At 37.0% G+C, this 115343-nt stretch carries 99 protein-coding genes and 1 pseudogene (1 of these 100 cut by a window edge); 30 read left to right on the forward strand and 70 right to left on the reverse strand.

Features of this window, described 5'->3' with window-relative positions; translation table 11 throughout:
• The first annotated feature begins 54 nt into the window (after nucleotides 1-54).
• Nucleotides 55-258: a hypothetical protein gene (locus NST76_RS12340; RefSeq protein ID WP_342503708.1), complete on the forward strand. Its 204-nt coding sequence runs from the start codon at nucleotides 55-57 to the stop codon at nucleotides 256-258.
• Nucleotides 259-292: 34 nt separating this feature from the next.
• Here NST76_RS12340 and lepB read toward each other — a convergent pair whose 3' ends face one another.
• From lepB to NST76_RS12355, 3 genes are all read right to left on the reverse strand, one after another.
• Complete coding sequence (gene lepB, locus NST76_RS12345) at nucleotides 293-853, reverse strand: signal peptidase I (RefSeq protein ID WP_036129105.1); 561 nt, start codon at nucleotides 851-853, stop codon at nucleotides 293-295.
• Nucleotides 854-1086: 233 nt separating this feature from the next.
• The gene (locus NST76_RS12350) at nucleotides 1087-1197 is read right to left on the reverse strand and encodes a hypothetical protein (protein WP_036129103.1); all 111 of its coding nucleotides are present in this window, start codon (nucleotides 1195-1197) and stop codon (nucleotides 1087-1089) included.
• 323 nt (nucleotides 1198-1520) lie between these two features.
• Nucleotides 1521-2462: an LCP family protein gene (locus tag NST76_RS12355; protein ID WP_342543937.1), complete on the reverse strand. Its 942-nt coding sequence runs from the start codon at nucleotides 2460-2462 to the stop codon at nucleotides 1521-1523.
• A gap of 296 nt (nucleotides 2463-2758) precedes the next feature.
• On the opposite strand from NST76_RS12355, the gene NST76_RS12360 reads away from it, so the two are divergent.
• Nucleotides 2759-3847: an aminopeptidase P family protein gene (locus NST76_RS12360; RefSeq protein WP_089932629.1), complete on the forward strand. Its 1089-nt coding sequence runs from the start codon at nucleotides 2759-2761 to the stop codon at nucleotides 3845-3847.
• A gap of 14 nt (nucleotides 3848-3861) precedes the next feature.
• A complete protein-coding gene (locus NST76_RS12365) occupies nucleotides 3862-5064 on the forward strand; it encodes an aminotransferase class V-fold PLP-dependent enzyme (RefSeq protein WP_058844177.1) in 1203 nt (400 codons plus the stop codon).
• A gap of 23 nt (nucleotides 5065-5087) precedes the next feature.
• Here the strand turns inward: NST76_RS12365 and NST76_RS12370 are convergent, their stop codons facing one another.
• The 7 genes from NST76_RS12370 to NST76_RS12400 form a co-directional block, all read right to left on the reverse strand.
• Complete coding sequence (locus NST76_RS12370) at nucleotides 5088-5861, reverse strand: IclR family transcriptional regulator (RefSeq protein ID WP_058844176.1); 774 nt, start codon at nucleotides 5859-5861, stop codon at nucleotides 5088-5090.
• 627 nt (nucleotides 5862-6488) lie between these two features.
• Nucleotides 6489-6923, reverse strand: a complete 435-nt coding sequence (locus NST76_RS12375; protein WP_036120548.1) for a MarR family transcriptional regulator — start codon at nucleotides 6921-6923, stop codon at nucleotides 6489-6491.
• Between the two features lie 25 nt (nucleotides 6924-6948).
• A complete protein-coding gene (locus tag NST76_RS12380) occupies nucleotides 6949-7704 on the reverse strand; it encodes an SDR family oxidoreductase (RefSeq protein ID WP_036120550.1) in 756 nt (251 codons plus the stop codon).
• Between the two features lie 240 nt (nucleotides 7705-7944).
• Nucleotides 7945-8946, reverse strand: a complete 1002-nt coding sequence (locus NST76_RS12385; protein WP_340811369.1) for an anti sigma factor C-terminal domain-containing protein — start codon at nucleotides 8944-8946, stop codon at nucleotides 7945-7947.
• Nucleotides 8939-9442, reverse strand: a complete 504-nt coding sequence (locus tag NST76_RS12390) for an RNA polymerase sigma factor (protein WP_058844585.1) — start codon at nucleotides 9440-9442, stop codon at nucleotides 8939-8941. Before NST76_RS12390 ends, NST76_RS12385 begins: the two co-directional genes overlap by 8 nt.
• 506 nt (nucleotides 9443-9948) lie before the next feature.
• Nucleotides 9949-11682, reverse strand: coding sequence for an ABC transporter ATP-binding protein (locus NST76_RS12395; protein ID WP_036120553.1), 1734 nt, complete (start codon nucleotides 11680-11682; stop codon nucleotides 9949-9951).
• The gene (locus tag NST76_RS12400; RefSeq protein WP_036120555.1) at nucleotides 11679-13421 is read right to left on the reverse strand and encodes an ABC transporter ATP-binding protein; all 1743 of its coding nucleotides are present in this window, start codon (nucleotides 13419-13421) and stop codon (nucleotides 11679-11681) included. The genes NST76_RS12395 and NST76_RS12400 overlap by 4 nt, the downstream gene beginning before the upstream one ends.
• A 719-nt stretch (nucleotides 13422-14140) precedes the next feature.
• Between NST76_RS12400 and crcB (NST76_RS12405) the strand changes: the two genes are divergently transcribed.
• Genes crcB (NST76_RS12405) through NST76_RS12415 form a run of 3 tightly spaced genes read left to right on the forward strand, consistent with a single transcriptional unit; the run spans nucleotide 14141 to nucleotide 15191 of the window.
• Complete coding sequence (gene crcB, locus NST76_RS12405; RefSeq protein WP_342543938.1) at nucleotides 14141-14503, forward strand: fluoride efflux transporter CrcB; 363 nt, start codon at nucleotides 14141-14143, stop codon at nucleotides 14501-14503.
• Nucleotides 14500-14829: a fluoride efflux transporter CrcB gene (gene crcB, locus NST76_RS12410; protein WP_036120561.1), complete on the forward strand. Its 330-nt coding sequence runs from the start codon at nucleotides 14500-14502 to the stop codon at nucleotides 14827-14829. Before crcB (NST76_RS12405) ends, crcB (NST76_RS12410) begins: the two co-directional genes overlap by 4 nt.
• Before the next feature lie 14 nt (nucleotides 14830-14843).
• Nucleotides 14844-15191, forward strand: coding sequence for a hypothetical protein (locus NST76_RS12415; RefSeq protein WP_340809142.1), 348 nt, complete (start codon nucleotides 14844-14846; stop codon nucleotides 15189-15191).
• Between the two features lie 307 nt (nucleotides 15192-15498).
• Here the strand turns inward: NST76_RS12415 and NST76_RS12420 are convergent, their stop codons facing one another.
• The 12 genes from NST76_RS12420 to NST76_RS12475 all read right to left on the reverse strand — a co-directional run bounded on the left by NST76_RS12420 (nucleotide 15499) and on the right by NST76_RS12475 (nucleotide 43332).
• Entirely contained in the window at nucleotides 15499-16254 is a 756-nt protein-coding gene (locus NST76_RS12420; RefSeq protein ID WP_342543939.1) for a class I SAM-dependent methyltransferase, read from the reverse strand.
• 21 nt (nucleotides 16255-16275) lie between these two features.
• Entirely contained in the window at nucleotides 16276-17661 is a 1386-nt protein-coding gene (gene ablA / locus NST76_RS12425) for a lysine 2,3-aminomutase (protein WP_342543940.1), read from the reverse strand.
• A complete protein-coding gene (locus NST76_RS12430; protein WP_342545277.1) occupies nucleotides 17651-18439 on the reverse strand; it encodes an alpha/beta fold hydrolase in 789 nt (262 codons plus the stop codon). The genes ablA and NST76_RS12430 overlap by 11 nt, the downstream gene beginning before the upstream one ends.
• Nucleotides 18440-18441: 2 nt before the next feature.
• Complete coding sequence (locus tag NST76_RS12435) at nucleotides 18442-21639, reverse strand: AMP-binding protein (protein ID WP_249645918.1); 3198 nt, start codon at nucleotides 21637-21639, stop codon at nucleotides 18442-18444.
• A gap of 22 nt (nucleotides 21640-21661) precedes the next feature.
• Complete coding sequence (locus tag NST76_RS12440; RefSeq protein WP_342543941.1) at nucleotides 21662-26518, reverse strand: amino acid adenylation domain-containing protein; 4857 nt, start codon at nucleotides 26516-26518, stop codon at nucleotides 21662-21664.
• A 22-nt stretch (nucleotides 26519-26540) separates the two neighbouring features.
• The gene (fabD, locus tag NST76_RS12445) at nucleotides 26541-27794 is read right to left on the reverse strand and encodes an ACP S-malonyltransferase (RefSeq protein WP_342543942.1); all 1254 of its coding nucleotides are present in this window, start codon (nucleotides 27792-27794) and stop codon (nucleotides 26541-26543) included.
• Nucleotides 27795-27835: 41 nt separating this feature from the next.
• Nucleotides 27836-31684, reverse strand: a complete 3849-nt coding sequence (locus NST76_RS12450) for a beta-ketoacyl synthase N-terminal-like domain-containing protein (protein WP_342543943.1) — start codon at nucleotides 31682-31684, stop codon at nucleotides 27836-27838.
• On the reverse strand, nucleotides 31662-32975 hold the full coding sequence (locus NST76_RS12455) for an MFS transporter (protein ID WP_058844580.1): 1314 nt from the start codon (nucleotides 32973-32975) through the stop codon (nucleotides 31662-31664). The genes NST76_RS12450 and NST76_RS12455 overlap by 23 nt, the downstream gene beginning before the upstream one ends.
• Nucleotides 32972-40375, reverse strand: a complete 7404-nt coding sequence (locus tag NST76_RS12460) for a condensation domain-containing protein (protein ID WP_342543944.1) — start codon at nucleotides 40373-40375, stop codon at nucleotides 32972-32974. The genes NST76_RS12455 and NST76_RS12460 overlap by 4 nt, the downstream gene beginning before the upstream one ends.
• The gene (locus NST76_RS12465) at nucleotides 40368-41090 is read right to left on the reverse strand and encodes a 4'-phosphopantetheinyl transferase superfamily protein (protein WP_230593783.1); all 723 of its coding nucleotides are present in this window, start codon (nucleotides 41088-41090) and stop codon (nucleotides 40368-40370) included. Before NST76_RS12465 ends, NST76_RS12460 begins: the two co-directional genes overlap by 8 nt.
• Before the next feature lie 491 nt (nucleotides 41091-41581).
• A complete protein-coding gene (locus tag NST76_RS12470; protein ID WP_036120593.1) occupies nucleotides 41582-42160 on the reverse strand; it encodes a TRIC cation channel family protein in 579 nt (192 codons plus the stop codon).
• A gap of 251 nt (nucleotides 42161-42411) precedes the next feature.
• Nucleotides 42412-43332 carry a helix-turn-helix transcriptional regulator gene (locus tag NST76_RS12475; RefSeq protein ID WP_036120596.1) on the reverse strand — a complete coding sequence of 307 codons (921 nt, stop codon included), beginning with the start codon at nucleotides 43330-43332 and terminating at the stop codon, nucleotides 42412-42414.
• Nucleotides 43333-43494: 162 nt separating this feature from the next.
• Here NST76_RS12475 and modA point away from each other — a divergent pair, with 162 nt between their 5' ends.
• Nucleotides 43495-44280, forward strand: coding sequence for a molybdate ABC transporter substrate-binding protein (gene modA / locus NST76_RS12480; protein ID WP_036120599.1), 786 nt, complete (start codon nucleotides 43495-43497; stop codon nucleotides 44278-44280).
• Between the two features lie 3 nt (nucleotides 44281-44283).
• Entirely contained in the window at nucleotides 44284-44940 is a 657-nt protein-coding gene (gene modB / locus NST76_RS12485) for a molybdate ABC transporter permease subunit (RefSeq protein ID WP_036120602.1), read from the forward strand.
• A gap of 36 nt (nucleotides 44941-44976) precedes the next feature.
• Here the strand turns inward: modB and moaD are convergent, their stop codons facing one another.
• Genes moaD through NST76_RS12510 form a run of 5 tightly spaced genes read right to left on the reverse strand, consistent with a single transcriptional unit; the run spans nucleotide 44977 to nucleotide 48486 of the window.
• Nucleotides 44977-45210, reverse strand: coding sequence for a molybdopterin converting factor subunit 1 (moaD, locus tag NST76_RS12490; RefSeq protein ID WP_058844578.1), 234 nt, complete (start codon nucleotides 45208-45210; stop codon nucleotides 44977-44979).
• Nucleotides 45203-45682, reverse strand: coding sequence for a molybdenum cofactor biosynthesis protein MoaE (locus NST76_RS12495; protein WP_036120622.1), 480 nt, complete (start codon nucleotides 45680-45682; stop codon nucleotides 45203-45205). The genes moaD and NST76_RS12495 overlap by 8 nt, the downstream gene beginning before the upstream one ends.
• Nucleotides 45679-46203: a molybdopterin-guanine dinucleotide biosynthesis protein B gene (gene mobB / locus NST76_RS12500; protein WP_230593784.1), complete on the reverse strand. Its 525-nt coding sequence runs from the start codon at nucleotides 46201-46203 to the stop codon at nucleotides 45679-45681. The genes NST76_RS12495 and mobB overlap by 4 nt, the downstream gene beginning before the upstream one ends.
• Nucleotides 46167-47453, reverse strand: a complete 1287-nt coding sequence (gene glp / locus NST76_RS12505; RefSeq protein ID WP_271913585.1) for a gephyrin-like molybdotransferase Glp — start codon at nucleotides 47451-47453, stop codon at nucleotides 46167-46169. Before glp ends, mobB begins: the two co-directional genes overlap by 37 nt.
• Before the next feature lie 16 nt (nucleotides 47454-47469).
• The gene (locus tag NST76_RS12510; RefSeq protein WP_036120630.1) at nucleotides 47470-48486 is read right to left on the reverse strand and encodes a thiazole biosynthesis adenylyltransferase ThiF; all 1017 of its coding nucleotides are present in this window, start codon (nucleotides 48484-48486) and stop codon (nucleotides 47470-47472) included.
• Nucleotides 48487-48594: 108 nt separating this feature from the next.
• On the opposite strand from NST76_RS12510, the gene NST76_RS12515 reads away from it, so the two are divergent.
• Genes NST76_RS12515 through moaC form a run of 3 tightly spaced genes read left to right on the forward strand, consistent with a single transcriptional unit; the run spans nucleotide 48595 to nucleotide 50151 of the window.
• Nucleotides 48595-49089, forward strand: coding sequence for a MogA/MoaB family molybdenum cofactor biosynthesis protein (locus NST76_RS12515; protein WP_036120634.1), 495 nt, complete (start codon nucleotides 48595-48597; stop codon nucleotides 49087-49089).
• On the forward strand, nucleotides 49086-49676 hold the full coding sequence (locus NST76_RS12520; RefSeq protein WP_342543947.1) for a molybdenum cofactor guanylyltransferase: 591 nt from the start codon (nucleotides 49086-49088) through the stop codon (nucleotides 49674-49676). The genes NST76_RS12515 and NST76_RS12520 overlap by 4 nt, the downstream gene beginning before the upstream one ends.
• The gene (gene moaC, locus NST76_RS12525; protein ID WP_036120641.1) at nucleotides 49669-50151 is read left to right on the forward strand and encodes a cyclic pyranopterin monophosphate synthase MoaC; all 483 of its coding nucleotides are present in this window, start codon (nucleotides 49669-49671) and stop codon (nucleotides 50149-50151) included. Before NST76_RS12520 ends, moaC begins: the two co-directional genes overlap by 8 nt.
• Nucleotides 50152-50200: 49 nt before the next feature.
• Here the strand turns inward: moaC and moaA are convergent, their stop codons facing one another.
• The 3 genes from moaA to NST76_RS12540 are packed head-to-tail and all read right to left on the reverse strand — an operon-like array spanning nucleotide 50201 to nucleotide 52396.
• Nucleotides 50201-51217, reverse strand: coding sequence for a GTP 3',8-cyclase MoaA (moaA, locus tag NST76_RS12530; protein ID WP_036120644.1), 1017 nt, complete (start codon nucleotides 51215-51217; stop codon nucleotides 50201-50203).
• Nucleotides 51218-52036: a formate dehydrogenase accessory sulfurtransferase FdhD gene (fdhD, locus tag NST76_RS12535; RefSeq protein ID WP_141903727.1), complete on the reverse strand. Its 819-nt coding sequence runs from the start codon at nucleotides 52034-52036 to the stop codon at nucleotides 51218-51220.
• A gap of 12 nt (nucleotides 52037-52048) precedes the next feature.
• A complete protein-coding gene (locus NST76_RS12540; protein WP_036120650.1) occupies nucleotides 52049-52396 on the reverse strand; it encodes a DUF2294 domain-containing protein in 348 nt (115 codons plus the stop codon).
• 575 nt (nucleotides 52397-52971) lie between these two features.
• Here NST76_RS12540 and fdhF point away from each other — a divergent pair.
• From fdhF to NST76_RS12555, 3 genes are read left to right on the forward strand one after another with little or no spacing between them, the layout of a single operon-like run.
• Entirely contained in the window at nucleotides 52972-55908 is a 2937-nt protein-coding gene (gene fdhF / locus NST76_RS12545) for a formate dehydrogenase subunit alpha (RefSeq protein WP_342543948.1), read from the forward strand.
• A 4-nt stretch (nucleotides 55909-55912) separates the two neighbouring features.
• Nucleotides 55913-56392, forward strand: a complete 480-nt coding sequence (locus NST76_RS12550) for a DUF1641 domain-containing protein (RefSeq protein WP_058844573.1) — start codon at nucleotides 55913-55915, stop codon at nucleotides 56390-56392.
• Nucleotides 56393-56404: 12 nt separating this feature from the next.
• Complete coding sequence (locus NST76_RS12555) at nucleotides 56405-57451, forward strand: Mrp/NBP35 family ATP-binding protein (RefSeq protein ID WP_058844572.1); 1047 nt, start codon at nucleotides 56405-56407, stop codon at nucleotides 57449-57451.
• 48 nt (nucleotides 57452-57499) lie between these two features.
• Here NST76_RS12555 and NST76_RS12560 read toward each other — a convergent pair whose 3' ends face one another.
• The 4 genes from NST76_RS12560 to NST76_RS12575 all read right to left on the reverse strand — a co-directional run bounded on the left by NST76_RS12560 (nucleotide 57500) and on the right by NST76_RS12575 (nucleotide 60226).
• Nucleotides 57500-57790 carry a hypothetical protein gene (locus NST76_RS12560; RefSeq protein WP_036126901.1) on the reverse strand — a complete coding sequence of 97 codons (291 nt, stop codon included), beginning with the start codon at nucleotides 57788-57790 and terminating at the stop codon, nucleotides 57500-57502.
• 136 nt (nucleotides 57791-57926) lie between these two features.
• On the reverse strand, nucleotides 57927-59033 hold the full coding sequence (locus tag NST76_RS12565) for a PA2928 family protein (RefSeq protein ID WP_101966747.1): 1107 nt from the start codon (nucleotides 59031-59033) through the stop codon (nucleotides 57927-57929).
• 23 nt (nucleotides 59034-59056) lie between these two features.
• A complete protein-coding gene (locus NST76_RS12570; protein ID WP_089932615.1) occupies nucleotides 59057-59887 on the reverse strand; it encodes a CbrC family protein in 831 nt (276 codons plus the stop codon).
• 30 nt (nucleotides 59888-59917) lie between these two features.
• Complete coding sequence (locus tag NST76_RS12575) at nucleotides 59918-60226, reverse strand: antibiotic biosynthesis monooxygenase (protein WP_089932612.1); 309 nt, start codon at nucleotides 60224-60226, stop codon at nucleotides 59918-59920.
• An 87-nt stretch (nucleotides 60227-60313) separates the two neighbouring features.
• Between NST76_RS12575 and NST76_RS12580 the strand changes: the two genes are divergently transcribed.
• The gene (locus NST76_RS12580; RefSeq protein WP_089932610.1) at nucleotides 60314-61000 is read left to right on the forward strand and encodes a winged helix-turn-helix domain-containing protein; all 687 of its coding nucleotides are present in this window, start codon (nucleotides 60314-60316) and stop codon (nucleotides 60998-61000) included.
• A 28-nt stretch (nucleotides 61001-61028) separates the two neighbouring features.
• Here the strand turns inward: NST76_RS12580 and NST76_RS12585 are convergent, their stop codons facing one another.
• The 16 genes and pseudogenes from NST76_RS12585 to NST76_RS12660 all read right to left on the reverse strand — a co-directional run bounded on the left by NST76_RS12585 (nucleotide 61029) and on the right by NST76_RS12660 (nucleotide 79982).
• Complete coding sequence (locus NST76_RS12585; RefSeq protein WP_101966748.1) at nucleotides 61029-61895, reverse strand: DMT family transporter; 867 nt, start codon at nucleotides 61893-61895, stop codon at nucleotides 61029-61031.
• A 214-nt stretch (nucleotides 61896-62109) separates the two neighbouring features.
• The gene (locus NST76_RS12590; protein ID WP_058844568.1) at nucleotides 62110-63045 is read right to left on the reverse strand and encodes an alpha/beta hydrolase; all 936 of its coding nucleotides are present in this window, start codon (nucleotides 63043-63045) and stop codon (nucleotides 62110-62112) included.
• A gap of 166 nt (nucleotides 63046-63211) precedes the next feature.
• Nucleotides 63212-64573: a HAMP domain-containing sensor histidine kinase gene (locus NST76_RS12595; RefSeq protein ID WP_058844567.1), complete on the reverse strand. Its 1362-nt coding sequence runs from the start codon at nucleotides 64571-64573 to the stop codon at nucleotides 63212-63214.
• Nucleotides 64570-65244, reverse strand: a complete 675-nt coding sequence (locus NST76_RS12600) for a response regulator transcription factor (protein ID WP_058844595.1) — start codon at nucleotides 65242-65244, stop codon at nucleotides 64570-64572. Before NST76_RS12600 ends, NST76_RS12595 begins: the two co-directional genes overlap by 4 nt.
• Nucleotides 65245-65401: 157 nt before the next feature.
• Nucleotides 65402-66190, reverse strand: coding sequence for a lipid II flippase Amj family protein (locus NST76_RS12605; RefSeq protein WP_342545278.1), 789 nt, complete (start codon nucleotides 66188-66190; stop codon nucleotides 65402-65404).
• 619 nt (nucleotides 66191-66809) lie between these two features.
• Nucleotides 66810-67748, reverse strand: a pseudogene (locus NST76_RS12610) (phosphatidylinositol-specific phospholipase C domain-containing protein); the annotation flags it as partial.
• Nucleotides 67749-68098: 350 nt separating this feature from the next.
• The gene (locus NST76_RS12615) at nucleotides 68099-69223 is read right to left on the reverse strand and encodes an HBL/NHE enterotoxin family protein (protein WP_036126924.1); all 1125 of its coding nucleotides are present in this window, start codon (nucleotides 69221-69223) and stop codon (nucleotides 68099-68101) included.
• 39 nt (nucleotides 69224-69262) lie between these two features.
• A complete protein-coding gene (locus NST76_RS12620; protein WP_089932605.1) occupies nucleotides 69263-70492 on the reverse strand; it encodes an HBL/NHE enterotoxin family protein in 1230 nt (409 codons plus the stop codon).
• Between the two features lie 46 nt (nucleotides 70493-70538).
• Nucleotides 70539-71858 carry an HBL/NHE enterotoxin family protein gene (locus tag NST76_RS12625; RefSeq protein ID WP_089932603.1) on the reverse strand — a complete coding sequence of 440 codons (1320 nt, stop codon included), beginning with the start codon at nucleotides 71856-71858 and terminating at the stop codon, nucleotides 70539-70541.
• Between the two features lie 703 nt (nucleotides 71859-72561).
• Nucleotides 72562-73827: an MFS transporter gene (locus NST76_RS12630; protein ID WP_342543951.1), complete on the reverse strand. Its 1266-nt coding sequence runs from the start codon at nucleotides 73825-73827 to the stop codon at nucleotides 72562-72564.
• A gap of 214 nt (nucleotides 73828-74041) precedes the next feature.
• Nucleotides 74042-75229 carry an MFS transporter gene (locus tag NST76_RS12635; RefSeq protein WP_036126945.1) on the reverse strand — a complete coding sequence of 396 codons (1188 nt, stop codon included), beginning with the start codon at nucleotides 75227-75229 and terminating at the stop codon, nucleotides 74042-74044.
• 221 nt (nucleotides 75230-75450) lie between these two features.
• The gene (locus NST76_RS12640; protein WP_089932599.1) at nucleotides 75451-76320 is read right to left on the reverse strand and encodes a metal ABC transporter permease; all 870 of its coding nucleotides are present in this window, start codon (nucleotides 76318-76320) and stop codon (nucleotides 75451-75453) included.
• Nucleotides 76317-77189 carry a metal ABC transporter permease gene (locus tag NST76_RS12645; RefSeq protein WP_036126949.1) on the reverse strand — a complete coding sequence of 291 codons (873 nt, stop codon included), beginning with the start codon at nucleotides 77187-77189 and terminating at the stop codon, nucleotides 76317-76319. The genes NST76_RS12640 and NST76_RS12645 overlap by 4 nt, the downstream gene beginning before the upstream one ends.
• A gap of 11 nt (nucleotides 77190-77200) precedes the next feature.
• The gene (locus NST76_RS12650; RefSeq protein ID WP_036126951.1) at nucleotides 77201-77929 is read right to left on the reverse strand and encodes a metal ABC transporter ATP-binding protein; all 729 of its coding nucleotides are present in this window, start codon (nucleotides 77927-77929) and stop codon (nucleotides 77201-77203) included.
• 9 nt (nucleotides 77930-77938) lie between these two features.
• Nucleotides 77939-78853 carry a zinc ABC transporter substrate-binding protein gene (locus NST76_RS12655; RefSeq protein ID WP_036126954.1) on the reverse strand — a complete coding sequence of 305 codons (915 nt, stop codon included), beginning with the start codon at nucleotides 78851-78853 and terminating at the stop codon, nucleotides 77939-77941.
• A 520-nt stretch (nucleotides 78854-79373) separates the two neighbouring features.
• Nucleotides 79374-79982 (reverse strand): TetR/AcrR family transcriptional regulator, encoded by a 609-nt coding sequence (locus NST76_RS12660; protein ID WP_342543953.1) that lies wholly within the window; start codon nucleotides 79980-79982, stop codon nucleotides 79374-79376.
• A gap of 162 nt (nucleotides 79983-80144) precedes the next feature.
• Between NST76_RS12660 and NST76_RS12665 the strand changes: the two genes are divergently transcribed.
• Nucleotides 80145-80882: an SDR family NAD(P)-dependent oxidoreductase gene (locus NST76_RS12665; RefSeq protein ID WP_089932596.1), complete on the forward strand. Its 738-nt coding sequence runs from the start codon at nucleotides 80145-80147 to the stop codon at nucleotides 80880-80882.
• Between the two features lie 126 nt (nucleotides 80883-81008).
• A complete protein-coding gene (locus tag NST76_RS12670) occupies nucleotides 81009-82037 on the forward strand; it encodes an S-layer homology domain-containing protein (protein ID WP_036126958.1) in 1029 nt (342 codons plus the stop codon).
• A 22-nt stretch (nucleotides 82038-82059) separates the two neighbouring features.
• On the opposite strand, the gene NST76_RS12675 is transcribed toward NST76_RS12670, so the two are convergent.
• The 4 genes from NST76_RS12675 to NST76_RS12690 all read right to left on the reverse strand — a co-directional run bounded on the left by NST76_RS12675 (nucleotide 82060) and on the right by NST76_RS12690 (nucleotide 85303).
• On the reverse strand, nucleotides 82060-82959 hold the full coding sequence (locus NST76_RS12675; protein WP_036126960.1) for a LysR family transcriptional regulator: 900 nt from the start codon (nucleotides 82957-82959) through the stop codon (nucleotides 82060-82062).
• 483 nt (nucleotides 82960-83442) lie between these two features.
• Nucleotides 83443-83982 carry a flavodoxin family protein gene (locus NST76_RS12680; RefSeq protein ID WP_089932594.1) on the reverse strand — a complete coding sequence of 180 codons (540 nt, stop codon included), beginning with the start codon at nucleotides 83980-83982 and terminating at the stop codon, nucleotides 83443-83445.
• Nucleotides 83983-84245: 263 nt separating this feature from the next.
• Complete coding sequence (locus NST76_RS12685) at nucleotides 84246-84872, reverse strand: nitroreductase family protein (protein WP_036126964.1); 627 nt, start codon at nucleotides 84870-84872, stop codon at nucleotides 84246-84248.
• A 26-nt stretch (nucleotides 84873-84898) separates the two neighbouring features.
• Entirely contained in the window at nucleotides 84899-85303 is a 405-nt protein-coding gene (locus NST76_RS12690; RefSeq protein WP_036126965.1) for an Ohr family peroxiredoxin, read from the reverse strand.
• A 144-nt stretch (nucleotides 85304-85447) separates the two neighbouring features.
• On the opposite strand from NST76_RS12690, the gene NST76_RS12695 reads away from it, so the two are divergent.
• Together NST76_RS12695 and NST76_RS12700 are read left to right on the forward strand one after the other, a co-directional pair.
• Complete coding sequence (locus NST76_RS12695; protein WP_244504837.1) at nucleotides 85448-85891, forward strand: MarR family transcriptional regulator; 444 nt, start codon at nucleotides 85448-85450, stop codon at nucleotides 85889-85891.
• A gap of 570 nt (nucleotides 85892-86461) precedes the next feature.
• Nucleotides 86462-86905, forward strand: a complete 444-nt coding sequence (locus NST76_RS12700; RefSeq protein ID WP_340809158.1) for a hypothetical protein — start codon at nucleotides 86462-86464, stop codon at nucleotides 86903-86905.
• A gap of 164 nt (nucleotides 86906-87069) precedes the next feature.
• Here NST76_RS12700 and ade read toward each other — a convergent pair whose 3' ends face one another.
• Together ade and NST76_RS12710 are read right to left on the reverse strand one after the other, a co-directional pair.
• A complete protein-coding gene (gene ade / locus NST76_RS12705) occupies nucleotides 87070-88815 on the reverse strand; it encodes an adenine deaminase (protein ID WP_058844558.1) in 1746 nt (581 codons plus the stop codon).
• A 94-nt stretch (nucleotides 88816-88909) separates the two neighbouring features.
• The gene (locus NST76_RS12710; protein ID WP_101966783.1) at nucleotides 88910-89332 is read right to left on the reverse strand and encodes a pyridoxamine 5'-phosphate oxidase family protein; all 423 of its coding nucleotides are present in this window, start codon (nucleotides 89330-89332) and stop codon (nucleotides 88910-88912) included.
• Between the two features lie 165 nt (nucleotides 89333-89497).
• Here NST76_RS12710 and NST76_RS12715 point away from each other — a divergent pair, with 165 nt between their 5' ends.
• The 3 genes from NST76_RS12715 (at nucleotide 89498) to NST76_RS12725 (ending at nucleotide 91150) form a co-directional block, all read left to right on the forward strand.
• Nucleotides 89498-90124: a membrane protein gene (locus NST76_RS12715; protein WP_036123571.1), complete on the forward strand. Its 627-nt coding sequence runs from the start codon at nucleotides 89498-89500 to the stop codon at nucleotides 90122-90124.
• A 110-nt stretch (nucleotides 90125-90234) separates the two neighbouring features.
• Entirely contained in the window at nucleotides 90235-90558 is a 324-nt protein-coding gene (locus NST76_RS12720; protein WP_058844556.1) for a PadR family transcriptional regulator, read from the forward strand.
• Nucleotides 90545-91150, forward strand: a complete 606-nt coding sequence (locus tag NST76_RS12725; protein WP_271910150.1) for a DUF2812 domain-containing protein — start codon at nucleotides 90545-90547, stop codon at nucleotides 91148-91150. The genes NST76_RS12720 and NST76_RS12725 overlap by 14 nt, the downstream gene beginning before the upstream one ends.
• Nucleotides 91151-91198: 48 nt before the next feature.
• Here the strand turns inward: NST76_RS12725 and NST76_RS12730 are convergent, their stop codons facing one another.
• Both NST76_RS12730 and NST76_RS12735 read right to left on the reverse strand, forming a co-directional pair.
• Nucleotides 91199-91834, reverse strand: a complete 636-nt coding sequence (locus tag NST76_RS12730) for a 50S ribosomal protein L25/general stress protein Ctc (RefSeq protein ID WP_058844554.1) — start codon at nucleotides 91832-91834, stop codon at nucleotides 91199-91201.
• A gap of 147 nt (nucleotides 91835-91981) precedes the next feature.
• The gene (locus NST76_RS12735; protein ID WP_058844553.1) at nucleotides 91982-92686 is read right to left on the reverse strand and encodes a YjjG family noncanonical pyrimidine nucleotidase; all 705 of its coding nucleotides are present in this window, start codon (nucleotides 92684-92686) and stop codon (nucleotides 91982-91984) included.
• Nucleotides 92687-92962: 276 nt separating this feature from the next.
• On the opposite strand from NST76_RS12735, the gene yfkAB reads away from it, so the two are divergent.
• On the forward strand, nucleotides 92963-94075 hold the full coding sequence (yfkAB, locus tag NST76_RS12740; protein WP_036123554.1) for a radical SAM/CxCxxxxC motif protein YfkAB: 1113 nt from the start codon (nucleotides 92963-92965) through the stop codon (nucleotides 94073-94075).
• Nucleotides 94076-94511: 436 nt separating this feature from the next.
• Here yfkAB and NST76_RS12745 read toward each other — a convergent pair whose 3' ends face one another.
• Nucleotides 94512-95504 carry an LLM class flavin-dependent oxidoreductase gene (locus NST76_RS12745; protein ID WP_036123551.1) on the reverse strand — a complete coding sequence of 331 codons (993 nt, stop codon included), beginning with the start codon at nucleotides 95502-95504 and terminating at the stop codon, nucleotides 94512-94514.
• A 75-nt stretch (nucleotides 95505-95579) separates the two neighbouring features.
• Entirely contained in the window at nucleotides 95580-96005 is a 426-nt protein-coding gene (locus NST76_RS12750; RefSeq protein ID WP_036123548.1) for a hypothetical protein, read from the reverse strand.
• 215 nt (nucleotides 96006-96220) lie between these two features.
• On the opposite strand from NST76_RS12750, the gene NST76_RS12755 reads away from it, so the two are divergent.
• From NST76_RS12755 to NST76_RS12775, 5 genes are all read left to right on the forward strand, one after another.
• Entirely contained in the window at nucleotides 96221-96988 is a 768-nt protein-coding gene (locus NST76_RS12755) for a TSUP family transporter (protein WP_036123545.1), read from the forward strand.
• A 153-nt stretch (nucleotides 96989-97141) separates the two neighbouring features.
• Nucleotides 97142-97660: a sigma-70 family RNA polymerase sigma factor gene (locus tag NST76_RS12760; RefSeq protein ID WP_036123541.1), complete on the forward strand. Its 519-nt coding sequence runs from the start codon at nucleotides 97142-97144 to the stop codon at nucleotides 97658-97660.
• Complete coding sequence (locus tag NST76_RS12765) at nucleotides 97653-98543, forward strand: RsiV family protein (RefSeq protein WP_036123538.1); 891 nt, start codon at nucleotides 97653-97655, stop codon at nucleotides 98541-98543. Before NST76_RS12760 ends, NST76_RS12765 begins: the two co-directional genes overlap by 8 nt.
• A 148-nt stretch (nucleotides 98544-98691) precedes the next feature.
• On the forward strand, nucleotides 98692-99816 hold the full coding sequence (locus NST76_RS12770) for an endospore germination permease (RefSeq protein ID WP_036123536.1): 1125 nt from the start codon (nucleotides 98692-98694) through the stop codon (nucleotides 99814-99816).
• Nucleotides 99816-101282 (forward strand): spore germination protein, encoded by a 1467-nt coding sequence (locus NST76_RS12775; protein ID WP_036123533.1) that lies wholly within the window; start codon nucleotides 99816-99818, stop codon nucleotides 101280-101282. The genes NST76_RS12770 and NST76_RS12775 overlap by 1 nt, the downstream gene beginning before the upstream one ends.
• A gap of 55 nt (nucleotides 101283-101337) precedes the next feature.
• Here the strand turns inward: NST76_RS12775 and NST76_RS12780 are convergent, their stop codons facing one another.
• The 3 genes from NST76_RS12780 to NST76_RS12790 all read right to left on the reverse strand — a co-directional run bounded on the left by NST76_RS12780 (nucleotide 101338) and on the right by NST76_RS12790 (nucleotide 104103).
• Nucleotides 101338-101757 (reverse strand): SRPBCC domain-containing protein, encoded by a 420-nt coding sequence (locus NST76_RS12780; RefSeq protein WP_036123529.1) that lies wholly within the window; start codon nucleotides 101755-101757, stop codon nucleotides 101338-101340.
• Between the two features lie 239 nt (nucleotides 101758-101996).
• Complete coding sequence (locus NST76_RS12785) at nucleotides 101997-102221, reverse strand: PepSY domain-containing protein (protein WP_089932590.1); 225 nt, start codon at nucleotides 102219-102221, stop codon at nucleotides 101997-101999.
• Between the two features lie 121 nt (nucleotides 102222-102342).
• Complete coding sequence (locus NST76_RS12790) at nucleotides 102343-104103, reverse strand: ABC transporter ATP-binding protein (protein WP_058844551.1); 1761 nt, start codon at nucleotides 104101-104103, stop codon at nucleotides 102343-102345.
• 416 nt (nucleotides 104104-104519) lie between these two features.
• Here NST76_RS12790 and NST76_RS12795 point away from each other — a divergent pair, with 416 nt between their 5' ends.
• Together NST76_RS12795 and NST76_RS12800 are read left to right on the forward strand one after the other, a co-directional pair.
• The gene (locus NST76_RS12795) at nucleotides 104520-105281 is read left to right on the forward strand and encodes a TerC family protein (RefSeq protein ID WP_036123522.1); all 762 of its coding nucleotides are present in this window, start codon (nucleotides 104520-104522) and stop codon (nucleotides 105279-105281) included.
• A gap of 201 nt (nucleotides 105282-105482) precedes the next feature.
• A complete protein-coding gene (locus NST76_RS12800) occupies nucleotides 105483-105992 on the forward strand; it encodes a ferritin (protein ID WP_036123519.1) in 510 nt (169 codons plus the stop codon).
• A gap of 180 nt (nucleotides 105993-106172) precedes the next feature.
• On the opposite strand, the gene NST76_RS12805 is transcribed toward NST76_RS12800, so the two are convergent.
• From NST76_RS12805 to rbsK, 7 genes are all read right to left on the reverse strand, one after another.
• Nucleotides 106173-107354, reverse strand: a complete 1182-nt coding sequence (locus tag NST76_RS12805) for an iron-containing alcohol dehydrogenase (protein WP_036123516.1) — start codon at nucleotides 107352-107354, stop codon at nucleotides 106173-106175.
• Nucleotides 107355-107371: 17 nt separating this feature from the next.
• A complete protein-coding gene (locus NST76_RS12810; protein WP_036123578.1) occupies nucleotides 107372-108226 on the reverse strand; it encodes an N-acyl homoserine lactonase family protein in 855 nt (284 codons plus the stop codon).
• A gap of 12 nt (nucleotides 108227-108238) precedes the next feature.
• Entirely contained in the window at nucleotides 108239-109660 is a 1422-nt protein-coding gene (locus NST76_RS12815; RefSeq protein WP_342543957.1) for an aldehyde dehydrogenase family protein, read from the reverse strand.
• A gap of 94 nt (nucleotides 109661-109754) precedes the next feature.
• Complete coding sequence (locus NST76_RS12820) at nucleotides 109755-110762, reverse strand: LacI family DNA-binding transcriptional regulator (RefSeq protein ID WP_231745076.1); 1008 nt, start codon at nucleotides 110760-110762, stop codon at nucleotides 109755-109757.
• 71 nt (nucleotides 110763-110833) lie between these two features.
• Complete coding sequence (locus NST76_RS12825; RefSeq protein WP_036128319.1) at nucleotides 110834-112054, reverse strand: RNA-splicing ligase RtcB; 1221 nt, start codon at nucleotides 112052-112054, stop codon at nucleotides 110834-110836.
• Between the two features lie 490 nt (nucleotides 112055-112544).
• The gene (locus tag NST76_RS12830; RefSeq protein ID WP_271910163.1) at nucleotides 112545-114395 is read right to left on the reverse strand and encodes a dynamin family protein; all 1851 of its coding nucleotides are present in this window, start codon (nucleotides 114393-114395) and stop codon (nucleotides 112545-112547) included.
• A gap of 287 nt (nucleotides 114396-114682) precedes the next feature.
• Nucleotides 114683-115343, reverse strand: partial view of a ribokinase gene (gene rbsK, locus NST76_RS12835; RefSeq protein ID WP_342543960.1) — the 3' portion only. The gene runs 224 nt beyond the window's last position; only the last 661 of its 885 coding nucleotides appear in the window; its start codon lies off the right edge, out of view; its stop codon occupies nucleotides 114683-114685.

Below are 115343 nucleotides of genomic sequence, written 5' to 3' on the forward strand. Positions count from 1 at the left end.
GACGAATTTGACCATACATATTAACATACAATAACTATTTTAAGAGGTGATTGTTTGCGCATAGTAGGATTTGTTTGCTATTTTTTAATACTATTTTATGGCGTAGAATTAGTAGTAGAAGAGTTCACGATTGAAGAACCAGCAATCCATTCTCCAGCAAAAAGTAGGCTGTCGCCCATTAAAGAAACTGTTGAAAATTCAAGAATTTGTGTCTATTATCCCACGTATAAAAGCTGTACAGATTTACCCCAAAATTAAAAAGAGGCTACTCAAGGGAGTGACCTCTTTTTCATCATTTTGAACCAATATGAAAATGGCTAAATGGATATAGTATTAATTTTGATTCACCGTAAACTGCATCCTCGGAAATTAAACCATAATGGCGACTATCACTACTTTTTAGGCGATTGTCACCAAGCACAAAAAACATTCCCTTTGGCACTTCTTGTTCATTCACTAATTGTTCCAACGTAAAGTTTTCCGTAATGCGTAATTGATTAGGATCCTCTGTTTGGCGATTGACATAATCTTCTTTGTACGCTTTGCCATTGACATACAATACATCATCTTTCATTTCGACTTTATCTCCTGGAAGACCAATTACACGTTTAATATATAACTCATCCTCTACAGGTGATTGGAAAACAATTTGATCGAAACGTTCGATTTTACTTGTTTTACTTACAATAATAATATCCTTATCATGATACGTCGGATACATCGATGCTCCCTGCACTTTGATCGGCGCAAATAAAAATTGCTTACAGCCAAAAACGACAACTGCTGTAATGACAATAATTTTAATGTAGGATAGTATTTCTTTTTTAAAATTAGATGTTTTTTCCTCTTGCATGCTCATTCCCCGATACTGTTTTTTTATATAGTATAACATTTTCTCTATACTATTGACGAATGAATCACATAAATAGTTTCCAATTTATCGACTAAGCTTTCGTATAATTGCGTCCAGATTTTTTCATGCTGACGAGTAAAAATGAACCTGTGATACCTGCTGAAATAACATAAAAAATAGACAAGGCTACAAGGTAGCATTGTCTAAAAATGAACGTTTTAGTTGTTTGGTCATTATGAATGGTTAGATAGTGTAGTAGAGTGACGCTGCTCGTTTAATAAATCTGCTGCTAATACGATACCTACTGGTAATGCAAATGCTAATAAAATTGTGCCTATAATCATCACAATCACTCCTTTAACCATTTCTAATGTCAGTATACACTTAATTTTCTGATATCTCAAGAAATATTGAAAAATGATTGATGAAGCCATAAAAAAATCATTCAACTAGGCATGCGCCCTACCTGAATGATTTTTTATCTCTTACATAAACAATTTTAAACACAATACTTGTAGGCCTCTTATCGCTGATTGGACTGGATTTTTTCGCACTTTACGTTTAGGTACATAGCTTTGCATGCAATGATTCAGTGCTGTATACCTAAGCACCTGGGTCCTCCCATTCATTCATCTCCCTCCCTTCATGGCCCAAAGTTATAGCTAACTTACTTACTTTTTTGTAAATGATTTTTTAAATCCGTTTGTATTTCTTCAAGCTCTACCTCATTCGGAATGTAGTACCAAATATGGTTAATCCTTTGACCATCCCCCTCGTCAAATGACAACTGTTCAATATCTGCATCCATCTTTTTAAAAAGACCTTGCAGCTGAATAAGATCTTTGACAGAAAAGTTCATACGCACATTATCACCTAGAACATTCAGCATATCTGTTGCTTTTAATAACGTAGATGGTGTAGAAGCTTTTTTCATTACAGCTTCAATAATTTGGCGCTGACGAATTTGGCGACCAAAATCACCGCGCGGATCTTCGTAACGAATACGTGAAAAAATCAGTGCCTCATTACCGTCTAACGTAATTTCTCCCTCTGGGAAATGATATTCATCAAAAGTTAAATCCATATCATTATTGATGGTTACGCCCCCAAGCGTGTCAATAATTTGTAGAAAACCCTCCATATTAATAAACACATAATAATCAATAGGTATATTTAGAAAATTTTCCACTGTATCTACAGCCATCGGAACGCCACCAAAGGCATAGGCATGATTAATTTTATCAACGGTATCATGACCAATAATTTCTGTACGTGTATCACGGGGAATACTAAGCATTTTCATTGTCTGTTTTTCAGGATTCACAGTAATCACAATCATAGTATCGGAACGGCCGCTATCATCTTTTCGTTCATCGACCCCAAGCATGAGAACCGAGAATGGTTCTTTTTTGATCACTGTTTTTTCTTCGAGTTGTGCAGCATCCGTTGTTTGAATAAGTGGTGTATTTATTTTATTCATAGTTTTTTGGATGGTAAAGTAAGCAGCACCTATAAAAATTAAAAATATTGCTAGTAGGCTACCGACTATCCACAGCCATAATTTTTTCTTGCTCTTTTTCTCTTTTGAGCGTTTCATATTTTTTTCCATACATTAGTCCTTTCTTGCTTAACAATTTTGCCCCTCTTTTTGACGTATTAAGTTGGAAAAAAGTTTATCTAGTCTACTTATATGCATAATGGACGAAAAAAAGACGTACACTAGTATTTACTAAATTAACAGCATACTATTCCCTCATTTGTAAATTCCCTTCCTATTAGAGCCACCTATTAGGCTGACGTCCACTTTATTTATTGAAAATTCATTATTATTAATATATAATTTTAAGATACACTGTATCTATAATAGAAACAATTAATATAACTTATTTTAGGAGGAATGACCCTATGTTTCAAAATAGAAGAGAGAAACTAGTTTCCTATATGCAGCAACAGCAAATTGATGTGGCGATCCTTGTACCTGGGTCGAATATGTCTTATTTTACAGGTCTCCAGTTAAAGCAAAGTGAGCGCTTAACGTTAGTGGCTATCACGGCTAACGATCAATTATATTTTCTAGTACCACAAGTAGAACTAACAAAAGTTGATACGGAGTGTGCGAATGCTATCGTATCTTATTCAGATGAAGAGGGACCGACACAGGCCATCTGGCAATTAAAAAAAGAGCTGGGAGCGTCGCAAACACTTGGTGTGGAATTTGACACGATGCACGTAAAGGAACAAAAAGCAATCGAACACCTTACATATAACAATTTATGTGACATCGGTGAATCCATTCGTGAACTCCGTATGAAAAAAGAGCATCATGAAATAGCCTTGATGCGACAGGCTGTACAAATTGCAGAAGAAAGTCTTGAAGCAACATTGCCAACGATACGAGCTGGTGTTTCAGAAATGGAAGTCGCTGCACAATTAGAATATGAAATGAGACGACGTGGTTCAGAGGGAACACCTTTTGGAACCATTGTGGCATCAGGTTACCGAGGAGCGCTTCCCCACGGCAGAGCAAGCATGAAAAAAATAGAGACAGGCGAATTGATCGTCATAGACTTTGGGGCCATTTATAAGGGCTATGTGGCAGATATGACTAGAACGGTAGCTTTAGGGGAGATTTCTCCAACTTTAAAAACGATTTACAGCATTGTTAAACAAGCCAATGAAACGGCAATAGAAGCGATCAAACCAGGCATGACAGCACATGACATTGATGCTATAGCAAGAGGCATTATTCACGCCGCAGGCTATGGTGACAATTTCACACACCGACTTGGCCATGGTATTGGTTTAAGTGCACATGAGGAACCTTATATCATGCAGCATAATCAGCTAGTATTAAAACCTGGTATGGCATTTACAGTGGAGCCAGGTATCTACGTTCAGGATGTCGGCGGTGTTCGTATCGAGGATAATTTAATTGTTACAGAAAATGGTTATAAGAATTTAATGACCTATTCGAAAGAATTAATCATTTTATAAGGCTGGTGCGCACAATGTTAAATATGATGAAAATACAAAAAGATATGCCGCTACTAGAGCACTATATTTATTTAAACACGGCTGCTGCTTCTGCCATGCCCCAGCCAGTAGTGGATGTAATGACTAGCTATCTTCAAAAACAAGCGAGTATTGGTCCCTACTTACCCTCTTTTCGTCAAGAAATATATGCACAGGTAGAGCGTATACGAGAGAAAAGCGCATTATTTATCGGCGCCAAAAAAGAAGAAATTGCCTTTGTGCCAAACGGTTCAATGGCTATTAATTATATAGCAGGGGGCTTGCAATGGGAACAAGGTGATGAGGTCATTGTGCTCGATACAGAAATGTTAAGTAACTATGTGCCTTGGCTTGCCCTTCAGCAACAAGGTGTTCAGTTAAAAGTTTTGAAAACTAATGCGGAGTATCTAGTAGATTTACAAGAGCTGGAGCAACTCATCACGCCACACACAAGATTGATTGCCTTTGCCCATATGTCCAATGCTGCTGGTGCACTCCAGCCCGCCAAGGAAATTTGTCAGCTGGCACAGCAACACCATGTATTAACATTGATTAATGCCAATCAAACTGTTGGTTTAACACCGATACATGTTGCAGAGCTTGGCTGTGACTTTTTAGTTGCCTGTGGCCGAAAATGGTTGCGCGGCCCTGAGGGTTCAGGTATTTTATATGTGCGCCAAGCGCTTATCCCAGCACTCACACCTATTATGATTGGCTGGGGTAGTACCCAGTGGGATTATCAAAACGATGAGTATTCTTTTTTAGTAACAGCGAAACGTTTTGAGCCAGGCTGTCCAATCATCCCAAGTATTTTGGGATTGGGAGCAGCGATTGACTATGCCAACGCTATTGGTATTCACTCTATTTATGAAAGAGTACAACAATTAACGAACTATTTAGTGGAACAGCTCTCAACCATCCCAGGTATTGTGTTATATGGTCCGCAAAATAGTGCACATCGATTATCCATTACGCCGTTTAATATAGAAGGGATTTCTCCAGATGAGCTAACGAATGAATTAGCAGAACGTGGGGTCATTATTGAGGCTGGCACATTTATGGCCAATGCCATTATGGAACGTAATCAGATTAGTCAAATGGCTCGTTTTTCCCCACATTATTTTAATACGTTTGAAGAAATAGACACGGCTGTATCGTTCATGAAGGAAATCAGAGCAAAGGCCCAAGATAGATATTAACTATCTTGAGCCTTGTTTCAAGCTTATTCATGATACAGCTTAAAGCTATACTGATCGAAATAACGTTGAATATTCATCGCTCCATATTGAAGAACATTCACCATTTCAGGTAACTTTTCCTCTGTTGGTTTACGATAAATAGGTCCTGCAATCGTTAAAGAAGCAATTACTTCTTTTTTGCTGTTAAAAAGAGGTACACCAAGCCCAAAAACAGAATGAGCATATTCCCCCGTCGAGAAGCACCAGCCTTGTTGTTGAATTTTTTCTAAATCGGCTATCATTTCTGCGGGGTCAGTAATCGTTTCTGGGGTTAATCTTTTCATACCATGCTCCATAATCTCCTTCTTCCGATCCTCAGGTAGATAGGCCATGATGACTTTACAAGAAGCCCCAATATGTAGTGGTGTTCGTGTGCCCATTGACACCGAAAACTTAATTGTTTGAGAGCCTTCAGCTATTTCCACGGTGACGCCATCTTTGCCATCTAGCCAAGTTAGAAATACCGACTCTTTAATGGTTTCTGCAAGATTTTTCATAATTGGCAAAACAAAATCAGAAAGATTTAATTTATCTTTCACCATCTGACCATACTCTAAAAAACGAAGCCCTAATTCATATTTTTTTGTCTCAGGATTTTGAATCAGAAATCCATGACTCTCGAATGTAACTAAAATTCGATAAATAATAGAATGACTAATATTCATCTCCTTTGCTAATTCACGCACACCCCATGTAGGATTTTCTTTATTAAAATATTTTAAAACCTCTAATGAGTTATCTAATGTTTTTAATGTCATTTCACACCTCGATTGTCTCTATAATAGAACCGCATCTTGATTATAAAATGAAGCTGGACAATTTTCAATAAATTCAACTATTTTACAATTAGATTTTAAACAAAATATTGAGTTCGGGGGCCCTATCTGTTTAGAGTGATTCTATTCGAGCAAAAGGTGCGCTCTATCCACTAGTTTTCCCGTTTTATCCTTCACATATTGAGTTCTATCCTTCACTTTGAGTAATTCTATCCGTTCAAAGCCATTCTATCGAGCAAAAGGTGCGCTCTATCCACTAGTTTTCCCGTTTTATCCTTCACATATTGAGTTCTATCCTTCAGTTTGAGTATCCTATCCGTTCAAAGCCATTCTATCAGGCAAAAGGTGCGCTCTATCCACCAGTTTTCCTGTTCTATCCTTCACATATTGAATTCTATCCTTCAGTTTGAGTATTCTATCCGTTTAAAGCCATTCTATCGAGCAAAAGGTGCGCTCTATCCACTAGTTTTCCCGTTTTATCCTTCACTTTGAGTATTCTATCCGTTCAAAGCCATAGACTTCCACCACCTATGACATTAATATAAATATCCAGCAAAAAGAAAATCAACTCACCTCTATAAAATTTCTTAGAGGCGAGTTGATAATTAGCTAGTCATTTTTCTGTTGAATTCCCTGTACTAATTTCTCTTGAATCAGCAAATATTGGGCAATTTCCTTGTCATCTAATACTTCAAAAAGCTGTACAAAGACCTCTTTCCCGATGGATTGAGCCTTCGCCAAAGCTACTTTCCCCTCTTCCGTAATTTGCAAGCGAATGGTGCGGCGGTCAGATGGATCATAAAGTCTTTCCGCTAATCCAAGCTTAACCAATTTTTCTGCAATGCTTGTCATAGCACCTTTCGTATAGCCAATGGTTTCAGCTAATTCTGCTTGTTTTTGAGGGCCTTTAACATGTAGCTCGTTTAACACTAAAATCGGTGAAATTCCTAAAGGATATGGAAACGCTTTTGTAAAGCGTATAATATTGGCATTATTCACCTGTTCAATCATATGAATGAGTTTAAAAATATTTGTCTGTTTCAAAAAAATCCTCCTCGAACGCCCAGAACTAATGAAGCATTAGTGAACCTCCATCCACCATAATCGTTTGACCCGTGATGTATTGGGAATCGTCAGAAGCTAAGAAAACAGCTACTCGACCGATATCTTGCTCAATATCACCAAAACGACCAAGTGGAATTTTACTTCTAACCGCTTCATAATATTCTGGTTGTGCTTTTGCCCATGCCTGTACACCTGGTGAATCCGCAAGTGGACTAATGATATTGACATTGATACCAAAACGTCCCCATTCATTTGCGGCAACACGAGAAATACCGCGGATTGCTTCCTTAGCTGCGGCATAAGCTGCCTGTGTCTCATGGCCTTGAATACCTGCCCCAGATGCAAAGTTAATAATATTGCCCTTCGTTTCTTTTAAATGTGGGAGTGCTGCTTGCATTAAATAGAAGGTTGGATAAAAACCTGTCCCAAACGATAAATCAAGATCTGCCTGTGTTGTTTCTTCTATTGTAACTTGTTTCGCAGCATGAGCGTTATTAACTAGCACATCTAGTTTACCGTATTTTTCTACGACTGTATCAATAATTTTTGGTAATTGATCGCGTTCCATTAAATTCGCCTGCAAAAACATAGATTTTGGTGAGATTTCTTGCAATTCTTTTGCCATTACCTCACCCGCCTCTGCATTTAAATCAACAATTGTAACGACAGCCCCTTCCTTTGCCATTGCTTTTGCCATCCCACTACCGATACCGCCTGCTCCCCCAGTAATGATAACCACTTTGTCTTGTAGTTTACCCATCGCTAACACATCTCCTTTTCTTTCATTCCTAAATAGTTTAACATTAAACTATTTAATTTTAAACTAAATTGCTTTACCTTTATCCGTCACTACTATCACTTTATAATCATTCAACTAGCTATTATTTTTTGTTAAACGAATAAAAAGAAAAGCCTATTTTGGAGAAAGGTTAATCCAAAATAGGCTTTTCTAAAATTGATCTTTCCTGCAAGATAGTGCCGATTACTCTTTTCAAAACTTCTATTTCTGATTTGATATTACACCAAATATAGACCCTTTAATGTATGCTTGTCCTTGTAATGACTCTAATTGCTCTGGTGTGCCCGTAACTACTGCCCCTATCATTTTCACATCACTTTTATCAATGGTTCCTTTTTCCCCTATTAAAGCTTGATAAACCTGGTTTGTTTCCCATTCGAAGTTCTTGCTTTTACGAAGAAGCTCAATGTTTCGAATAAAGGTGTCAACCTCGTCACTTGAAGAACGTCGAGCTTTTGGTTTTGATTGCTCTGATTGAAACCCATAAATGTACGGATAATTGGCTGCAATCGTATTCTGTCCTTGCTTCAAAAAATTTATGGTATCCTCTGTAAAGGTATCCACCCACCACCAATCTACTTGTACATCAATAGGTAACTTGCTTTTAATCTCATCAAAACTATATGCATTGTCAAAAGAAATTGCTAGTTCTACTAAAGTATTTTTTTCCAATTGATTCAGTTGGCTGATACTATCTTGATAATTATCGTATGAAATCTTTGGATGATAAAAAAACATTTCTAGATCACCAGTGTAGTCATTAAACCGTTCGAATTGATTTGTTTCTGCTAGTGATTCTGAACTTTCTATTTGGATGGAGCTAGAGCCGTAACTTCGTGTAAGCGTTCCAAATAGATTATAATCACTTTCGATAGGCTTCCAAATATATGGTCTATGCTGATCTCCAAGTACCTTATATGTTGTTGTTTTTATTTTGCCTCCAAACAAATTATAGTCATATATCTGATTACTAATTTGAATATTTGGAGCACTTATTTCGTTAAATAAATGAATGTCATCCATTACTTTTTGAGCACTATTTAACGATAAATGCCTAAGACCATACCACAATACTATTAGAACAAGGGGTGTAACGATGAGTGTTATGCTAATAATTTTTATTGTGGACCAAAACTTCGCCTTTCTCATTATTTTTTTCGTCTGTTTCTCATCAAACAAAAAATCATTTTGTTCTTTATTCATAATATATATCCTCCTTAAATCGTTCAGTAAATTCTTCCCTAGCACGTCTGACATGCGTTTTTAGTGTGTTTTCATTTTTATTCATTAAGGTAGAAATTTCTTTGTATGACAATCCCAACTCATATTTCAGTATTAATAATTCCTGATGCAAGATGGATAGCGTTTCAAGTGTGTCTCGTATATCCTTTAATTTTTCCTTTTTTAGAACCTGAAAATCAGGAATATGAATCAATGAAGTCAACTGAACTTCATCAAATTCTGTTGTTGGATGACGCTTTTCTTTTCTTTTGAGATCATAAAACTGATTGGTTGCCACACGATATAGCCAACTCATTACTTTATCTGACTGAATCCCATTTCTATGTAATAAAAATTTATAACATGTATCTTGGACGATATCTTCTGCATCCTCATGGGCTAATCCACGTTTTCTCAAATAACGGTAGAGCAGAGATCCTACTTGCTGCAGAAACTCATTCATTGATTGATTTACCATGTCTACCTCCCTTCTGCCTATACAACGCAGAGCTCAATGAAAAGTTTACATATTAAAAAATTTCTACTAAATATTTCAGTTTACCGAAAAAATACAACAAAAAGGGAGCTGTGCATAATGGATGCTATACGGGGAGAGATTTCAGTAATATATTTATTGGTTTAGCTTTCGGCTTGTTTATGCACGATACCGTTCAGCTTCAATGGAAAACGACACGTATCGGTGTGGTAAGTTGGAAGACTACTAGATTTATTGGTTCAATTTATTCGACTAATAAAGATGCCGCGAAGACAAATCTCGCCAAAGCACAGTTCTGGTTTTGCAATGTTGGTTTACTATTGCTTTTTCTTGGCATGATAATGTACCCTACTGGTTATTTGAGCTTTTCATAGCAGGGGGTGGCGTTGCTGTAGTGCTGTCCGTTCTGTTGTTTTTTGTCAATATCTTTCCGTATGTAAGTTAAATAGGAAAGCCCCACTTTTATGAAGTGGGGCTTTCCGTAGATTTTATTGTAAGGAATTCGCTTGCATTTGATACATTTTGTTATAAATACCGCCAAGTGCTAGCAGTTCATCATGCGTGCCATTCTCTATAATTTGTCCTCGATCAAGTACAAGGATACGATCGGCATTTTTAATCGTAGACAGTCGATGGGCAATAATAAATGTTGTTCGTCCTTTTTTCAGGACATCCATTGCATGCTGAATAATTTCTTCCGTTTCCGTATCAATATTCGATGTCGCTTCATCTAAAATTAAAATCGCTGGATCAAAGGCAAGTGCCCGCGCAAACGAAATCAGCTGACGTTGCCCTGAAGATAACGTACTACCCTTCTCAATCACTGGCTCATCATAACCATTAGGTAAGTTCGATAAAACCCGTTCGCCTCCTACAGCATTTAAAGAAGCTTCTATTTTTTCGGATGATATATTAGGGTTGTTTAAGCCGACATTTGAAGCAATCGTACCTGTAAATAAGTAAGGATCCTGTAGCACTATTCCCATATGTTCACGCATCGTTTGACGAGGAACAGAGGTGATATCAATGCCATCAATGGTAATTTTGCCTTTTGATGGGTCATAGAAGCGGAATAACAAGTTCATAATGGAACTTTTTCCAGAGCCCGTATGACCAACTAAGGCAATCGTTTCACCTTGATGTGCCTCAAATGATAGGTTTTTCAGCACGTATTCATTGTCTTTATAAGCAAAGGAAACATCCTCGAAAACGACATTGCCTTTATATCGTTGGAGGCTTTTTTCAGAGACAGGCTCACCGTCTGTATCTAGCACCTCGAAAACACGTTTCCCAGCAATTAGAGAACGCTCAAGCTGAGAAAATTGGTTCACGATGTTCGTAATTGGATTAAATAGCTTTGTTAAATAATCGACAAACGCATACAAAGTACCCGCTGAAACCACTTGGGTTGCTGTAAATGATTGCGTACCAAAATAGAAAATAAAGACCGTAAACATAATTAGTCTTAACGTATTCACAAGGTTAAAGGATGTGGCTGAATCGAGCACTAATAGCTTACGTTCGTATGCATAATGCTCATTATTCATGTCATCAAATTCCTTCGTCATTTGCTGCTCACGACGGAATGCCTGAATAATGGTCATGCCTTGAATGGATTCATTAATCATGGCATTAATGTCAGCGATTTTTGTACGAATGACATCATTATACTTTGAGGCAAATTTTCGATACAAAATCATCCATACGTAAACAATAGGAATCATCGTTAAAGCTAGCATTGCCATTTTCCAGTTTAAAATAAAGAGTGCGATATATACACCAATGATGGAAATAAAGCTCGTAACAAAATTGGATAGCACCTGTACATATAAATTACGCACCGCTTCTGTATCATTTGTTACACGCGCAACAATTTTACCTGCTGGTAAATTATCGAAATACTGAATTGGTAAAGTTTGAATATGCTCAAAAACATCCTTACGTAATTTTTGAATGACGCGGTTTGCACCAATTTGTAAATAGATATACATAAAATAGCGTAATATAGCCGTTGCAATGGCTAACAGTAAATAAACGAGTAGTAGCCATGTAATCGGTTTGATTTCAATATGACCAATTGTCATGTAATTATCAATAATATGCTTGGCAATAAATGGCCCAACAAGCTCCGTAAATACGGCGATTGTAAGGAAGAATAAGCCTAGTAATATCGGCTTTTTAAAATGCATCGCATAGCGTGTTAAACGTTGACTCGTACTCATGAGGCACCCCCTTCTAGCTGCTGACGGTCAAATTGCTCTTTATACCATCCTTGTTGCGAAAGAAGTTCCTCATGTGTTCCCTGCTCTACGATTTGTCCATCATCCAACACGATGATAACATCCGCATGCTGAATACCAGATAGGCGATGCGTAGTAATAATCGTCGTTTTCCCATGACGTTCACGCTGAATATTTTCAATAATTCTTGCCTCTGTCTTGGCATCGACAGCCGAAAGCGAATCATCAAGCATTAAAATTTCAGGATCTTTAATCAGTGCACGAGCAATAGATACACGTTGTTTTTGACCGCCTGAAAGAGATACACCTTTTTCCCCAACAAGTGTTTCAAGGCCCATTGGTAAATTTTCTAAATCTTTTTCAAAATATGCGGCACGAATCGCCTGCTGTAATTCAGCTTGTGTCGCATCTTCTTTCCCAAATAATATATTTTCACGAATAGTACGTGAGAATAGCACATGATCTTGCGGCACATAGCCTATCCAATCAAGAATCTGCTCCTTGGTTTGAGAGGTGATGTCGATACCGTCAATGGAAAGCTGCCCCTGTCCGATTGGATACTCTCGCAATAATTGGCGAAGGAAGGTTGTTTTTCCCGCACCCGTCTTGCCGACAATGCCCAGCGTTTGACCTTTTTTCAGGGCAAGTGAAATTTGCTGTAAGTTTTTCACCTGACTCATTGGATATTGGAATGTTAAAGCATCAAAACCAATTGCATTAGGTGTCGCAATCATTTGTGGATTCGGAATATTTTGAACATCTGCATCATAGTTCAATGTTTCCTGCACACGATCCAGTGAGGCATTCCCTTGCTGCATAACATTGATGAGCTCTCCAATCGCAAAGATTGGCCAAACCGCTAATCCTAAATACACATTAAATGTGACCAGTTGCCCAACCGTCATTGCCTCTATCGCCACTAAATGAGCCCCGTAACCGAGTGCTACAACATAGCTAATACCTGTTCCGACTTTCGTAATCGGGCCGAATAATGCATTAATTTTAGCTGTATGAATATTTTTGGCATACACAATCTCACTCATATCCGCAAAATTAGCCTCATCCTTTTTTTCCTGCACATAGGCGCGCACCACTCGAACTCCTGCAACAGATTCCAGTACACTATCGTTCAGCTCACCAAAAGCGTCTTGAGCCTTCATATAGCGTTCATGAACAATTTTACCTAAATATTGTATGAGGATGGCCATAATAGGAACTGGTAACATCGCAAAAAATGTGAGCTTCCATGAAATCATATAGCCCATCGCAAAAATGATAAAGCCCATATAAATCGTTGAATCAATCAACGTCATAATGCCAAAACCAGCTGTCATGGATACGGCATTTAAGTCATTTGTTGCTCGTGCCATTAAATCCCCTGTACGGTTTTTCTCATAAAACGTTGGGGTCATGCGTAAAAAATGCTGCATTAAATTTCGACGTAATATTTTCTCAAGGTTTATAGCTCCTTCAAATAGTCGGAATTGCCACACAAAATTTAATAGATAGCCCCCAATAATAATCCCAATAAAAATGAATACATATTTTGTTAAAATAGCTGGTGTCATTTCTCCTGCAGTCAATAAATCGATAATGGAGCCTAATAAATATGGAGGAATGACCTCTAATCCACTGGCAATCATGAGTACCACAATGGCAACCGTATATTGCTTCCAGTATTTTTTAAAGAACCAGCCTAATTTACTTAACACATCAAACATACATTATAACCTTCTTTCTTCCATGCTGTTGTGGATGACTACCCACTTTCTAGAAATTCCTTTTTGAAAATCATTCGTTGTACTGTGTTTCTCATATACATACACTCCTTTTTAGTATTCACTACAACCTTTTTGGCATGAAAAAAGACACATACCCTAAAAAGAGCATGTGTCTCTTATAAAAGGCAGGATTGAACCCATACCTTTTTATGCAATCTTAAATAAGCGTTAGGCATGGACAATGTATGTAACTGTAATTGAATTTGATACTAATAAAATTAACATTGTCATGCCCTCCCTTGGTTTATTTGTTATAGTGTTCTTGAAGATTATCACACTATAGAAATATTTGTCAACTATCACCCTGTTATTTTTTTATCATTTTCAGGAAATAGTTAGTGCTTTAAAGCGTTGAATTATTGAAAAGAACCAAAAGGAAAGCATAGGCATAAGTGGTTGATTGACTTTAACATTACAGTAAATGTTAGGTCGCTTATATTGACCAAAAGGATGAAATGAACAAAAAGGGTAAAGAGAAAGAAAGTTCCTTCACAAGATTCAAGCACTCAAGGCTCGTTTCTTTTACAAAGCTATTGGTCATAACAAAATGATTATTACACGAAATCATTTTATAGGAAGGCTAACAGAAGAAATATTTCTAAAATTTTCATCTCATGATACACTTTCAATATAGTCATTTTTAGTAAGGGGTCTTTACGTTGAAGACATTTTTAGCAGTTAGCATCGGCGGATTTTTTGGCGCAATCAGTCGATATGGTCTTAATCTGATTTGGCCAAGCACAAACGGTTTCCCTTATACAACACTTTGTATAAATATAGTTGGATGCTTTTGCTTAGCATGGCTTTTCACCACTTTTATAAAACGCACACCGATTGTAGTAGGACTTGGGACTGGCTTTTGTGGTGCTTTTACTACTTTTTCGACATTTTCCTTAGAGACACTGCTCCTCCTTGAAAATAATGAGTGGCTACAGGCTGTACTTTATGTTGCCGTAAGTGTTTTAGGAGGACTAGCAGGTGCATGGCTGGGGATACGACTTGCAAGGGGGCGCATGGTATGATTTTAGTCGGGATTGGGGGAATTTTTGGCGCTTTGTCAAGATTCTATTTAGGAAAATTACTTGTACATCCATATCCATGGGCAACTTTTATTATTAATTGTACAGGCTCCTTTGCACTTGGTTTTTTATTCGCCCTGCATGTCGGTGACTGGTTGTGGCAATTGATAGGCATAGGCTTTTTAGGAGCCTACACGACATTCTCTACGTTTGGGTTTGAAACACTACAGCTTATAGAGCAACAAAAATGGAGACAAGCCATTAGCTATATTGCCAGTACCTTGCTAGTTGGAATTCTATTTGCTGCTATCGGTTATCTTGTTGTGTAAAGAGGTGATATGTATTGACACAACCATCAAATGAGCAACTCCAAGAACTTGAAGCTGAAATAGAACAAATACTCTATTCACTTATTGAGCTAGAATTAGAAGAAAATTATGCCGCAATGAATACACAATTTGCCTATTTACTAGCAAAGATTCAGGCAGCACAGCTAATTGATTACAAGCTGGATGTCCTCGTAGAACCTCAAGCTTATACAACGGAAACTTGTATTCTGCTACAAAGCTTAATTGAGGCCAAGACGAGGACAAATAAAAGGCATAGATTATTAACACACCGTATGATTTTAAAAATATGGTTACGTAAAAATCAACGATTCATGAGGGAATTTTTACCTCAAATGTTTTAGGCGCCTCTTTTAAATGTATACGTTCTTTTCCAAATAAAGTTGTCTGTTGTAAAATATCTAAATTAATATAGACGTTTTTCCTTCTATCATCATGGGCAGTTTTGGTTGACGGGATATACCTCAAGGCTCGCCCCACCGCATGCTGTTGCCCTTAACCTACTGAAAATAGGAAGTACCCTACTACTTTCAGCAGAAAAGGAAAAAGTTCGATTTGGAAAACGAATCGTTCTCCAATCGAACTTTTAAGGGCTTTAAGAACAACCTCTTTTTATGTTGAGGTTCTATAATTTAAAGTCGTTATTAACTGTTATTTTTTTATAGCTTCATACGTAAATACCTCTGAACCATTTGTTGGATATTTATTATACTCATAATCCGCAGAAATCGTAACATCTTTAAATCCAATATCTTGTAAAATTGCTCGAAACTCTTCTACTCCATACCACTTTAATGGGAAAACTTCTAACTCAGTGTCAATTAGTTTCGTATTTTGCCATTTCTGATATTTATTGTGAGTAATAGTAAATTGATTAATGTAGTCCACATCTACCAATACTTCTTCCAACGTTATAGAGTCACCGTCTTGATTCTTTAATATTCTAGTTGAAACATAACCCTTCTCAAACGACTCAGGAAGAAAAGTATCTACTATTAAACGGCCTCCATCCTCTAGGTGATCATAAAAACACTTTAAGGCTTTTAAAGAATCTTCTCTTTGATGCAATAATAGGAATGAGCCAGTCGGAATAATAATCGCCTCATATTTTTGTTCCAAAGAAAAATTGCACATATTTAATGAATATAGATTTGGTGAAAGCTCTCTTTCTGCACAATTTTTTTTGCATAATTGTAACATGTCATCAGAAAGGTCGAAACCTTCAATATTTAGCCCTTTATGCAATAAAGGTATTAAGATACGCCCATTACCAACAGCAGGCTCTAATATCTTTCCCTTAACGCCTTCTAACCTTTCTGAATAATACTCTACATCGCCAAATGTTTTACCAATATATTTATCTATATCATATAATTCTGTAGATAAACTACCATAAAAACTTACCATCTCTAGTCTCCTATCTAGCATTTATTTATTTATTTTCTGTGCTTGTACTATTTTCTTTTGTTTTAAAAGATCTCTATTTTCTCTTTTATCCTTTAATGTCTCCGCCCCCTCTTCTTTATATCTTTCTCTTAATTTATATCGCGGAAGATTTGCAGGTACTAAGCTTTTCGAAGGTTCAGCCTCTAAAAGCTTTGAAACGCCTGTTGATTCGTATGATTTTAAATCATACACTTCAGAGAAGTAACTATCGGCTGTATCTGATTCATAGTGCTTTATCTCTGGATAAGAAGAAATAACCCCTTCATAATTTCTTAAAACGACTTTCTCAGGACTGTGAGAAATTATATAATTTGGCTGTAAAGCTATCTTCCCACCTCCGTTTGGTGCGTCTACTACGAATGTTGGTACAGCATAACCAGAAGTATGTCCTCTTAAAGATTCAATTATTTCCAATCCTTTAGAAATAGGCGCTCTAAAATGGCTAATCCCTTCAGACAGATCACACTGATAAATATAGTATGGTCTAACCCGGATTTTAACTAAATCATGTACTAATTTTTTCATTATTGGCACGCTATCATTTATGCCTGTCAGAATAACAGATTGATTCCCAACTGGAACCCCCGCATTGACCAATTTCTCACAGGCTTCTTTCGCTTCATCGGTTAATTCTATCGATGTATTGAAGTGTGTATTTAGCCATACAGGATGATATTTCTTTAAAATCGTACACAAATCATCCGTTATTCTTTGAGGAAATACTACTGGTGCTCTAGTACCAATTCGAATGATTTCAACATGCGGTATGTCTCTTAAACTGCTTAAAATATATTCGAGAATTTTGTCATTAATTAATAAGGCATCTCCGCCCGATAATAAAACATCTCTGACTTCTTTATTATTCCTAATATAATCAATAGCTCTATCAAGCTGCTTTTTAGGTACTGCCATCCCCACCTGTCCAGAAAACCTTCTTCTTGTACAATATCTACAATACATGGAGCATTGATTGGTTACCAAGAACAATACTCTATCAGGATACCTATGAGTTATACCTGGTACAGGAGAATCTTCATCTTCATCCAACGGATCTTCTAGATCATAGTGACTCTTCATAATTTCAGCAGATAATGGAACAGATTGCATGCGTATTGGACATCGTACATCATCTGGATTCATTAAAGATGCATAATAAGGAGTTATATTCAAAGGTATTGTTTGTAGAGAAATTTTCACTCCTTCTTCTTCTTCAGCAGTTAAGTTGACAACTTTCTTTAAATCATCTAACGTTTTAATAGTGTTCGTTAATTGCCAATGCCAGTCATCCCATTGCTCTTGGGTAATATCTTTCCAAAGTTCAATTTCCCTATAATGTCTTCTTTCACCTGGTTTAAGTTTAGTCTGCATGAATCACCTCTCCTTTGATGTTGGTATAAATAGTCATGAGTTCCTTTGTCAATTCTTTCGCAGGCTCCTCATTCTCACTTAAGTAAAAATGACCACCATTAAAATACTTACACTTATAGTCATTGATCGTCATTTTCTCCCATAGCTTCACTTCCTCATCAGGAACTGCTGAATCTTGTGCACCTAGCCAAAGTTCCATTGGATAGTTGATAAATGCTTTGTCATCGAATTTAAATGTATCAAGTAAATGAAAATCTCTGCCTGTAACATCAACGATTGAATTGAACAGCTTCGAGTCAGACTCAAGCTCATTTGGCACTCCACCTAGCCTTCTAATATCTGCTATGACACTTTCCCTCGTTCGCCTCGTAAACGGAGCTTCAGGATGCGTCGCATTATTAGATACAGTTATAGGGGACCTAGCAGCTGAAATGATTAATTTTTGAATATATTGACTTTTATCATCCAGTAAACTTGATAAAGCATAGACAAATAGTCCACCTAAACTATGACCAAATAAAACGGCTGGGCGATCAATATAATGAAATACTGTTTTAAAAAGATATTCTTTTGCCTCACAAAATGTTGATAGAAACGGTAAATCATTAGTCATTCCTCTACCAGGTAATTCGAACAAACATACTTCTATATCTTCAGATAAATCTCTCACTAAAGGAACCATCGAAAGTGCCGAACCTCCAGCATGATGAAAACATAGCAATTTTAATTTTGCATGTGGATTTGGGTTATATACTAGATATCCTTTTTCTTGTTTCATCTTCACAATCTATGACCACCTATTATTTTCATAGCTTCCTCCACTGAAAGCTCGCCTTGTTTCACTTTTTCAAGTACTTCAATTTTGCTGTAAGATGGAACAGTACTTTCTTGGATAGGCACAGCTTCTTTTCTAGCCGTAATTTCTTCTACAAACCGATTAATCGTTGGATATCTGAAAAGATCACCAACTACAAACTCATACGAAGGCAACACTTTTCTAAGTAAGTTATATAATTTCAGTACAATTAAAGAATGGCCACCTTGATCGAATAGGCTACGATTCAACTGTACCTTTTTTCCTAAAACTACTTCCCATGTCTCTCTTACAATATCAACCATATCTCCTGACATTGAGATAGTCGATGTATCGGTTAACTGATTAAGTAATTCTTCAGCTTGTTTCCTTAGCAAAACTCTATCAATCTTGCCATTCGTATTGCGGGGTAGCCTTTCTAAAGGAACAATAATATTCGGAATAGCGAAATCCGGAAGTATCTTAGAGATACTACTATTAATGGTCTCAATACTTTGGTCTGTTCCACTTATAAAGGCAATTAAAGTATTTTCACCGTTATTACTTGGAAGACAGATAACAAAACATTCCATACCTGGTTGAAGGGATAATAACGCGTTCTCTACTTCTCCTAATTCTAATCGATAGCCTCGAATTTTTACTTGCTGATCACTGCGCCCATAAAATTCAATCACTCCATTAGCGTTCAACCTAACTAAATCACCAGTCCGGAAGTAGTTAACATCATTCAGAGTATAACTATTTGAGGTAACTAAACCCTCCTCGGTTACATAGCCTTTTGTTACTTGTTTCCCTCCAATGTGTAGTTCACCTATCATGCCAGGGGCTACCGAATTACCTGATTTATCAACAATTCTCACCATTGTTCCTGGTAATGGTTTACCTATTGGACAAAGTCCGGATTTAGAACTGTCATGATTGTTATTACACGTATAAACTAGAGACTCAATTGTACATTCACTTAGACCATAACCATTGTAAAAATTGACGCCGTCCCAAAGCATGTCACATATTTCATTCTTTTCTTCAAGTCTGAACGTATCAGCACCTACCACTATCGTTTTTAAATCTTTTAAGATAATATTTACCTCATTTAAATAGTGAATAAATTCCCTTACTAAAACAGGTGTTGACTCCAAAAACGAAATTTTATATTTAGCTGCCATTTCTGCTAAATATGCCATATCAATTCTTTTATCTTCCTCGCAAACGAACAAGCAGCCATTCGTTGACCATGCCTTCAGCAAATCACCTAAAAAAACATCGGATGTCCAACTCCCTAGTTGAAGAACATGTTGTTCACTAGAAAGGTCATAAAATTGTTTCCAGCTTTGGATTAGTTGTGACAACCCTTCTGTTTTTAATGAAACGATTTTAGGTTCCCCTGTACTACCAGAAGTAGAAATATAATATGCCACATCTTCCGATTTAAATCTGTAAGCCTCGCTTATCATTTCTTTTTCATCCATACTACGTTCAATAATGGTTGGAATGTTATCTAGGAATAATGATGTTTTTGGCTGCAATATGTCTAATGTACGTTTAGTTCTTGCTTCAGGTATACTCGTATCAATAGCACACCATGCCGCACCTATTGTCCAAGCAGCAAAAATACCGATTGCTGTTTCAATACTTTTCTTTCCTACCAGTGCAACTGTATCCCCGCTCTGTACTCCTTCTTCGAGCAGTTGATTTGCCACAATATTGCTATATCTTTTCACATCACGATAACTTAAATTTCTTTGACCATCTGAAATGGCTAAGGAATCATCCCTATGGTCTCCTAAAATGGATTGAATTGAAAAATTTTCAGACGTAGTAGAAAATTCTGTCGTCAAAACATTTTTTAAATATAGCTCTTCGCCTTGTGTTAAGTTAATATTTTGGACCAACATATTATTATAGTTATCTATATTTTCAAATATATACTCAAGTGAATCTAGAAGTCTTAGAAGCTCCGTTTTCTCATAACGTTGTTGATCCCAACCTAATCGTAAGCATATGGAGTCTTGCGTAATATCAAATGTTACCGATAATGGATCAGAGCTTGTTCCATATTGGTGAACCAAATCACCATTCTTTTTATTATTTAAAGTTCCCTTGAAATTTTGGAAAATAACAGAGGTTTTAAAGATTTCTGTATCTCCAGACACCCCACCAAACTGTAATAATTTAGAATACGGAACTCCGCTGTTTTCAGAAACATCTTGCAGATGATCCATTGTCTGTAGACATACTTCTTTTAATGTTAGTTCATCTTCTATATCTATTTTGACGGGTAATGTGTTTATAAGCATTCCATTCATATCACTCGACTCTATTAATTGATATGGTCTTAATGCAAAAGTCGATCCTACGTATAGCTTATTCGTATGTTGATATCGATTGATTAACACGCCCCATATTGTTAAAGCAATACTTGAAGTTGTAACTCTATTCTTTATGCTATAGGCATGAAGATTTTCTGCCGCTCTCTTGCTTAACTCTTTATCGATATACATGAATAATGGCTTTTGAGTAATATGTTGTGACTTTTCTATAGCTAATGTTTCAGCTTCAGCTAAATCACTTAATACATTTCCCCAATATTTTTCCAGTCCTTTTTGATACATTGGATCACTAATATAATGTAAATAAGGTTCTATATCTGGACGAATGGCTAATGAAGTGACATCCTTATTTAACAGCTTAAAGAAATCTTCAAGTGTTTGAGCAATTGACCAACCATCCATAATGATATGATGATGCACCCATACTAATAAGTTTTTAGATGGTTTCCAATTTTGAATAAGATAAAATTGTTGCGTCTTATTCAGCATCGTTTGCTGTAGCCTACCAATCTCACTTTTAAACCAATTCTCTATATTCATAAATTCATCTTGAATCCTTAAATAATTAACCTCGACTACATTGATGTCTTCTACATTGTTTTGAATAATTTGGATTGGTTCTATCTCTTGCTGCCACTCAAATTTTGTTCTTAATGCTGGGTTGGCTTTGGCAGTATTTAACCAAGCATCTTGAATCTCTTCGAATGTAAATGAATTAGGAATTTCATAAGATAAAATTTGCCAATATGCATCTGATGTTGGGTCCTTTAACGTTTCCATTAACATAACTAGCTGCAATGGTGTTAACGCGAGTTTCTTATCATTTTGTAGCATTCTATACTAACCTCCTTCCATATTATTTAAGTATGAGAGACATTTCTGATACCGTCGGGTGCTTCAAAAAGTCTTTCGGAGTAATGTCAATACCATTGGTACGCAATTTAGATACTATTTGAAGAGATTTAATGGAATCTCCACCGATTTCAAAAAAGTTATCATCAATACCTATTTCATTAACCTTTAGTACTTCAGCCCATATTTCTACAATTGATTTTTCCAGTTCAGTTGTTGGCTCCCTGAAATTATTTTGAGCACCATCGGAAAGGTATTGTGAAGCTTCTAAGCTAAGTAGTTTTCTGTCTCTTTTTCCGCTAGATGTTAATGGTAATCTATCTAACTCAACGAACATTGATGGGATATACGTTGCCGGTAAATCTTTAGAGACAGCTTTTTTCAAGTCATTTCTACTTAGACTATCTTTTAAATTTAAAGTGTAGAAGCAAACTAAACATGGTTTGTTATTTTGATCATTCCCTAATACTACCGCTGCATCATTAACTTGTGGTTGCTGTATTACACATGCTTCAATTTCTTCTATCTCAATCCTTACACCGTTTACCTTAACTTGTGAATCCTTTCTTCCTAGAAAATCTAAACTGCCATTCGCTGAAATTTTTACCAAATCACCAGATTTGTAAAAGGTTTTACCATTTCGCTCTACAAAAGCTTTGCTCGTTTCTATTTCATCCTTGAAATAACCTTTTGCTAAAGAAGGCCCTCCAATCATTAATTCACCTGGAAAACCTTTTGGAACTGGTAGCCCAGCTTCATCGACAACTTCTATTTCTACATAAGGTAATGGAAAACCAATATTATAGTGATCTTTTGTTACCTGTTGAACAGTAACTTCAATCCCTGCCTCAGTTGGACCATATAAATTGAATGCTTCGACTTGTGGTAACAACTCATTTATTTTTTTAGCTAATGGAGCTGGCAGAGCTTCCCCACTTAAATGAAGATATTTTAATGGTAAATTGTAATCTTTTTGAGAGTCCATTTCATTGAGCATTAATTGCAACACAGAAGGGACAAAATGACACAAGTCAATTGACTTATCACTAATAAAATTCAATAAACCTAAAGGATCCCGATGCAAGTCTTTAGGAGCAACAACTAACTTAGCACCTGTACAAAGGGTATAAAATATTTCCCAAACAGATACATCAAATGTATATGGCGTTTTAAACAATGTTTTATTACCAGGTTTAATCTTATTTTGGTTTTTTTGCCATTCAATGCGTAAAGAAGCCCCTAAATGTGGACATACTACACCTTTCGGCTCACCCGTCGATCCAGAAGTAAACATAAGATATGCTGGATCATGGACAGAGACACTCCTCATTGCTTTTACATTATTTTTAAAGCTATTTTTTTCTAAAGTATTTACAATTTCCCATTCTCCATAGGGTATTTCATCTATTGTATTTACCATTAAAACTTTTGGATTTAATCTCGCTAATAATTTCTGTGTTCTTGCTATAGGATGCTCCGTATCTAAAGGAACGTATACTGCGCCTGCCTTCAGAACACCTAGTATTACCGCGATGACATCAATTCCCCTGTCCATATAAATAGGCACATAATCGCCTTTTGCAATACCCATTGATAGCAGTAATGAAGCATATTTTTCTGCTTCTTCATTGAGTTGTTCATATGTTAAAGCTCTATCCAGCTCTTGAATGGCAATATAATCCTTATATTTTCTCGCTGCCTCTTCAAATTGACAGTGTAGTGGCTTAGCCTTTTGTATTAGTCCTCCATTATCGTTAGCGGATATAATGGAACCTTTTGTAAATGCAGAACTCCACAAATTATCTGGTTCATTAATTAATGAAGCAAGTAATCTAAAATAATTCTTCACCAACAATTGAATCTCTACTTCTGTGAAATGAGCAAATGAATATTCTATATGTCCTTTTACTTCTCCGTTCTCCACATTGAAGAAACAACTTAAAGGAAATCTTGATCCACCAGTATCTTGCTCGATAAAACTTGTGTTGATATTCTTTAAATCCATTTCAAGATTCACTTTAAGACTGAATGTATTATTTACTACATCAAAATACTCTCTTTTATCAATGTTAGCCGCAATATCAACAATAGAGAAATCTCCATGAGCAATATTTTCATGTACAGTGTTACTGATTTCATGCAGAAGCTCTTTAAAGGAGGCATTTTTATTTAATGAAAGCGTTAAAGGAACTAAATTAACAAACATGCCAACATCATTTAAATTTTCATTTGTCCTACCATGATAAGGAACTCCTATCGTTATTGTGTCCTGCATACAATATTTTGCTAAATTTAGTGCCCAAGCAGTTAGTAATATTGTAAACTGACTCAATTTCATCTCCTGCGAAAATTGATCAATTTTTTTACCTAGCTCTCTAGTGCTTTCAATCTCAAAAATCTTTCCAATTCTTATATATTCTTCGGATTTCTCTCGAATAGGCAGTTGAGCGAGTTTAAATGTCTTAGATTGCTCAACCCAAAAATCCTTTAAATTTTGATCCTTTGATTTATTAACCAATTTATTTATATTATTATATAAATTTTCAGAACTACTTGATTTGATGTCATCTCTAGTAATTTCCTCATTATAAACTTTAGCTATATTTTGAAGTATATTTTTTAAAGATAAGCCATCACATACAATATGATGAGAGACAAGTACAAAAACGGCTCCAGCATTCTCTGTATGAATGACTGCCCCTCTAAACAATACATCGCTCTCTAACTGGAAAGGTTGATTATAAATTGTCTTTGCAAGTGAGCGTGCCTCCTCCATATTTTTCACCTGTAAGATTTGAATGTGATAATCCACGTGCTCTGCTATATCATCTATATTTCTAATTTTTTGTTCAATTCCATAGGAGGCATTTTCTCTAAAATTCACAAAAAAGGCAGCATTTTTCTTAATGTTTTGCACAAAGGCACTATAAAACTTACGTTCATCGAAAAGTCCGTTAATATGAAAAGTAGCACCTACATTATAAAACGGATTTCCTTCATTTGTTTTCCATAAATACCAAAGCCCTTTCTGCATACTCGTTGCAGGGAACCACTCGTTTTTATTATATATAGTAGGTTCATTGTTTGTTGATAGGGCTGGTAAAGTAGAAAGAATATCCAATAAATTACATGGTTTTCTCTGTTGCTGTACTTGCCATGGTAAACAATCAACATGAAACGCTTTTGACACTTTCACAGCAATTTCTGCCGCATCTAAGGAATTTCCTCCAACTTCAAACAAATCTGTTTGTGATGAGCATTTTAAGTCTAAGGTAGAAGAAAAAATATCAATAATCTTCTGCAAAGACTCACTTATATTCGTTGAGGATTCACTTAATTGTTTTCTGTTGAAATAGTCAATATGCTGTTTGTTCAACAATTCTCGATCTATTTTCCCGTTTCTAGTCAACGGTAAATGTTTATGAAAAATAAGTTGAACTGGTATCATATTGTTAGGCAGCTTGTCTTTTAAATAGCTAAATAATTCAAGTTCTGAAATAGAGGATTCCTCTTCTAATACAATGGATGCTGTCAATAGCGTATTTGAAGCTATATGTATTGGTAATGCTATAGCTTGACTTACTCTATTATGTTTTTGAAGAGTACTCTCTATATCCCCTAATTCAATTCTCACTCCATTAATGCTTAATTGGAAATCTTCCCTACCATGGAAATGGAACTTCCCTTGAAGATCTCTGCTGACGACATCCCCAGTGTTGTAGGCTCTTACATTTTCACCGTCAATGTCTAACTGTTTAAATTTTTCATTTGTCTCATGCGGCAAATTAATATATTCTCTTGCTAATCCCTCACCAGATATCCATAATGTTCCTTTTCTATCAACTTCATGAATGATTTGTAAATTTCGATCTAAAATAAAACACTTTACATAAGGTAAAGCAGAGCCTATATGAGGTAGCTTTTTCGCCTTACCATCCGCTCTCTCCACAATTCCAGAAGTACTTACAACAGTCCCTTCACTTGGTCCATAATTGTTTACTACATGAAAAGGTAAATCTTTTGAAGGGTACTTTGTTAGTTTATCTCCCCCTACCAAAAGATATTTTAAAGCTACATGACTATGATCCCAGTCGAGTTCCATTAGTCGCTCTGCAATTGGCGTAGATACAAATGAATGCGTTACTTGATGCTTTATCCAAGTATTTTTTAATAGCTCTGGGTTCAGTCTTTCATCTTTTGTCGTCATATAAATAGATGCTCTTGAAGCTATTGCCCCCCAAATCTCCCATATGGAAGCGTCGAATCCAGGTGAAGAGGTTAAAGATACTATTGAATCTTTTGTCACATCAAACGTTTTTGTATGCCAATCGATTAATCGATTTAAAGATTGCCACTCAACGACTACACCCTTCGGTTTGCCTGTAGTACCTGATGTAAAGATAATATAAGCAGCTGATTTTACAGAAAAATGAATATTTATGTTAATTTCCTTATGATCCAAGTTAAAATGTTGAAGAGCATCATCAAGCTTAAAAGTGATCTGATCTTGAAAAGCATTTGCCTTATAAATATCCTGATGCGTAATTATTATGCTAGGTTTGATATCGTCAATGATGTTGTCGATTCTGTCCTTTGGTGTCTCTGGATCGATACAAACAATAACTCCACCAGCAATAAATGTGGATAAATGTGCAACAAGAAGAGCTGGTGACCTTCTAAGAACAATCAAAACATTTTGTTCAGCACCCGGTTTAATCCCCTTCTCTTGCATTGCGGTTGCTAATTTAAACGCTTTATTAGCCAGTTGTTTTAAACTGTATTTATTTTGATTGAACCATAAGCTTTGTTCGTCATAGTAATTGATTTCTTCACTAAAAAAACTTTCATAGAAATTTGACATTCTATTACCCCAATCTAACAAATTATTTAGAAGCATTAATTTTTAGATATTTAGAATATAAATTTGGATTTGCGATTGATAATTTTAGAAATTCCAGTGTTTCATTTTTATGAAACCCTTTATGCATTAAAATGGAAAAAAATTGTTGAGATAAACTTGCAACTCTGTGAGATTCCACTGTCATTTGTTTGCTCTCTTTCATCTCTTTTAATTCCTGTTTAATGATCTGATAGGGAGAATGGATTTCTTTCTCAAAGTCCTGCTTATCGATTTTCTCTTTAAAAGGAGTCCCAATAATAACTCTTAAACACGCTTGTAAAAAGTGGATAGTTTCTTCTATTTTGAATGTATTTTCATTAAGATTATTTAAAATAGAATGGATGCCATTTTTCTCGTTAACCGGTATCGCCCGATAGTCAGGATATTCCATCTTCATAATATCCGTTAGAATCGTTTTAGGACCCATCTCAATAAATGTGCCAACGTCTTTATTAATGAGCACGTCCATAACTTTTGGCCATCTCACACTTTCTGTAAGCTGTCTACTTAATTGATCTGCTATTTCGTCAGCCCTACTATATAGTTGACCTGAAGCACAGGAAAATATAGGATATCGACAATCATTCATCTGTGTTTGTTGCAGAGCTGCTTGAAATCTTTTTTCTGCTGGCTTCATGAGTCTACTATGAGCAGGAACACTAACAGGTAATATCTTTGTAACCGCTCCCTTTTTCTGTAACTCAATGGAGGCCTGCTCCAATGCATTTTTATGACCACTTAGTACGATTTGATTTGTCGAATTAAAGTTGGCAACAGTTACATGATTATTGTCAGTATCTATTCTTTGACATACTGCCTCTACTTCTTCTCCAATAAGTCCAAAACAAACAACCATACCACCATCTTGAGTACATTCACTCATAGCAGTTGCACGAAGCTTTACTAATTCAACTGCCTTGGCAAAAGGGATTCCGTCGGCAGCAACTACTGCCGACAGTTCACCTAGACTATGTCCAGTTAAATAGAGTTGTTTTACATCATTATTTTTTTTAAATATCTCCCAGCAGGCAATGCTATAAACTAGAATTGCAGGCTGAACTATTACCGTATTACGAAGTTCTCCATTGTTATTTTCACATGCTTTCAATAAATCATAGCCTAATATATCGCTAGCCTCATTATACAGATCACGAGCTATTTGATAATTTTTGTATAATTCTTGTCCCATAGAATCGTATTGTGAACCTTGACCCGGAAATACAATTGCAGTGTTCAAACGATATCCCTCCCAATGTTAATAGTCATTTTCCTTTCAACTCAATGCTTATTCAATAGTAGAGATAGTGCCTCTTCTGATGAAATGTCATCACTTTCAAATGCCTCAAGAATATCGCTTAATTCATCTTTGGCATTATAAAAATGATCGCAGTATACAATTTGGTCTTGGAATGTAGGATTACTATATAAATCAGAGATTTCAAATTTTAAATCAATGAATTTATTTTTAAATAAATGAACAAATCTTAAAGCACTTAAAGAACTTCCTCCTAAACTAAAGAAATTATCAATTTCTTTAATCGTTGAAATACCTAAAACTGTTTTCCAAATTTCACGTATACTCGCTTCAATCTCAGATAGTGTAAACTCACTTTTCACTACTACTTCTTCCGTTGAAATACTTTCGTTTTGATTGTTTTTTGACTGATTAAAGCGCTCTACTTCGTTCCAAAAACGCTCGCCAAATGGAATTTTAATAACTGGTTTAAGATAATGGACTTGCTCTAAATCAAAACGTGAAATCAGACTCCATTCATAGCCTTTAGTGAAAAATAAGTTCAATGAATTTTGGAAATCTACAAAATCAATTGGAGGTATGGCCGTATCACTCCCAAAATCTTTTTTATCGTCTAGTATTAACGTAAAGTTCATCGTTTTGCCGTTGATTCCTTTTTGATTCAAATACCCAGCCATTGAGTCTAAATATTGATTCACAGCGCAGCATTCACTTGCAGATTTTGTACCCATTAAAGAAGAGATTGAAGAAAATAGGATAAAGAAATCTAATGGCTCTGGATTTAATTCCTTTTCCACTAAATAAGTGCCGATTACTCGGTTATGAATACCTTTTTTGAATTGACTAAGCGTTAATTCTTTTATCCATAGATGGTAAAGTTGTTTGACTAACATGAACGCTCCATTGATTTCACCAAAATCTTGTCTAATTTTCGCAAATGTTTCTTTAACAGCGTGTTCATCTGTCACATCACACTGCAAGATTGTAACTGTAGAACCTCGACTTTCAATCTCCATAATTGACGTCAGTTTATAAATCAACATTTCATCTTCTGGTTGATTATTCTCAATAATCTTTGCCCATTCCATTCGGTCTGGTAATAAATTTCTAGCTAATAAAATTATATTGACATTTTGCTTTTCACTTAAAAACTTCCCTAATTGAACACCTAAATATCCTGTACCACCTGCAATAACATAGTTTCCATTCTCTCTTACTATAATTTCATTGCCATTAAAATCATCGCTTTGTCTTTCAATAACTTTTGTATATCTTTTTGATTTTCTAAATGCCACTAATTCTGGGCGATGCTCTTTATCTTGTTGTAACTCTTTTAATAATTGTGTAGCAATGTCTTGAGAACTTCCGTCTAAATCATGATCGATCGAATAGGATGAAATAGTCGGCTGTTCCTGTGAGATAACTTTCGCTAAGCCAAAAGTTGTTACCCTAGCAGGAATTATTTTTTCATTGTCCTGAACTTGCTCTGTTAATGACGACATGACATTTAATTGAATTGGATGTGTAACTTCAAACTCTAATAACATCTTTGTTATATTGAATAGTGAGAAAATACCTTCTTCTTGGGATTTCTCCATATTTTCTTTTGTTTCCATTGTTTCATCTAAGTGCTTGAATGTGTAAGAATGGATAATCCCTTTTAAATTCCTTAATTCATCCACACCTATATTTTCAAACAGCTTATACATATCTTTTTCGGAATTTATGTCAATACCATATTGTTCCGTTGTATATTTTACAAATTTGTCTGATTCAAGTACTTCAATTATTTTTATACCTAAAGCAGCCATTCTGTTTTTTAGCTCAACTATATTTTCATCATCTTTATTCACAAAGAAAAGCCAAGTTGATCCTGCTTTTAATGCTACATCAGTAGTCGTATTATCATAAGGATAATATAACCATTTCTTTTCGAAAAATAGCTCTTTCGTCTGATTTTGGAATGCCTCTTTACTAGATGGCCATATTCTTCTTGTATTAAAAATACTGACTGGCAACGGAAGTAATTGCCCATCTTTAAATAATTCACGACATTCCTCTGTAACATTGTTACCTTCTAAGTATCGCTGCATTAGCGCTTTATCTGCTGATGATGAAGCGGTAAATTCATCTAGATTTTTAATACTATCAACTTGTGTTTCATGTTCATCAGCTAAAAATATGCCTTGTGTATAAAAATTCTTCGGGACCTTTTCGAATGTTCTTACATTTAATAATCTTTCGACTTTTCGAAGTAGTTCATGACAATCGCTTGCAAAAATACATACTCTAGACTGTTCATGGCTTCTTCTATTATTTAATGTATAGGCTAAATCTTGAATACTGTAATTTTCATTATTTTTAAGATGACTAGCTAAGGTTTTTATTTGATCCCAAAGCGCTCTACGAGTTTTACTTGAAATAAACAACGGTGTCAGTTTTTCAGTTACTTGCTCCTGTTTATGATGTCGATACTCCTCTAGTACCACATGAACATTCGTGCCACTTATGCCTATTGAATTAACACCTGCTCTTAAAATTTTATGCTCATCAAACGTTTTATTTTCTGAGCTGACTTTGAACGGTGTTTCTTTGAAGCTTATTTTAGGATTTTCTGCTACAAAATGATTAAGACCTGGAACTGTTCTTTTTTCGATGGATAGTACAGCTTTTATTAATCCTGCAATACCTGCAGCATCACCCATATGGCCAAAATTCGACTTAATTGAACCTAATTGACATTCAACAGTCTTATTTGATTTTTGTAGATATGCCTTTTTAAGTCCCTCTACTTCGAGTAAATCACCTACTTGAGTACCTGCGCCATGCGCCTCAACAAAATCAATATCATTAAATGATAACTTTGCATCGTCCAGAGCATCCATGATTGCTTTAGATTGAGCGTCAGGATTCGGAACTTGCATCCCATTTGATGCACCATCGCTACTTATACTTGAACCCTTTAGAACAGCATGAATGTGATTATTGTCGTTTATGGCATCAGATAATCTCTTTAGAACAATAGCAGCAACCCCTTCACCTCCGATAATTCCATCTGCACTTTCATCAAATGGTGAACATCTATATTTTGTGCTTCTTACAACATAATCAGGCGCTTCCTCTTCCCAATAAGGGAATAAATTCAAATTCACTCCAGCGACTACCGCTAAGTTACAATCCCCCTGCTTAAGCGCATTTTTAGCAACATGAACAGCGGCTAAAGAAGAGGAACAACTCGTATTAATTGTCATAACTGGACCTTTAAGATCGAATGCATATGATAAATGGTAGCCCAGATTAGCAGGTATATTTGAAATAAAAGCCCGCTCATCTTTTTCTTCAAATAAATTTAAATAATCAAATGCAGGATGAGGAGTATGCGCTATAAATACGCCAGTATTTGAATCCTTTAGATGATTTTCCTTGTATCCTGCCATGTACAAGGACTCTAATGCAACCTGTAAAAACAAACGCTCCGCTGGCCCCATAAATTGAGCTTCATGTTCATTCAATCCGAATTGTTCAGGGTCAAACTGTTCAATGTTCGTTAGCCATGAGCCATACGATCTTGGATCATTCGTTAAATTATTTTTCAAATGGTTATACATGTCATGCAATTTAGGGTTAGAATTAACAATTAAATCAAAACGCTCTTTTGAAAATTCAGTCACAAAATCCTTTTTATTTATGAGACCTGTCCATAGATCATCCAGGTTTGAGACATTAGGAAATCTTAAAGACATACCAACAATTGCGAGTGGTTCACTTGTTTCTTTTTCCATTTCATCTAGTAAATTTAATGCTAAATTTGTATCCAACTTATTTTCTTCTACTAAACTTAATATTTTTTTAGACATTGTGCTGTACATCATTTTCTTCTCTCCTATCAAAGTCTTTAATGTATTTTAGTTGAGCGAAAATTGCCACAGTTAATATAATTAAGCCTCCAGCTAGTAAGAGTAGTGTCCCATACACTCCTCGTTCTCCACTACCTAAATAAGGGATAATATTTACGTTTGAGGCAACTAATTTATCAGCAAGTATTCCTCCTAAAATGTAAGCGACGGGTAATGAAATCCAAGCGAATGTTCTAGCAATTGAAAAAACTCTTCCTAATAAATTGGGCTCCGTATGGAGTTGAATTAAAGTTAGTGTACCTGTATTAACCACTGGCAGTAATAACCCTAAACCACCCCAAAAAACGGCAATTAATAGCATATTATTGAATAACCCTGTTAACGTTATAAAAACACCAATACCAAAATTCGAAATTAGTACTAACCATATGATGTGTTTCTTCAATTTGATGAATGACATTAGTATTCCGCCTAATACCATCCCTCCTCCATATATAGAGCTTAGTAAACCAAATTGTTCAACAGTTCCAAAGCTCAATATATACGGCTGTCCAACTACTTGATTGAACCCTAGTGCAAAATTTAAAACCGTAAATAGTAACACTAACGTAAGAAGTGATTTATGCTTGATTAAATAATTGAAACCATCTTTTAGATCACCTAAAATGGAGTTATTCTCATTGCTATCTTCATTGTCACTGTTCTCTTTCACGCTTAATTTTGTCCAAAGTATTAAGAGAATAGGAATGGCAATACAATAAGTAACTAGCTCTGCCCCAATGATATAGATAATACTTCCAAATCCCATTATTACACCACCAATAACAGGACCCAGAACATCACTAGTCGATGATGCCATGGAAAATACACCATTAGCTCTAGATAACTTTTCCTTTGGCACTAGGTTAGGTGCTAATGTTTGTAATGCTGGTGTTTGCATAGAGCTAACTATAGAAAGAGATATAGCACCAGCAATTACATGAACCATACTTATATTCCCTAGTAAAAGGGAGGAGAAAATTATTGAAGAAATAATTAGTCCAATAATATCTCCTAGTAATATTAATAATCGTGGACCTTTCCTATCTATCCAAATTCCTATAAAAGGCGATAACACAATTGCTGGTAGAAATCCCGCAACTAAAACGACCGCAAAACTAGATACTTGACCTGTACTTTGGTAAGCCCAGACACCAAGCCCAAACCTTGCAACAGAAGAACCTAATAAAGATATAAAATGAGTAGCTACAACCATTAAAAAGATTGTAAATCCTCTGTTTGTTGGTTTGCTAAAATAAGTTATCATGTACTTTGGGGCTCCTTTGCATTTCCACTACATTCAACCAAAGCTTCTTCAAACTTAGATAAGAGATGTTGAGCTTTTTCATTACTAATCACTTGTGTATCTACCTCTAAGCTTAGATTAAGTTTTCCATCCAAAATAAAGATGTTTATTTCCAAAATATTAGAAAGTTCATTATCAGGATGAATAGCAGGGGCCTGAGGAAGATTTGAGGAGTACTGTAGCACTCCGTTCCCTCCATTTTTACTATTTGTGGAAGTACTAATATCGTTATCAAAATCCCCTAAATAATTGACCAATATTGATGGTTGAATATGCGTAATGTTGTTATTTTCTTTGATCCACCTTGCTATCATAAAGTCCAGTCCACTGCCAATTTCGCTCAATGCTTGTCCAACTGTGTAAAGCATTTCTTCGACAGTATTTATTGTCACCTGTAGCGGATACATCGTAGTAAACCAACCTATTGTTCTACTAAGATCTAATGCTGATTGGCGACTATCTCGTCCATGCCCTTCAAAGTTAAATAACACATCTTTTTGACCGAATAGTTGACTAAACGCTTGAGCAAATGTTACGGCAATAAGAACATCAGGTTTATAAATTTCTGAATGTTTTCTAGCATTTAAAAATTGCTTTGTACTTTCTTCACTTAGCGTTTTCGTTACATGATATCGATCCTTAAATAAATAATCTTTTCTGACAGGCTGAATGCATAATGGATGTACATTTTCCACATCTATATTTTCCCAATAAGAATAATTCGTGTGTAATTCTTTTTTATACAATTCTCCTATCCAATCCGAAAATTGCGTCATAGGGAAGCTGATCTTATCTTCACCATTTACAATAGCTACATAATTATTTTCTAATTCCTCTAATAGAACCCTCCATGAAACTCCGTCAACGACTAGATGGTGAATAAAGAATGTTAAAATAGGCTTCTTAGATGTTAGGAACACTACTGCTCCTATTGGTAATACCTTTCCAAAATTAAAGTTATTTTGTAATTGGAATTGAATCTTTTCAATTTCTTCTTTTAACATACTTGGAGGTGTTAATTTTAGATCTTTCACAATTAGCTTAAATGTGTTGACTAAGCTTGGTTCAACAAAAGCCTTTGGTTTGCTCTCGTTCACATCAAACCATGTCAGCAAGCTCTCATTAACCGAAATAATTGATTGGAAAGACTTTTCTAAAGCAGCCACATCCACTTTCTCAGGCAATTCTACTGACATTAATAAGTTCCAATAGTGGGCATGTTTAAATGTTTGTTGGAAGAACCATCTTTGCATTGGAGCAAGTGGAATCTCCTTAGAACTTAATTCCTGCCATTCTTTTTGAATGTCCATTTCTTTAGTAGTGTTCATAGCGATTTTTCGAATACTTCTACAATTAAAGATATGGTCAATTTTCAAATTAATATTTTTTTCCTTTGCCTTTGAGATAAACTTTAATGCCTTGATGGAGTCTCCTCCAATTTTAAAGAAATCAGAATCAATGTTAAATTGACGGTCACTTAAAATCCCTTTTAGTATAGACAGCAACTCTCTTTCAACCTCTGTCAAACTACTAATATCATCTGTCTGAACTATTCTGTCGTCGTATAATTCAGGGCTTGGCAGTGAAAGTCTATCTACTTTTCCACTATTAGCCATTGGAATTTGTTCTATTTTTTGATAATACGTAGGAATTAAAGATTCTGGTAAATATCGTAAAAGGTACTTTTCAATATCTCTTTGATTAATCTCTTGTTGACTGACTAAGTAAGCACACAGCTGTTCACCAGATTCATTTTTATATAATTTAACCACAGCATCTTTAATACTTGGGATTTCTCGCAAATATCTTTCGATTTCTTCTAGCTCCACTCTATGGCCACGAATTTTAACCATATTATCTTTACGTCCATAACAAACGATTTTTCCGTTAGGCAATACTTGCCCCAAATCACCTGTCTTATATAAATAGCCTGAGTGTAAATGTTTAATATGATTAGCTATAAACTTAGTTCTAGTTAAATTAGGCTCTCCCAAATAGCCTAGGGCAACACTCTCACCACTTAATACGATTTCACCAACACCATATGAAGGGACTAGCTGATTCTGATTGTTCAAAATGTAAACAGAAGTGTTATGAATCGGTAATCCGATTGGCGCATGGATATAATCTGAATGTAAATCTTCTTCTGTTACTTCATGATAAATCGTTCCAACAGTAGCTTCAGTTGGCCCATATTCATTAATGATACGAGCATAAGGGAATTGATCTCTCAACGTTTTACATAATGATATATCTAAAGCTTCTCCCCCTAGGATGAAGCACTCTACATTTGGTGCAAATCTCTCATCCTCAATTAAATACTGGATCTGTTTAGGTGTGCCTTTTATCGTTATTGTTTCTTTTATTTTGGCTACACTTTCAAAAGCCTGATCGATTTCTCCTTCACAGCATATTATTTTTCCACCCGTTATTAACGGAATAAACATGGAAGTAATCGTTAAATCGACAGATATTGAAGTGAAAAATGGCATATTTAACGATCTTCCAGTAGATGAATAGTATGCAGTAGCCCAGTTCAAATAATTATTAAGGTTTTTACCTGAAACAACTACACCTTTTGGTTTTCCAGTACTACCGGATGTAAAGAGAATATATGCAGGAGAAGTTTTAGCAAAAGAATTTAACTCAATCTCTACATGCTCGTCTAGATGAATTGCTTCACTTAGCATATTTTTAGAGCTGCTTTGTTTATATTTTTCGCTCTTCTCTTTAACAATGATGACAGCATCAAATCTATATTGATTTAGCTCATTGCTTACAGTGTATGTCTTCTCAGAACATTCAATTTGTATATCAGCACCGATATCACTGAGAAGCTCTTTTAAAATTTCTTCATTAATAAATAAATCTGTATCCCAATCTAATTTAGTATTCTTATCCATATTTTCTTCTTTAAATGCTTGTAAAGAAGAGACAAATTCATCTTTTTTATCGATATTTAATAAATCTCCCAAGAAGATGATTCCGCCCTCTTTTAAAGAGTCAATAGCTTTTTGAAGTACCACCTTTAAATAGCCATAGCTCGGGAAACAATGAATAACACTATTAATGACAACCGCATCTAATGCTGTTTCAAACTTCTTAAAGGCATGAGCCTTGGAAATGTCAAATTGAATATTGTTAAAGTTAGATTTTTGGGCAATCTGTTTATTCCTCTCGATAATGGAGGAAGATAAATCCATAGCTGTATATGTTTTCGTATATGGAGCAAGAGCAAAAGTTGTCAAACCTGAGCCACATCCAAGCTCTAATACATTTGAATCTTGAGGTAAATACTTTCTTATTTTGTTTACTGCATTTTCCGCATACTCTTGCATTTCTAAGGAACTGAAAGCTTCACCTGTATAACTACTATTCCAACCACTAGCCTCTATTTCTGTTTTCTGCCCTTCTGCAAAATAGTTCCACAAAGATTCGTTCATTAATTCACTTGAATCAACAACAGCACACTGATCTAAATCTGTTTCTCCTAACACCATAACCGTTTGAATATTGTCATTTTCAAATAACAGCCTATTACACAATGAATAGAATTTCTTTTCTGAAATAATAACGTTAGCTTGACTTTGTTTGATAATAGATTCAATTCTTGCTTTTGGATTTTTAGGTGATACAGGTATAAATGTGACATTACTCATTAAACAAGATAAAATACCTAAAATGGCTGTTCTATTATTGTCAGAAATAATGACAATATTTTTGATTTCACTGTTGCTGTTCAATAATTTTCTTGCTATTGATTTACTTCTATCTACCAACTCTTGATATGTTAATGAACCTTCGTTATCTTCTAATGCTGTTTTTTGTGGGTTCTTTTCTGCCATCATTAAAATGGTATTTAAAAAGTTTCTGCCATCTTCGACAAATTGACCATTTATAACACTTTTACTATTTTCTACATCGGTGTTATTTAATTCATGCTCATGTAAAACCATTTCTAGTATTTGTAAATACGTTTCAATTAATGAATCAATAAATTTAGATGAATATACACCGTCATAATACTCAAGGTTGCAGAATAACTCTCCACTTGGTAATTCAACGAATTCGAATTCAAGATCCCATTTACTAGTTTTGTGTTCAGAAACAATAGGTGTTAATTCTGCATCGTCAAAAGCTGATGTCGTATTTTTAAATTTAAAATTTTGAAGTGCCACGTTTATATTAAATAAAGGTGAACGACTAGTATCTCGAGGTAAATCTAATTTCTCCACTAATAAATCGAAAGGATATTCTTGATGCTTAAAGCTATCCAATAACATGGTCTTGACATTTCTTAATAATGTAAGGAAATCATCCTGTTCTTCATAATTAATCCTTAATGGGATAGTATTTGTGAATAAACCAATAATTTTCTCTAATTCTTCATTCAATCTTCCAGATACTGGTGTCCCGATCACCATATCCGTATCTCCAGTCATCTGATTAATAAGTTTAAATACACTTGAAACTAAAACCATGTATAATGTACTTTCATTTGTATTAGCAAAAGTTCTTAATTGATCTGCTAATGTAGCACTAATATCAAACCTTTTTAGCTTTCCTGTATAGCGGAAAGTACTTGGTCTTAATTTATCGCCTGTGATTTCGGTAATCGGAAGACTTCCGCTTAATGTATGAAGCCAGTAATCTTCATGTTGTTTAAATCTACCACTTTCTATATTTTCACGTTGCCATGCAGCAAAATCTACATACGTATTTTCTATTTGTGGCAATGTTTCATGTATATTATTACTACTATTGTACAAAGTGAAAAGTTCATCCGATAATAGCGATAATGACCAGCCATCTACTATAATATGGTGCATCATTAAAGCAAACAGACTTTTATCTTTTCCTGTTTTATACACAAATACTCTTAAAAGGGGTCCCGTTTCCAAATCATACGGAGTTTCTTTCCAACGATTTATTTGATCCATAGCTTTTGCTTCAGCATTATCTTCTAAATGAAAATCTTTGTATTCAAATAAATAGTTTGGTTTTTGCAGTATTTTCTGTTTATTTCCATTCTCATGCTTTACAAAAACTGTTCTTAACGATTCATGTCTCTGTGAAAGTAAATCGAATGTTTGGCATAATCTCTCAATGTCAACTAACCCGTTAACTTTAAAAATAAACGGAGTATTGTAAACCATTTTTTGATCTGTTAATTGTTCTATAATGCTTAATCTGTTTTGACCGTATGATAATGGATATTCATGATTTTCAACACTAATTTGAGGTATTTCCTCTGTTGATTTTGAATGATCATTGTTTAATTGTTTACTTAGTTGTTCAAATGTAAGGAATACATCATCTAATACAAAGTCTCTCTTAAATTGTTTTTTCAAACGAGTAATAAATTGTAGCCCTGAAAGAGAATTTCCACCTACTGATATAAAACTATCCGTCTGCTTAATATTCTCTGTTTCTAGGATTATTTCTGCTAAACGAATGATTTCTTCAAGATTTGTTTTTCCTTTTACCTCTATAGCCTTTACGCCAGCCTCACTCTGTAACCAATAAGATTTCTCATCAAAGTAGTATGTAGGTAAAGAAATTTTATAATTCTTCTCATCCTGGAATTGTTTATGCCAACTACATTTTTCACCTGTAATAAAATCTTCTGCCAATTTTTTGATATTGTGATCGTCATGGGTTGTCATATCAATAATTTTTTCCCAATTAGCCATATCAAGATTGATTAAATTTTTACATGCGGCTATTAGATCGTCTATTGTCTCAGCAATAATGGCTACTCTTATTTCATGATGCTCCCTACCTGTACACATCGTATATGCTAAATCACTTATATTAATCATATCCCCAGTTAAATTGGAGAAATGTTCAATAGTGCCTCGCAAAGATAATTCAGATTTAGCAGAAAAAGGAATAACATATGCTCTTTTATTATGATCTTTCTTATGGATTTCAGCCTTCGTTGGAGCTTCCTCTAATAGTAAATGTACATTTGTACCATTAAAGCCAAAACAACTTACACCAGCTACAATAGGTTCATTTTCTTTTTTATTACTTTTAATGTTAAATGGTAATGTCGGAATAAAAACTGGAGAATTGACAAAATCAATATGTGTATTTGGTTCAACTAAATTTATTGTAGGTGGAACTATTCCTTTTTTTATTACATGTAGCGCTTTGATTACACCTGATAAACCTGCAGCTCCATCAAGTAAGTGGCCAATATTTCCCTTCACAGAACCAATTGGCAAAAATTGTTTATCTTTATTACTTCGTTCAACTGCTTCTTGAAGGCCTCGTATTTCAATAGGGTCACCTAAATGAGTACCTGTCCCATGCGCTTCAATATAGTCAATTTGCTCAGGCTTAATGCCAGCTAAATCCCAAGTTTCGGCTAATAAATCTGCATGTGCTTTAGGATTTGGTGCAGTAATACCTGCTGAAGTACCATCATTATTTACTTTAGAGGCAATTATAACAGCGTGGATATTATCATTATCTTCTATTGCTTGATCTAAAGGTTTTAATAACAGCGCTACTGCCCCTTCTCCTCTTCCTATCCCACTTGCTGAGTCGTCAAATGGCTTACACTTTTGTTGCTCAGACATAATACCCGCAGCATTCATAAAAAGTTTTTCACTATTTATTGGATAAGGAAAAATATTAACACCACCGACTAATGCCGTTTCACAATCATTATTCATTAAACCCACACAGGCTTCGTGAATTGCCAACATTGAAGAGGCACAGGTAGCATTCACAACATAAGACGGTCCTTTTAAATTAAAAATATAAGAAATTCTTGAGGCCGTAAAAGCAGGAATATTACCTGGAACACTTAATGGTGTGAATTCAGCCAATCCTTCAGAGTAATTGGTCATAGCTGCTGAAATGTAAACACCTGTATTTGAATTTTTTATACGACTCCCTGCATAACCAGCATCTTCAAAACATTGGTATGCAATTTGAAGGAATCTACGCTGTTGTGGATCCATCACTTTTGCTTCAGCAGCTGAAATATTAAAAAATCCAGCATCAAATTTATCAATTTCATCTAGCCATGCTGCATCCCAAAACGGCTTCTCCTTTGAAATTTTAAGTTTTTCCATATTATTAACAAGGAATCCCTCACACAACGCTTTCCTACTATCACTTAATTCTGTTATTTTGTCCTGTTCATTGCTTAAAACATTCCAAAATTCATCAAAATTTTTAGCACCAGGTAATTCCGCAGAAATTCCGATAATTGCGATCTTTTTATCTACTTTCGGTTTAGACTCACTTTTAATTTCATTCACCGATTCAATGATTTGTTTCGCTGCATTTTTTGTTAGTTCTTTATTTTTAAGAAGATTTAAAACTTGAGGTATTAATTTACTCATAATATTTATCCTCCTCTAATATCAGATTATTCAAAAAATATTTTTCTAAGGCCGAAAACTCTTTTATCTTTAGTTGTTGCTCTGATGGAAATTCATTCATTTTACTGCATACGGAAATTTTATAACCATTAATCAAGTTATATTGCTTGAAATAATAAGGATAAGGACTAATATTTTGTTCAATTGAAATTTCATTATTACTAGTCTCTATGGAGAAAGAATCTAAAGGAATGCTTAAACCTAATCCAATATTTTTCACAAAAGCTTCCTTCAAAGTCCATAAATCATAAAAATGTTCTTTTTTCCTTTCAGTTGGCGTTTGTTTGTACGAAGCGTATTCTATACGTGAAAAATAATTTTTAATTATTTCATCATCGTAATTAGCTTTCATCTCTTCAATATCAATTCCTACATCACAATTGCCAATGACACATATGACCCATTCACCTGAATGAGAAATGTTAAATTCATAATCTCCATTGATACAGTATGGCTTCCCATATGTATTCGTTTGGATATTTATTTCAGAAGGATGACATTTTAAATGCTTCATCAATAAATATTTCATCAACAATTCAGCTATTAAGGATCTATATGCATCTATTTTATTTAAGTAAGCTTCTATTCTTCTTGCTTTTTTTGTACATACAAAATTCATTAGTTCAGAATAATTCGAAATATGTACAGGTACTTTAATTAAACAAATTTCTATCACATATCACGCCCCCAAAATGTTCTCCACAACCCCAGAGTAAAAATTCCTTAAAATTACATTAAAGGATATTTACTTATAAAAATAAATCTATTTTCCAATTACAATATTAAACACCCTGGAATAAATAGTCAATAAATAACCTGCCTTATTTTATAAAAAATACCAATTATGTTATATTTACCATTCGTTGTTCTTAGTCTATGAGTATTTACATAGAGTCTTGTTAGAACTACTAAAAATCATAAAAAAAAAAAGGATTCTTCCCTATAGAAGTCCTTTTAAAACAAAATTATACTATGTTGATATGTATGTTTATTAGGAAGTTTTCTATACCCAACACATTCAATCACTCAGATTAATTTCCAATACAAATCAGCAGAAGAATATTCTTCATAAAGAAACACAACATACTAAATTGAACAGCTTAAAACATTCCTTCAATCACCTACTTTCAGTGTCCTGCTAAAAAACTTGGACAAGTCCAACAATTTTTAAGGAAGCTTCAATTTATTATTCACAGATAACATACGGATGATCACAATCAAAATAACAATGACTGACAATTGAAGTGGGCTGCTCCACCCTGCCCAGATGCAAAGCCCACACAAAAATGTTAAGACAGCATGGATTTCTTCTCTTAGTGCGAGCGGCGTTCTCCCCGCTAACAAATCTCGGATCATGCCACCGCCAACACCAGTAAACATAGAAGCTAGAATAATAATACCTAGATCATGATGGAGGCTTTGCGCTAACAATCCTCCTTGTATTGCAAAGGAAGCAAGGCCAATCGAATCAAAGAAATAGCCCCAGCGGTTCCAGTGATGAATCCAATTCCTTTTGACAAATAAAATAGTCGTCAGCGTGACTAAAACAACTAATAAGGATTGCCGCTCCCATATATCTGATACTGGTATATCCAGTACGACGTTGCGAATAATGGAACCTCCATAAGATGTAGTAAGTCCAAGCACAAATATACCAATAAAAGAATATTTGGCCTGTAACGCAACAAATGCGCCACTTATCGCATAAGCAATAATACCAATGACATGTAATACTGACCAGGTCACATGATTCAACTCCTCTTTTTTATACCTATATACATAAAAAAGCCCATCATAAAATAGTTGCGTGGTTACTACGCAAGCTATTTTATGATGGGCTAATATTCTAGCAGTTTTACCTACTAATTTATCCATCTCACCATATATACGTTCAAAATTCCATAGAAGCTATGCAATATTACTATGACATAACGACCATAAAATTTCCCAGTAAAATTATAATCGATTTCGTTGTTAAACTCAATATAAAATTTTGATTACAGTGTTTCATACATAATTTGGCCCATTTGGGAAATGTCATAATCACCTAATGCAGCCACCTCAGCTTGGAAATCTGGTGCGTTTAAAATTTCCTTCACCGCCTCAATTAGTTGTTGATTTTCAGGCGTTTTTAATAACACAATGTCGTAACGCTCTCTGACAGCGGGTATAAAATCGACAGGGATGAGCTTGGCGATTTTTTCAATCCCAATTCCAACGTCTGCATATCCATTTGCTACAGCAGAGGCAACGTCGAGGTGGCTCATTTCTTCATGGGTATACCCTTTAATCATGGATGGTGCGATTTCATGAATACGCAATTGCTCGTCTAGTAAAGTGCGAGCACCTGAGCCTTTCTCACGATTAATAAATGTAAATGACTTTGTTTTAAAATCTTCAAATGTGTGGATTTGCAATGGATTCCCTTTTTGAACATAAAAACCTGCTCTACGTGATACAACATTGATGAGGACAAAGGCATGACTCACAAAGATTTTTTTTACATAAGGCGTATTATAATCTCCTGTATCTCCATCAAACATATGTAAACTCGCAATATTACAGTCGCCATGATACATCGCCATGACACCATTAAAACTACCTTCATGTGAACGTAATACTTTCATTGTTTGTCTTTTCTCAAGATATTTTGCTACTATATCCAACACTAAATCTTGCCCACTAATAATAATTTTCGACTGATTTTTAGGTGAAGTAGCTACAGGGGACATAGCTGGAGTGGTACCTGTTTTACGTTTTTGTATATAGGCTTGCAAGTCCGCACGATCTACTCGCATTTGCCGCCCCACACGGAAAACTGGCAAATCTCCCTTTTTCACCAAATCATAAATGGTTAATTTCGAAACCTTTAATAATTGTGCAACTTCTTCAATCGTATAGGATTGATCTTGTGACATATAAACATTCTCCTCCTATAAACCTCTCTTTACATGGTAACGCATTTATAGCTTGATGAACATCTTGAAATTTTCTTCCAACACTATCTTTCTTTTTTACTTATAACTGATTATAATTAGCTATGTCTTGTTATAACGAGTTATAAAAGGAGTACAATCATAGTGAAAAAATTTTATAGTTTATTTGCGACACTATTATTACTAGTTGGTCTATTAGTAGGCTGTGGTAACCAAGAAAAAGAGGTGGCAGCAAACAAACCCGTTGAATTAACAATTTCTGCAGCAGCAAGTTTACAGGATGCCTTAGAAGAGCTTAAAACAACTTATGAAGAAGAGCATGATACGATTAAAATCCTCTATAACTTTGGTGGTTCAGGTGCATTGCAACAGCAAATTTTACAGGGTGCTCCTGCAGATCTTTTCTTTTCTGCAGCGGAAGATAAATTCGATGCACTTGTAGAGAAAGAAATGATTGATCAAAAGCAAGGAACGGATCTTTTAGCGAATGAATTAGTCTTAATCGTTCCAAAAGACAATGAAAAACAAATCCAATCCTTCGAAGATTTACAACAAGCAGAGAAAATCGCGCTCGGTACACCTGAAACGGTTCCTGCTGGACAGTATGGTGTGGACACATTAAAGCATATGCAACTTTGGGATTCACTTGAATCTAAAGTGGTGTATACAAAAGACGTTCGTCAAGTACTTACGTACACAGAAACAGAAAATGTGGATGCAGGAATCGTCTATAAAACGGATGCCCTAGTATCTGATAAAGTCGATGTCATTGCAACTGCAGATGATGCTACACACGCACCAATTATTTATCCTGTAGGTGTGCTAAAAGCGAGTAAGCATGCGCAAGAAGCAGAAGATTTTTATCACTTTTTACAAAGTGATGAGGCTATGAATGTCTTTAAAAAGTATGGGTTTAAAGGAGCTCAATAAAAAATGAGTACCGATTTCTGGTCTCCACTTAGACTTTCCATTGAGATTGCCTTCGTCGCAGGCATTATCGCGATCATAGCAGGTATTTTCATGGGCAAATGGATGGCAACCCACCATTTTAAAGGCAAGCTAGTACTAGAAACCGTATTATTGTTACCCTTAGTATTACCTCCTACTGTAGTAGGCTTCCTGCTCATCGTCATTTTCGGGAAAAATAGTCTATTAGGAAATTTTATTATTTGGCTATTCGATCAGCCCGTCATGTTCACATGGTGGGCGGCGGTTATCGCTTCTACCATTGTTGCCTTTCCATTAATGTATCAATCGGCTAAAACAGGCTTTGCCTCTGTTGATCGCGATATTGAACATGCGGCACGTGTGGATGGGGCTAATGAACGGCAGGTCTTTCTTTTTGTATCAATTCCTCTTGCATTAAAGGCACTCGTGTCTGGCGGGATTTTAAGCTTCACTCGAGCTTTAGGTGAATTTGGGGCTACCTTAATGTTTGCGGGGAATATTCCAGGGAAAACACAAACAACACCGCTCGCTATTTATATGGCGATTGATGCGGGTAACATGACCCTTGCCTGGACATGGGTTTTGTGCATGATGGCTATTTCCTTCCTTTTGCTACTTAGCATTCATCTTCTAAAAGTATAAAAGAGGTAGTTGGTTCAATCCAACTACCTCTTTTTCTCATCCCCCACTGATAGGTGGAATAAAAGCGATTGTGTCACCAGACTTAATGATCGTTGTATCCGTTGCAAATTCCTCATTAATCGCTGTCATCATTTGCTGTAATGATAGCTGTGGATAGTGCTGTTCCATCCACTCTTTCAATTCAGCCACTGTCACATCTGACAGCTCTACAGTTAGCTTAGGCGTACCAACTGCTTCCTGCAAGTGAGCAAATAATAAGATATTAATCACGATTTTCCTCCTTCTGAATGCCTGGTTCCCCTTGCGGATAGGGGACATTTTCTAATTGATCGCCAATCCATTCCGTACCGTCCTCCCAATGCTCTTTTTTCCATATTGGCACAATTTGCTTAATACGGTCAATCGCATACTCATTCGCCATGTAAGCGACTTTACGATGTGGTGATGATACGGCAATGACTACAGCAATATCAGCAATATCTAAATGACCTACACGATGGGTAATGGCTACTTTCGCTTCTGGCCACTGCTCTTGTATTTCCTGCGCAATTTGTTCAAACATTTTAATGGCCATCGCAGGATAAGCTTGATATTCCAAGTGCAATGTTTTTTTACCATTTGTGATTTCACGCACGGTGCCAATGAACAGTGTAATGGCTCCAGCATTTCGACTCAGAACCTTTTGTCTAACTTCCTCTACATCAATGGGTTTATTGATAACTTCAAATAACGCTGTCGTCATGATTCTCTCCTCATTTCCTTCCATAAAAACTCCATATATTGCGCTTCTTCATGTATCGAAAAGGCTGGGACAGTGGGTGAGGAATCCAGTGGATAACTTGGCCAATAGAGCACACAAATGATCTGAGATACTTGCTGTAATAAAGCTTGATCCTGTGCAGTTCGTACAAGCACAACCTTCGGATAATGTTCATTTTTATACCCTTCAACCAGAATGATATCCATTGGAAGGGACGCATAAAGCGCAAGTATTTGAGACAGTTGCCAGCTATTTTGCTGAATACTCATACGTAAAGTACCCTCCCCCTCCACTGCTGTGACACTCGCACCTGCCAGCTCATGTCGACTACTATCCTTCGAAGCTTCTATCATCGGCACACCACCGTGACCATGATGTTTGATGGTTCCTACTCTTAACCCTTCCGTTGTCGCTCTCTTAATCAATTGCTCCATCAATGTCGTCTTACCACTATTTTGATAGCCAACTATCTGTAAGATTTTTCGATGTTGTCCCAAGGCCACTCACTTCCTTGCAAATCTTCTAACAATAAGACCGTTACTGACATGCCTTTTTCATAGCCACGCGAGCCACCTGGTAAAACGATGAACGCATTAGCTGATGCTAAAGAGGAAACTGCACTCGACTTATCAAAACCAGATGGCACAGCCACTAACTGACCTTTTTCATAATAAGCATGTGCTCTTACAAAGCGTGTAAATGGATTAGCCTTTGTGAAATCCTTACCTAAAATAGCTTGCTCTCTACGTAAATGGGGCTGTGAATTACTGTAGGCAGTGCGAATAATCGGACGTACAAACAGCTCAAAGCCAACATAGCAAGCTGAAGGATTTCCAGAAAGTCCAAATAATAATTGTCCCTCTCGAGCAGCTACTGTAGTCACACTACCTGGGCGCATTGCCACTTTGTTAAACAATACCTTTGCATTTATCGCTTCGTAAATGGCTGGTAAGTAATCGTAATCCCCTACGGAAACGCCACCCGTTGTAATTAACATATCAACTTCCTGTAAAGCTTTTTCAACATTCTCAATACATAATTCAAGATCATCGCTAAACTTGCCAAAATATTTAACTTCTGCTCCAGCGCGCTCAATTTGAGCCATCATCATATACGCATTACTATTGCGAATTTTGCCTGGCTGTAAAGGTTCACCGGGATCTAGTAATTCGCTACCAGTGGCCATCACACCAATGACTGTTTTACGAAAAACAGGTACTTGTTCATAACCAAAAGTAGCGAGTAAGGCCATCACCCCTGGATTAATATATTGACCTTTTTCAATGAGAACAGCGCCTTGCTGCACATCTTCCCCTTTATACGAAATATTGGTCCCCGCTTCAAAATTCCGTTTAATCGACATACACATTTGTTGATTTTCTTCGAAAGTATGGGTTAATTCTAGCATGACTACTGCATCACACCCTTGTGGGATTGGCGCACCTGTCATAATGCGGACAGCTTGTCTATGACCAACTACTTCGTCATAGACATAGCCTGCGCCAATTTCCCCCACAACCTGAAAGCGGACTGGATGTTCTGAGGAGGCTTCTTTACTATCAATGGAGCGAATAGCGTAACCATCATAAGGAGAACGATCAAATGCGGGCACATCATGATCAGCTCGAACAGCTTCTGCTATAAAACGTCCATGGGCCTGTGTTAATGGTACAAGCTCTTTTTTTGCTGGGAAGGCATAGTCCATTACACGATGAACCGCTTCTGCCACAGGGATTGGTTGTCTTTTTTCTATCATTTGGCACACTCCTTTATCCTAATAAACGATAATAAATGCTTTTCGCTTTTTCTATATTTTGTATACCATGTATCACTACGCGCCCATCCTGGAAAATCACAATTCGGTAATCATCAGCTTGACAGGAAAGCAAATAAGGATTTACCTGAATTTCACCATAGGGACGAAGCTGATTTGCCAACTGCTCGAACGAATAGTGAATTGGCTTCGGAGGGCGTATTTGTACTGCGTCTCGTCCACAAAGTATCTGTAATTTAGTTTGATTTTCATAGGATAAATAAGGGTATGTTGGTTGATTGCCACAAGATGGACAATCAGCTTGCCGTATTTTTTCCACATTGATTTCATAGTGTTGATTTTGCCAAACATCAAACGTTAAATAGCTTTTTCGCAAGGCTTTCTCATCACCAACGAGCAATTTTAAAACCTCTGCCACTTGATAAGCTGCAACGATTTGAACTGTTGGGCTAATAATACCTACCGTATCACAAGTCATTCCTGTATGTGGCATGACATGTAACAAGCAATGCAAACATGGTGTTTTGCCTGGTACAATCGTATAGGTCGCACCATAACTACCAACGCAAGAACCATATACCCAGGGAATACGAGACTTTTGTGCAAGGTCATTCATGAGAAAACGGACATCAAAATTATCGGTTGCATCGACCATCACATCGACATCTTCTAATAATGGCAGCAAGGACTCTGTACAAGCGTCCATAATAGCAGTATTGATTTCTATCTCTGAGTTGATGCTGTGAAGTCTTGTTTTAGCTGCGATGACTTTTGGCATTTTTTCTTGTGCATCTAGCTCTGTATATAATTGCTGTCTTTGTAAATTACTCCACTCTACGTAATCACGATCAATGAGGGTCAGCTTGCCAATACCAGCGCGCACAAGTGCTTCTGCGCTAGCACTCCCTAATGCACCTACACCAATGATTAGGACGTGTTTTTGTTGAATGGACTGCTGCCCTGTTTGTCCGATGGGATGAAATAATTGTTGTCTAGAATATCTATTTTGCATAAGTATGAGGCCTTTCTTTCTTTGAATTTTCGTTTGACCTTTTCATTTATAGCATTATAATAAAAGCAATGTTTTTCAGCAAAATACGTTTGAAGGAGGTCTTTTACTGTGCATCCCACACATCAACAGCAACTAATCCAAGTAGCTGTTTTAACGGTCAGTGATACACGCACTAAAGCAGATGATCATGCTGGTCAGCGCATTCAATCCTTACTTCAAGAAGCTACATTTGAAGTAGTCGACTACCAGCTAACAAAGGATGAACCACTGGATATTGCCAATCATATCAAGAAATGGTGCAGTGATCACACAATCAATACCATTATCGTCACGGGTGGAACAGGATTTACACCAAGAGACCAAACCTACGACACCATTCTGCCTCTTTTTGAAAAAGAAATGATGGGGTTTGGTGAATTATTTCGAACTCTCAGCTATGAAGAAATTGGCCCAAAAGCAATGTTTAGTCGAGCCACTGCTGGAAGCCGTCAGCAAACCGCTATTTATGTTTTACCAGGTTCTACAAATGCGGTGACATTGGCTATGATGAAGCTCATTCTTCCTACTGTCCAACATTTTGTCGGTGAGTTGAATCGCCTATGAAAATTGCTGGAGTTGTATTAGCTGGTGGTCAATCCTCTCGCTATGGTCAGCCTAAAATGTTTGAGCTGTTTGCTGGGCAGCCTTTATATAAACATAGTCTCACAGCCTTGCAAAAAAATCGGCTAGATCCTATCATTATTGCTACGAACACGCACTTACAACAGCAATTTGGGCAGGAAAACGTCCAATGGATCATCGAAAAGCAGCCACATCAAGGCCCACTTTTTGCTTTGCATTCTATCATGACAGCCTACCCTGATGTGGAATGGTTTTTTGTCGTAGCGAGCGATATGCCTTATATGAATGCCAATTTTATCAAAAAAATGGTAGGGCTGATTGATGACGCCTATGATGCTATTGTTCCTACGCAAGCTCTACGGGATCAACCATTGGCGGCATTATATCGACGTACAGCTTTACCAAGGGCAAAGCAATTAACGGAACAAAACAAGCGAAGTATGAAAGTGCTGTTAGAGCAAATTCGTGTTTGCTACGTTCCTTTTGATGACAATAGCCCAACATTTGTCAATATCAACGCACAACAAGATTGGTCACAAACGACTAAAAAGGAGTTTAACGATGAATAATTTTACACATTGGAACGAAGAAGGTCGTCCTAAAATGGTCGATATATCTGCAAAAGAAATCACGACACGTACAGCTATTGCTCGCAGTACGATTATTTTATCGGATGCAGTCTATGAAGCCATCCAACAAGGTGGCATTAAAAAAGGTGATCCGACGCAAGTTGCTCAAATTGCAGGGATTATGGGTGCTAAAAAAACGGCCGATATCATTCCTATGTGCCACCCTATCATGCTACAGGGCACAGATTTCCAGTTTGACTATGAAAAGGCGGAGAATGGCTATGAGCTCCATATTCAAGCCACTGTCAAATGTAGTGGGAAAACTGGTGTTGAAATGGAAGCCCTTACTGCTGTGTCGATTGCTGCCTTAACTTTTTATGATATGTGCAAAGCCGTTGATAAAACAATGGTCATTAAAGAAACCTATCTTGTTGAAAAAACAGGTGGAAAAAGTGGCACCTTTGTGCATAAATAAACAGAAAAATTCGGCATCGTTTTGCCGATTTTTTCTGTTTTTTTACACACTACCCCCCAATGTGAGACATTTCAATTTTTGAATTTTTCCTTTTTGCCATTGTTTGTTCATTGCGTTCATCTGAATAACGATCATTTCTTGTTTCCCAAACGTTCGTAATACATTTGATGATGGCTGCATCATCTTGCCCTGATCGTAACAGCTCTCTTAAATCAGTGCCTTCAGTTGCAAATAAACAAGTGTATAATGATCCTTCTGCTGAGAGACGAGCACGGGAGCAATTGGAGCAGAAAGAATCTGTCACAGACGAAATCACACCAACCTCACCTTGTGCATCTTGATATTGAAAGCGCGTTGCCACTTCCCCCCTGTAATTTGGAGCCACTGGCTGTAATGGAGAAAACTGATGGATATGCTCAATGATGTCTTTTTTGGACACCACATCATCTAAACGCCAACCGTTCGAATTCCCTACATCCATATATTCAATAAAGCGTAAAATATGCTGTTTTTCTTTAAAAAATTGAGCCATTGTAACAATGTCTTGGTCATTCTTGCCTTTTTGAACAACCATATTAATTTTTACTTGTAAACCCGCTTCTGCTGCCTTTTCAATTCCCTCTAACACCGGCAATACCTTGCCCCGATGACCATTCATCTCGAAAAAACGTTCTTCATCAAGTGAATCTAGACTAACTGAGACTCGAGATAAGCCTGCTTGTGCCAATGGCTGTGCATATTTTTTTAATAAAGAGCCATTGGTTGTTAAAGCAATATCTTCTACACCCTCTATATGGTGAATACGGGCAATTAATTCGGGCAAATCACGACGTAGCAATGGCTCACCGCCCGTAATTCGCACCTTTTTCACGCCTAATGAAACAAAGATTTTTACTAATCGTTCTATCTCATCAAAATTTAATATTTTATCAGACGGTAAAAATGCATAATCTGGACCAAATACCTCAGCTGGCATACAATAGCGGCAACGAAAATTACAGCGATCTGTTACGGATATTCTTAAATCTCTTAACGGTCTGTGTAATTGGTCTTGTAGATTCGTCATTTAATCTCCTTCTTTCAGTGCATTCTGAGCTGGTAATAGGATGCGGTGTGGATGTGTATAAATATTCAATGAATGCTGTCGGATAAAGCCTACCGTCGTAATGCCAAGCTGCTCAGCCAATTGCAAGGCTAATTCAGTTGGAGCTGATTTAGACAGCACAATGGCACAGCCTATTTTGGAGACTTTGAGTAAAATCTCCGACGATATTCGTCCGCTAAAAACAATTATTTTATCTTGCATACGGATGTTGTTGCGTAAGCAATAGCCGTAAATTTTATCTAAAGCATTATGGCGTCCAATATCCATACGACTTAACACAATGCCATTGACATCACATAGCGCGGCATTATGCACACCACCCGTTTTCTTAAAAATGTCGGCACCATCCTGCATCGCATGCATTAAACGGAAGCAATCCTCAGTCGACATTTGCACCTGAACGTCTTCCATTTTTTTTGCTGCTAATGCATCATTCGTAAAAACAAATCCTTGTCGACTCATCCCACAGCAAGAGGTAATATAGCGTTTGTTTTGCGTCTGCTGATAATAAGGATTGACATGCTTTGTTTTAATATGCACAAAGCCTTCTTTTTCTTGGTGCCAAATTTCCTCAATATCCTCAAAGCTACGAATCACTCGTTCAGAAGCTAAATAGCCGATGACCATATCTTCTACATACTCTGGTGTACATACCATCGTGACAAATTCTTGCTGATTAATTTTTACGGTCACCGCGTATTCTGAGACGATTAAATCATCCATTTCTTTCACTTGCTGTCCTTCAACTCGCACAATTTTCCTTGTTATTGCTCGCTCCATAAGGCATCCCCTTTATTCACTGATATTCTTTTCAAAAACAAAGACGGAAATCGCAAAATCCTCTTCAATTTTAATATCTGAAAATAGGTGGAGTAGTTTGCTGCCCATCAATTCTTCCATACCCTCTGGTGGTGATTGCGTATATAAATCCTGAATCATACTCGTCCTTGCAGCATGCACCATTTTTAACCCTTCTGGTGTACTGGCAATAAATTTTTCTGTCGGTGTGATATTACCGTATAAAGTAGATACAGCCATATTCTCGACAAAAACGGTATGAATACGTTCAGGTCCTTTACCAAATACTTCCTTGCGTAACTTTCGAATCATGTCATTAAATTCGTGTATTTTTTTAGACATAGCAACGATTCTCCCATCGTAATTAAACTTTTTTAGGTAAATGGTTATGAGGGTCACCCTTACAGTTTGTTAATGATATAGCAACTTTTAAAAAAATAAAAGAGAAAATACTTTTTGATAATAATTCTCATTTAATAAATTTTATGATAAATATTGTTCATTTTGAAGGAAAGAGCTATAATATTCATATCACAAATGGAATTGATTTATTTTGATCCCTATGTCACGATGTTGCATAGTGTTTTTAATATTTAAATTCTATTGTTATTAAAAAATAAAAGTAGATTGAGTTTTTAGCAAGGCCTGCTAAGAATTTTATCCACCATGAATCATTAGCATGTCTTGGACATGTTATTTCATGGTGGATTTTTTATTTTTTTAAAAACCGAGACATGGATAACTTGTTATGATCTAGCAATTTGCCTATTTTGAGGTAGCTTCAAGAACAATTGGGAATTACAATGATAACAAGACAATCTTTTCAAAAATAACCAACTCGATTTGTTATTCCCTTTTTGTCTTAAGCTGCAACATGTTGTCCGATTAGTCTCAAAGTGCAAAAGGAGGAAGTTATCTTGACTCAAATTAATATTAATGGCGTATCGTATGATGTAAAAGAAGGAGCTACAATCCTTGATACCATTAATCAGCATGACATTCCGCATCCACAGATCTGTCATGTGCCTGCTGTTGATCCAATCGAAACATGTGATACATGTATCGTGGAGGTGAACGGTCAATTAGTTCGTTCCTGCTCCACAAAGGCAGTAGACGGCATGAATGTTTTATTAACTTCTGACAAAGCAAAAGCAGCACAAACAGAAGCGATGGATCGTCTACTCGAAAATCATTTACTGTACTGTACAGTTTGTGATAATAACAATGGAAATTGTGCATTACACAACACGGCTGAAATGATGGAAATTGAGCATCAAAAATATCCTTACCAACCGAAAGTGGAACCTCATGAAGTGGACATGTCACACCCGTTTTATCGATATGACCCTAACCAATGTATCGCTTGTGGTCAATGTGTAGAGGTTTGTCAAAATTTACAGGTGAATGAAACATTATCCCTCGATTGGGAAGCCGAAAGACCACGCGTCATATGGGATACTGGCGTTGCAATTAATGATTCTTCCTGTGTAAGTTGCGGTCAATGTGTAACCGTTTGTCCATGTAATGCCTTAATGGAAAGATCCATGCTTGGAGAGGCTGGATTTATGACTGGTCTGAAACAGGATATGTTAGATCCGATGATCAGTTTAATTAAGGAAGTTGAACCGGGCTATAGCGGTATTTTTGCCGTTTCTGAAGTGGAAGCAGCTATGCGTAGTAAACGTACTCGAAAAACAAAAACAGTATGTACTTTCTGTGGTGTAGGTTGTTCATTCGAAGTTTGGACAAAAGACCGTAAAATTTTAAAAGTACAACCTTCCGAAGGTCCCGTTAACGCAATTTCTACTTGTGTCAAAGGGAAATTTGGTTGGGACTTCGTTAATTCTGAGGAACGAATTACTAAACCTCTTATTCGTAAAAATAATGAATTTGTTGAATCATCATGGGATGAGGCACTCGATTTAATTGCCACAAAGCTTGGTGGTATTCAGCAGCAATTTGGTCCTGGTTCTGTCGGCTTTATCTCATCTTCTAAAATTACAAATGAAGAGAATTACTTAATTCAAAAAATGGCACGTCAGTTATTTGGAACAAATGATGTCGATAATTGTTCCCGTTATTGTCAATCCCCTGCTACTGATGGTTTATTACGTACAGTAGGTTTAGGTGGTGACGCGGGTACGATCAAAGATATTGCCAAGGCTGGTCTTGTCATCATTGTTGGGGCTAACCCAGCTGAAGGACACCCTGTTTTAGCAACACGTGTGAAACGTGCACATAAATTACATGGTCAGAAATTAATTGTTGCGGATATTCGTAAACATGAAATGGCTGAGCGTTCTGACATCTTTATGCGTCCGAAGCAAGGTACTGACCAAGTTTGGTTAATGGCCGTTACCAAATATATCATTGACCAAGGTTGGCACGATGAAGCCTTTATTCAAGAAAACGTCCTTCATTATGATGATTTTAAACAAGTACTTGAAACATATACACTTGATTATGCGCAAGAAATGACGGGTATTAGTAAAGAAACATTGATCGAAGTGGCTGAAATGATTCGTGATGCAGATGGTACATGTGTGCTTTGGGGCATGGGTGTAACACAAAATACTGGTGGCTCTTATACATCCGCAGCGATTTCAAATTTACTTTTAGCAACTGGGAACTATCGTCGTCCAGGTGCGGGTGCCTACCCTCTTCGTGGTCATAACAATGTGCAAGGTGCCTGTGATATGGGTACACTACCAACTCTCTTGCCAGGTTATCAAAAGGTAACAGATGAGGCAGCGCGTGCAAAATTCGAAAAAGCTTACGGTGTCCCAATTCAGTCGCAACCAGGTCGAACTAATATGCAAATGTTAGATGCGATTATGGAAGGTAAAATGAAAGCCATGTATTTAGTGGGCGAAGATATGGCGCTTGTTGATTGTAATGCCAACCATGTAGATGAGGTGCTTTCACAACTAGACTTTTTTGTTGTCCAAGATTGTTTCCTATCACGTACAGCACAATATGCAGATGTGATTTTACCTGCTGCGCCTTCCCTTGAAAAAGAAGGTACATTCACGAATACAGAACGTCGTGTTCAACGCCTCTATCAAGTATTACCAACACTTGGTGAATCGAAAGCAGATTGGGAAATCTTGCAAGCGGTTGCTCGTCGTTTAGGAGCAGATTGGCATTATGATCATCCAAGTGACATCTTTGATGAAATGGCTAGCCTGTCCCCCCTCTTCTCACAAGCCAACTATGATGTCTTAGAAGGCTGGGGTAGCTTCTGCTGGGGTAGCCATGATGGTAAAGATACACCTTTACTATATGAAGATGGTTTCAATTTCCCTGATAAAAAAGCTCGTTTTGCTTTAAATGATTGGGTGCAACCTGTGGAATATGAGGCACAGTACGATTGTCTTATTAATAATGGTCGTATGCTTGAACACTTCCATGAGGGAAATCTAACAAATAAATCGAAAGGTATTCAATCGAAAGTACCTGATATTTTCGTTGAAGTATCACCGGAACTGGCGAAGGAACGAGGTATTGCAGATGGAGCCTTACTTCGTTTAGTATCTCCTTATGGTGCATTAAAGCTAAATGCTCTTGTCACAGATCGCGTGCAAGGAAACGAATTATTTTTACCGATGAACTCCGTTAATAAAGATTCAGCTATCAACTTCTTAACGGGCCCTGCAGCAGATGTGAATACATCAACACCAGCTTATAAACAAACAAAAGTACGAGTTGAAGTGCTAAAAGCAAAAGGAAAATCACCACTTCCTCGTACGAACCCACGCTATAAAAAGCGTCATCCTCAAAATGGTGTTGAGGTTCATCGGAAATGGAATCGTCCTGGCTACGTTCACTTAACAACTATTAACGAAAGAGAGTGAGAGCATGGCTGTACCTATTACAAGCATTAAAAAACAACAATTGACGGAAGAACAACTAAAGGAACAAAAATTAGACAATCTAAAAGAACTGCTTTCTGATAATGAAGAAGCCGTTAATCAAGTGTTTAGTATTATGGCTGAATTGAATGATATAGGTGCACTAGAAGCAGCAATGAAGCTACTAGAAGCGAAAGAGGATGTAGCCCATATTGCACTTGGACAATTAACTCGTAAGCCTGTAACCAATATTATTAATAATTTAATGGGCGTTGCAGGAGCATTGACGGAGCTCAATCCAGAAACAACGACTAAGCTAATTGACGGCTTAAATTCAGGTGTAGATGAAGCGAGCAAAGCACTTGAATCCAATGAAAAAGTAAGTGCCTTTAAGCTTATGAAAATGTTAAATGATCCAGATGTCAATCGTGCGCTCAATTTTGGAGTCCATTTCTTAAAGGGACTTGGCAAAGGCTTAAAAGAATAAGGTGGTTCCGACATGTTAGTAAAAGAAGATGTTATCAACGCATTACAACAAGTAGAAGATCCAGAGCTTCATCAGAGTATCGTCAAATTGAATATGGTGCGTAATATTCAAATAAACGGCACCCATCTATCGCTGGATATTATTTTAACCATTCCAGGTTGTCCTTTAAAAGCGAAGATCCAGCATGATGTGGAAAAAGCATTACAAGCGATTGGTGCCTCCAGTGTTGCCATTACCTTTGGGGCTATGACAGATCAGGAACGTCGCACATTAACTGCGTCTCTACAAGCGAAAAATGTGACAGAGCAAGGAATGCCGAATATGCTACTGCTTAATTCTGGTGTGCAATTCATTGCCATCACAAGTGGTAAGGGCGGTGTTGGGAAATCGACTGTGACCATTAATTTAGCAGTCGCCCTTGCCCGTCTCGGCAAACGGGTAGGAATACTTGATGCGGATATCTATGGCTTTAGTATTCCTGCTATGATGAATATTGACCAAAAACCTACTATGCTTGACCAAACAGCTATTCCAGTAGAAAGTCATGGGGTTAAATTAATGTCGATGGGCTTTTTTACCAATGACAACCAGCCTGTTATGTGGCGTGGCCCCATGCTCAACAAATGGATTCGCAATTTCCTTGTCAACACATTATGGGGAGACTTGGACTATCTTCTGATAGATTTACCACCAGGGACAGGCGATGTGGCCATTGATATGGCAGCCATGATTCCTCAGGCACAGGAAATCATTGTAACAACACCACATCTTGCTGCTTCTCACGTCGCATCCCGTGCAGGCTTGATGGCTCAACATACGAAACATACTATTCTTGGTGTTGTTGAAAACATGGCTTATTTTGAAGGAGCAGATGGTCAAAAAAACTATCTGTTTGGACAAGGTGGAGCCGATCAGTTAGCAGATTTACTGCAAACACAAGTAATCGCCCATGTTCCTTTTGCTCAACCTGAAGAAAATACAGGCTCATCAGTATATGAGGAAGAAACGATTATCGGTGAGATATTTACTAACCTAGCAGAAGATTTGCTTTACCAATAAAACAAAAATCCCTTGATTTGCTTTTACACAAATCAAGGGATTTTTCTGTCACAAATAGCCTGCCTTTTTTAACACTTGCATGAAATAAAAACGGTACGTATTTTGAACAAAGGTATCTAAAGGTAGTCCAACATTGACCTGATATTTCGTAAAAATAAAATAAAACCGTTTATCCCATTTTAAATGCAGGAGCTCCCCTGCCTCTTCACCATATTTCATAGTAAATTCCTCAATCAAAGGCTCAATCATCTCATAACAATAGTCTTTTAAATGGGCGAGTGCTTCAATATCTTTATCCCTTTGAAAGCGTATAATCCAATCCACTAATTGCTCATTCATGTTTGTACGTCATCCTTTTACATAGAGTTTCTTCCTATTAAATTATACTCCTTTTTTACAGAATCGAAAAATGAACAGTTTTTTCAAATAGATGGTTTTAACTTGTTGTCAAAAGGATAAACATTGGCATTCGCCACTAATCAATAGGTCGATTCCACCGCAGATGATATTGAACATTCCTATTTTTCGTTTCTTTATCCAATACTAATAATCTGTCACCTGCTTGAATAACATAGGTCTCCTCTAATGTACGTATACCAGGTTGTTGTTGGTCAGGATTGATAACACCTATATTTTCTTCCCACAATACTTGATGATTATTCATATCATAAAACAAAACCATATGGTCAGCACTTTCCCGCTGTGTTTGACGATAAGACACGAGAGCTGTTTTTTTTGCGATATCCACATCAATCACTTTAGGTTCTAAATTTTGGTAGGCTTGAATGGCAGGCTCTGTTAGAACAGCCTGACTAAAATCTTGAATTACCTGATAGTCCTCTACAGACTGTGGGTGTGTGGCAAAATATCCAGGCAACCCTGTCTCAATGAAGAAACGAGCTGTTAGGAAATCTTGAGCTTTTGGGTTCTCACTTAAAGTTTCACCATCAAAGTGATAGAATTTGCCATCGACACCCTCCAAATATAAATTATTTTGTAAAATAACCATCTGATGTGCACCATTACTTAATTTATCTATTAATGGCTGATATTGCTGACGAAATTCTTGCTCAGAAAGTATTTCCTTTCCTGTTGCTATATCTAACAGTGACAATTGACCAAACTCATCATCACGATGATGAACAAGAAGACCACCCATAAAATTCCCAATCAATGTATCTTTATGGGAAGCTGATTTTGTCCATTGCTTTTCACCTGTCTCTAAATTCACAGCCACAATGAGATAATGAGCAATCAAATGCGTAATGCCGTTCGATGTTCCATTATTTTCAGAGCCTTGCACCATTTGGACAGCAATGTGTTGTGAATCATCTGTATAAATGGGCGAATCAGATTTTATAGGAAAGCTTCTCCCCGCTAAGCCAAAAACAATCATGACTAGATTGCTAACCACTATAAATACAACTAGTAAAATGCTAGAAATAACAAGGCTTTTACGTTTAATGACGATAAACAATAACAGTAAAAATCCTAATCCTAACACGATACATAAAAAAATATCATGCATCAGCCAGCCATTCAAACGCCATGAATACGTATATCGTTGAAGAAATTGTTCCACCTCTCTACCTCCTCTAACAGCGATTAACTAAAATCTGAATAGAGCACATAACGGTCACATTCCAAGCACTGAAATAAATAGCCTTGATGATGACCATTGTTCATTAACGATGCTGAAAGTTCATCTTTCGGAAAGCCTGTATAATTATCAAATTGATCCTCGATACCTAGCTCCACTATATCACTCCAGCCAACATAGCCGATAAACGCACAATAGTCCGAACAATGAGCTACCCAATTATTGCCCTGCCAGCTTACGTAGCCGGGCGTTCGATAGAGAATTTCTTGTACAAAGGCAGGGTTAGTAACCTGTTCATCATCCATTAAATCTTGCTGGAAAGAGCCATCATATTTTTGGGCAGCCTCTCCACTGTGGATGCAAGAAGGACAAAGATAATCTACATCCTCAATAGCGTAAATACCTCCTGTGTAATAGACATCCACTTGCTGTTGACAGCAGTCACAGACAACGATTTCACCTGTTTCAAAAATTTTCGCCTCTAGCGGTTTAGGAACATATTTAAAGGTTGGAATGATTGTTTGAGTTGGCTGTTGGTCCCTTATTTTTCGTGGTAGCAGAGGATTCACCAAATTTGGTTGATTTATGTAGGTTTGCAGAACACCATATTTTTTTCGATCTTTTTTATCAGCTTTATTCATAATGGTCGTAAAAAGCCGATAAGCCTCTAGGTACATCCTAAGCAAGCAATAGACTTCTACTAGTAGCCTTAACGTTTCTTCCGTTTGCTGCTCCTGCTTTAATCGCTCTTTGAAAACATGCATCTGATTAATCGTTATCGGATCTGAAGGATGAAATTTTTGTCTTAGCTCATGCCATTCCTCAGCAATTGTCATAAAAAATAGACCTCCTTCTCACTCGTCATTTTATTTCACAAAAGAGTAATCTTTTATCATTTGGCAAATTTCCACCTTATAGTTCGCGTACCATTTATCTTGTCCCAATTGCTGTGCGGTTAAATGTTTGGCATTATCTTTCCATGCTTGAATAGCCTCTAGCGATTCCCAATAGGACACCGTAATGCCTTTTCCTTCCTCGTTCCTGACACTTTCAACACGCAGAAAACCAGGCTGTTGCTGTGCTAGGGCATCGATGAGGTCAGCCATTTTGCCATAGCCCTCCCCATCCTGTTTAGTTCTTTGAGATGTAAAAATCACTGCATAATAGGTTTCCATTTATTTCTCCTCCTCTATTACTTTTATTGTAAACGATAATGAAATTAACTAAAATCAAAATATAGAAAACTGAAAGGATTGTGACATATGGGAATTAATCCAAACATGGCGGAGGTAGCGGCACTTCTTGGCGAAAGGTCAAGAGCAACCATTCTTGCTAGCATGATGGACGGGCGTTTTCATACAGCTAGTGAACTGGCGTATATGGCTGCCATTAAACCACAAACTGCTAGCTTTCATCTTGCTAAATTAGTAGAAGGAAAGCTGATTAAAGTTGAAAAACAAGGGCGGCACCGTTATTTTCAATTAGCTGGTGAGGACATTGCTCAATTTCTTGAGTCTTTTCTCGTCATCTCACCGCCACCTGAAGTACGTTCTTTAAAACAATCTAGCCAAATGAAATTATTGCAGGATGCTAGAACTTGCTATGACCATCTAGCTGGTAAATTAGGTGTCCAATTAACAGAGTCAATGGTGGATGCAGGCTATCTAAAATTAGAGGACAAACAATTTATCCTGACAGATGAAGGCACTTTATTTTTTACTACATTCGGGATGGATCTAGCTGCTTTAAAAAGAAAACGACGCTCCTTTTCACCTGCTTGTTTAGATTGGAGTGAACGACGTTACCATTTAGCAGGTGCACTAGGCAATGGTCTATTAAACCAATTATTAAACCTCGGCTGGCTTACACGTGTACCATCTATTCGCGCCATTAAAGTGACTGAGAAAGGTAAAAGAGGTTTTAAAGAGGTATTTCATTTAGACAGCTAGAAGAATAGAGGGCTTTTGGATTGCCCCACTAGCCCTTTATTCTACTAAAAGTACGATTTACTAAATAAATCCCACTAATGATAAATAACCCACCAACCACTAACGATTCATGTAACGTTTCGTCTAATACTACCCATCCTGTTAGCACCCCAAAAAAAGGTGCTAAAAATAAATAGGCACTTGTTTTTCCTGGATCACTATTTTGAAGAAGATAGTACCAGCCTGCAAATTGAATGATGGAAGAAAAAATACTAAGCCATAACAAAATCAATAATGACTGTGGATTGACAATAAAGTATGGTTGCTCTAACACGACACTTCCTAGCAAAAGGAGTAAGCCCCCAAACAGCATTTGATAGGCTGATAAAACCCATGTATCAAAGAACATTCCCCATGTTTTCACTAAAAGTGTTGCAATCGCCCAAAATACAGCGGATAAAAGTCCAAATAGAAGACCTATTTTCAATTCAACTTGTGCCCCCATTGTAATGATCACTCCGATTAAGCCAAGCACAACCCCGATCCACTGATAGAAACGATAGCGTACTTTGGTAAAAATGGTGGCAAATATGACAACGAGTAAAGGGTTTGTAAATGTTAAAATAGATGATTCACTTGCTGTAATGGTGCGTAGACTTAAAAAAATACACCCCATTACACCAGCCGTTTGAAATGCTCCGATGATGCATAGCTTGAGCCATTCTCTCTTTGAGGTCGGATGAGGTCTTTTGAAAATCATGACAACAATGACCATTAGAATCCCTGCCAGCATAAATCGAAGGGCAGCCAATAATAATGGTGATGAATACGGTAATCCTAATTTTACGATAGCAAACGATGAACCCATTAAAAAGGTTGTTACTACTAGTAAAGCAATAAATTGATAGTTTTTCATACAAGATACTCCTAACCTGTTTCATTAATCACTACTATCTGATTATAAACAGGAAGCTATTCAACGCTTATCGAAGTATGGATTACATCCATGTAAAAGAATGGGACAATTAGATTGCTACTTAAAGCGACTTCATTGGGGGAGGTATTTTATTTTCATGAATTTCAATAAAAAATCTTACCTCTAACAACAAAGAGGTAAGATGCTATAACTATCAGTTATCCATAAATTCTTTTAGGTTTTCAACAATTTCTTGTGATCTTGTATGGTGTAAGTAATGGTCACCGTCCAATGTGATTACTTTTCCATGAACTGAATTTTTGACTTGCTCTTCATGCAATGGTATCCAATTTTTTTCAATGCCTTCACTTTTCGCCTGAACAAATAACAAAAGAGGTAAATCTTTAGGGAAAGTTACGTTTTTGGCTGCTGTAAAATTCATTTCTATATTTGTTAATTCATTGGAAGTGCTCGTATTATAAAAGTTTTTGTTTGTAATCATCCGTATTTGTTCTTTTGTGTCATCATCATACGATAGGCCAGCATATGGATCATCTGAAAATTTTATAAGAACTCTAGCGATCCCGGTTTTTTTGAGAAGTTGTAACGACTTAATTGGGAATTTCGTATCCATACCGTCTTGAGTAGGCACACTGCTATCAATCCCGACAAATGCAGTCACCTCATTCGGATATTGATTGACATAATCGAGTCCATAAATACCTGCTATAGAGTGTCCCATGAGCATATAGCGGTCAATTTTCAACGCCTGTAAAGCTTCATGAATCTCACTCACTATGTTGTCGGTGCTTCGTTCTTTATCGGTATCATCACTTAAACCATAGCCAAAAGGCTCTATTGAAACGACTCTGTAATGAGGAGTCAGTTCTTCGATAAGTGGCTTAAAATCAAGTGTTGGTGCTGCTGTTCCGAAGCCTGGTAGTAGGACGATTGTTTCTGCCCCCTTCCCTTGGATGGTAACATTCATTTTTCCCTCATTCACAGTAATGAGCTGACCATAGTGTTCTATTTTCCCTTGCTCTATTTTGTTGCAAATAATGTTTACAATAAACACAATAGCAAGTAGCAGCACTATCGTTAAACCGATAACAGCTATTGTTTTAAGTAAGATTCGAAAAAATTTTTTCATTTTTATGCACGAGGTTCATCTTTGCTCGTGCTTTCCTCCCTTACAACCGTTATTCCAGCTAGCTTACTTAGCTGTTATTGATCAGTGTAAAGGACGAAGATGTCTACTATATGACGGTAATATGAACGCAATATGAACAACAAAAAAATTTCGCTATCTCACGCATTTATTGTGTGATAAGAGGTAATTGGATAATAATGGTCGTTCCTTGTCCAAGCTTACTCTCTACTTGAATGTCTCCTTGATGCAATGATACGATTTGCTTAACGATTGCGAGACCCATTCCACTCCCATCATATTTACGACTATGTGAACGATCCGCCTTAAAAAACCGCTCAAAAATACGCTTCTGATCCTCTAAAGAAATCCCAATGCCCGAATCACTTACTCGTACTATCACATGATGAGCGTCCTGCTTCATACTGACCTCAATCATACTACCTTCATTGGAAAATTTAATACTATTAGTAAGAAGATTGGTCCATACCTGATTTAATTGGTCATAATCAGCCATTATATGAACAGCCTGTAAATGAAGATTAAACTGGATGTTGCGAGCAGACCATTGCGGCTGAATGGCAATAATTACTCGCCTAATTTGCTCATCCAGACTAAACGTCGCACATTGCATTTGCTGTGTCTTCGACTCGAGCAAACTTAGCTTTAACAGGCTATCACTCATCTTAGACATTCGCTTTGCTTCCGACATGATAATATCAAGATAGCGACTTTTCTCCTCGTCTGTAATATCTACTTGCTTCAATGCTGCTGCATAGCCTGATATGGAAGTAAGTGGTGACTGAACCTCGTGTGAGACGTTCGATACAAACTCTCTCCGCATTTGCTCCAATTGCTGTAACCCCTCCGCCATGTCCTCAAAACTTTTGGCCAAGGTACCTAGCTCCCCTGATTGTTTAATATTTAACTCGACATTGAAATCTCCACCTGCAATATGCTTTGTTGCTGTTGTCAATTTTTTTATTGGCTTGACGAGAAACCTAGCAGCCACTATAAACACGACACTGCCAATAACAAGAGCATAAGTAGCAAAATTCAATATCAATTTTATAGCAAAGGAAGTAGAAGGGAGGGAGATGGGTTCGATAAACATCGCCTTAGTCCCCATTGCAGTTTGTAGTGGCATTCCTACAAAAATAGACGAAACACCACCCGGATTAACTTGAATGACTTCCCCATCCAGTACACTTTGAACTTGTGTCATTGTTACATTGGCCAGTGGAACACCCTTTTGCTCTCCGTAGGATTTGAACTGCCCCTTTTCTTCATAAATGCGGATATAGTAGGATTCAAGCTGATGCATTTCACGAATAAATTGTTCTGCTTCATTAAATGGCAATGTCTCAAATATATGGACAATGTCCTGACCAAAATTCACTAGGGGGATTTGTAAGTTTTCATTCAATTTATCTTCAAATACCCATGTTGCCATAAAAAAGGATATAGTTGTGCCACCAATTACGGCAACTAGAAATGTTAAAACGACACGCGTATATAATGATTGAATCATTCGTTAACCTCAAGTCGGTAGCCAAGACCTCGTACTGTCTCAATCTGAAATTCAGTTGTTGCAGTGAAGCGCTCGCGCAGACGCTTAATATGTACATCGATCGTTCGATTATCGCCAGCATAATCCATTCCCCAAATTTGATCGATCAGCTGCTCTCGTGTGTAGACCTGCCCAGGTGTTTCCGCAAGCTTATATAATAATTCAAACTCCTTTAGCGGCAGCGAAATAGACTCTGTTCCATTTTTAATTTTATAGGTCTGACGATCCAGCATGATTTGACCAAGTTGAATGATCTGTGAGTAGCCAATCCTGTAGCGCTTTAGAAGAGCCCTTACTCGTACCGTCAACTCTAGTGGGTCAAAAGGCTTTGTCAAATAATCATCTGTTCCGAGCTCAAAGCCCTTCACTTTTTCCCATGTTTCCCCCCTTGCTGTTAGCATCAGTAAGGGAAGCTCAGCATTTACTTTGCGCAGCTCCTTACATAATGTCCAGCCATCCATCGTCGGCATCATAATATCCAGCACAACAAGATCGACAGGCATTGAGTGATAGATGGCTAGAGCTTCTTTGCCATCCTCGGCCTCCACTGTTGTGAACCCGTCTTTGCGCAGAAAAAGGCAAACAAGTTCACGAATATTCGCATCATCATCCGCAACAAGTATAGTCGGCATACGTTCGTTCCCCTTTTCCAATGTATTATTCACATACATTATACTATATATCTGCTTCACTTCCCTTTTACCACACACTGTTATCAATAGCTGACGTCCCAAAAATAAAAAACCCCCTTCCTCTATACGAAAAAACGATAAAGGAAGAGGATTCTATTCAAGCAATCAGCTGTGCAAACCACGCTACATAATGGGCGCCAGGAATCAATAATAGCTGTGCCACAATCGTTCCTAAAAATCTAGAGAACATCATCATAACGGAAGCTTTTTTTAATTCAAGATAACTTCCTCTCTTATTGATAACATCATCGGCCAGTATGGATATTTTAGGATCAATAAATAGAATCAAAAGTATCGTCGCTATGCCATTGATTAATCCAGATGCCATAACCGCAGTAGTCTTTAGTTCTGGTACTAACAAAGTGGCATACAAAGCAGATAAAACGCCAATGGTATAAATCGCTGTTATGACAATATTGATAACAAATAATTTCATTGGTATATCCCGTAAGCTAATACCTTTTAAATAAGTAAAATGAGGTTTATCAATGTGCTTCATACCTCGTCTTACATATTCAAACGTAAAGCCCTTTTTCAATAAAGCGGGGATTGAGCCTCTTTCCTCTGCCAAATGGACGATAGCCCTTGAAAAAATAGCTATGAAGGTTGGGATTAGTAAGATCCCTAGTAATGTTCCAAGTGATGCCGCTCCAATAATCAGTCGAAATTGGTTTTCTACATGTATCAAAGCCTGATCGGCTGGTGCTGTATCAACAAGACTTCCTGTAAATGGTTGCTGCATCATATTCGCCAGCCTCGACACCATAACCATCACATTAAAAAGAGATAAAGCCGATGCTAGTAATTTAACACGTGCCCCTGATAAACGTACAGCATAAGCAAGTGTCTCAATAGCATGAATGATTAAAATGAATAAAGCAATCATGATTAATTTATCTGTGATTAACTCCACTTCTATACCTACTCTTCGCTTTCCTACAATTTAACATTGTGACGCTTCTCCCGCAAAATAGTTCCGATTGAAAAGATCTTACCCTAAAAAGATATGGGTAAGATCTAAAAAGCGCTTCTATACAATTGTACTACGCTGCACTTCTAAACCAAATCACAGCTGGAACATTTATCTTTGTTCAAAGATGACGCCACTTAATTTTCTAGGTGGAGAAATCACCTTATAAGGGATAATGAACTTGTCCTTTTTGTCATGCACAGCGTGACATCAACGCTAGTAAGAGTGGCAGGTCTAAGATTATACGCTTATAAATACTGTTCGTATGATAATCTTAACGAATTAGTTTCCACGTATAGGCTGACATTTTGTCATTGAAGTTATAAGACATTAAATTGAATAATTGTGCTGAACCAGTTGTGTTTGCTATCGTTACACTATTCCCTGTAAAATTACTATGCTCATAGATAGTTATTTCTGTATAAGGTTTTAATAAAATGGATGACACTTGATCATTCCATTGAGAATGTGGAAGATAAGTCAAATCTATTCCCTCTCCATCTATATGCTCAAATAAGTGTGGCTCATCAGTTGGTAGATTGCGAAAATTAGAACGTATTATCTCTTCATGTAATTTCGGATTCCATCTATCACCTATATAGTCCATAATGATCCATCCAGCTTTTGTTTCAAGATTCTTTAGATGCTCTAATCTCACTTTAGCCGCAGTAATGCTATTCAAGTAGGAAGCATAGTAATACGGACTACTCCAAGCCGTACCACCAGAAGACAAACTCGTGAAATTGATATGAATGTGATTTGGGTTATCTTTATTTAATGCTGTCTCTTTTAGCATACTATCAATTGCTGCTTTCTTTTCCTCATAGTTCACATTATATTTATCTTGTACCGTTATTTTCACATTACCATTTGTCATAGAAGTAAATGTTGCGTTATCTTTCCACGCAAAATTTTTATATCCACCAGTCATCGTACTACCAGAATATCTTCTTAAGAGTACGATTTTTCCACGAGAATCCCCTAAAGTTATATTCCCTTCTGTCTTCAAGAAAATAGAATCTCCAAAATACTTATTTTCAAAGGTTCTAGCAAATGACTCTTTTGCTCCTGGCATGGATTCATACTCTTCTTTTAGAGACATTATAATGGTTTCACTTGGATGACTTTTTAAAAATTCTTTGGCTTCATTAATAAATTGCTGGAGTGTTACATAAAGATAAACAGGTCCATGATGTAGAACAATTGTATTATCATCCGTTACACGTCCTCTGATGTCAAAAAATCTGACACCTTGATCCATTTGAGAGCGAAAGTCATTTTCTTGCGTTTTTGCCCATACGGATTTTATAGGATCCTCCAGTTTGAATGTACCACTATCATGGGTTCCTGGAATAGAAATTTCTGCTAATGCACGAGAGTTAGGTATTTCTCTCATCCACTCTGATAAATTTAGATTATTTTGTTCGGAAGCTGCCAGAGAAGTTAAGTGGACACCACCTAAAGAAAAAAGCATTGTAAAGAAAAAACATATACTTGCGATTATTTTCTTACTTTTTAATATCACCATAAATACTATCTCCTTCTCTTTCACTCACTAAAAACTACCATTTATCCAATTTTAGTTGAGGTGAGTATGTCAGATCTAACAAAAGCATTCTATTATACTCCAATATCCAATGTTTTTTGAAAATGGATAGACAAGCTATAAAGAGTAGCTTCAAAAAACGTTTTTCCCAATCTACTTCTTTTAAAATACAAGTCTTATTAGATGAAATTAACAGGTGCATTGCATCGTTTTTTTTATCATAAAAAACGATGCAATAGAAATTCATACCAATTATCAATAGCAAAAAGTAAAGTAATCTACTTTGAAGATTCTAGATTTAATTCTTTTATTCCCTCTTTTAATGTGACTGCATCTATTTTTAATGTTTTCCAGCTGTCTTTAGCTGCATTCAAGTTAGGAAGTAAAAATTTAAATTTATTTTGTTCGGCCTTATCAGCTGCATTCTCAATATGTCTGAGTACTCCTGTATATTGAGAATCTAAGTCATTCCATTGTGCAGACATAAAAGTAAGAGCATTAATCGCATCATCAAGTGCATTATACATCTCACTAATACTATTATGCGCAACTCCAACTACACGATTTAATGTTAATTTATAATCAACTGTCTGTTGTAATTGTTTTAATAACGGTTCTAATTGACTTAAATTCTCTTTTGCAATCCCCAACATAATACCGCCAGCAATTAGTGTAGGAATAGTAGGCACCGCTATTGTTATTATTCCATCAGATTCTAATTTTTTATAATAGTTTACTGATTCTAAAACTTCATTTAAACGTTTTTGATCATCCTCAACTGCTGCCCCTTGGTTTTTTAAAATTGACTGTAAGAGTTCTTTGTTACTTCCAAATGCTCTGACATCTTTTCCAATATTGTCTCTTAATTCCGTTAACGCTTCTATTAATTGTTGTGCACATTTTTGATTTTCTTGAATTTCTTCTCGTAAATCTGTAATTCCTTCTATTAATGTTTCTCCATCATTTGCATTTATTGCATATACAATGACGTCATAATAATTTTCAAATTTGGTATCGTATTCGATAATCCCCGTCAATGTATCAATCAGCTGTTTTTTTACTTTCGTATCCCATGTAAGGGCGTGTGCTCTTGCATCCTTTTGGTCTTGTACAATTTTACCCGGTAAATCCTCGTATCCATTAATATTTATTCCTTCAAAGTTCACATCTGGATTTTTGATCAACATATACGAATAAGCATTCATAGATTTTGCAAAAAGCCCAGCCTTTTGCAAGGTTTCTCTCATTTTGGCTTCATTTGCTGAAAGAGACGTATCATCATAGTTCGTTTGCTCCATTTTGCTTGTAGTTGCATAAGCGGTTACTGGTGATACTATAGAAGTGGATGTCAGGGTTAAAGCGGCTGATACAGCAAGTAGATTGTAAAGAAACTTATTATTCATTTTATATTCCTCCCTATATACTTTTTAAGTTTTTGTGCATTAGTCTTGTGTGAAAGCAATGTCTTTTGCAATAAATTCCGCATCTTTATGAATATCATTCCAACTTTGTTTAGCTGCTTTTAAATCATCAGGTATTAAAGAGAGCTTATGATCTTGCATTTGATCGATATTATCATATAAGTCTTTATAATTTGCCCCCATTGTATTCCATTGCTTTTGGATGTTTGTTAGAGACATGATTGCTTGATCCACTGTTTGATACAAATATGTCAACGTGTCTTTTGTGTTATTAAGTGCAATAACGGCTTGGTTAGCAAGATCAGCTTTCGTGCTTAATTCCCCTATTTTATGGGAAATTTCGTTATAGGCATTCATATGATTAGATGCCATAATACCGGATGCTGTCCCTAAACCAATACCAGCTGCACCGAGTGCTGTAAGGCCACCAACAACAACCGGCGTTGCTGTTCCACCAGTCACAACAATTACTACCCCTCCTGCAATCGTCCCAATAACTAAAATAGCTGCTCCCAATCCTCCTCCAATTGACCATGCTAAAACATTGTTAAAATGGTCTTTCTGAGTGGAAGATAGCTGCTGAATTTCAGCATGAAGTTGTGGAATCAATGCTTCTTTTCCAGCTAATATGGCTGTTAATCCACCCTTCCCATCTGGACCACCGACATTATTTTTAAAATCAATTGAATTTGTATAGAGTTTCGTTTTGAAATTTTCTAATATGTTAATTACTTCTGTCACTTCTTTTGAATTTGTATGAATTGAACTGATTAGATCACCAATGCCTTCTTTTAGCCCCTCCCTATCTTTTTTTTGGACAATGTCTATTAATGTGTCGTAATAATTATTAAATTGTTCATCGTAATTCACGATATTACGTGCTGTCTTTTGAATTTTTGGCTTCGCTGTATCTAACCAATAATTTGCATTGATTCGAGACAGATCCTGATTAAGGTGAATATTTTTGATTAATTCTCCCCCTTCTGACCCTAGATCAATATTGGAGAGATTTACATTCGGTTGCTTAATCATTGTTTTTGCGTACAAATCCATTACAAGAATATGAGATCCCGTTCCCGCTAACGCCTTCTTCAGTCCCTCAGGTCCTAATTCATAATTATCCTGTTTTTGAACGACCTCTTTTTGAGCGCTCCATTCTTGTGCAAACGCATGAATAGATGTACTATTATTAGCAGTTAAAAGCGTTGTCAATGCAGCCAAGGTTAACACCTTATACGAAAATTTCTTCATATTTTTTCCTCCCTACTTTTCGATAGGTTTTTACAAATTCTAAGCATCAAAATTTATTAACCTGTTCCTCAAATTGATTGATTATATTTTTTAATCTTCTTAATGTATCTTGTTGAGACAGTTGATTCGCCGCATCAGCATCAGTTGATAATTTTGTTATATTATTTTTTATTAGGTTCAAATCTGCTTTATAGCGTTTCAATAGGTCAATTTCTACATCTACTTGACTAGCAAATGTATGCAAATCATGCTGCATAAGAAGAAGCATGGATTGTTGTAAATCTGCTATTGTTAGTTTCTTTGTTAAATCATATAGTTTTTGATTTTGGATCTCTAAATCATCTAAATATGCTCTTTGTTCAGCCATTAGTTTGTTAACTTCAGCGAAGGTATTATATGTTTTTTTGATTTTTTCTGGGTCAATTGTTTTCATAAGGTCATACTCTTTTGATTTTGTAGCAGCGGCTGCAGCAATTTCAGCTTGTTTATCTTTCTCAATTTTTTCACGAGCCTCTTTTTTAGCTGTTTCAATCTCTAGAATAGATTTCCCCTGTTCTTTTGCTTCTTGCTCTGCTTTTTTCTCTGCTTCTAGAATAGCGTGGTTAATTTCCTTTCCTTTGTTATAGGCTGCCACCGCTATTTGAGCTGCTGGTTCAATGATATCTTTTGAAAGACTATAAATCTCTTGGAAAATATTGAGTCCCTGTTCATTTAAAGCTCCTGGTATCAATGCGATTTGCTGTAAATCATTGTGAATTGATTTTTTTGTATTTAGTAATTCAGCCTTTAGCTTGTCTATTTTCCCTGTTCCCTCTGCGCTTAGTACCTCCTGCGCTTTTATCACATCAGTATCGAGATTTTTTAGTTTTTTATCAAGCTGTAATTTAAGATCTGTTAGCTCATTCATTTGATATTGAACACTTTCTTCGTTTGTCAGAACCATTTCTTGAAGAACTTCCAATCTATCCAAAAAGCCTTCCTTATTTTCCTTAGTGTCTACAAATTCTTTTAATGTAGGATAATAGGCCTGAAATTTTGTTACAAAGCCTTTACTTTTTGAATTGAGTAAAATTAACTTTGGATAAAGTTCCACTGCCCACTCTTTCATATCTTGTTTTATTAGAAATTGCTCTGTATTTAAAGCTGGTACTTCCTCTAACTGTACATTAGGGTTCATCAAAGCTTTGTCTATATACATTTGAATCAATTTTGATTGTGCACCTAATTTTCTTAATGATGAGGACAGAGCCACGTTCTCTTCTTGCATTTCTACTTGCACTATAGGCGTTGCAAAAGAATGGATAGGACTCACTCCAGTAGCAACAATCGATGTTATTATCAACCCTGTAATTATTTTCTTTTTCATTGTTTGTACCTCCCTACATAGATTGCCACAATATTTTTATTACAATTTGTTCTACATTTGTACACCTCTAATCTACTATTGATATTAGGAAAGTTCTTAATAAGAATAGACATCCCTAATAACATAAATTTTAGGGAAAGACACATATTTTGGCAAAAAACAACATAATTAGGCTATTTAATGATGAAAATAGATTTTTATGTCGTTTATTTTTTTGAAAAACCACTAAAACAAACTAAATAAGTCTATATTTGTTACATTTTTCTAATAATGAGTGGATTTAGGGATCAATATTGACATATTTTTTACTAAAAAACTATATTTTGTATGAATAGATAAACTTAGAAATTCTAATTTTCCCGCTTATTTTATAGAGTTCACGCTATTCACATTTCAACTTCTTCCATTTTCACACTGGATAAAAACTTTTGTCCCCATAGAAAAACACCTTCACGTTGATTTGATAAGTTTATCAACGAAAGGTGTTTTTATTTGTCTTGTTAGATTTTTACTTTGAAAAATGAGAGGTACAGCTTTCGTCTGCTTTTTCACCATTAGCAGCCATTTTTTCTTATTAAAATACTATTTATCGAGAAAGAAAATAACTATAGGAAAAGGTTCACTTTTCTTTGAAGCAACTCTTTAAACTTTGAAACTATCCCCAAACAAGATTGTTTCGTAACCAATGTAGTATATACTATGCTCAAGCTCTTTTAGACCAAATCACTACGGGAATGAGCAGTAAAGACAATAGCTCTCCTGCTAAGGACAATGCCGCATAACTAGCATTCGCTACGACCATTCCTGATAGAGCACCACCAGATGCCCCCGCTAGTGCAACTAAAACATCCATTTTCCCTTGTGTTTTTGCACGTGTAGACGGCTCGGTCGCATCAACAATTTGTGCGGTACCACTAATTAAACCGAAGTTCCAGCCTAACCCCAGTAAAGAAAGTGCTACTATTAATAAAACCATCGAATCGCTTGGAGCGAATGCCGCTAATAAACCCGCTAGTAGCAAGGTAACACCGGCGGCGATACTCATGGCTGTTCGTCCAACTTTATCAACAAGAATACCTGTTACAAGCGATGGCAGATACATAGCCCCTACATGAAATCCAATAACAATGCCTACTTCCGATATTCCATGTCCATGATGTTTCATATGTACTGGTGTCATCGTCATGATTGCGACCATGACAATCTGTGTCAGAACCATCACCGTTGCCCCTACTGCTAGCCCTCTTTTATTGCCAGCTGTATGCAAGGATGGTGCTTTATTATCTTTGTTCATTTTTTGCTGATGTGCCTCAATGGCCTTAGCTATTTCTAAAGGATCAGGACGCAACATAATAAATAACACAAGCCCTGCGACAATAAAGGCAACCGCAGATAATAGAAAAGGACCTGCAAGAGCTGGAACACCAATGGATAGCGCCACTCTCCCCATCATTTCTACTAAATTCGGACCTAAAACAGCACCGAACGTTGTCATCAGCATAGTCGTACTAATCGCCGTGGCACGTTGTTTATCATTGGCTAAATCCGTCCCAGCATAGCGAGCCTGTAAATTCGCCGCAGTGCCAGCACCATAGATTAATAGAGAAGCGAACAAAACGATCACACTATTCATTATAGCGGCCAAAACGACACCTACGGCCCCTATTCCACCGACTATAAAACCTGTTGCTAAGCCTGTGCGACGACCATATCGCTGCGACAGTTTCCCTACAATGAAAGCTGCTCCTGCAGAGCCTAACGTAAATAATGCAGACGGTACACCTGCATAAGCATCTGTTCCTAGCATTTGTTGGGCTAACAGAGCACCTACTGTAATACCTGCTGCAAGCCCAGCCCCACCAAAAATTTGAGATAGACTGACAACGACCAACACACGCCTATATAAGTTTTTTAGTTTCTCTGGGGACGCTATATAGGATTCTATTGAACCTTGATCTTTTACAACCATTTTTCAACCTTCCTTCTCTAAATATAATGTATTATCTATGTAAATATCCCTTTTAAAGTGCCATCATCTTCAAGGTATTCTATGCATACCAATCAAGATTAATTGAATCTATAAAATAAAGAAGGAACCGTCCTCATTTCATAGACAGTTCCTTTCATCTGCCACCACCCTTATATCGCTATAGGTATTGGTGTAGAGCATGGGTTACATTGAATTAATACGCATGCATAACCACTTTCTTCTTTTTAGAATAGAGTAAGAAAGTAGTTGTTAAACCTAAGCTAATAATCCCGAAAATAAGCCCCATGCCACTTAAACCGATTAAATCTAGCATCATCCCTGTAGATAAGAGCACGACTTGGAAGACGACCGAATCAATCATATTACGGAATGAGAAAAAACGTCCGTGGAACTGTTTCGGTACTTGTTTCTGGAAAATAACCATCGTTGTCGGAAAAAAACAGCCGACTGAAAAGCCAAAGACCCCAAATGCCACTAAAGCAAAAAAAGGAATTTCCGCCAGTAATAATAATAGCTCCATTGAGCCGATAATAAAGGCTAATGAAAAGAGCAGTGTGCCCATGTGTACACGTTCAGCAATTATTTTTAAGCCTGCAGCACCTAGCATAAAGCCAATGCCTTCGACTGTATATAACAATCCTGAGATGGTTGTTGATTGATGGATTTCAGAAATTTTCATAATGACTAAATTGAAAGAGCCTAAAAATAATGTGGGAATTAACATTAAGACGAGTGTCATCAGGACGACCGGATGCTCCTTCACCATAGGCCATACTTCTTTAAAGTTTCCTTTATCTTTGTGTGTCAGTGTTGCATTTGTCGTTTCATCTAATTGCAGTAAGCTTGTAATAACAAACATGATCACATAGACAATAAATGAAATAATATATAGCCATTTTAAGTCAAAGAAGCTTAACATAAACCCTGCTGCGGCTGTGCCAACAATTCTTGAAATGGTTCTGGCATTCATTTGCCAAGCATTAAGCGTAATTAAATCTTGTTCCTTCGCAATCATTGGAATAATCGATTGCAAGGCAGGCATATAAAATGCGGCTGCTATTTGCAACGTAATTAAAAAAAGAATCATCCAAATAACCGAATTGGTATAAAGTGCGATAAACATAAATAAAACACTAATGATTCGTCCGATACTTGCCATTTGGACAACCGTTTTTTTCTTCGATTGGTCAATGATGCGTCCTGCCATTGGACCGACGACCAAGCCTGCTAAAATACCACAGGAAATAATTAATGATTTGTGAAAGTCTGAAGGTACTACCTCTTGCATAAAGGCTAGATTTCCAATAATGCCTGCCCATAGGCCAAGTCCGACGACAAATTCACCTAATAAAATAATCCATACGTTTCGATTTCTCCACATGCTGTTCTCCTTGTTGTTTCTTCAATAAAATTTATCGTAACAAACTATTAAATATTCGTACATAAAAATATAGAAAAATTTGTTAGAATCTAAGCCTTCTCTTTCTAGCATTTCTTAATGAGTATACTATTTTTCCTAACTGAAATACTCATCCAAAAGTTTGAACTTCCATCTATAAAGAAAAAACACCGTTTGATGAGCGCATCAAACGGTGTTTTTCGTTAAGACATTTCTAGCTTATGGACAAGTGCTTTTTTTCTACGTTCGATTATTTTTTGGCTGATGAACGTCACAATAAATATTAACCCTACCGTTGTCGCCATCATACCAGCTATAGAAGTATCCCAAAACTTCGCTAAATAATAGCCGATAACAGAAGCAGCAGCACCAAAGAGCATACTATAGACAAACATTTGCTTAATCGTCTTACTAATTAAATAGGAAGTGGCGGCTGGTCCAATCAACATGGCCACTACTAAAATGGCCCCTACACTATCAAATGCCGCAACAGTTGTGAACGAAATGGATGTCATAAAGCCATAATGAAGAAATACAACAGGAATCCCAATAGTAGCCGCATACACAGGATCAAAAGTGGCAAGCTTCATTTCTTTAAAGAATAATAGCAAGAAGGCAATATTAATTACTAGGACGAGTAACAACATCCACACGGCCTTAGGCATCGCTAGCCCAAGCAGTGTCCATTTATCCCAAGGTACAAAAGCAATTTCCCCCATTAGAACATGTTCAACGTCTAAATGGACATTGCCGGCATATAAGGTGATCAGAAGGACACCTGCCGCAAACAAGGAGGTAAAGACCACCCCTATTGCGGCATCTTCTTGAATGCCAGAAGAATGCAATAATTGCACAAGGTAGGCTGTTAAAATTCCTGCAAACGCAGCGCCTACAAGCATCCAAAAGCCATTTAATGTCTGGGTAACAAGATAGGCCATCACAATACCAAAGAGCACCGTATGACTGATGGCATCTGCGATCATGGACATTCTACGCAAGATGAGGAAGACACCTGCAATCCCACATGTCACACCAACTAATAATCCTGTGAATACAACCCAAAATTCGATCATCCTACATCACCCTGCTTTCGAAATTGCATTTTTCTACGATATTTACTAATTTGACCTGCAGGACTAATAAAATACGATATAAAGAATATTCCTGCTGCTACTAAGACGATAATCGGACCAGTCGATAACCCTGTTCGAATCGCACTAATAAAAGTTCCTGTTATGCCAGCAATTCCGCCAATCGCGGCACTCAAAATAAGCATCGTGCTTAATTTTTGTGTCCATAGCTTGGCACTTGCAGCAGGAATAATTAATAAAGCAGACATTAATATGACGCCGACAGCTTGTATACCTGTGACAATTGTCATCACAATTAAAACTGTTAAGGTTGCCTTTAAAGCCTCAATCGGTAAGCCAATCCCTTTTGCATATACAGGATCAAAGATGAGTAGCTTCCATTCCTTATAGAGTAAGAGGCTAACCATTATAATAATGGTTGCACTAATAAACAGCCACATTAAATCCGCTTTGGTCATCGTCGCTGCCTTGCCAAAAATAAAATTATTCAGACCGCTTTGATTACCAAGTGGACTACGGTTGACAACTGTTAAAAATACTACACCAACACCAAAAAATACAGTGAGGACTAAACCAATGGCAGCGTCAGCCTTCATTTTTGAAAACGATACAATCCATTGTATACAATACACAGATAATGCAGATGTGATGCCCGCTCCTAGCATTAAAACCGGCAATTCCTTTTGACCTGTTAGCAGGAATGCGAGCGCAATACCTGGTAATGCTGCATGTGCCGCAGCGTCACCAACTAAGCTTTGTTTTTGCAAGAAGGAGAAGGTGCCTGTTATACCAGCTGCAATGCCCAATAGCATTGTTCCACTAAGTACCCACAATAAATTACCACTTAACATTGTGTCCCTCCTTACGCATGCTGCATCATGAATAGTTTACCACCATACGTTTTTTGTAATTGTTCTGGTGTAAAAACATCTTCTGTTGCACCTGATGCTAAAATCGTTTTGTTTAATAGAATCGTATAATCAAAGTATTCTTTGACGGTTTGAAGATCATGATGGACGACAAAAATACTTTTTCCCTGTGCCTTTAAATCTTTTAAAATATCAATAATGGTTTTTTCAGTCGCAGCATCTACACCTGCAAATGGTTCATCTAAAAAATAAATATCTGCATTTTGAGCAAGTGCTCTAGCTAGGAATACACGCTGCTGCTGACCTCCTGACAATTGTCCGATGGAGCGCTCTGCAAAGTCCAGCATCCCAACGCTTGCTAACGCTTGTCGCGCAACAATTTTATCTTGCTTGGATGGTCTTTTAAATAAACCCGTATGGCCATAACGTCCCATGAGCACTACATCCAGCGCATTTGTAGGAAAATCCCAATCCACAGCATTACGCTGAGGGACATAGCCAACAACTAAACTTTTCGGCTCAAACACCTTCCCTAAAATTTCAACCTTTCCTACTTTATTAGGAAGTTGATTTAAAATGGCCTTTAAAAAGGTTGATTTCCCTGCACCATTCGGACCAATAATGGCCGCTAGATGACCTTTAGGTACCGTCACACAGGCATTCTCTAATACTGTTTTTTTATCATATGCTACTGATAGATTTTCTACTGTTAATGCATCCATACCATTCACCTACTTTAATGCATCGACGATTGTGTCGATGTTATGTTGATACATACCAATATATGTACCTTCCGTTGTTCCTTCAGCACCCATGGCATCTGAGAATAATTCCCCACCGATGACAATGTCGTGACCTTTTTCTTTAGCCCCTTCAATAACAGCCTTCATCGCTTTATCGGATACACTCGATTCTATAAAGAGAGCTTTAATCTTATTTTCTACTAAAAAATCAACCATTTCCTGAACATCCTTAACACCATACTCTGAATCTGTACTAAGCCCTTGTAAACCACGTACTTCAAACCCTTGGCTTCTACCAAAATAATTGAACGCATCATGAGCAGTTACTAAGATTCGTTGCTGTTGTGGTATTTCGTTCACACGGTTTTGAGCATAGCTTTGTAAATCATCCAGCTTCTTTAGATAAGATGCTTCATTCGTTTGAAAATCATCTTTAAATTCAGGGTATTCTTCCTGAAGTTGTGTACTGATTGCTTTGACAACGCCTTTCCATAGCTCAATATCAAACCATATATGCGGATCATGTAGCATCGAATCATCGTCACTTGCAAGGAGCTGCTTTTCATCTAATGTCTCGCCCACTGCTAAAACCGTTTTGTCCTTCGCCATTTGTTCAAAAATATCGAGCATTTGGCCTTCTAAATGTAAGCCATTGTAAAAAATGACTTCTGCTTTATCCAATTTCGATAAATCACTTTGTGTCGCCTTGTATAAATGGGGATCTACCCCTGGGCCCATCAATGCTGATACTTGTAAATGATCGCCACTAATTTCTTTGATTGCATCGGCTATTTGTCCAGTTGTTGCGACAACAATGCCTTCTTTCTTTCCCTCTGTTTCAGTTGAACAACCGAATAATAGAAGGGAGAGTGATAGTACCATTACACCTAACCATTGTTTCATTTTTTTACCTCATCTTTCTCTTTTTTAGTGATTGCTTGAAAAATAGCTAATATGTACGAAGTAGTGAGTTAGCGGACAAGCCATACCTTTCCTGTCATGCCCGCCTTTTAGCAACTGCTGTCGTTCACATCACCGATTTTTCTCATACAATCGCTTAATTTATATTCATTTTCCTAATAAGCTGGCGCCAGCTCATCCAGAAAAGTATTAACACTATGCCTGCCCCTACAGAATCTGTGAGTTTCCATAGTATTGCCAGAAGGATTAAAATGACCATTGGAAAAATTGTCAGTTTGATATCACCTAAATCTTTCATACACGCACTCTTCTTTCTCTGTAGATATTTTGTTTCCCTTAGGAAAAATATATGCTTAAAACAAAAATAATTCAACCTTTTTATGAAAATTTCTTTTGAAAAAATTTTTTCATTAAGAAAATATAATTTCGCCCAAACAAAAAAATCTCTAATTATTTCATTAGAGATTTTTTATAAAAATGCAAAATATATTATACAAACCTTTCACTCTTCTTTTTCCAGTGGCTTCCATATAAATTCAAATGCATAAATATGAGTTTTAGTTAGTTCGATAATATCCTTAATTAAAGCGTCTTCCGATTTTTCATAACCACTTGCAATCCATTGCATCATCAATCCATAAAAACCGTATGAAGTATAATGCTTGAACATGTCCATATTGACTGGCTGCTGATTGATCGTTTCAAATTTAAATTGCTCTTGATATATTTTTGTAATGGTTAGGGGCATACGTGTATGCAATCCAGGAATTGTATCTTCAACATTCAGCAGCTCGAAAAATAGTCGATGCTTGTAAATATAATGAATAATATTAAAGGACGGTGCTTTCAATTTCGTCGTATACACCTTTTCCCCATATAAATAAGGTTCACCTACTGCGACTTCCAGACCATTCAACATCTGTTCGAGCAAATTTTCCGCTAACTCAAATTTATCTTGAAAATGCACATAAAAAGTACTACGGTTATAGCCAGCTCGTTCCACAATATCCTTCACTGTCAAGGCTTGAAACCCATGCTTTTTAATTAATTCGACAAACGCCTCATAAAAATGACGACGGGTTCTTTCCTGTCTTTGTGTCCATTTTGGCAATTTTACTTCCTCCCTTTTAGACATTTCGGGCAAATATGTCTACTAGTTAGACACTTGCTACGACATTAATGATTGTTTCCAATTTCAAGCGTTTTACAATAAAAGTACACCGTCATTTACGCAGTGTGCAAGAAAAAATTATAATTTAAGGGAGTGTCATATATGGGGAAATTACAAGATAAAGTCGCAATCATTACAGGTGGTGCTTCTGGTATTGGTGCCGCAACCGCTCAATTATTTGTAGCAGAAGGCGCAAAAGTAGTACTTGTGGACTTAAACGAGGAAAAAGGCCAAGCCTTTGCTGCCGAATTACAGGCAGCTGGTGCAAAGGCTATATTTATCAAAGCAAATGTAACAGACGAAAATGAAGTAGCAGCTATTTATCAAACAACAATTGAGACATTTGGCAAAATCGATGTCCTTTTTAATAATGCTGGAATTGGTCGTGTCACACCAACTGAGGAGCTTCCTTATGCGGAATGGCGTCAAACTGTCAATGTAGATTTAGATGGTGTATTTTTAATGGCGCAGGCTGCCATTAAAGAAATGCTGAAAGTGAATAGCGGTACAATCGTTAATACGGCTTCGATGTATGGTTGGGTTGGCTCACCAGGATCAGCCGCCTATAATGCAGCAAAAGGGGGCGTTATTAATTTAACGCGTTCATTAGCATTGGAGTTTGCTACTCGTGGTATTCGTGTCAATGCCCTATGCCCGGGTTTTATTGATACACCGATTATTCCAGAAGAAAGCAAAGAGCCACTACGTCAAGTAACACCTATGCAACGCTTAGGACAACCAGAAGAAATGGCAAAAGCTGTTTTATTCATGGCTTGTGATGATTCAACCTTTATGACAGGTAACACATTAACTGTAGATGGTGGCTACACAGCCCAATAATTACATCGTAAATAATCGCTTCCCCACAAGGGACAGCGATTATTTTTTGTGCTAGAAAAATTTGCAGTTTTTATCCATTTCCTGCAAACTATTACTAAAGCGAGCAAGAAAGGATGAAAACGACGAATGAAAAAATTAGTATGTACCTTATTATTTTCCATTCTGATTGTAGCCAGTGCAGGCAATGTACAAGCTTCTGGCTTTCGAGATGTATCAGAGGATCATTATGCCTATGAAGCGATTGTATGGGCAGAAGAGTATGATATTGTCAACGGCTTTACAGATGGTACATTTAAACCAAATGCCACGATTACTGAACAGCAGTTGGCCAAATTGCTAGCTAATTTTTATGAGCTTGAATCACCCATCGATGAGTTAAAGAAACAGACCCCTACGGCAAACTGGTCGGATGAATTTTATAACCAACTCGCTAGCTATGGTGTACCTTTAAATGGTTATTTTGATAACCGAATTCGAGCGGCTACTGTGAAGCGCGGTGTCGTGGCACAAGCAATTGCTCATTTAGCTAGCGGGAAGAAAGGGTTAGATCAATCTATTCAATTTTTACTTGATACCTATATTTCTTCAGGGCAAAATCCACAGTATGAAGATCGAAATTTACAGAAGTTTTATGGCGTAATGAACAATATGACACGTGCACAAGTTGTCACGATGCTCTATCGCATGGATGAACGAAATTTTTATGAAATTTCAGCGGACGCACAGTCCATTCATGATAATGCCAACAATGTATCTTTAAGTACAAGAGCGAAAAATGCTCAAAACCAGCTCGATAAATCATTACAGCAAAATACCCCTAGTAAGAGTGCCTGGGAAGGCGTTTATACGTATTATTATAAATGGGGAAAAGGAACAAATGATTTTAATCGCCGCGATGCCATCATTTCCAATGCCACAAACAACAGCTTTTCTCTTGCTTTAACGGCGAATGATGGCACCGCTTCAGGTAGTGTCAATGGTACCGCCACAATCACAAGCAGTACGAAAGCCATCATGAATAAATCCTCTAATGGCAATCGTTGTGTCGTCGAGGTAGAGCGTTTATCTAATAACGCCCTGAAAGTGTCCGAGATTGATTGCCGTGCAGAGCGTAATGAAAGCACTAATTTCTCTGGTACATTAAAGAAGCAATAGCTTGCAACAGAGTCTGATTCATTCAGGCTCTTTTTTCATTGCCAAATGCTTCATAGCTAAGCTTGGCTATAGCAATAAAATCCTGTAAATAGGCATGCATATGCTTATCTTTATGCCATGCAATATCTGTATAAATGGGCGCTAGGTCGATTGAGGACGGTAGCTCCACTAAATTTCCACTTTCCAACTCTTTTTCTACAACCATTTTAGGCAAAAACGTGATACCTAAGCCTGCCATCACACATTGCTTTATCGCCTCAATACTGGCAAACTCAATCATTTGTGAAGGCAAGACACCTTCTTGCTGTAGCTGTGCTTCTAAATGGTTCCGATAAGAGCAACCCGTTTCTGTTAACAGCATAGTTTCAATTGATAGTTGTTGAGCAGATAAAGGCTGCCTGATTTCTTTAGAGGCACTGACAAAAACAAGCTGTTCTTGAATCAATCGTTCTCGCTGTAGCATGGCGGTTTCCTGATATGTATCTGTTATAAATGCAACGTCGAGTTTGCCTTCTTGTAATAATTCCTTCGCAATGTCTGTCGTATGCACTGGCTTAAAAATGATTTTCACATGCGGGTGCGCTTGTTGAAATTGTTGTAAAATAGTTGGCAGTCGATAGACACATTGGCTCTCCTGTGCCCCCACTTTTAAGACAACTTGCGCCTGTTCATTGGACATCGCTTTTTTCATATCATGATCTAGCTCTAGCATTTTTTTTGCATACTGTTGGAGATGTTTCCCCTCCTCTGTCAGGACAATGCGTTTTCCTAGCCGCTCAAAAAGAATAACACCCAATTCTTGTTCTAATGTTTTAATTTGGGCTGTAATACTGGACTGGGCATAGTCGAGACGCTGTGCTGTCTGGGTAAAGCTTAATGTTTCAGATGCCGTTAAAAACGTTTGGAGCTGCTTCATATCCATTCACTTAATCCCCTTCATTCGGATTTTCCGATAGATTTTACCGAAACATTCGTAAAAATCGATAGTAAAATCCAGTTTACACTAGTTAGTAGTTGAAAGAAAGAAGTTGCGTCTCATGATTCATCGTAAATTCTGGACAACAAAGCAATGTCGAATAATGAACAGATATCATGTTAGCAGGTGTACCACACGACAATTTATATAGCCAAGGATTTAACATTGAACCTATCTACGATTTACGTCACGACGTTATGACTTTCTGATGCTCGAGAGAATTTAAAAAAACATGGTAATCGATTTTGCCAAACCGAGCGACAACAAAAGAACCTTTAATCAAATAAAAAGAAACGGATTTGGAAGCTACATATCGTCCAAATCCGTTTTTAAATCGCGGGAGAAAATTTTGTTCTATTCTTTATATGTCTTTAACATAAGAGCATAAATGATCTTTTTTAGTAGCTAACATACATCAGAAACAAAATGCTATTGTAATTCTTTTCGAAGACATTCAGCTGCAGACAACGCTGTTAAATCTTGAAGGATATCTCCTGGTTTGTTTCCTTCTCCTAAAATATACCCTTCAAAGGTTGTGCCAATAAAGTCAAAGATATGTTGAAACTGCTGAATCATTGGTAAACCTTTCATATAAGGTTGATCTCCACCAACTGCAATTACATAGGCTTTTTTAGAAGACATCATTGCTTTGAAATTAGGATAATTTGGGTCTCTTAAAGTTTGTGACCACCGATCAATAAAGTTTTTCATCGCCCCTGTCATGCTATACCAATAAATAGGGGTCGAAAAAACAAGAATATCATGCGGGAGTATACGATCTATGATGGCGTTATAATCATCGTTTACTTCGGAAAATCCCCCCTCTTCATGTCGCTTATCTATTATTGGTTGAATGACATAATCCTTTAGATAAACTTCTTCAACATTTAAGCCTTGCGTGATTAATTTTGTCAGTGTCTCTACATTCCCATTCGGACGATTTCCACCGTAAATAACTGCTATTGACATATTGATTATCCCCTCTTCCTTAAAATTCCCTACTATTGTTTCCGAATGCTTATATCTTATTATGATTTTACAAATCGATAAAGATGATTATTTCGATAAAATAGATCGAAAAAATTGATTATAAAGAGGTTGCTAAATGGAAAAGAAACAAGTATTACTTTCAAGCACGCTAAAAGGAGAGCTTTCACCCTCCCCTTTTAAAGTCAAATCATATTATGAAGCCTTTGTTTTGGCTATTTTTTAATGTGAGTCGTTCTCTAACATTATTTATTGAACCTTACAATGTGATCAATTGAAAGACGTGAAGAGCCATAAGCTGGTGCAGCTGCTTCACCAATTGCTAATAATAGTATAGGTACTTCATTCGCAGGTAATTCCATGTACTCAGCAAATTTAGCTTTATCAAACCCACCCATTGGAACTGTATCATAACCCATTTCTTTCGCCAATAGCATTATTTGCATAGAAACTAAGCCAGCATCAAAGTGTACGATATTTTCTAATGTTTTTGCCGAAGCTGAGCCATACATTGTTAATGCGTCTTGAGCAAGCTTATTGGCAATTTCTTCTGGCATATAGCCTAATTCCACATTTTTTGCATAGATTTCCTTTGCATTTAAATACATTTCAGTATCACCAATGACAGCAATAATGGCAGAGGCTGTTTCGATTTGCTCTTGATTAAACGAAAAGAAATTAATATTCTTTTGAATTTCCCTATCATCAATGACAATAAATCGCCATGGTTGCATGTTACTTGAAGAAGGCGCTGAAGTAGCATCTTGCAACAGCTGCACTATTGTTTCACGAGAAATTTTAATATTAGCATTGTATTTACGAACTGATTTTCGCTCCTGCATAATTTGTTTTAATGGTGTAGTTGATAACATGTCATTTCCCTCTTTTTCAAAAAAATTTAAACTGCTTTAATTATTACATTGATATTTCCCATTGTTGCCTTTGAATATGGGCACACTGTATGTGTTAACTCTAATAATTCCTGTGCTTCTTCCAATGCTAATCCTTCAATATGTCCTTCGATGTCAACAGCAAGCACATAGTCAAAAGTAGCTTGTTCCATTAATTTGACTGTTACTTTAATTGTTGATGCGTTGTTTAGTTTTTTTTGGCGTTTAATTAAATCTAATGCACTATTAAAGCAGGCACTATAACCTGCCGCAAATAATTGCTCTGGATTTGTCACATTAGCTAATTTTGAGCCTGGTGGTGCAATTTTTAAAGAGAGTGATTGATCCTCTGCATATGATGTGCCACTACGCCCACCATCATTAATCATTGTAGTTGAGTATAATTCTTTCATAACCGAAAACCCCATATCTATATTAGTATTTTAAATTGTACACAATTTAATTTTTACAAATCGAATTGTACACAATTTAATTGCGTTTGACAAGTAGGAACTTTATTTTTAATATAAATGTAATGAGAAGAACTTAAAGAGGGGATTTTTATGCCTAATCATTTAGATAATCAGCTGTGCTTTCTTTTGTATGCCACATCAAAGGAAATCATTCGACAATACACATTATTATTAAAGCCATATGATCTAACTTATACAGGTTATATCACTTTATTAGCCTTGGAGGAAAACGAACAAATAACAGTGAAAGAATTGGGACAACGTTTATTTTTAGATTCAGGTACATTAACACCGTTGCTCAAAAAGTTAGAGGCGAAGGGCTATATTTGTCGTGAGCGTTCCAAGGATGACGAACGACAAATGCAAATTTATTTATCAAAAGAAGGCAGTAATGTCCGTTGTATGCTACCAGAAGTGTCACGACAAGTAATGCAACAATCAAATATCTCAGAGCAGCAATTTATACAACTGAAAAATGTTCTTCAAGATATTATGCACAACGACTGGACAATGAAAGATAAAAAATAAAGTAATGAATATTGTAACCCTAAAACTTTTGATTCATGCTATAGCGGCGGTATCACGTAACAATAATTTTATATAATCAACATAAAGAACCGTATTTGGAATTTGCTTATCTTCCAAATACGGCTCTTCAAACCTAGGCATTTTATCAGATGCCATTAACAATTTATAAAATCACCACTTAACTACCATTTCCCGCAATCCCCTTTTTTTAAGAATTTATCTCTGTGCCAATTACACAAACAAATCCAATAAAAATCCTATTAGAATACCTTCCAGAGCTACATTACTCCCTATCATTATAAAATCAAAAACTAAGTACACCTAATCTAATTGGTGTTGAAGCAATCATATATTTCGTCATTACCTTGTTCCTTCATTTAACTATTTTTAGTGTGCAAAATTCAGATCCTGCCACCTACAATCATAAGCTTAAAATATATTCTAAGACAATTATTTTTTATCGAAAAACAATATTTTTTTATCCTTTATCAACTATTTTATTATTGACATTTTAAATTTCAAATTATAAAATGACCAAAACCTTATATATAAATATGGAAGGGTGATTTGATGAACTATGAGGATTTGATACAGCAAAAAGGTTTTGTTTTTTTAGATAATATAGTAGAGCCTGGTACGAATTCATTGAGAATTTCTATTAAAAGAGCTTCTATCAGTTCTAAAAGCGAGGATGTAAATGTTGGTGAATATACATTATATGATGTCAACCCAATTGAAATTGATAAGACATTACCAGTGATACATATAGAATTTGATTCGTATGTAGCCTATTCTGTTTTCGATGAGTCATTTCATTTTGTAAATTCAGAAGATAAATTTATTGGTCATTCAGTACGTTTATTCTCAAAGTCTACCTATTTAGATTTTGTAAGTAATGGAACAATTGCTCAGGAAATATACTCCTACAAAGACCTAATTCATTACCAAATTGTTTGTCTTGACCATATAATAGATATTGTTTCTTTCGATAAACCTAGTGTTTTAAAAGAATAATAGATCCTAAAACAGTCAATGAAATATGTTGTCTGTTTTTTATTTTTATCAAAAAGATTACTAAATATATAATTATCGGAAGTATAAAAGATGTCTCAGAGCTACTTAGATCAACACGAAATACAAAAACGACCTAAAGCTTTAAGCTATTAGGTCGTTTTCGTCTATGCTTCTACAGAGATGTGCTGGAAGGTTGTCACATCAAATAATCCTGTATCTGTTAGTTTTAGTGCAGGAATGACTGGTAATGCCACAAAAGAAAACGTCAGTAGAAAATGGAAATCTAATGTTGGGTTGAGCGTCTTTAATGCACTATGCAAGCCTGCTAGCTGTTCCTTTGCTTGCTGAGCAGGGGCATCTGTCATCAAGCCGCCAATGGTTAATGGCATCTCCGCTAGAATTTTGCCATCTGCTACAATCACAAAGCCCCCTTGGATTTCTTGAATGCGTGCAAGCGCAAGTATCATATCCTCATCGTTTGTCCCTACGACAAGGGCATTATGTGAATCATGTGCTACGGTTGTGGCTACTGCCCCTTTTTGTAAACCAAAGCCTTTGACAATGCCTAGACCTGTCGTGTGTAAATGATGGTGTCGTTCAATTACGGCCAATTTCAGTAAATCTTGTTCTACAGATGGTTCAAAAACGCCTTCTTTCACAGGTACATCCATTACTACATGATTGGTAATGAGCTGATTTGGAACAATCTCCATAACATTAGCCTTCGTACCCTTTGTGAAAGCTAGTTGTAGCCTATCCTTTGTAATGGCTGGTAAATGCACTGATTGGTGGATATGAGCAGGAACAATTAGCTCTTGACGACTTGTCAGCATTTCTCCATTTTCAGCAACCTTTCGACCATTTTTCCATACAGCCTTTGCCTGCATCGTCGACAAATCCTCGACTAACACAAAATCTGCCTTATAGCCTGGGGCAAGTACCCCTCGATCAAATAAACGATAGCATTCTGCTGTGTTCACAGTTGCTAACTGGATTGCCTGTAATGGTGTCATCCCTTCGGCTATTGCCATAGCTATATCATAATTGATGCTACCTTCATCGATTAACTCATCCACATATTTATCGTCTGTACAAAAACCAAAGCGACGAGCATTATGTGGCTGAACAGCCGGTAATAAATCACGTAAATTTTTAGCTGCTGAGCCTTCTCGAATCAGTACATACATCCCTTGCTCTACACGATCAATGGCTTCTTCGGCTGTCACACATTCATGATCTGTCAGTATGCCTGCAGCGCGATAGCCTGTAATTTGTTCGCTCTGTAAGCCAGCACAATGCCCATCGATTACTAGGTTTGCTTGCTGTGATAATAAAATTTTCTGAAGCATGCCCTCTTCCCCATTTAATACGGCTGGAAAATCCATGACTTCTGCCAAGCCACGAACTTGTTCATGTTTTAGAAATGACGCCAAATCCTGAGCTGTTAGTGTTGCACCTGCATTTTCAAACTGTGTACCAGGTACGCTTGATGGCAGCATCACAAAAATATCCATATCCGCTTTTTGTGCATCATCGAGCATAAATTGGATGCCTTCCGCTCCTGCGACATTGGCGATTTCATGTGGATCTGTGATGACTGTGGTAATACCATGAGGTAGTAAAACTCGACTAAATTCCCCCGGCGTTAGCATGGAAGATTCTATATGTATATGACCATCAATTAATCCAGGAATGACGTAGCTTCCTGCTGCATCCTGTTCCTCTTTTGCCTGAAATTTGTGGTTGTGATCCAGTGCCACAATCGTACCATTGTTCACAACAATGTCTGCCTTTTTCCACGTTAACGTATAAACATCGGCCACTTGAGCATTTCTCAGTATGAAATCTGCCTCTAATTTCCCTTGAGATGATAAGATATTTTGCGTTAACTTCTGTAATTTTGTTGTCATAGCCTATACTCCTTTTTCTTTTAAGAACTATCATGCCTGAAAAATACCGATCATTGCAAGTATTTATAGTAGTACAGTAAAAAACGACCATCCATCAATGGTCGTTCGAAAATTCTAGCTCTTTTGGTGGTTGCCCCTTTTTATTCATCAAGCGCATGCGAATAGGTTCAATTTTCAAGGTCACCATTTCGTCTTGATTACCAACGAAGATACTCGTAAAAAATTCAGCTAGTTTATTTTTTAACCCCTCTTCATGGACTTCCGTAAGCTGGCCCTCTATTTCAACATACGTATCCCCAAAGCCTTCATTTTCATAGCCATATAAAATATGGGTATAGGGATTTTTACGAAGTTCTTCCATTTTCTCTGAATGTTTATTCGTTACCGTATATAATACAAAGTCCTCATGTTGAAACGTCATATAACGAGAGTACGGTTTTCCATTTTCTACAGTCGCCATCGTTCCAATCTTTTCTCGATTTAAAACTTCTAAAATTTCATCACGTACAGAAGTCATTTCATCCCATCCTTTCATCTACATATCTATTTTGCCCTCTCCTCAAAAAGCTAAACCGCCTTTTTTTGAAAAATGTGAAATGACAATTTTCGGCCATATTGAAAATCTATTTGTTATAATAGTTGGATGGATAATAGGAATTTTCAGATAAATGAGGGTTAAAAAATGAAACAAGCTTTCTTTACGCGCTGTTTGTTTTTCATAACAGGCATTATCGTGCTATCTTTTGGCATTACATTAACAATTAAAGGGCAGCTTTTTGGCGTTGGCTCTTGGGATGTACTACATATTGGCTTAACAAAAACAGTGGGTTTAACAATCGGCACTTGGTCCATTATATTGGGACTTGCCATTTTAGCATTTGATATGCTGATCACAAAAAAATTTCCATTACCAGGGACCTTTATTGATATGTTTTTAGCAGGCATTTTTATTGATATATTTAATTATTGGTTGCCAGATATCGATGGATTTTGGATGCAACTTGTCTCCTATCTTACAGGGTTAGTTTTATTAGGCTGGGGTTGCGGTATGTACATGGTAGCCAATTTGGGAATCGGTCCACGTGATACGTTAATGTTAATGATGGTCCATAAGCTTGGCTGGAGTGTTACACGTTCTCGTACAACAATGGAAGTGACTGTCGCTGTTATTGGCTTTTTACTAGGTGGCCCTATTGGAATTGGTACAGTCATTATGGCATTTGGGCTTGGACCCATTGTACAATTTGCCTTAACCTATAATGAAAAATTATTTATGAGATGGACTGGCGTGAAAAGCGCTGTTGTATAAGCTTACAAGACAATGCAAAAATGCATTGTCTTTTTTTATACAGTTGCAATATACAGTCCAACTATATATAATCAAACTATATAGTTAAACTGTATAGTTGAGGTGACCTAATGAAAAAACATAAATTACTGCCTTTATCAGAAACCATGCATTATATTTTACTTGCTCTACGTGAACCGTTACATGGCTATGCCATGATGCAAAAAATCGAGGAAATGAGTGCTGGCAGTGTGAGAATTGCTGCTGGCACCATGTATGGGGCAATAGAAAATTTGTTGAAATATCATTGGATTACTCCTGTTGCAACCGAGGATTCTAGACGCAAGGTGTATCAAACAACCGCTGAAGGGCTAAATATATTAGCTGCCGAGCAACAGCGATTGCAACGAATTTTATCTTTATATGAGGGAGCTGATGAACATGATAAAGTTTAAAATCTTTTTTGATATTGAAAAGGAAGAACAATGGTTAAATCAAATGTTATCCCAAGGCTTAGTTTGCACAAACATAAACTCAGCAGGCTTTTATACATTTAAACATACTACAGATCTTGAACAAGTTATCCGAATTGATTATCAGCAAGATCTTCGAAAAAAAGAGCAACCCAACTATAAGCAATTACATGAGGATTTTGGGTGGCGCCCTTTAAAAGAAAAGTCGTATGATGGAACCTACTATTGGTTAAAAAGAAAAGATGGCAACGATGAATTATTTTCGGATAATGATTCGTATATTGCTAAATATAAACGTTTAATGCAGCATGCAAGCCATTGGGCGTTACTCTCTTTTCTTTTGTTAATGATTTTGTATGCCAATGATGGCTTCGATTCCTTTTTCAGTATAAAAGCTGCCTATTATACACCTGGCTTATGGGAGAAAGAAGGTTTAGCATTCCTTTTGGCTTTTTTATTTGAAACACCCTTTGCCCTTATGCGCTTTATTCCACCTTGGCTATTTTTAGCAATATGTGGGATGTATGTAGTCGTTTATTATCGTTATCGGAAATCTATACAGCAGCTGTTATAGAAAATACCAAGGAGCCACTTACGTAGCGTAAAATGGCTCCTCTTTCCTCTATGCTTCTGGTTCAGCACCGTTTTGTCCTGTTGCTTCTATCACTTCTGGTGTACCATCCACAGTATCTTCTTCTTGTACATTTTCAGCAGGTGGTGGTGTAATTGTTGCTAATGTGAAGTCATCCTCTTGTAAAATTTCAAACGAAAACTGCTGACGAATATCTCCTACATAAAGAGACGTGCCGATCGCTACATTCGTAACATCAATTTCTATAGTTTCTGGAATTTCAGTTGGCTTCACTTTGATGCGTACCTCACGATTTGGCTGTAGCAGGAAACCGCCATCCGCAACACCGACAGCATGACCAGTCACTGTTACTGGAATGTCCACTTCTAGCTCCTCTGACATATTGATGGACTTAAAATCAACGTGTTTAACATTGCCCTTTAATGCACAACGTTGTACTTCTGTTAATACGGCATTAATTCGTTTTCCTTCTACATCTAGTTGAAAAACACTTTTCGTACCATGTGCTGCTAACAGTTTTGCAAAGGTTCTAGCATCTAACGTAATCGCTGTTGATTCCATTTGAAAGCCGTAGACAACACCAGGAATGTCCCCATTTTGTCGAAGCTGTGTTAATGAAGATTGTCGTCCTTTTTGACGTTTACTGGCAGTTAAAACCATATTCATCGAATATTTCCCCTTTCATGGAAACTAGTCTCATAAAAGGTTTTGCCTTTTCTGTTGTATTTTATACCTACATTGTTTGATGAAAAAACGGATGATAAACTAAAAAACACTTCCTTTGTCTAGATAGCAAAGGAAGTGCCGTATTTCTTAATACAGAGCTATTTTTTTATTTAATAACCCATGTAATTCATGCAATTTTTTAATTTCATAATGTGGTTCAATGTCGCTCGTGTTTTCAACATTACGGATGTTAAACCAGCATGTATCGATCCCTGATAGTAAACCACCTTTTATGTCTGACGTCAAAGAATCACCGATAATAAGCGTTTTAGCTTTATCAAAATGATCAATCCGTTCAAAAACATAATCAAAAAAGGCTGGCATCGGCTTTTGATAGCCCGTTTGCTCCGAAATAAAGATACCCTTAAAATATTGTGCTAAATTGGCATCCACTAATCGTTTATTTTGTGTCATCGTGATGCCATTTGACACAACATATAAATGATGACTTTCGGCTAATTGAGCAATGACTTCATAAGCCCCATCCACATAATGATGTGCCTCCTGTAAATATTTTTGGAACAGCGATTCAAAGTAGACGCCATCAACCTCTATCCCAAATTCTTTTAAAGCAATTGCAAATCGTGTATTATGTAGTGTATTTTTTGTTACTTCCCCACGCTCAAAAGCTCGCCACATCGTCTCATTTATCTCCTTGTAACGGGCAATCATCTCTGGCGTAGTAGCTATGTTTTCCTCTTTAAACATGCGGTCCAGCGCCGCATTTTCAGCTAAATCAAAATCTAGTAACGTATCATCCACGTCAAACAATAGTGTCTCATATTTCGTCATATCTGTTCCCACTTTCTTCGATGCATCGTGACTATTTACTCTCTACCATGATAACGTTTTTTATAAGAAATAACAGTAAAATGTCCTATAACAGAATATTAGGACATCAATGCGCTTTAACTCTTCAATTGCTAGCCATATGGAACGGTGAACATTTTCCTATATTGGGTAAAAAAATGTTCGTCTAGTCCTAAAATAGTCCGTTCGGTAATTTCATATTTGAAATTTCCGATGAATATGAGACAATAGAATGCTAGAAAGGAAGATGTACGAAAGATGACGACCTTACAAAAAATAACACCTGTCTTTGATCCATGGGAAGCGTATTTAGATGTGGAACAGCATGGACAAATGACACTATCAAATATTGAATTTACAACTACTAATCTTTGCAACATGCGCTGCGCTCACTGTGCAGTAGGCTATACATTACAAAATAAAGACCCTGAGGCACTACCTATAAACTTAATTTTACAGCGCTTAGACGAGATACCTCATTTAAAAACACTCAGCATTACAGGTGGAGAACCGATGATGAGTAAAAAGTCTGTTCAAAACTATGTATTGCCGCTTTTAAAATACGCACACGAACGAGGCGTACGGACACAAATTAACTCCAACTTAACATTAGAGCCAGCTCGTTATGTATTGATTGCCCCTTATCTAGATGTCCTTCATATTTCTCATAACTGGGGAACGATTGATGAATTTGTAGAAACCGGCTTTGCCATGATGGAGCGCAAACCAACTTATGACCAACGTGCAGCTTTATTCCAACGCATGATTGATAATGCTAAAATGCTAGCTGAGCATGGTGTTATGGTATCTGCTGAAACGATGTTAAATAAAAAAACATTGCCTTATTTAGAGCATATCCATCATCAAATCATTGAGGAAATGAAGTGTGCGAGACATGAGGTACACCCAATGTACCCATCAGACTTCGCAAGTGCACTTAGTTCTTTATCATTAGAAGAAACGCGTGAAGCCATTCACCATCTACTTGATATTCGTGATGAAAATACATGGATGCTATTTGGCACACTCCCATTCTACCCTTGCAGTAGGAATGAAGAGGATCAAAAGTTGCTGCACCGTCTGCGCACAGCGAAGAATGTCACAATGCGAAATGACCCAGACGGTCGTTCTCGATTAAACATCAATATTTTCACAGGCGATGTGATCGTTACAGATTTTGGTGATACACCAGCACTTGGCAATATTGTGCATGACGAGCTACCAGCCATTTTTGATAAATGGATGACAACTGACTTAGCAAAATCACTCAACTGCCACTGTCCAGCAGTCAAATGCTTAGGGCCAAATGTTCTTGTGAAAAATATGTATTATCAAGATGCCGCATTTGTGAGTGGCTCTGCTCGCGTATAAATGTTTTCCAGTAAGTAACTTTAAATAGATAACCTCCATATTGACCAAAGTTTGATCCAAGAAGAGTTTCACTAAATTGCTTATTTACTTAATTTATATTTTTTATAATTTGTTCAACAAGGTATAAAAAATAATGAATGGTCTATACTATTAAAGATTTCACTTCAAATCCAATGACTGGGAGGGTTAACCCGATGAGTGCGATTGATCGATAACTCAGAAGGACCATCAAAGCTGAGTAAAGTACAGTTTTCTTAGGAATATCTTAAGATCCTATACGGAAGCGAGGCAGTGTGTCATGGAGAAAAAAATGTAGTGGTAATCAGACCCGGAAATTTATTTCCGGGTTTTTCTATGTTGTGTGCAAGCCCATGGCCAATAAAAAATCACCTCGACGACTACATACACGAGGTGATTTTATCAAGCTTTATTTGTTCTATATTAATTCCTTTGCCAGGAATTTGTAGGTATTCAAACGACTTTCTAGTTCATATTGATTACAATTCAGCATGACTTCATCGAAACCATACTTCTCTTGCTCAGCGATTAAAAATGCAGCAATGTCTTTTGGTGTCCCAACAAGATTCGCCTTACGGTTATTATCAATTGTCATTTTATCCATTTCCGACAACGGATAATCCTTTGCTTCTTCTGGTGACATCGTTTGAATGATTTGCCCCTTCATCAGTTGAAGACGAGAGATATCAATTGGTTTTGCCAAATATTCCGCTTCTTCTAAAGTTGGTGCAACCGTTGCTGCATATGTCACAATAATTTGTGGCTTTTCCATATAATAAGAAGGCGTAAAATAGGATTTATAGGCATCAAAAATATCCTTCGACATATTGCCAGTGAAGAATTGTGCATATGAATAGCCTACTCCAAGCTGTCCAGCCTGCATAGCACTTTGTCCACTCGATCCTAGTAACCAAGCCTCTGGTAATGAAATATGAGCAGGGGCTGCGATGACTTGATCATAGACATGCTCACCTGTTTTTTGATTATTCATCAGCTTTAAAACGATTTCGAGCTTATCATACTGTTCCGTGAAGCGTTGACGTCTTCCCTCTGCTAATGCATAAATAGCGGCATGGTCGCCACCTGGCGCTCTACCCACACCAAAATCAATCCGATTCGGTGCTAAACCAGATAATGTCTTAAATACCTCTGCTAGCTTATAAGGCGAATAATGCATCATCATAACGCCACCTGTGCCAATGCGAAGACGTTTTGTTTTCGCAGCTAAAAAAGCGGCGGTCACTTCAGGAGCTGAACTTGCTAGTGACTGACTATTGTGATGTTCAGCTAGCCACATACGATGATAGCCAAGTTCTTCACCTAGTAGTGCCAGTTGTTCTGTACGTTGGAAGGCTTCCTCTGCAGAATGACCTTTTGGAATGGGCATTTGATCTAACATACTTAATCTCATTTAAAACATCCTCTCTGTCTCTAAGCTCCCCCTTTTACTGTAATACAGTTTGGATGATTTACAAAATAAAAAACCTTACTCATAAGCTAGTTGTTTCTTTTCCCATGTTTGATAGACCATGCCGACTAGCTTTTGTTGTTGCTGCTGGTTCAATACTACATCTTTAAATTTCATCGCCTGAAGTGAGAATTGCTGCGTTTGTTCGTTGACAACAAATTGTAAGATAGCATGTCCTTTTTCACCTTGAAACGTAATATCACCCGATAATTCAACAACCTGCTCCCCTGTTTTTGCTTGATAATAACGCCAGTACGGTTCAAAAAAAGCATAATTAAACGCATTTCGAACTGTGACATCTGAAAAATTCTCCAAATAGCCTTCTTTTACGGTATCAATATAATCATGGTCTGTTATATCTTTTTTTGCATTAAAGACATATCCTACAAGCATTCCCATAAAAACCACACAGAGAAATACGCGTAGATGATTTCCTAAACTCATGTCATCACGTCCCCTTTACGTAAAAACACCATCATTTACATAATACATCAAAATAATGACTTCAAGTAGAAATTATTTGAATAATGTAGCAATTACATTCATTTTCTATAAAACCTCTCCATGTACTTAAGCCCAAAAATAATCGATAGTATATTTACAGCTTATCTTCAGTTCGCTACTATCAGATTATTATGATAGAAAAGAGATGACCTGTTGTGCCTTTTGAATTAGATGTAAATATTTTAATGATCTTACTTCTTTTTGGTTTTTTAGCAGCATTTATTGATTCAGTGGTGGGAGGCGGTGGCCTTATTTCTTTACCCGCCCTTATGTTTGTTGGTCTTCCACCCTCTGCTGCAGTAGCAACAAATAAATTAGCAGGTACGATGGGATCACTGACTAGCACAGTGACATTTTATCGCTCTGGCAAGCTAGATATTAAAGCCGTCTATAAGTTATTCCCCTTTGTCTTTTTCGGCTCTATGTTAGGTGCTTGGATTGTCCACTTAATGGACCCCAGTGTTCTCAAGCCACTAATGCTGATAATGCTTGCAGCAGTGGCTATCTACACCATTTTCAAAAAAGACTGGGGAAGTATATCGAGCTATAAAACATTAACACCAAAACGTTATTTCATTTTTGTTATGGTGATCACACTAGTTGGATTTTATGATGGCTTTTTAGGTCCTGGAACAGGCTCATTTTTACTTTTTGCTTTTCTTATGGTTGGTTTTGACTTTTTACAATCAGCAGGAAATGCAAAATTTTTAAATTTTGGCAGTAATATAGCTGCCCTTCTTATGTTTATATACTTAGGACAAATAAATTATGCTTATGGTCTACCGATGGGACTTGCACAAATTGCAGGTGCTATTGTTGGCTCTAAATTTGCGATTAAACGCGGCAGTGGCTATGTACGTAAATTATTTATCGTTGTGACCATTCTATTACTCTTGAAAAATACATATGACTATTTTTCATAATCAGCATTATGCTTATGTATGCCGATACTATTGAAGGATAAAACTTATCTCAATCGAGGTAAGTTTTTTTCTTGGATTAAACTTTTTCCCTCTACTCGCACGTCTAGATAGTGTATACAATTTGACAATGTTAAAAAAGGAGCTTCTTTGGACATGAAAACAAGAAATGCATTTCAACATGAAGAGGTGTTTGTCCAATTCATTCGTGAACAAAAAGAGCGTTTTTATATGCTCGCGTATAGCTATACAAAAAATGAACAGGACGCACTAGATGTTGTACAGGACAGTATCCAAAAAGCCATGCTCTCATTAGATCGACTTGAAAATGTGACCTATATGAAAAGCTGGTTTTACAAAATAGTTGTCCGTACGGCCATTGATTTTTTGCGTAAGCATAAACGCTTACAAGTAACAGATGATGATACATTACAATATTTAACGCCAGCTCAAGAGGATGTTTATGAGAATGTAGACTTGGAGCATGCGTTGGATGAGCTCCCACAAATGTATCGTGAGGTTGTCATTCTCCATTATTTTGAGGATTTAAAGCTCGCTGACGTAGCGAACATCCTTGATATTAAGTTGAGTACAGCCAAATCGCGTCTTTATAAAGCGTTAAAACTATTGAAAATACAATTGGAAGATGTGAAGGGAGAAACTGCACATGGATAAAAAATTACAAAAATTAGAAAAACAATATATGGAGGTTCCTATTCCAAAGGAGCTAGACTTTGTGGTTGAAAGTGCACTAAAACAAGGTCGAAAAAAGAAAAAAAATCGCACACCACAATGGCTACTTGGATCAGCGGCTGCGGCTATGCTGTTTACAGCTAGTTTAAATGTTAGCCCTGCAATGGCACGAACACTTTCTGAAATACCAGTTGTTGGTAGTGTGGTGAAAGTATTAACTTGGACTGAATATGAGGTGGCAGAAGATAATTATGATGCCAACATTCAAGTTCCTTCCATTGAAAATTTAGAGAATCAAGAGCTTGCCAATGCTTTAAATGAAAAATATCGTGCAGAGGGGAAAGCCCTTTATGATAATTTTATTGCTGAGGTTGGAGATTTAAAAGCTAGTGGTGGTGGACATTTAGGTGTTGATAGCGGCTTTGAAATCAAAACAGATAATGACCAAATTTTATCGATTGGCCGTTATGTGGTGAATACGGTTGCTTCCTCTTCAACGGTCATGCAATACGATACAATCGACAAGCAAAATGAAATTTTAATTACACTACCAATGCTCTTTAAAGATCAACAATATGTTGAGACAATTAGTGAAAATATTAAGGAACAAATGCGTACACAAATTGCAGAATCTAATCAAGAAAAAATTTACTGGGTGAAAGGCGCAGGCCTTCCCGATGAAGAATTAATGGAAGCATTTACAACCATTAAACCAGATCAACCATTCTATATTTCAGATCAAGGGAAACTAGTGATTTCCTTCGATAAATACGAAGTAGCACCAGGCTATATGGGAGTTGTAGAATTTGAAATCCCAACAGATGTGCTAAAAGGAGATCTAGTTAGCACGAAATATATTCACTAATTGAGCTTACTATTCATAGGACGAGGTATTTGACGATTGAATCATCAAATACCTCGTTTTTTCATGAGGTCATGCCATTTTTTGCTTATAAAAATGACTTTTTTTGTCTAAGCTAGTATGTATCAATCAATGTTAGAGGGTTTTCATCATGAAAGGTGTAGGATCAATCAGTATTTTACATGTCATCTTCCTATCTATGACTGTTATTGGCTTAAAAAATCATGTAACGATTATTCCCCCGCTGTTAGATGTAGCCAAAAGAGATGGTTGGCTATCGGTTTTACTTGCTGGAGGAGTCATTTTCTTTTGGCTATTTCTATTAGTATATATTCAATCGAAGTCTAAACAGGAACCCATTCGAGACTGGTTAAACGAAAAAATCGGAAACATTGGCTCTTCTATTGTCATTTATACAATTGTCATTTTTATAATGATTATTACAGCTTTTACGATGGTTGAAACCTTGCAATGGGTTAACACAACATTTTTACCGCAAACGCCCGTTATCATCCTATTATTTATCTATACCATTTTGTGTATTCTTCTGGTGACGACGAGCTTGCAGACAATTGTGATTTTAAATGTCTTTGTGTTATTCGGAGTTGTGGTGTTTGGCTTTTTTGTTGCCTTTACCAACCTACAAGTAAAAGACTATGATTTATTACGACCGTTTTTTGAACATGGTTTCCAGCCCGTTTTTCGAGGCATGATTTTCCCAGCATCAGGGTTCATAGAGCTTTTAATGCTACTATTTTTACAACATCAATTTAAAGAACGAATTCGGTGGTATCACTTTGTCATTATGCTATCGATCTTAGTGGGACTCACATTAGGGCCATTAATTGGAGCCATTACCGAATTTGGACCAAGTGAAGCGGCTAAACAACGCTATCCTGCCTATGAAGAATGGGGTTTAGTGACAATCGGGCGCTATATTGAACATCTAGACTTTTTCTCTATTTACCAATGGCTAACAGGGACCTTTATTCGCGTTAGCTTCCTTTTGTATATCGTGGCAGATTTATTAAAAATGACCGGCAATCCGAAGCGAATATGGCAAATGCTTGCTCCTCCCTTCTTTATACTTTGCTTGCCACTCATTATGTTAAATGAAAATTTATTTTTAAAGGTAAAAGGAAATTATATCCTAACTTCTACGTTTATCTTTTTCTTTGCCCTGTCAATTTTTTTCGTAATCGTAGCTTTCTTGTCGGATAAATCTTCTAAAAAGGGGAAAACTGAAAAACAAGACATGAAAAGTGGTGAATCGTAATGCCTCAGCACGAGCAGGCGCTAGATCTTAGTACGCTCAGAAAATTATTTCAAAAATCGGCAGATATTCAATTTCAAGAATACACCTTTAATCAGCAAAAAGTACACTTCATTACATGTGATGCGATGATTGATCAACAAATGCTCAATGAAGTGATTATTGAACGTATTCAATATTTATTTGACCATTTGGATGAGGTCCCCCTTGAAGAGAATATTGCTAGGCATCTTCATATTCCGAGTATTCAAAAAATAGAAGACAAGGAACAGCTAATTACATTTGTTTATAGTGGTTTCCTGTTGCTGTATTTTGATGAAGATAATCTTTTATATGCTAGTAATATTGCGCATAAACCTAATCGTCAACCTGAAGAAACGCGCATGGAGGTTCTTGTTAAAGGACCGAGGGATAATTTCATTGAAGATATTCGCGTCAATATCGCACTGTTACGAAAACGATTGCCAACCAATTCCTTTTGTGTAGAAAAAATGGAGCTTGGGAAACGTTCAAAAACAACGGTTGCTATACTTTATTTTGATGATATTGTGGATATGGATATTTTACATGGGATTAAAAAGCAGCTAGCAGCCGTAGATACAGATATTGTATTTAGTGGTGATTTATTGATGGAACGGGTCAATAAAAATTCTAAGCTTTTTCCAAAGTTTGATTACACAGGGCGACCTGATTATGCCGTTCAAGCCTTAGCAAGAGGTCGATTTATAATTTTTGTTGATGGTGTTGCCTATGCTGTCGTAACACCAGTCAATCTGTTTTTATTACTTAAATCGGCTGAGGATAATGAATATCCTATTATCTTCAGTTCCCTCGAACGATTATTAAGGATATCAGGTATTTTAATCGGCTTACTACTGCCTGCATTTTGGCTAGCTTTAACGACCTATCATCAAAATCAATTACCGTTACAGCTACTCGCAACCGTTGTGCAGGCTAAATCGGGCTTACCGCTCCCCTCTTCGCTTGAAATGCTCTTGATGTTGCTAATGTTTGAATTGTTTCGTGAGGCAGGCTTACGTCTACCCTCTGTTATTGGTGGGACCATCAGTGTGGTAGGCGGATTAATTATCGGAGATGCTGCCATTCGAGCAGGGGTAACAAGTCCTGAAATGATTGTTGTGATTGCTATTTCTACTATTGCCTCTTTTACATTGGTCAATCAATCGCTTGTTACATCCGTTAGTATTTTAAGGATTGCCTTTATTTTTGCCAGTGCCTTTTTTGGACTGTTTGGCTTCTTTGTTTCATTATATTTAACACTCCTTTACCTATGTAATATTCGCATTTATGGCTACTCCTACATGAATCTGGCAACAGATTTAAATTGGGCTACCATTAAAAAATCCATCTTTCGTTTATCACCTAAGGGCTATACAGAGCGTAACAAAGCACTTGCTCCTCAGGATTATACACGAACATCAAAAGGTCACGAAAACAAAGAGTCCTAAAAACAAAGCAAATAGCATCCCTTCAAAAATGGTAGGGATGCTATTCTTTGTACACTCAAATAGTTTGTGCCCTTTCTTTGATACTGTCTAGCACGCTTTCCCAATGACGTTTCATTTCTTCTCGTACAGTCTGATCAGAAAGATGCTCTTGATGAAAGCTAATCGTCGTTTTATGTCGTTCTTTAGGTAGAATACGGATTTGTACAGTGGATGGTCTTGACCACGCTTCTTTTTGCCACGTGAGTCGAAGCTGCTCTAATGGTTTAACAATCCTGATTTCCCCTGTCCCTGTCCTTGAATGGTATTTATGCCCAGCTTCAAAAATAATCGTAGTACCTTCTCCTAACCAGGAATGTACTCCTTCTGCCGTCGTAATAAGCGCCCATGCTTGCTCCTGTGAAATTGGAAATGTCCTTCTAACCCCTACTTGAAAGCCTACACTTTTTGTTTGACCAATGATTTGTTGGTTATCCATTACTTCACCTCATCTATTTCATCATTTTTACTAGTGATTGTTCTATTCGATTTTTTTGCGTATTATTCCTTTCACCATTCAAAAATTTTGCTAACCTATCTAATCCCGCTTCAACATTACTAATTATTTCTATACTAAGTGTGCTTTTAATCAACGAGCTGAGGCCTTTTCATGATCAATAAAAAAAACCCAAGCTCAAAATCATTTGAGTACTTGAGCTATGCTTATTAAAACAAGAATTAGTCGTAATCATTCTCTTCTTCTATTTTTCGAATGACACCTGTCTTTGCATTTACTTCAACTTCATACATCTTATTTTGAGCAGTCAAAATAAATATTTCATAGACCAAAGTCCCGTTTTCCATATCCATGCCATAATGTATGATTTGACCTGGTACTCTTTGTACAGCAATTTGCATGGCTTGTTGAAGAGATATCCTTTGATTATTTGATGGCATAACCATTCAATCATCCTCCCCTTGCTACATAAACCTATACTATGCATGTATGTGTTTTTATGACAATGCTTGAGAATATGTGTCAAATAGAAAAGGGAGATTGTTTTAAAACAATCTCCCCATTTCTCTACGTTAGTTCAACAAAATCTTGTTGTCTGCTTTGTTCCGATTGTCCCTTACGAAATTGAATATGATGAAGCTTCGCAAAAAGTCCATTTTGAGCCACTAGCTCATCATATGTACCATCTTCTTCAATACCGTTCGATGTCACAACTAGCACGCGGTCTGCATTACGAATAGTTGCCAATCGGTGAGCAATAACTAATGTTGTGCGATTTTCAGCTAGCTCTGTTAACGATTGCTGGATAATCATTTCTGTTTCTGTATCTAATGCAGAAGTTGCCTCGTCTAAAATTAAGATCGGTGGGTTTTTCAGGAACATACGAGCAATTGCTAATCGTTGCTTTTGACCCCCTGATAATTTCAAGCCACGTTCACCAATTTGCGTGTCGTAGCCATCTGGCAGCTCTGCGATAAATGATTGTAAATGGGCCTTTTTCGCTGCCTCTCGAATTTCTGCTTCACTTGCGTCTAATTTTCCGTAGGCAATGTTTTCACGAATCGTCCCTGTAAATAAAAAGACATCCTGCTGTACGATACCAATTTGAGCACGTAATGAAGCCTGCGTCATATTGCGAATATCAATACCATCTATCGTAATAGCACCTTCTGTCACCTCGTAAAATCGAGGAATTAACGAACAAATCGTTGTTTTACCCGCACCTGATTGTCCAACAAAGGCAATGGTTTGTCCGGCTTTTACATCAAATGATAGATCACGTAAAACCTGTTTCGATGCATCATAATTAAAATGAACATTGTTGAATGCGATATCACCTGCTAAGTGCTTGATGACCTTGGCATCCTCACGATCTTGAATTTCTGGCTCCTGCTCAATTAATTCACGGAAGCGCTTAAAGCCAGCCATCCCCTTAGGATAAAGCTCTAATAATGCACTAATTTTATCAATTGGTTTAATCAAAACATTCGTATATAAGACAAAGCTTACTAGTTCACCGTAAGAAAGCTTTCCATTAAAGCTTAACCAAGCACCGACAACAAGTACCACTAATGTTAAAAGGCGTGTCATCATGTAGATACTGGAGTGTGTTCCTGCCATTATTTTATAGGCATATAATTTTGCCGCACGGAAAAATCCATTCTGTTCTTTAAATCGGCTAATTTCAAAAGCTTCATTAGTAAAGGATTTTACGACGCGCACACCGGATACACTGTCCTCCACACGTCCATTGACATCAGCAATTTTTCCGTACATTGTTTTCCATGCATTATTCATTTTGACATTACTAAAGGTCACTAGCCATGTTAAAAACGGCACCATAATCACTGCAATCAAAGCGAGCGTTGGGTTCACATTAAACATAATAGCAAAGGCCCCAATAAAGGTCATAATCGCTATAAATAAATCCTCTGGCCCGTGATGAGCAAACTCCCCTATATCAAATAAATCGTTAGTAATACGACTCATAATATGACCTGTTTTTGTATTATCAAAGAAACGGAATGATTGTCTTTGTACATGTGTAAATAATTCCTGTCGCATATCTGTTTCAATATTAATGCCAAGTTTATGGCCTAAATAGTTGACGATAAAGTTCAAAAAAGTACTAATGGCATATACAAGCAGCAATAACACACTCACTTTTACAATCATGCCCCAATCGCCTGATGGCAACAGTTCATCGATAAACCACTGTACAGCTAACGGAAAGGCAAGCTCTAAAATGGCTACAATAATAGCACTCGAAAAATCGATGACAAACAATCGTTTATGTGGCTTGTAATAGGAAAAAAATTTTCTATACATGTTTGTCTCCTTTCTAAGTTGTAAAAATTTCGCCTATCTTTTAATAGTACCATTTGTGCAATGGTAACGGAAAAGTATTTTTTCCCCATAGCAGTATATTTTTATTTACTTTCATTTTGTCACATGCTATTATAAAAGTAAGAATTGAATAGCTTTTGACTTTATTGTCAAAGGGGAGTAGCTAGCAGATGCGATCGATGCATCTGATTTCACATTCGTCATTACATGGTATCTTACCATCGGGTGTGTTGGCATTTTTTGTCACACAGAATTTATTCTGTGGAATGAACAGTTAATTGCTTAGCAAGACCTTTGCCTGTTTTTTAGGCAGAGGTCTTTTTCTTTTGCTTAAAATAGGGAAAGAATAAGTTAGCAAGCCATTCATTTCTGTTCAACAATTAAAGGAGGAAATACATTTGGAGGCAATTATTTTAGAATACGCATGGGTACTTGTCGTATTAATCGTACTAGAAGGTTTGTTAGCTGCTGACAATGCTGTCGTAATGGCTGTTATGGTTAAGCATTTACCAAAAGCTCAACAACAAAAAGCTTTATTATATGGATTAGTTGGGGCATTTATTTTCCGCTTTGCCGCACTATTCCTTATTACAACACTCGTTAATTTCTGGCAAATTCAGGCAATTGGTGCTGCTTATTTATTGTTTATGTCAATAAAGCATATTTATGATTCCCGGAAAGCCTCGCAAAACTCCGAGGAAGTACAAGAGCCTAAAAAGAAATCTGGCTTCTGGATGACGGTTGTAAAAGTAGAGCTTGCTGATATTGCATTCGCAGTAGACTCTATTTTAGCAGCGGTAGCGATTGCTGTCACACTACCACATATCGGTGATTTTGATATCGGTGGCATTAATGCAGGTCAGTTTGCTGTTATGTTCTTAGGTGGTATTATTGGTGTGATCATGATGCGTTTCGCAGCTCGTTGGTTTGTGAAAGTTCTTGATAAATTCCCATCGCTTGAAACAGCTGCCTTTCTAATTGTTGGTTGGGTTGGTGTGAAACTAGCTGTGTTAACACTGGCACATGAGAAATTAGGCGTGATTCCACATGAATTCCCGCACTCGACTATTTGGAAAGCAATTTTCTGGATTGTTTTAGTTGCTATCGCACTTGGTGGCTACTTAATCGGTGTCAAAAACCAAAAGAAACAAGAACAATAAGACAAAAAACATCGCTTCGATTCATGTCGAGGCGATGTTTTCGTATTTCCTTCAAAGGAAAACGTACAAATTTTCTAATTGAGAACTAATATCAATTAACTTTTGCACAATTTGCCTCGAAAATTAAATTTTTTGTATGTAACCCCCTTTACACTGTATACTAGTAAAGAAGTCATTTACTGCAAAAGGAGGAAAACTTTTATGTTATCTGAAAAATTACACACAGCTCTTAACGAACAAATGAATTTTGAATTTTACTCTGCCCATGCTTATATGGCAATGGCAGCCTATTGCACAGACCAAGATTATGATGGCTTCGCTAACTTCTTTTTAGTCCAAGCCGAAGAAGAACGCTTCCATGCCATGAAATTTTATAATTTCTTAAGTGATATGGGCTATCGTGCAACAATACAAGGCTTTGAAAGCCCAGGTAATCATTTTGATTCGATTTTAGACGCCTTTAAAACAGCTCTATCGCACGAAAAAGAAGTAACACGACGCATTTACAATTTATCAGACATTGCTTTAGATGAACGTGAGCATGCGACTATGGCATTCTTAAAATGGTTTATCGATGAGCAGGTAGAGGAAGAATCAACATTCGATACATTAATCCGCAAAATTGAGCGTATTGAAAATGACTCCAATGCTATCTTTATGCTAGATGCAGAATTAGCTTCGCGTACATTTACACCTGATGCTGAAGCATAAAACATAGTTTTTTTTAAAATCATGAATCATTAGCTAAGAAATGACAAAAGCTACGAAGTTTCATCATAGAAGCTTCGTAGCTTAATTTTTGTACTACAGCTAATTCTGTAGGTGATCGTAATAAAAATTATAATCTGCATAAAAAAGAAACGTCAAAAATCAACGTTTCTCTTTTCTTAATTATGATTGTTTAGGCTCTCGAACTTCTCCATCAAATGCAGCTCGATAAATAGCATAGATATCTTCTCGTTCTAGTGGCATCGGGCTTCGTGCTAAAATTCTTGTTTGTTTCGTTGCATCATCCGTTAATTGTTCTAAGGCTTGTTCTGGTATATTAAATCCTTTTAATGTGGAAGGAATATTAACATCTTGAACGAGTTTTTGTAATGCGTCGACGCATTTATAGGAAGCCTCTTCTTGCGATAAATAGGCAGATGCTATACCCATTGCATCTAAAATATCTTTCAGACGTTTTTCACAGCTTTGACGAATATAGCCCATAACATATGGCAATAGCACTGCATTGGAATCACCATGTGCAATATGGAATTGGCCGCCAAGTGGATAGGCTAACGCATGGACACCCGCTACACCAGCATTAAAGAATGCCAAGCCTGCTAAATAGCTGCCATAGCTCATATCTGTTCGAGCCTGCTTATCTTGCCCCTCATGGACAGCCGTTCGAATCGAATGACTAATTAATCGAATAGCTTGCAGGGCAAGGGCATCTGTTACCTCGTTCGCATTCACTGATACATAAGCTTCAATGGCATGTGTGAGGGCATCCACACCTGTAGCAGCCGTTACCTTTGGTGGTAAAGAAATCGTTAAAGCTGGATCTACAATTGCTACATCTGCTAATAAATAATCATGTGTTACGACATCCTTCGTTGTGTCGAGTGATAGCACAGAGATATTCGTTACCTCTGAGCCTGTCCCAGAAGTAGTTGGAATTAAGATTTTGGGCAGCCCTTTATTGTCCAATGTTTTTGTCCCTGTTAGGTTTAAATAATCTGCGACTTGTCCCTCATGTGTTGCTAATACAGCAGCGAGCTTTGCTAAGTCTAATGCACTTCCCCCACCTACACCAATGACTAAATCGAACTGATGATTTCGAGTAAAATCTACAAGCTTTTCGCCAATGGCAAGCGGTGGCTCTGGTGCAATTTCCGTATAAATAGTGGTTGTATACCCCTTTTCAATTAAAGGTTTTTCAACATGATCTGTTAACCCTATTTCTTTTAATAATGGATCTGTCACAATCAAAATATTGCGCGCGTTCAATTTCTCTACCTCTATCAGGAGCTGACTTAAGCTTCCCCAGCCGGTATAGCTTGTAGGTGTAAAGGTTAATTTATGCATGGCTTCTCTACTCCTATCTATTCATAATAACCTTCTGTTGATTTTCTAAATGATTTAAATTGGACAGGATCATGGCCAAACCATACTTGTGAATTCGTTTCATTTGCTAATCTTCGAATCCGTTCAACCGTCGCATTATAGCCTACAGAGTCATAGATAATGCCTGGTGGCTTAACGGGAGGACCAAAGCTTTCAGCCGTATAAATAGCATCCGAGGCTAAAATGATGCCTCCTGTATCGGGCATCTGTATATGCAAACCGAGCATACCCCAAGCATGGCCACTACCAAAATTCAATACTTGGATTCCTTCTGCTAGCTTCACTTGATCCTCGCCACGCTTAATTAGGCGCCATTGTAGATTGTTTTTAATCCACATATCAATGTCACCCCAAACATACGCACCGTCTTTGACGTTTCGTGCATAGGTTTGTAATGTACCGTTAAATTCGTCTTCTTGCACAATAATTGTTGCATTTGTGAACAATTCTAAGCAGCCTGCATGGTCGAGATGCAAATGGGATGCGACAACATATTTGATGTCCTCTGGACGAACGTTTAATTCTTCTAAGCGATGATGCAAATAGCATTCTTCTGGCATATTAATAGGAAATGCCTTTTGCGTAAATTCACCCCAACGGCCATCTGGCCCCATAGAATTTGGATTACACGCTGTATCAAAGAGAATTTTACCCTCTGGATGGTCAATCAGCACTGTATAAACAGGGAATTCCACAAATTCATTTGGTTGGTTTGGATGATCGATCGTTGCTGGATTATGCATGGCAATCATATAGTTTTTATCCATTCGCATCGTACCATTGTCCATTACATACAATTTTGGGTGTTGTTTGATCATTTTCATGTTTCCCATCTCCATTCGTGATTATTGGTTATTCCAAATTACTAGCTTCATTTCCGTCATTTCCTCTATTGCATATTTAATGCCCTCACGACCTGTGCCACTTTCCTTCACACCACCGTATGGCATATGATCTACACGATACGTCGGAACATCATTAATAATGACACCGCCAACCTGTAATGATTTCGTGGCTTGGAAAGCAATCTCAATAGAAGGTGTAAAAATCCCTGCCTGTAAGCCATAATGGGAATCATTGATAGCTACTATCGCATCCTCTATCGATGAGACTGTATTCACCGTAACGACAGGTGCAAAGATTTCCTCACAGGACACACGGCTTTGTGGTTGAGCATTATATAAAACAGTAGGTAATAAAATGTGATTCTCAATGCGACCACCAGTTATAATCTGTGCCCCTTCCGCAACTGCCTCTTCAATCCATTGATAGGCTCGCTGTTGTTCAGCTCGTGAAATCATCGTCGCTAAATCCGTCTTGCTGTCCAGTGGATCACCCATTATTAGCTGTTCTATTTTTACTTTCAGCAGCGATAAAAATTCGTGAATCATACTCTCCATAACATAAATACGCTGCAATGAAATACACACTTGACCTTGATTTGAAAAAGCTCCCATCACAATGCGATCCATTATACGGTCGAGTTGGACTCCTTCATCAATAATAACGCCTGCATTCGAGCCTAATTCTAATGTTACTTTTTTCAAACCAGCTCGATTACGTAAGGAAATGCCTACTGCAGGGCTTCCCGTAAACGTTATCATTTTAACGTATGGATGTGCTAAAAACATATCCCCTACTAATTTGCCTTGTCCAGTTACAAGATTAAATGCTCCTGCTGGTAAATTGGTTTGGGCTAATAACTTGGCTAAAAAATGAGCAGATAATGCTGTTTGTGTGGCAGGCTTCAACACAATGGTATTGCCTGCCGCTAACGCTGGCCCTACTTTATGGGCTACTAGATTTTGCGGAAAGTTAAATGGCGTAATCGCTGCCACTACACCTATTGGTTCCCGTAATGTATAGGCAAAACGCCCCTCTCCATTTTTCGAGGCATCCATCGGAATCATCTCACCCGTAAGTCGCTTCGCTTCTTCAGCCGCAAATTTATAGGTTTCAATGGTGCGATCAATTTCTGCATAGGCATACTTTAACGGCTTCGCTGATTCCAATGAAATAATGTTTGCTGCTTCTTCCCGATGTTCCGCAAACAGCGTGGCTAAATGTTCCAATATCTCTGCGCGTTGAAAAGCGGTTAAAGCAGCCATTTGAGGAGCTGCAGCCTGCGCACTTTCAATGGCCTCCTGTACATCCTGTTCAGTAGCCATCGCAAATTGTGCAATCACTTCCTGTGAGTAAGGAGCTTGCACCTCCATCCAGTCAGCGGTCATCTTCCATTCCCCGTTGATCCATAAGCCCTTTTTCAAAACTTGTGTCACTCCTTTCTTTATGGTTACGTATTCATTTCAGAAAATAAAGAAATGAATACGTAACCATTTTAGTGTAAAAAACAAACTGACATTACATCAGTTCATTTTTACACGTTGTATTTCTTGGGAAAAGTTTAACAGACTCTGTTTGCTGGATGCAAGTACTTTTTTTTTCCATGATCTCAAATAATTTTTCGATGGCCATAAAACCAAGGTTTTCCTCTGTGGTTAAACCAACTGTTGTTAAAGCAATAGAATGATGTTTACTCAGCTCGACATTATCAATACCTATGACATTAAAATCCTTCGGAACCTGAAAGCCTCTTTCCAAACAAAGATTTAATATTTCAATAGCGATAGCATCTGTAGCTGCGCAAATAGCTGTTGGTCTACTAGCGAGTTGTAAAAGTTCCTCAAAGGCACGTTCAATATCCTTTTTATTAGTATTCGTTAAAAAAGTAGGCACGGCTTTGGCCTCTATCCCATGTTCCTTTAAGGCCCGTTCAAATCCCTGATAGCGCCCATAAAAAGTACTCATTTGATGGGGCCCACCTATCCAGCATAAGGATTGATGCCCTAACGATAAAACATGATTGGCTGCAAGATAACCAGCATGCACATTATCAATCTCTACAAAATGTCTATTTTCTTGATGCTTACGATTAAACATAATAAACGGGATGCCTAGTTTTTCTAGTTTAAAAAACAAATCATCTTGGTACAGCATAGAAGATAAAATGATCGCGTCTGCTTTCGTTTCCAAAACCGCATTATAAATTGAATGTAAATTATCCTCTGTTCCAAAATAGACATTGACTTTATAACCACGTGCATTAACATAATTCACGATTGCTGTTGTTGTATCAACAAAAAAAGGGTTGTGTAACGGCCCCGAAATCAATGTTATAATGCCTGTTTTTTTCTGAACAAGCGATCTTGCTATATCATTTGGCACATAGTTTAGTTCCTCAATCGCCTTCATTACTTTTTCAATTGTTTTTGGCTTTACCAGCTCTGGCGTATTCAACACCCTAGACACGGTTGTTTGTGAGACACCAGCATGCTTTGCCACATCTTTTGAAGATACCAAAAAAACCACCCATTTCATCATTGTAAAGCTATATTATACCATTTATAGCATAATGGTAATAGGGAAGACCAATTATTGGTTTAGCCCTTTCGTTCATAGGGCTTAGCTGCTTCACTCGCTTTAAAATTGTAGACGGGTTGAATAACTTTTACAATATCCACTGTTTCCCCAATAGCAGCTGTAATTTCTGCCATTGGCTTATAGGCCATTGGTGCCTCATCCAATGTTTCTTCGTTAACAGATGTTGTCCAAACCCCTTTCATCGTGTCTTTAAAATCTTCCATATTCAACGCTTTTTTAGCCGCTCGACGTGAGAACATGCGCCCTGCTCCATGCGGTGCTGAATAATTCCATTCTGCATTGCCCTTCCCAATACAAATAAGAGAACCGTCTCGCATATTCATAGGGATGACAAGCTTTTCTCCTTTATTAGCACGAACAGCCCCCTTACGAAGGGTCATTGTTTCTGTCTCAATATAGTTATGGATCGTATCAAAGGTATCTACAAAATGCCAATCCATCTGTTTAGCAATCGTTTCTGCAATCGTCCAACGATTCATACGTGCAAACTGCTGTGCAATCTTCATATCGTGAATATAGTCATGGAAAGCTTCACCTTCTAAATAGGCTAAATCTTTCGGAACTGGCGGGTGTTGTTCCTTATAGGCTTGAATCATCGTTTGAATCTCCTGTTCCCGTCCTTGCTGCTTAAGCTCTACTATCTTTTCAGTCAAATCTTGTCGACGTAAATTTTCATAAGCTCTCTTTTGATGCCAATTGGCAACCTTTGCCCCTACATAGCGTGAACCTGTATGGATCAATAAATAGTAGTGATTGTCTTCATCCTTTGCCAATTCAATGAAATGATTGCCTCCACCAAGTGTCCCTAATGATAGATTGGTATAGTCATCTTTCAAGCCGCTTGCTCGAAATTGTTTACCTTCAAACTCTAAAAAATGTCGATTGGGTGATACTTCTTGATGAATGTCCTGCCCACTTGGTATATGTGTTCGAATAATGGTATCGAGCTTTTCATAATCCACTGTCGATACATTTAATTGAGCGACTAATACACCACAGCCTACATCTACACCGACAAGATTTGGTACAACACGACCCTGTAATTGAATGGTTGTGCCAATAACACAACCTTTCCCCGCATGATAATCTGGCATAATCCGTACCTTAGTACCTGCCATGAAAGCCTGATCTGTCAGCTCTTGAATTTGCTCGATGGCAGTTTGCAATGCTGTTTGTGCATAAATTTTGGCCTCTGTGTAACGACCTTTAATGTCAATCATGTCTATCCCTCCTTCCTATTTATACGTAAAAATGGAATGAAATGTTTCGTAGTGTTGAAAAACAAAACCATCCATAGCATTTTTGTGAAGGGTGAAAATGGGTTTCCGTTACAGGCTACTTGCTTTCCACTCCATAAAAATGTTTCTTTTTAGCAAAGGTTTTCAAATAAAGTGAAGGGTATTCACTACTCTTTATGGAGGGGTGTTGTCATTCATCATTTTTCCATATTGAAAATAAGAGACTATCCTTTCTCTAATCATACAAATAATGGGCTATTTTGTTTACTAGGGCTTGGATAAAAGATAAGAAACAGATACTTTTACACATGGTGAGTGAAGCGGCTCATCGAACGCTTCCTGAAAAGGACGCAAGCAGAACGGACATCAATCCCTCGCCTTTCAAAATGGCTGCTGCTGCCATTGACATCACCTGTTCTCAACAACATGAAACGTTCTAAAAGATTATACTTTTAGAACGTTTTGCGAAGGCTTATTCTTCATACTGAACAGCTAATTTCTTTGGTATTTCTGGTATATCGTTTGATTTTACATCTTCTTCTTTTAACGTAAGCCTTTGTAGTGCGTACTTTTCTTGCACATCAAAAGGTATTGCAATACTTTCCATTTTATTATGCATTTGACTTCGTGCAAGTAAACCTTTGTTGGATAAATCAATAGCTAGAATAGCCTGAACAGTTTCCTCTAGCATTTCAAGATCCTTCGTTTTCAGCGGCATTTGCTCGTTCATTAAAAATGGTAGAAGCTGCTCTTTAATATAACCCTGCGCTTCAATTAAGCAAGAAAATTCGTTTAACTTTTCAGCATAACGCTTTAATTGGCGCTTCTCTTTTGCACGTTGTTGATTTAATTCTTGTACTTTTTGTTCAATACGATGCAAGCGCTCTTTCACTAAATCCACTAAATAGGATTGTATACCTTGCATCATTTGTAATACAGTGGCTTCCGCTTGCTGTACTTTGTCATATTGAGCGACACAATCCAATTGCTGCTCATTTAATTTTTGAACTCGCTCTTTGAAAAATTCATTTTGTGTATGCTGACCAAAAATAGCTTTCATAAGCCCTTTGCCATGAATTTTTTTATGCTGCGCATCCAAACGCTCATATTCACGGGAATATTCACTATGCATGTTGCGGTATTCCCGTAACATTTGTTGGTAATACACAGCCATTTCAGTAAACTCTTCCACCTTATCATCCTGTAAATAATCATGTTGCGAGATCGTTTGTAACAGCTGATATAATGTTTGAACTTGTTTAAATGTATTCGCTACCTGCTCGTATTCTTGCTCATATTCTTTAACAATTGCTAAATCCCGTTGATAGCGAGAAAATTCATATTGGGTATCGCCTGCATATTTCTCAATATTCTCTACAGCAGATTGAAAAGGATCACGTTGTGGAATTACAGTTAATTCGAAGCGGAATCGTTCAAGCCATTGCAAGAAGCGGATTAAGATGGCGTAGGTTTTTTTATCACTATTTTCAGCCACACGATGGATGTGGGCAATTAAATGATCGTACTGGCTTTTTTGCCAAAGCTCCTGGTTGTCCGTTTGTTTGGCTTCTAGTGCATCGGTTGCTGAAACCGCTACAAAATCACTCATTAAATGACCAATACGTTGTTGTTCTGAGCTCATAAATGCTGTAGCATGCTCATCGATATCAATGCCATTGATGACACATAAAGGTTCTACCCCTTTATTTTTTAATGCATCGATCAATAATAGTTCGGCATCAATCGCCATAGAACCCGCACGCAGCACCCAGAAAATTTCATCGACACGGTTCATAAGCGCTTCTGAGAAATAAGCCATTTCGCCTCCACCTGCTTCTAATGAGACAGAATCGATAATAGTTACCGATTTTAATAAATCATTTTTCAAATAGACTTCAAGATAATCTAAATGTTCCCGTAAAATCTGAGAGGCAAACGTATCACCAGTTGTCAGTAGCTCTAGTTTACTCATATCAAATATAGCTACAACGCCATCTAAAAAATAGGCTTTAATCTCTTCTTGTTCACCGTAGCGTATAAATGTATTTACACCTGTTGGATGCTGATCATCAACTGATAATATTTCACGTCCAAGAAGCCCATTGACAAGTGTCGTTTTGCCCACTCGCTCTTTTCCGACTACTAAGATCATCGTTTGGTTATTGGCATCTTGAATAATCCGATTTAAATGTTTCGCTGTATCTTTCACATATGTATTTTGCACAATGATGCCATACAAATGTCGCAGGTGATCAACAAATTGTGGCAAAATATTATTCGCTGAGGTTGTATATTCGATTGGCGTGTTGTCAATGTTCGTCATCCTCAAAACCTCTTTTCGTATGTATCTATAAAACTATTATAAAGGAAACCATGGCTTTTCTAATACATGGATTGATGAAAAGAGGACAATGTACTTAGGTGATTATATAGTAAATAGGAATTCATCCTTATACTTATTCGATGTCTGTTCCATATATGAGCGGTTACTCGGACTAAAGGGAACAGCGTACCTCTCTGAATTCTACTAATTTTAATAGAAGTATGAGGTATTATCATTTTTACTTACCTCTGTTTTTCTATTGCAATGACCTTTCTCCTAAATGAAGTCTATTCCTCTACTCCAGCCATCCGAGCGTAAACAGCGCCAAGTGTTGGCATGCCGCCTTGTGCACCAAATTTTTCTACAGACAAGGAAGCAGCAATATTGGCGAAGTATACGGCCTCATCCAACGATTGTCCCTCTACTAAAGCATAGGCTAATGCCCCATTAAACGTATCTCCTGCTCCAGTTGTATCCACAGCTGTCGTCATATAGCCTGGTACATGGATTGGATAGGAGCCATCGAAATAACATGCACCATTACTACCTCGTGTCAAAATTATTTTATTAGGATACTTTTCTAAAAGTTGCTCGAACGGCTCATTAAAAATTTCAGCACATTCTGTTTCATTTGGCGTTAAATAGCTAATATCCTCCATCCACTGCACATCAAAATTGGCTGCTGGTGCAGGATTTAATAGGACAGAAACACCTGCTTCTTTACATAATTGAATGGCGTAGGCTGTCGTCTCTTTTGGGATTTCAAGCTGTATGATTACCATTTGACTTTTTTGTATCAATTCCTTAGAAGCTTCAAGGTGAGATGGGGATAACGCATAGTTTGCTCCAGGTACAACAACGATTCGATTATCGTCATTGTAAAGAAGAATATTGGCAATGCCTGTAGGAGAAGAAGTACTAGTTACAATCGCATCTGTCTGAATCTGC

The sequence above is a fragment of the Lysinibacillus sp. FSL W7-1291 genome (genome assembly GCF_038593415.1).
GTDB classification, from domain to species: Bacteria; Bacillota; Bacilli; order Bacillales_A; family Planococcaceae; genus Lysinibacillus; species Lysinibacillus fusiformis_D.

Coding starts and splice junctions, on each gene's coding strand:
- NST76_RS12785 (WP_089932590.1), bottom strand. CDS start 102,221: ATGGTTATGCCATCAAATAATCAAAGGATATCTCTTCAACAAGCCATG.
- NST76_RS12355 (WP_342543937.1), bottom strand. CDS start 2,462: ATGGAAAAAAATATGAAACGCTCAAAAGAGAAAAAGAGCAAGAAAAAA.
- NST76_RS12710 (WP_101966783.1), bottom strand. CDS start 89,332: ATGACTTCTGTACGTGATGAAATTTTAGAAGTTTTAAATCGAGAAAAG.
- NST76_RS12600 (WP_058844595.1), bottom strand. CDS start 65,244: ATGCCGACTATACTTGTTGCGGATGATGATGCGAATATTCGTGAACTT.
- NST76_RS12620 (WP_089932605.1), bottom strand. CDS start 70,492: ATGAAGAAATTTTCGTATAAGGTGTTAACCTTGGCTGCATTGACAACG.
- NST76_RS12725 (WP_271910150.1), top strand. CDS start 90,545: ATGATAAAGTTTAAAATCTTTTTTGATATTGAAAAGGAAGAACAATGG.
- NST76_RS12760 (WP_036123541.1), top strand. CDS start 97,142: ATGAAAACAAGAAATGCATTTCAACATGAAGAGGTGTTTGTCCAATTC.
- NST76_RS12360 (WP_089932629.1), top strand. CDS start 2,759: ATGTTTCAAAATAGAAGAGAGAAACTAGTTTCCTATATGCAGCAACAG.
- NST76_RS12750 (WP_036123548.1), bottom strand. CDS start 96,005: ATGAGTTTAGGAAATCATCTACGCGTATTTCTCTGTGTGGTTTTTATG.
- NST76_RS12370 (WP_058844176.1), bottom strand. CDS start 5,861: ATGACATTAAAAACATTAGATAACTCATTAGAGGTTTTAAAATATTTT.
- NST76_RS12570 (WP_089932615.1), bottom strand. CDS start 59,887: ATGACAATTGCTGAGGAATGGCATGAGCTAAGACAAAAATTTCATCCT.
- NST76_RS12715 (WP_036123571.1), top strand. CDS start 89,498: ATGAAACAAGCTTTCTTTACGCGCTGTTTGTTTTTCATAACAGGCATT.
- NST76_RS12555 (WP_058844572.1), top strand. CDS start 56,405: ATGTTAGTAAAAGAAGATGTTATCAACGCATTACAACAAGTAGAAGAT.
- NST76_RS12395 (WP_036120553.1), bottom strand. CDS start 11,682: ATGAGTACGAGTCAACGTTTAACACGCTATGCGATGCATTTTAAAAAG.
- NST76_RS12735 (WP_058844553.1), bottom strand. CDS start 92,686: ATGACGAAATATGAGACACTATTGTTTGACGTGGATGATACGTTACTA.
- NST76_RS12650 (WP_036126951.1), bottom strand. CDS start 77,929: ATGGATGCATTAACAGTAGAAAATCTATCAGTAGCATATGATAAAAAA.
- modB (WP_036120602.1), top strand. CDS start 44,284: ATGAGTACCGATTTCTGGTCTCCACTTAGACTTTCCATTGAGATTGCC.
- NST76_RS12745 (WP_036123551.1), bottom strand. CDS start 95,504: ATGAGATTAAGTATGTTAGATCAAATGCCCATTCCAAAAGGTCATTCT.
- NST76_RS12435 (WP_249645918.1), bottom strand. CDS start 21,639: ATGCTACAAAATGATAAGAAACTCGCGTTAACACCATTGCAGCTAGTT.
- NST76_RS12790 (WP_058844551.1), bottom strand. CDS start 104,103: ATGTATAGAAAATTTTTTTCCTATTACAAGCCACATAAACGATTGTTT.
- NST76_RS12655 (WP_036126954.1), bottom strand. CDS start 78,853: ATGAAACAATGGTTAGGTGTAATGGTACTATCACTCTCCCTTCTATTA.
- NST76_RS12420 (WP_342543939.1), bottom strand. CDS start 16,254: ATGGTAAGTTTTTATGGTAGTTTATCTACAGAATTATATGATATAGAT.
- NST76_RS12560 (WP_036126901.1), bottom strand. CDS start 57,790: ATGAATGAGCAATTAGTGGATTGGATTATACGCTTTCAAAGGGATAAA.
- NST76_RS12450 (WP_342543943.1), bottom strand. CDS start 31,684: ATGATGTACAGCACAATGTCTAAAAAAATATTAAGTTTAGTAGAAGAA.
- NST76_RS12400 (WP_036120555.1), bottom strand. CDS start 13,421: ATGTTTGATGTGTTAAGTAAATTAGGCTGGTTCTTTAAAAAATACTGG.
- NST76_RS12580 (WP_089932610.1), top strand. CDS start 60,314: ATGGGAATTAATCCAAACATGGCGGAGGTAGCGGCACTTCTTGGCGAA.
- NST76_RS12365 (WP_058844177.1), top strand. CDS start 3,862: ATGTTAAATATGATGAAAATACAAAAAGATATGCCGCTACTAGAGCAC.
- NST76_RS12770 (WP_036123536.1), top strand. CDS start 98,692: ATGAAAGGTGTAGGATCAATCAGTATTTTACATGTCATCTTCCTATCT.
- NST76_RS12455 (WP_058844580.1), bottom strand. CDS start 32,975: ATGATAACTTATTTTAGCAAACCAACAAACAGAGGATTTACAATCTTT.
- NST76_RS12685 (WP_036126964.1), bottom strand. CDS start 84,872: ATGTTATCAACTACACCATTAAAACAAATTATGCAGGAGCGAAAATCA.
- NST76_RS12520 (WP_342543947.1), top strand. CDS start 49,086: ATGAAAATTGCTGGAGTTGTATTAGCTGGTGGTCAATCCTCTCGCTAT.
- NST76_RS12350 (WP_036129103.1), bottom strand. CDS start 1,197: ATGATTATAGGCACAATTTTATTAGCATTTGCATTACCAGTAGGTATC.
- NST76_RS12680 (WP_089932594.1), bottom strand. CDS start 83,982: ATGTCAATAGCAGTTATTTACGGTGGAAATCGTCCGAATGGGAATGTA.
- lepB (WP_036129105.1), bottom strand. CDS start 853: ATGCAAGAGGAAAAAACATCTAATTTTAAAAAAGAAATACTATCCTAC.
- NST76_RS12825 (WP_036128319.1), bottom strand. CDS start 112,054: ATGATTGACATTAAAGGTCGTTACACAGAGGCCAAAATTTATGCACAA.
- NST76_RS12380 (WP_036120550.1), bottom strand. CDS start 7,704: ATGGGTAAACTACAAGACAAAGTGGTTATCATTACTGGGGGAGCAGGC.
- NST76_RS12385 (WP_340811369.1), bottom strand. CDS start 8,946: ATGAATAAAGAACAAAATGATTTTTTGTTTGATGAGAAACAGACGAAA.
- NST76_RS12630 (WP_342543951.1), bottom strand. CDS start 73,827: ATGGTTGTAAAAGATCAAGGTTCAATAGAATCCTATATAGCGTCCCCA.
- NST76_RS12575 (WP_089932612.1), bottom strand. CDS start 60,226: ATGGAAACCTATTATGCAGTGATTTTTACATCTCAAAGAACTAAACAG.
- NST76_RS12665 (WP_089932596.1), top strand. CDS start 80,145: ATGGGGAAATTACAAGATAAAGTCGCAATCATTACAGGTGGTGCTTCT.
- NST76_RS12775 (WP_036123533.1), top strand. CDS start 99,816: ATGCCTCAGCACGAGCAGGCGCTAGATCTTAGTACGCTCAGAAAATTA.
- NST76_RS12475 (WP_036120596.1), bottom strand. CDS start 43,332: ATGTCACAAGATCAATCCTATACGATTGAAGAAGTTGCACAATTATTA.
- crcB (WP_036120561.1), top strand. CDS start 14,500: ATGATTTTAGTCGGGATTGGGGGAATTTTTGGCGCTTTGTCAAGATTC.
- NST76_RS12550 (WP_058844573.1), top strand. CDS start 55,913: ATGGCTGTACCTATTACAAGCATTAAAAAACAACAATTGACGGAAGAA.
- NST76_RS12780 (WP_036123529.1), bottom strand. CDS start 101,757: ATGGATAACCAACAAATCATTGGTCAAACAAAAAGTGTAGGCTTTCAA.
- NST76_RS12730 (WP_058844554.1), bottom strand. CDS start 91,834: ATGAATATGGTTTTAACTGCCAGTAAACGTCAAAAAGGACGACAATCT.
- NST76_RS12690 (WP_036126965.1), bottom strand. CDS start 85,303: ATGAAAGAATTATACTCAACTACAATGATTAATGATGGTGGGCGTAGT.
- NST76_RS12510 (WP_036120630.1), bottom strand. CDS start 48,486: ATGCAAAATAGATATTCTAGACAACAATTATTTCATCCCATCGGACAA.
- NST76_RS12635 (WP_036126945.1), bottom strand. CDS start 75,229: ATGTGGAGAAATCGAAACGTATGGATTATTTTATTAGGTGAATTTGTC.
- moaA (WP_036120644.1), bottom strand. CDS start 51,217: ATGACGAATCTACAAGACCAATTACACAGACCGTTAAGAGATTTAAGA.
- NST76_RS12615 (WP_036126924.1), bottom strand. CDS start 69,223: ATGAATAATAAGTTTCTTTACAATCTACTTGCTGTATCAGCCGCTTTA.
- NST76_RS12810 (WP_036123578.1), bottom strand. CDS start 108,226: ATGGGAAACATGAAAATGATCAAACAACACCCAAAATTGTATGTAATG.
- NST76_RS12830 (WP_271910163.1), bottom strand. CDS start 114,395: ATGACGAACATTGACAACACGCCAATCGAATATACAACCTCAGCGAAT.
- NST76_RS12670 (WP_036126958.1), top strand. CDS start 81,009: ATGAAAAAATTAGTATGTACCTTATTATTTTCCATTCTGATTGTAGCC.
- NST76_RS12460 (WP_342543944.1), bottom strand. CDS start 40,375: ATGAGTAAATTAATACCTCAAGTTTTAAATCTTCTTAAAAATAAAGAA.
- NST76_RS12765 (WP_036123538.1), top strand. CDS start 97,653: ATGGATAAAAAATTACAAAAATTAGAAAAACAATATATGGAGGTTCCT.
- NST76_RS12495 (WP_036120622.1), bottom strand. CDS start 45,682: ATGACGACAGCGTTATTTGAAGTTATCAATAAACCCATTGATGTAGAG.
- fdhD (WP_141903727.1), bottom strand. CDS start 52,036: ATGGAGCGAGCAATAACAAGGAAAATTGTGCGAGTTGAAGGACAGCAA.
- ablA (WP_342543940.1), bottom strand. CDS start 17,661: ATGCAGACTAAACTTAAACCAGGTGAAAGAAGACATTATAGGGAAATT.
- yfkAB (WP_036123554.1), top strand. CDS start 92,963: ATGACGACCTTACAAAAAATAACACCTGTCTTTGATCCATGGGAAGCG.
- NST76_RS12720 (WP_058844556.1), top strand. CDS start 90,235: ATGAAAAAACATAAATTACTGCCTTTATCAGAAACCATGCATTATATT.
- NST76_RS12700 (WP_340809158.1), top strand. CDS start 86,462: ATGAACTATGAGGATTTGATACAGCAAAAAGGTTTTGTTTTTTTAGAT.
- ade (WP_058844558.1), bottom strand. CDS start 88,815: ATGACAACAAAATTACAGAAGTTAACGCAAAATATCTTATCATCTCAA.
- NST76_RS12595 (WP_058844567.1), bottom strand. CDS start 64,573: ATGATTCAATCATTATATACGCGTGTCGTTTTAACATTTCTAGTTGCC.
- NST76_RS12585 (WP_101966748.1), bottom strand. CDS start 61,895: ATGAAAAACTATCAATTTATTGCTTTACTAGTAGTAACAACCTTTTTA.
- NST76_RS12440 (WP_342543941.1), bottom strand. CDS start 26,518: ATGTCAAATTTCTATGAAAGTTTTTTTAGTGAAGAAATCAATTACTAT.
- NST76_RS12675 (WP_036126960.1), bottom strand. CDS start 82,959: ATGGATATGAAGCAGCTCCAAACGTTTTTAACGGCATCTGAAACATTA.
- NST76_RS12390 (WP_058844585.1), bottom strand. CDS start 9,442: ATGGTAAATCAATCAATGAATGAGTTTCTGCAGCAAGTAGGATCTCTG.
- NST76_RS12430 (WP_342545277.1), bottom strand. CDS start 18,439: ATGAAACAAGAAAAAGGATATCTAGTATATAACCCAAATCCACATGCA.
- NST76_RS12645 (WP_036126949.1), bottom strand. CDS start 77,189: ATGTTAAGTGGTAATTTATTGTGGGTACTTAGTGGAACAATGCTATTG.
- NST76_RS12640 (WP_089932599.1), bottom strand. CDS start 76,320: ATGATCGAATTTTGGGTTGTATTCACAGGATTATTAGTTGGTGTGACA.
- NST76_RS12540 (WP_036120650.1), bottom strand. CDS start 52,396: ATGTCTAAAAAAATACACGAATTTAATGACATGATTCGAAAGTTACGC.
- NST76_RS12605 (WP_342545278.1), bottom strand. CDS start 66,190: ATGATTGCTTTATTCATTTTAATCATTCATGCTATTGAGACACTTGCT.
- NST76_RS12590 (WP_058844568.1), bottom strand. CDS start 63,045: ATGAAAAAATTTTTTCGAATCTTACTTAAAACAATAGCTGTTATCGGT.
- NST76_RS12625 (WP_089932603.1), bottom strand. CDS start 71,858: ATGAAAAAGAAAATAATTACAGGGTTGATAATAACATCGATTGTTGCT.
- NST76_RS12800 (WP_036123519.1), top strand. CDS start 105,483: ATGTTATCTGAAAAATTACACACAGCTCTTAACGAACAAATGAATTTT.
- moaC (WP_036120641.1), top strand. CDS start 49,669: ATGAATAATTTTACACATTGGAACGAAGAAGGTCGTCCTAAAATGGTC.
- NST76_RS12805 (WP_036123516.1), bottom strand. CDS start 107,354: ATGCATAAATTAACCTTTACACCTACAAGCTATACCGGCTGGGGAAGC.